The organism is Saccharopolyspora halophila (assembly GCF_039531955.1).
Classification (GTDB): Bacteria; Actinomycetota; Actinomycetes; order Mycobacteriales; family Pseudonocardiaceae; genus Saccharopolyspora; species Saccharopolyspora halophila.
This window is the reverse complement of record NZ_BAAARA010000004.1, coordinates 55795-168886: the sequence shown is the minus strand read 5'-3', so window position 1 is coordinate 168886 and position 113092 is coordinate 55795. Positions and strand designations below refer to the sequence as shown.

Here is a 113092-nt window from a genome sequence, read left to right as displayed (position 1 = left end):
GACCACCGCACAAAATCCCCCGATCGGACCCACTCGACCGGGGGCGCTACCTACGATTTCCGGTGTCAGAACTGGCCGTTGGCGGCTTGGCCGTTCGCGGCCGGCCCGCCTGCGGACTGCCCCTGCCCCTGCGCCTGCCCCGGCTCCTGCTCCTGCTCCTGGGCCTGCTGAATGTGCCGCAGGATGGATTCCGGGAGCTCGATGGGAAGCGGGGTGCGCACCGGCATCGGCTCCTCGCCGCGGACCACGACCGCGTCCGAGACGACGTCGTAGAGCAGCTTGGCGCACTCCTGGGCGGATTCCGGCGGACCGGCTGCCACCCCGCGCAGCAGCCAGCGCGGACCGTCGACGCCGACGAACCGCAGCGCGGCCTTCTGCGAGTCGCCGACCAGTTCCGGACCCCAGTAGCCCTGCTCGGTGCGCACGCTCGCGCCGTCCCGGCGCAGCTGCTCGGCGAGCTCCGAGCTGACCTCGCCCCAGAGCCCCTTGCTGCGCGGCGCGGCGAACGCGCTGATCGTCAACCGGCCGACCGAGGTGACCAGGTGCACCGCGCGCACCGGCCCGGACGGGTCGACCTCGACCTGCAGCTGACCGCCCTCGGGCACCGGCACGCGCACCGACCCGAGATCGAGTCGTTCGAGTCCGTCGTCGGGCGCCTCGCTCTCGTCGAACGGGCCGTACTCCGGCACCTGCTGGTCGGGAAGGGCGTCCTCGGTAACGAGCTCATCGTTGCTGGACCTCCCCCGACGCCGTTTGAACATCCCCTCAGACCTCCGTCCTGTGAGCGGTCTCGGAACCCGAGCCCGCCAGCACCTGATGACCACCGGTGGAGCCGTGCCCACCGGCCCCGCGCTGCGACTCCGGCAGCTCGGCGACCTCCTGGAACACCGCGTGCTCGACCTTCTGGACGACGAGCTGGGCGATCCGGTCACCGCGCCGCAACGACACCGGTTGCACCCGATCATGATTGATCAGACAGACCTTGATCTCACCCCGGTACCCGGAATCCACCGTCCCCGGGGCGTTCACGATGCTCAACCCGGTCTTGGCGGCCAGGCCGGACCGCGGGTGCACGAATCCGGCGTACCCCTCGGGCAGGGCCACGGCGATACCGGTACCTACCAGGGTGCGCTCACCGGGCTGGAGGGTCACGTCGGTGGTGGTCACGAGGTCCGCGCCCGCGTCGCCGGGTTTGGCGTACCGGGGAGGCTGGATCTCGGGGTCGAGTCTGGTTAGCAGGACCTGCACGTTGGACACGGGCGGCGAGACTACCCTGAAGACGTGTCGGAGAGCGTGGAAGCGGCCAGCAACGGCGAGGACACCCCCGGTCAGGCGATGCCGAAGGGGGCTGCGGAGTACCGCGAGCGGCTGTACGCGTCCTGGTGGACGTGGCCCCTGCCGCTGATCGCGGCCGTGCTGCTGGCCGCCGAGGTGCACATGGGCTACCCGGGGGTGCGGGCGTGGCTGCCTTATGCGGTGCTGGTACCGCTGGCGATCGCCGTGCCGTTGTTGCTCGGGCGCACCAAGATCGAGGTGACCGGCGGCGAGCTGTGGGTCGGTGATGCCCATCTACCGCTGCGCTTCGTCGAGGACGCCGAGGTCATCGCCAGGCACGAGCACCGCCGCGCGCTGGGCCCGGACCTGGATCCGGCGGCGTTCATGGTGCACCGCTCGTGGGTGCGCACCTCGGTGCGGGTCTGGCTGGACGACCCCGACGACCCGACGCCGTACTGGGTGGTCAGCACCCGGCACCCGGAAAAGCTCCGCCGAGCCCTGCTCGGCGGCTGAGACCCGGCCCTCCGGCCGGGTGCGGACGGACTCGACCGGCCGGTCGAGTCCGGCGCGCGACCGGTCGTTCCGCGCGGGCTCGCAGCCGGCGAGTCGGCCATCGCGACGCGACGCGACTGCCCGCTCCCGGACTCCGACGAGGCCCGGGATCCCGCGTCCGCCCGCAACGCGTTCGCCGTGATAACCGCCGGAAAACAACTGGGCACACGCCCGTCGCGTGTGCCCAGCCACTTCCTCCGCCTGCTCGGTCAGGCAGCGCAGTCACGGCAGATGAACTGACCGTTCTTCGTCTCGTCGGCCAGCCGGCTGCGGTGATGAACGAGGAAGCAGCTCGAGCAGGTGAACTCGTCAGCCTGCTTCGGGAGCACTTTGACGGTCATCTCCTCGCCGGACAGGTCAGCGCCCTTCCGTTCGAAATTCTCCGGAATCGCACCCTCGCCCTCGTCGACGACTCCGGATTGCGCATCGTTGCGCCGTGCTTTCAGCTCCTCCAACGAGTCCTCCGCCAAGTCATCGGACTCGCGCCGCGGAGCGTCGTAGTCGGTCGCCATCGTGATTCACCCCTGCGTTAGTGGAGACTGCAATAGGTGTGCCGCTGGTCAACGTTCCAGAAGCCGGATTTGTGCCCGATCGAGCAGTGATCGCGGTCTCCTCCTGCAACGTGCTTTAGTTCCCCCGTTATGAGCGACTCGCCTCATCCGGCACTCCGTGAGGCGCCGAGAGGGTAGCTCATAACAACTGCGAAGATGCATCAGGTCACCCTTAGGTGTGGTATCGCACGCATTCGGGGGGACGGGAAGATCAATCCTCGAGGCGTGCGCGCACCCCCGAACGGGTGCCTCCGAGCTGCGGTTGCCCGACGAAAAACGACATGATGCCATGCCTGAGCACCAGCGCGTCGCACATCGATTCAGCCGAAATCCGCGACTTGTCGTACGACACGGCTGAACCGGCCGACACCGCGCGCCGAACGATCAACACCTAGGCTGATCGTGTGCGGACGCGCACGCGATCGAGGCACATCCAGGGAGGGGCGGGACGTGGCAGCCGCAGGTGCGAATCGGGGACGGCGAGCCGGATACCGCCGGCGTCGGCCGGTCCCCGCCCTGGCCGTTCTCGTCGGACTGGTGGTCCTCTCCGGCCTGTTGTGGACCAACGTCTTCGATTCGGTCCCGAGCCTGGAGGCCGCGACCACCTGCAACCCGCCGAGCCCGGCGACGGCGCCGCCGGAGAAGTCCGGCAAGCCCGAGCAGGCCCCGCTGGGCACGATGAAGAAGCGCGACGCGTTGGACTCTGTCACCCCGATCCCGCCGGAGGACGTGCACGTCCGCGTGCTCAACGGCAACGGCGAGAGCCGGCAGGCCACGCTGGTCGGCGATGAGCTCGAGAGCCTCGGCTTCACGCCCACGGGCGCGGACAACGACTCCGTCTACGTCAACTACGACCTCAAGTGCCACGGCCAGATCCGCTACGGGGGCGCCGGGGTGAGCGCGGCCCGGACGCTGAGCCTGATCGCGCCCTGCGCGCAGCTGGTCCGGGACGACCGGCCGGACGCCGGGGTGGACTTCGCGCTGGGTTCGGAGTTCGACGACATCAAGACCACGCAGGAGGCCAAGGAGGTCCTGCAGCAGCTGGAGAGCTGGGTCCCGCAGCGCGACGCCGAGGGCGGCGGCAACGGCGAGGTCACCCCGCCGAAGATCAGCAAGGAACTGCTCGAGAAGGCTCGCGACGTGCACTGCTGAGACGCGGCGGCCCGGGTCCGGTGAGCCGGGCCGCCACCCTCGCTCAGACGCTGCCCGCGTCGACCTCGCGCAACGCGTCCGCCATCCGCTCGGTGATGCCCGGCGCGGAGCACACGACCATCTCGTCGCCGAGCCCGTCGGCCGCGTCCTTGACCGGCAGCCTCAGGTTCGCGCCCGCCTCGGTGGCGACGAGCGCACCCGCGGCCCAGTCCCAGCGGTGCAGGCCGACCTCGTAGGTCGCGTCCAGCCAGCCCGCGGCCACCGCGCACAGATCCAGCGAAGCGGCGCCGGCGCGACGAATGTCACGAACCTTGCCGAGCATGTCGCCGACCACGCGCGCCTGCGCGGTCCGACGCCGCACCGAGTAGGAGAACCCGGTACCGACCAGGGACAGCTCCAGCCGCTCGGTGGCGGACACGCGCAGCCGTTGGCCGTCCAGGAACGCTCCGCACCCCTTCGCCGCGCTCCACACCCGCCCGGAGACGGGCTCCACGACCGCTCCGGCGACCGACTCGCCGTCGACCTGGGCGGCCAGCGAGACCGAGTAGAACGGGAAGCCGTAGAGGTAGTTCACCGTGCCGTCGATCGGGTCGACCACCCAGCGCAGGCCGTCCAGGGCGGCCTCACCGCCCTCCTCCTCGCCGAGCACCGACTCGCCGGGGCGAAGCTCGGCCAGTCGATCGCGCACCAGGCGCTCGACCGCCTTGTCGCCGGCCGTCACGACATCGGTCTCGCTGCTCTTCGTATCAACACCGTCGGTGACCGCCTCATCACGCACGGACTTCGCCAAATCGGCGGCCTCGCGGGCAATCTGGACGGCGACCTCGGACAAAGCTGTTGCGTCGACTTCATTTGCCAATCCCACGCAGACATCGCAACACAGCCCGGTTAAGGTCTGCACACCTTGGTCTGAATCGAATAGGAAGGATCAGCCATGGCGACAGCCCGCGGTTTCGGCGTGGATATCGGCGGGTCCGGTATCAAGGGCAGCGTGGTCGACACCGATGGCGGTGTGCTGACCGAGGAGCGCATGCGGATCCCGACGCCGCAACCATCGACACCGGACGCCGTGGCGGATGCGGTGACCGAGATCGTCGAGAAGTTCGCGTGGACCGGACCGGTCGGCATCACACTGCCGTCGGTCATCAAGGACGGCAAATCGCTCACCGCCGCCAACATCGACAAGGGCTGGATCGGCACGGACGCCCAGTCGCTGTTCGCCGAACGGCTCGGCCGCCCCCGCGACGAGGTCGTCGTGCTCAACGACGCCGACGCGGCGGGCATCGCCGAGATGCGCTCCGGCGCGGGCGTGGGCCATTCCGGCCAGGTAGTGGTGCTCACCTTCGGCACCGGGATCGGCAGCGCGATGTTCATCGACGGCAAGCTCGTGTCCAACACCGAGTTCGGCCACATCGAGGTCGACGGCCACGACGCCGAGACCCAGGCCGCTGCATCGGTCAAGGACGACCTGGAGCTGAGCTACGAGGACTGGGCTCCCCGGGTGACCCGCTACGTCCAGGCGCTGGAGAACTTCCTGTGGCCGGACCTGATCATCGCGGGCGGCGGGGTCAGCAAGAAGGGTCACAAGTGGATTCCGCTGCTGGAAACGCGCAGTCCGATCGTGGCCGCCGCGCTGCGCAACGACGCCGGCATCGTTGGCGCCGCGATGGCCGCCGAGACCAGGGGAAACAACTGACCTCGCGACCGCGTAGCACACGCCGGGACGCGCGGAATCCGCCTCGCAGCGGAACCGCATCCCCGCATCGCGGTTACAATGGAACACGCCCCACTTGATCCGAAGTCATTATGGCTGGTGAGTGCAGGTGTATCGCCCGAGATGCAACATCGACGGCGAACATCGGCGCTCGCTCGGGAAGTCGCCGAAACATGCGATCGGCGATGCCGGTTCCGCCGGGCCCCCGGATCGGGTGGGTTGTTCCCCGACCTTTGGCGGCCGAGGTTTCGCGCCCTCCGGCCAGCCCTGATCGACCGTCGCGAAAGGGCGTACGTGGCAGCCGCAGAAACCGCAACCCGACGCTCCAGCTCCGCCGCAACCGACGGTGGCGCCCAGACCGAGTCGGGCCAGTCCCAGGCCACCCCAGCTTCGGAGGCGGCTGCTTCGTCTGAGGATCAGGCGAAGCCCGCTACGCGCAATAGCACCGCCAAGAGCTCGACGGGTGCGAAGTCGACGACCCGAAAGACCGCAGCCAAGTCCGGTGCGGCCAAGAAGGGCACCGCCAAGTCCTCGGCGAAGAAGTCGGCCCAGTCGACTTCCGAGTCCGCCGAGGCCGGCGAGGGCATGGAGATAGACGAACCGATCGAGACCGATCTGACCTCCCCGGAGGTCGGCGATCTCGGCGACGTCGAGGTGGAGATCCCAGAAGAGCCGGTTCCGGACGAGTCCGACAAGCAGTCGGGCGACTTCGTCTGGGACGAGGAGGAGTCCGAGGCGCTCCGGCAGGCGCGCAAGGACGCCGAGCTGACCGCTTCCGCGGACTCGGTGCGCGCCTACCTCAAGCAGATCGGCAAGGTCGCGCTGCTCAACGCCGAGGAGGAGGTCGAACTCGCCAAGCGCATCGAGGCCGGCCTCTACGGCACCGAGCGGCTGCGCCAGGTCGAGGAGTCCGGCGAGCAGCTCACCACGCAGATGCGGCGCGACCTGCGCTGGGTCGTGCGGGACGGTGAGCGGGCCAAGAACCACCTGCTGGAGGCCAACCTCCGCCTGGTGGTCAGCCTCGCCAAGCGCTACACCGGCCGCGGCATGGCGTTCCTGGACCTGATCCAGGAGGGCAACCTCGGTCTGATCCGCGCGGTCGAGAAGTTCGACTACACCAAGGGCTACAAGTTCTCCACCTACGCGACCTGGTGGATCCGGCAGGCCATCACGCGTGCGATGGCCGACCAGGCGCGCACCATCCGCATCCCGGTCCACATGGTTGAGGTCATCAACAAGCTCGGGCGCATCCAGCGCGAGCTGTTGCAGGACCTCGGTCGCGAGCCCACGCCGGAAGAGCTCGCGAAGGAAATGGACATCACCCCGGAGAAGGTGCTGGAGATCCAGCAGTACGCCCGGGAGCCCATTTCGCTGGACCAGACGATCGGTGACGAGGGCGACAGCCAGCTCGGCGACTTCATCGAGGACTCGGAGGCCGTCGTCGCGGTCGACGCCGTGTCCTTCACGCTGCTGCAGGACCAGCTGCAGTCGGTCCTGCAGACGCTGTCCGAGCGCGAGGCGGGCGTGGTCCGGCTGCGCTTCGGCCTCACCGACGGCCAGCCGCGCACGCTGGACGAGATCGGCCAGGTTTACGGGGTCACCCGCGAACGCATCCGGCAGATCGAGTCCAAGACCATGTCGAAGCTGCGCCACCCGTCCCGCTCCCAGGTCCTGCGCGACTACCTGGACTGAGCGATGACACCCGGGAGGGGCCGCCGACCAACCGTGGTCGGCGGCCCTTTTCGCGGCGTGCTCGCGATTCCGCTGCCGGCGTTCGGCCCTCGCCCCCGGCCGCGACCCCCGCGCGAGACCCGGCGATTTGTCCGAATTGCCGTCCGATGACTGGGATCCGCCGTTCGCTTCCAGCGGAAACCAGCGTGGTCGAAAGGGCCGGAAATTGTGATCCAGGCCACCAAAACGGTGATTCCGGCGCCGGTTCGACTTCCAGGCCAGGCCGGCCCGAACCGACGTTTTGGCTTGTCACAGCGTTTCTCCCCGAGATGATCACCCTCCGCGCAGGGCGCTGCTGCAACCGGGTACTTCATGGTGACCGGGCTCTCCGGGCCGAACAGGAACACTGACTCCAGCCAAAACGTCTGGAAGAGTGGAGCCAACGAGCACCGACCCTGCAGCCAGTGGGACACCGGTGGTCGTAGCAGGATCGAGGGCGTCGGGATGAAATCCGACGCCGGGACGGAGGGAGATATCGATGCCGGGAACGCTCACCCGCCCCGAGCTGACCGCCGCCGACCGCTGCGACCGCTGCGGGGCCGCTGCTAAGGCTCGTGCCGTACTGCAGTCCGGCGGCGAGCTGCTGTTCTGCGGGCACCACGCCCGCGCCTACGAGGCCGGTCTGCGCGACGTGCAGGCCGACGTCCAGCAAGACGAGCAGTGACAGCCTGAGATCAGCTGAACGGCAGTGCCCCCGCAGCGCGTTGCTGCGGGGGCACTGCTGCGTCCGGGATCAGTCGGCCAGCTCGGCCAGCGCGTCCAGCAGCCGCGTCACGTCCTCGGCGCTGGAGTAGTGCGACAGGCTCGCGCGCACCCCGCCCTCCGGGCCGACGCCGAGGGCGTGCACGGCCTCCCAGGCGTAGGAGTGGCCCGCGGAGACGTTGAGCCCGCGTTCGGCCAGCGCCGCGGCGACGGCCTTCGGGGCCTTGCCGCGCACGTTGAAGAACGCGGTCGGCGTGCAGGCCCCCTGCGGGGCGCCGTGGCGGGTCACGCCGTCCAGGTCCGCCAGCCCTTCGAACAGCTGCGTCGCCAGCTGCTCCTCGTGCGCCAGCACGGCCTTGCGCGAAACCGCCAGCCGCTCGGCGCGCGTCCCCGTGGCATCGGTGTCCAGGCCCGCCAGGTGCTCCACAGCGGCCACCACTCCGGCCAGCTGGGCGAAGGGGTTGGTGCCGCGCTCGAAGCGCTCCGGCGAGCTCTCCGGCGCCGGAACGAGCTTGTCCGGGTGCAGGTTCTCCAACGTCCACGGATCGCCCGCGACGACCGCCGCCAGGTGCGGTCCCGCCCACTTGTAGGAGCTGGTGGCGTAGAAGTCCGCGCCGATGTCGGCCAGGCGGACGTGGTCGTGCGGGCAGTGCTGCACGCCGTCGACGAAGGAGACCGCACCGACCTCGCGCGCCCGGTCCGTGATCGGCTTGAGGTCGGGCATGGTGCCCACCAGGTTCGACGCCGCGGTCACCGCGACCACCTTGGTGCGCTCCCCGATCAGCTCGAGCACGTTGCCGACCGGGAGCTCGCCGGTCTCCGGGTCGAGCTCGGCGGTGCGCACGGCCGCGCCCGCCCGCTGCGCGTGCTGCACCCACGGCCGCACGTTCGCGTCGTGGTCGAGCTGCGTCACGACCACCTCGTCACCCGGGTTCCAGCCCGCGGAGAGGGTCGCCGCGAAGCGGTAGGTCAGCGCGGTCATGGTCGGCCCGAAGGTCACCGAGGCCGGATCCGACGCGCCGACCAGATCGGCGATCGCCGAACGCGCCTCGGCCACGATCCCGGCGGAGCGCTCGCTCGACTCGAACGGCCCGCCCACGTTCGACAGGCCGGCCCGATAGGCATCGCTGATCGCCTCGATCACCGGTTCGGGCACCTGCGTGCCCGCCGCGCCGTCCAACCAAGCCCTGCCGTCCGCGAGCGCCGGGTACAGCGCGCGGACCTTCTCCACGTCGAATCCCATACGCGCACCCTAGGAGACCGACGCCCGGCAAATGATCACCGGGAGAGCCACCTCAACAGTTCTACCTGGAACTGTCCGGACATTCCGGGCGCGGAGCCCTCGCAGTTTTAGGCAAAACTGTCACCGGTGAGGAGTCGGGTCAGGACTCGGCGGGTTCGGGTTCGGGTGCGGGTTCGGGGGCCGCGAAGGCCTCCTCGGTGGCGTCGCGGACGAGTTCGCTGATGCGCGGGCCGTAGGCGTGCGACTCGACGACCTTCAGCACCAGGCAGAAGCGGCCGCGCAGCCCGTGCGCGCGGGTCAGCTCGCGCTGGTGCTCCTGCAGGTAGCGGACCGCGGCGCGGTTGGAGATCGAGGACTGGCCGCTGATCAGGAACACCGGCCGCTCCTGCTCCCGGCGGACCAGCTTGGCCAGCACCACGTACTCCACCCGTCCGGTCTCGGCCGGGTAGTCCTCGCCGCCGACGGTGATGGTCAGCTCATCCGGCTGGTCCTCGAACCCGGCCACCCGCACCCTCGGCAGGAACGCCCGTAGGTGCGCCTCGGAACGCCGGTTGGCGTCCGGCCCGCCGATGCAGAACTCGGCCTTGTCGGCCATCCCCTGGTAGACGTCGTCGTGGAAGACCACCTCGGGCCGGGCCCGGCAGTCCCCCAGCACCGGGGACAGTTCCAGCAGCGCCGCCGCGTCGTTGCGGTGCACGCTGCGCAGCCGGTCCGACGAGGCGTGCCGGGGAACCACCACCAGGCACTCGTCACCACCGCCGAGCCCGAAGAAGGTCTGCTTGCGCCGCAGCCGTCGCCGCGCCAGCGCCTTTCCCGCGAGCCAGACCGCCGAACCGGTGATCACGCTGGCGATGATGTTCATCGCGATGTCCCACGCGTTGCTCACGACACCCGCCCAAGATCGGTTGCGTCCCGGACGAAGGCTAGCGAGGACGCCGCCGAGTCATACCCCTTTTCAGCGGATCACCAGGAGCGCAACGTGGCGATGCGCTCCTCGAGCTGTTCGACGGTGGCCATGGCGGTCGGTGGACCGCCGCAGGTCTTCTGCAGCTCGTTGTAGATCTTGCCGTGCGGCTTGCGAGTGCGGTGGTGGTGCAGTGACACGAGCGTGTTGAGCTCCTTGCGCAGCTTCTGCAGATGTTCCTGCACGCTCTGCGGCTTGGCGCGCTGCTCGGTCTGCTCGGCCGCCTTCGCGGCCTTGGCGTCGGCCTCGCGCTTGCCCACGTCCTCCAGCTGCTGCTCCTGGCGCTGCTTGAGCAGCGCGCGCACCTGGTCGGGTTCGAGCAGACCGGGCAGGCCCAGGTAGTCCTGCTCCTCCTCGCTGGTGCTGAACGCGGCGGTGCCGAACGACGAGCCGTCGTAGATGACCTGGTCCAGCTCGGCCTCGGCGCCCAGGGAGGTGTAGGTCTTCTCCTCCTCGCCCGGCTCGTCGCGCTGGGCGTTGGCCTCGGCCAGCAGCTCGTCGTCCCAGCCGTCCTTCTCCCGGTGCGGTTTGCCCAGCACGTGGTCGCGCTGCTGCTCCAGCTGGCTGGCCAGTTCCAGCAGCACCGGCACGCTGGGCAGGAAGATGCTGGCGGTCTCGCCCTTGCGCCGGGCACGCACGAAGCGCCCGATGGCCTGGGCGAAGAACAGCGGCGTCGAGGCGCTCGTGGCGTACACGCCGACGGCCAGGCGCGGCACGTCGACGCCCTCGGAGACCATCCGGACCGCGATCATCCACCGGTCGTCGGACTCGGCGAACTCGGCGATCCGGCCGGAGGCCTGCGGGTCGTCGGAGAGCACCACCACCGGCTCCGTACCGGTGATGCGCTGCAGGGTCTTCGCGTAGGCCTTGGCCGTCTTGTGGTCGGAGGCGATCACCAGCCCACCGGCGTCGGGCATGCCGCCCTTGCGCAGCTGCGCCAGCCGCGTGTCGGCGGCCTGCAGCACCGACGGGATCCACTCCCCCGACGGGTCCAGCGCGGTGCGCCAGGCCCGCGCGGTCTGCTCGGCGGTCAGCGGTTCGCCGAGGCGGGCGCTGAACTCGTCACCGGCGTTGGTGCGCCAGCGGGCCTCGCCGGAGTAGGCCAGGAACACCACGGGCCGCACGACGCCGTCCTGCAAGGCGTCCGAGTAGCTGTAGGAGTGGTCGGCGCGGCTGCGCAGCGAACCGTCGGCATCGGGTTCGTAGCCGATGAACGGGATCGGCGAGTCGTCGCTGCGGAACGGCGTACCGGTCAGCGACAACCGCCGCACGGCCGGGGTGAAGGCCTCGCGGATGGCATCGCCCCAGGACTTGGCATCGCCTGCGTGGTGCACCTCGTCCAGGATCACCAGCGTCTTGCGCCGCTCGGTGCGCACCCGGTGCAGCTGCTCGTGCGCGGCGACCTGCGCGTAGGTGACCGCCACGCCCACGTAGTCGCTGGAGGTCACGCCTTCGCTGTTGGTGAAGTTGGAGTTCAGCGGGATGCCCGCGCCCGCCGCGGCCGCGGCCCACTGGTGCTTGAGGTGCTCGGTCGGCGCCACCACGGTGACCGCCTCGACGGTGCGGTCGGCCAGCAGTTCGGCGGCGACCCGCAGCCCGAAGGTCGTCTTACCGGCACCGGGCGTCGCCACCGCCAGGAAGTCCTGCGGCTTGCTCGCCAGGTACTTGGTCAGCGCTCGACGCTGCCAGTTGCGCAGTGGACGAGCGGACGCCTGCGCGGGGTCGCTGAGCACGGATCGGACGGAATAGTCGAGTTGCGCTTCGGACACGCCGGCTCGCCGCTCCTTCCCTTGTCTCCCCAAACCGGAATGGCGCGGGCACACCCATGAGCCCCGCGGCCCGGCCACGCTCCCCCAGCGCGAGTCGATCAGATGTGGATCGACCAGCACCGATCAACTTGTGGCGGGCCGCCGTGCAGCTTACCTTCGCGTCTCGATCGTCACCGGTTCGGCCGCGCGAGATGGATCCGACACTCCGGTTTCAACACCTCGACGCCTGTCGTGGCGATCGATGCCGCATCCTTAGGGGCGACATGGGTTCGCCGAGTTCGTCAGACAGCGAGACGCGCAACGCTGCCGCCGCACCGGCCGGGAAGACCCCGGTGCGCCGCGGGCCGTTGCGCTTGGTCGTGCGCACCTTGGACAAGGCGTGGTGGGACAACATCTTCTCGGAGTCGGCGGCCGCCGCCTTCTGGCAGACGCTGTCGCTGCCACCGCTGCTGCTCGGTCTGCTGGGCAGTCTCGGCTACCTGGGCGACTGGTTCGGCCCGGCGATCGTCGACGCGGTGCACGACAAGATCCTGTCGTTCTCCAGCACCGTGTTCACCAGCAGCGTCGTGGACCAGATCATCGGCCCGACGGTCAACGACATCCTGACCAAGGGCAAGGGCGAGGTGGCCTCGGTCGGCTTCCTGCTGTCGCTGTGGGCGGGCTCGTCGGCGCTGGCCTCGCTGGTGGACTCGATCACGCTGGCCTACGACCAGTACCTGGTGCGCAACAGCATCTGGCAGCGGATCTTCGCGCTGCTGCTGTACGTGGTGGCGCTGGTGCTGGCGATCATCGGACTGCCCGTGGTGGCGCTGGGCCCGGACTGGCTCCCGACCGTGTTCCCGCCGTTCTGGCAGGACGACGTCACCTGGATGGTGCAGGGCTTGTACTACCCGGCCACCGGTGTCGGCCTGGTGCTGGCGCTGGCGACCCTCTACAAGCTGTCGCTGCCCCGCAAGCTGCCCTGGCACCGGGGCCTTCCGGGCGCGCTGCTGGCGATGGTGATCTTCCTGGTGTCCAGCTACGGACTGCGCGTCTACATCAGCTGGATCACCAGCACTGGCTACACCTACGGCGCGCTGGCCACGCCGATCGCGTTCCTGCTCTTCGCGTTCTTCATCGGCTTCGCGATCCTGATGGGCGCGCAGTTCAACAACGCCATCCAGGAGATGTGGCCCGCGAAGATGACGCGCCGGGAACGGCGCCGCTGGCGCAGGCTGGAGATGCGCAGGCTCGCGCAGCGGATGCACACCGAAGAGGGCTACCGCGCCTGGCGGGCCGACAGCGACAGCGACAGTGACGCGGAACCCGTCCAGCCGGACCGGCCGGACGGGCAGGCGACGTCGAACCCACCGCACATCAACGGCAAGCCCGCGTTCTTCGGGCACAACACCGGGCAACCGGAACCGCGCGGCGGTTAGGTCCTGCGCTGAGGGATTGCTCGTGCGGAGCGGTGCGGGTGGCGGAACTCAGCGGCTCCGCCGCAGCATCCCTCAAGAGCCCTCAGCACCACCGCGCGGACGACTCACTCGTCGTCGTCTCCGCCGCCCGGGGGAAGCCCGTTGAAGATCTCCTTGCAGGCGGGGCAGACCGGCGAGCCCGGCTTCGGCGACTTGGTGACCGGGAAGACCTCCCCGCACAGCGCCACTACGTGCGTTCCGGTGACCGCGCTCTCGGCGATCTTGTCCTTCTGGACGTAGTGGAACACCTCAGGACGGTCATCACTGGTCTCTTCAGTGGGTTCGGTCCGGGTATCGGTATCCGGCAGCGTCATCGTGCTCATGCGTCAATAATGCCGTACGCCGCGCGGATCTGTCCGCAGCCAGGTGCGACCGCGCGCCGTCGCAGGTGACGGGCATGCGGCACCGCCGTCCGGCGAGCCGCTCGGGTTCGCCGGATCGGATCGGGTCAGCTGCCCTCGATGACCTGGTGGCCCGATGGCTCGATGCTTCGCCGGGAGCGGTGGAAGCGGTTGACGTCCTCGTTCTTGCGCGCGGGACGGTCGTTGGCGATGAGCACCGCCATCCACGGCAGCGGAATGGAAACGGCCAGAATGATCAGTGACAACCACCACAGCTGCCACATCTGGAACACCACCACAGCGGCCACCAGGCAGGGAATCCTGCTGGCCATCATGATCGAGTACCTGCGGCGGCGTACCGCCTGCTGATCGTCCATCGACGGCTGTGCCTCGGTGATCAGAACCGGGGAGTCGTCATTCTGTGAGCTGTTCACGACGCTACCTCCGCTTTCATGCTCCCACTCGCCCTCGCGTCCCGATACCCCATACCCCTGGGGCGCGCACGAGCTCACCTCATCGGAGTGACCGCCAGGACACGCGGACGAAACTCGAGCAGGCTAGATTCGCGAGGGAATCATCGTCTGGGCCCGGGATTGGGCGAGGAGTAGTCCATGTCGCTGTACGCGGTGAGCAAGCGAACGCTGGGAGCGGTCGCGCGGACGGTCTACCGGCCGAAGGTCATCGACGCGGACAAGGTGCCCACGACCGGCCCGGTGATCCTGGCGCCCAACCACTTGGCGGTGCTGGACAGCTTCATCGTTCCGCTGGTGCTGCCGCGGCCGGTGGCGTTCCTGGCCAAGGCCGAGTACTTCCGGGGAACCGGCGCGAAGGGCGCGCTGAGCAACTGGCTGTTCAGCTCGCTCGGCGCGATCCCGGTCGACCGCGGACGCGCCCGCGCGGCGATGGAGGCCATCGGCACCGCCGAGGAAGTGCTGAACAACGGCGGCGCGTTCGGCATCCACCCGGAGGGCACCCGCTCCCCCGACGGCCGCCTCTACCGCGGCCGGACCGGCGTGGCCCGGCTGACGCTGAGCACCGGGGCGCCGGTGGTTCCGGTAGCGCTGTCCGGCACCGACAAGCTGCAGCCGAAAGGCACCAAGATCCCCCGGCGCGCACCGGTCACGGTCCGGTTCGGCGACCCGCTGGACTTCTCCCGCTACGCGGGCATGGAATCCTCGCTGCCGGTGCTGCGCTCGATCACCGACGAGATCATGTACGCCATCGCGGAGCTGTCCGACCAGCAGTACGTCGACAAGTACCAGAAGCCGGGCGCAGCAGCGGCCTGATCACCGAGGCGCCGAGGGACGCGCCGAAGGCACGACCGACCGGGCCGGACGGCCGTCACCTTCGTCCGGCCCGATCTTCGAGATCGACCAGGTTCCGGTTCTGCTCGACCCACGCGTTCACCGCGCCGACGAATCGCCGGCCGTCCGACCAGTGCGCCGGGTTGACCGGGATCGTCGCCACCCAGGTCCGCCGATCGTCGTGCGGGTCCTCTCCCGGGCGGTCTGCGACCGCGAACGTCCGCGCCGTCTTGGCCACGACGACGGACTTCCCCTCGCAGACGTAACCGCGTTTGACGACGATGTGGCTCTCGCCCCGAATCCACCGGAACGTGCACCCGAAGTCGCAGTGCCGCCGAATCGGCTTGTGCCGCATCGTCACCATCCGCGGAGTTGTTCGGCCAGCCGCACGAGCGCGTCCGCGAGCTTTTCGCGTTCGACCGGGGTGACCCTCCCCTCGGGAAGGTTGAACGCGACGTCGTCCATGTCCCATTGGGCTTGGCGAAGCGCGACCGCGAGGCGAGCGTTGTCGGCGGGGTACTTGGCACTAAAGATCATGATGTACAGTCTACTGCACTCTACTGCGGTCTCATGCTATTCGGCGAAGTTCACCGCATTAGTGGACAGTTGGCCACGTGTGGGAGTCGCGAGCGGAGCGCCTGGACCGGGACGGCCCGGACACCGTCTGGCAGCAGATCGCAGACGACATCCGGGCCGACATCGAATCCGGTGAGCTGTCCCCGGGCAGCCGCCTGCCGTCCGGCACGGAGCTGGCCGAGATCTACGAAGTCGCCACCGTGACCGCAACCAAGGCGGTCAAGTCGTTGGAGTCCGATGGCCTGGTCGCCCGCACCCAAGGCAAGGGGACGTTCGTCCGGAAGAGCTAGGAAGCGGCTCCGGTTCCCTACCGAGCCCGGCCGGTCAGGCCGCCTCTACTTCGACCCAGCCTTGGCGGCCTTCTCGGCCTTCTTGAAGGCTCGGACCTCTTGCAGGGTCTCCTGATCCACCACGTCGGCGATGGAACGCCGCGCGCCTTCCTCGCCGTAGGCCCCAGCGGCTTCCCGCCAACCAGCCGGTTCCACGTCCCGCTGCTTGCCCAGCAGCGCGAGGAAGATCCGCGCCTTCTGGTCACCGAAACCGGGCAACGCCTTCAGGCGCTTCAGGACTTCCTTGCCGTCGGGGCTGCCCTCGGTCCAGATCCGCTCGGTATCGCCCTCGTACTGCTCAACGACGTACTGCGCGAGCGCGTGCACGCGCTTGCCCATCGAGCCCCCGTAGCGGTGAATCGCGGGCTTCTGCACGCAGAGCTCGACGAACTCGTCCAGCTCGCACTCGGCGATCTTGTTGACGTCGAAGCCGCCCATCCGCTCGGCGATCTTCTTCGGCCCGGCGAACGCCACCTCCATCGCGACCTGCTGATCCAGCAGCATCCCGGTCAGCAGCGCGAACGAGTCCTCGGACAGCAGCTGGTCCGCCTCGGCATCCGCGGTGAGATTGAGCTTGCTCGGCATGACCCCATCTTCGCACGCACGGCAGGCGACCTCGCCCGGAAGCGACGTGCCACCGGCGCGTCGCGGCCCTGCCCGCTGGAGCACGATGTGTCCACGCGGTGCCGATCTCCACGAGCGCACCGAAAGAGTGAGCCGGCCCGCCGCGCACGGCACGACGCCATCCGCGCTCGGGTCGCCGAGGAGGAGAACGAAGCGGCCGAAGCCGAGGTAGCCGAGAACCCGGATCTCGAGGTTCAGCCGCGATGAGCGAGCGAGGCGGCGTCATCGGATCCCTCGATCGCGGCTCTTCGGAAGCAGGTCACCGCCAGCGCGACCAGGACGACCACCCCGACGATCACGTAGGAAGCGGCCTTCAGCTGATCGAGCCAATCCAGTGCCGCACAGCGGGCGGTGAATCGAGCCCGCGTCGTTCGCTCCGGCTCAGACCTCGCTGAAGTCGAGGTCCTCGGCGTTGACGACGGCGGCCGTGCGCCCCGGTGCCGTTTGGAACTGCCAGTAGAGGTTGGTGTGCGCGATGACCTCGGCCGGTTTCGGAGCACCGTACTGCGAGAGGTCCTCGGTGGTGTGCGCGTCGCCGACCAGCGTGACGTCGTAGCCGCGCACGAAGGCGCCGTGGATGGTCGAGCGGATGCAGGCGTCGGTCTGGGCGCCGGTGACGACGAGCCGACCGATGCCCCGCGCGGCCAGCACCTCCGCAAGGTCGGTGGCCTCGAAGGCGTCGCCGTGGACCTTGTGCACCAGCGGTTCCGAAATCCGCCGGACCAGCTCGGGGACGTACTGCCAGGCATCGCTGTCGGACGGCAGACCATCGTCGTGGTGCTGAACCCACACGACCTCGACGCCGGCAGCGCGCGCCCGATCGAGCAGCTCTGCGATGTTGCGCACGACCGCATCCCTGTTGTGCGCCTGCGCGACCACGCCCTGCTGCACATCGATCACCAGCAAGGCGGCGTTCGGGCGGTTGTTCGGCGTGGTCATGGCGCCCCCCGGCAATTCGAAGCTGGTGAGTCCGAGACTAGACCGCCACACCGACGACGCGCCCGGCTCGACCCAATGGCGGTGCTCTGGCGACTGACCAGGAAGTTTCGGCTCGCCGGTGAGATTGGGCCTTCTCGTCATGAGCCAATTCGGCAGGCCGGACACACGCATCGTGCATTTGAACGCGCCCACCTTACGGGCCCTTGCCTGCGGCGATCTGGTTACGGCCAATGCGGTCAGCCCGGTTCCGCTCACGACTCGCTGCGCGCCGGAACATCGAACGCTGTGGCAGATGTTCGGTCAGCGGGTCGAACACGTCCCGGCCATCCTCGCCTGGGTCACGGGTGCCAGCTGGGACGAACAGCGACAACGGGCCGTCGGATGGGCCGGATACCACGGGCTCCCCCAACGCGGGAACGGTGGAACTCGGCTACGACGTCGACCCCGCGCACCGGAGGCGTGGTTATGCCCGCGCAACGCTCGAAGCCTTGCTGCGACGACGGCTTGGAGATCATCTGCGAAGGCGCGACGGCCTAGCGCGGGCCCCGCGATCCGAGCCGGACCTGCGCATCGGCTGCGGCGCGCACACCGTGTTTCGCTTGTCCGTCCGGGCAAACTGGGCCAGTGACCGATGATGGAGTGGGATCACATCCGCAGTACGACGTCTTCGCCGACGAGTTCCTGGACCACGCGCGCGAATGCTTCTACAACGCGCACTACGACCGGCCTGCCTGCCTGGAACTGCTCGGCGAAGTGAGCGGACGCCGCGTTCTAGACGTGGCGTGCGGTCCGGGCCTCTACGCCGAGGCGCTGGTGGCGCGAGGCGCCGGCGTGATCGGCCTGGACCACAGCCCGCGCATGATCGAACTGTGCCGGCAACGCGTTCCGTCGGGTGAGTTCCACGTGCACGACCTCGCCGATCCGCTCGACCAGTTGCCGGACGATTCGGTTGACCAGGTGCTGTTCGCGCTCGCGCTCGAGTACGTCGACGACAGAACGGCGCTGCTGCGGGAGTTGCGCCGGGTGTTGCGGCCGGACGGGATGCTCGTGCTCTCCCGACCGCACCCCACCGGTGACTGGCTGCGGCACGGCGGCAGCTACTTCGACGCGCGAGTAATCGAGGAGGTGTGGAGCCAGGGCTGGCGAGTCCGGTGCTGGCTGGCCCCGCTGGAGCGGACCTGCGAAGAACTGCACCACGCCGGTTTTCTCATCGAACGGCTCGTCGAACCGCGGCCGACGGCCGAAGCGGCCGCCATCAACCGAGCGAGCTACGAGCGCCTGTCCAGCGAACCGACCGGATTCCTGGCCATCAGGGCGGTGCCAGACCCTCGACGATGAGCCCTCGGTCGTTCAACGAGCCCGGAACTGCCCTGGTGGGGCGAGCTTCGCGAGCGAGGCTAGGCCGTCCCACCGACGACGCGCCCCGGCTCGATCCAGTACCGGTGCTCAGCGGGCCCCTCCTCGAACTCGACCGTTGAGTCGTAGCGGCCTCCGCAGGCTTCGATGACCTTGGCCGACCCGATGTTGTCCGCGGCGCAGGTGACCAGCGCGCGGTCGACGCCGAGGGAACTCGCCACGATCAGGCTCTGGCGCAGGATCTCGGTGGCGTAGCCCTTCCTGCGGTGTTCGGGAAGCACCGCGTAGCCGATGTGCCCGCCGATCTTCGCCAGGCGCTCGTCGAGTTCGTGGCGGATCGAACTGCGCCCGACGATCTCGCCGTCGACATCGGCGACCAGGAAGGTCGCCGGCACGATCCCCGGCGGCAGGTACTCGCCCTTGCGCTGCTGCTCCAGCATCTTGAGGTGGGCGCCGAAGGCCAGCGCCGGGTCGTCGCCGAGCAAGAAGCTGAACTCGTCGCGCATCGCCCGGTGCGCCGCGCGGGCGGCTTCCTCGTCGTCCTGGCGCAGCGGCCTGAGTCGGAGCGTTCCCATGCCTGCCTCTCCCGATTGCTGCTGGGACGCAGTCTGCCCGAGGAGATGCTCCGGTTCGTCGTTGGCGTGGCGGTAGCGGAACTCCGGACGCCGGCGCGAGCTGAGTCCCACACCGCACGCGGCTACGCCGCATACGGAAATGACCCCGCACTCGTGTGAGGATTCGGTGCGTGATTCCAGATCTGTCCCCCGAACGCATCGACCGCCTTCGCGACGCCTTCCGGGCCGCGAACTACGACGCCGACGGCGTCCTGGAGCTGCTCGGGCCGTCCGCGCACGCCGCGCTGGGCCGCAATGAACCCGCGCCCGCGCTGCGGGTCGCCGCCGACGCCGGGCCGCTGGGCACCCTGGTCCGGCTGTTCCTGCTGGGCATGCCCGAGCCGCGCGAAGAGGTGCAGGCCGCGCTCGGCGAGCTCGACGTGGACGAGGCGCTCGACGCGACGATCGTCGTCGCCGACGGCGAGCGGCTGCGTGCCGGGCTCGACATCCGTCCCTACGGCACCGGCGAGGACTCCTGGTGGGTCGTCTCCGACCTCGATTCCGAGCTGCGCGGGGGCCGCACCCTCGACCCGGACCACGTGCTCGGCGTCGGGCACGCATCGCTGAGCCTGGTGCGGGCGACCTCCCGACGCCCGGTCGGTTCGGTGCTCGACCTGGGCACCGGCTGCGGTGTGCAGGCGCTGCACGCCTCCACGCACGCGCGGTCGCTGACCGTCACCGACCTGTCAGAACGGGCACTGGCACTGGCCGGAGCGACCTTCCGGCTCAACGGCGTCGAGGCGGAGACGCGCGGCGGCGAGTGGTTCGACCCGGTGCGCGGCCGCAAGTTCGACCTGATCGTGTGCAACCCGCCGTTCGTGGTGGGCCCGCCGCGAACCGACTTCACCTACCGCGACTCCGGCCTGGCCGGTGACGACGCGAGCGCGCTCGTGGTGCGGCAGGCGCCGTCGTTCCTCAACGAGGGCGGCCGGGCCCAGCTGCTCGCCTCCTGGGTGCACAAGGAGGGCGAGGACTGGCAGGACCGGGTCGCGAGCTGGCTGCCGCCGGGTGCCGGGCTGGACGCGTGGTTCGTGCAGCGCGACGTGGCCGACCCGGACCTCTACGTCGGCACCTGGTTGCGCGACGCGGGATACGACCTGAACTCGCCCGCGGGCATCGCCAAGGCCAACGAGTGGCTGGACTGGTTCGCCGCCAACGACGTGATCGGCGTCGGATTCGGCTTCATCACGCTGCGCCGCACCGACGGTCCCGGCGAGGTCGTCTGCGAGGACCTGCGGCAGGCCTTCGACGACCCGCTCGGCCCGGAATCCGACGAGTGGTTGCGGCGGGTGGACTGGCTGCGCTCGCACGGCTCCACAGAGGAGTTGCTGTCCGCCCGGTTGCGCACCGCCGAGAGCACGGTGCTGGAGCAGGTCTCGCACCACGGCGAGGAGGGCTGGGAGACCATCGTCAACCGGCTGCACCGCACCGACGGCCCGGGCTGGCAGCACGAGATCGACGAGCTCGGCACGCGGTTGCTCGCCGGATTCCAGGGCGCGATGCCCACCGGCGAACTGATCGAGTTGCTCGCAATGGGATACGGCGAGGACCCGGAGGAGTTGACCGCCGCCGCGATTCCGATGGTGCGCGAACTAGTCCGGCACGGAATGGTCATCCCCGTTGAATGGTCGGGAGAAGATCGGTGAGGGCAATCGTCACGCGGGTCACTCGCGCCTCGGTAACGGTCGAGGGCGAAGTCGTCGGCAAGATCGATGAACCCGGACTTCTCGTGCTTTTGGGTGTGACGCATTCCGACAGCGCGGAACAAGCCGTGAAAATGGCACGGAAACTCCACGAGATTCGGGCACTTCGCAACGAGGAGTCCTGCGCCACCTCGGGGGCGCCGCTGCTGGTGGTCAGCCAGTTCACGCTCTACGGTTCCACCAGGAAGGGACGTCGCCCGTCCTGGAGCGAGGCCGCCCGGCCCGAGCAGGCCGAACCGCTGGTCGAGTCGGTGGTGACCGAGTTGCGCGAACGCGGCGCGAAGGTGGCCAGCGGGGCGTTCGGAGCGATGATGTCGGTGGAGAGCATCAACGACGGGCCATTCACACTTTTGGTTGAGGTGTGAGGACACATTTCAGCGTGGGGTTTGCGGGGTGGTACCTCAGACGCCGCAGGGCTGCGAGATCCGCTCCTCGCGTAGTGGGCCTGCGCGGTGTCGCGGCTGTCCTCGCCCGGCGGCGTCTGAGAACCCGCCGCGGTGCCGGCCGAGTCCCGCACCGCATGCGGCTGGCGCCGCATTCAGAATGGGCCCCTAAAAGTAACGGGGGCTCTCAGGAAATCCTCAGGATTGGCGGGCAACAGATGTGACTCGCGCGACGTCCATCAATCGCCGACTCCGGGAACGAATTCGCGGCGTCGGTCGTTTTCCAGGTAACGAAGCTTCGACGGCACTGCCGGCGCAGGGTTCGCCTCCAGCAGGAGAACGCCCCCGCGTCGACCGGAGAAGACGTCGACGTACAAGCCCTTGATACCGAGCGTACGCGTCTTCCGCGCCGTGCACAGACGCGCAGCGTGAATTGCGCCCGCCAAGCCAGCCCGTCAGGGAGGGAGCTCATGACCGTCCCGCAGACCACCAAGCCAGACGCCGTCGCCGAGGAACTGGACAACGCCCAGGGCCCATCGGCCGACCTCGTGCGCGTCTACCTCAACGGCATCGGGCGCACTGCGCTGCTCTCCGCACAGGAAGAGGTCGACCTCGCCAAGCGGATCGAGGCCGGAGTCTTCGCCAAGCATCTGCTTGAGGAGAACGACGACCTCTCCCGCGAGCGCCGCAGCGACCTCAATGCCGTGGTGCGGGATGGCCGGCGCGCCAAGAACCACCTGATGGAGGCCAACCTCCGGCTGGTGGTCAGCCTCGCCAAGCGCTACACCGGGCGCGGCATGCCCCTGCTCGACCTGATCCAGGAGGGCAACCTGGGCCTGATCCGGGCGGTGGAGAAGTTCGACTACACCAAGGGCTTCAAGTTCTCCACCTACGCCACCTGGTGGATCCGGCAGGCCATCACCCGCGGCATGGCCGACCAGAGCCGCACCATCCGGCTGCCCGTCCACCTCGTCGAGCAGGTGAACAAGCTGGCGCGCATCAAGCGCGACCTGCACCAGAAGCTGGGCCGGGAGGCCACCGACGACGAGCTGTCCGAGGAGGCCGGCATCCCGGTGGAGAAGATCCTCGACCTGATGGACCACTCCAAGGACCCGGTGAGCCTGGACATGCCGGTCGGTGCCGAGGAGGACGCTCCGCTGGGCGACTTCATCGAGGACGGCGAGTCGGCCGACGCGGAGAACGCGGTGATCTCCGGGTTCCTGCAGGACGACCTGCGCCGCGTGCTGGGCACCCTGGAGGAGCGCGAGCAGGCGGTCATCCGGATGCGCTACGGCCTCGACGACGGCCAGCCGCGCACCCTGGACCAGATCGGCCGGGCCTTCGGGCTCTCCCGCGAGCGCGTCCGCCAGATCGAGCGCGAGGTGATGTCCAAGCTGCGTCAGGGCGACCGGGCCGACCGCCTCCGCGCCTACGCCAGCTGAGCACCTCGGACGCGAAGCACGACGTGCACGCGCGGCAGGGAGCGCCCCGCGGGAGTGCTCCCTGTTCGCCGTCCCGAGCCGGTCCGCACCCGTTGGGCTGTTCGGGTGAGCCGTAACTACCACCTGATCGGATCGTTGACCTCCGCACCGAAGCGGGGCGACGATCTGCACCCCCGAATTTCTTGGCGGTGTTCTCACCGCCCGCTAGGGAAGGCCGGACTCGTCCCAGAGACGGGTCCGGCCTTTCCACATTTCGCCCCGGCGAAAAATGCACCGCTCAGGTGGTCAGGAACTTCGCCCGCCAGGTGTTCAGCTCGCCCGCGGGTACGCCGTGCGAGCGCAACCAGCCCGCGGCCGCGTCCGGGTGCTCGTCGAACTCGGCGAGCACCGCCTCGATGGCATCGACCGGGGCCGCCATCAGGTCCGCGACGATGTCCTCGGTCACCCCGGGCGGCAGGTTCGGCGCCAGGTTGAGCCGCTGCAGCACCCGGTACATGTTCTTGTCGGTGCGCGCGTAATCGGCCACGATCGCCTCCGAGCGCACCCCCGCGGCGCTGAGCAGCATCGCCGAGATCACACCGGTGCGGTCCTTGCCCGCGGCGCAGTGCACCAGCACGGGGCCCTCGGCCTGCACCGCGATGCGGAACACCTCGATCAGCTTCTCCGGTGCCCGGTGCACCATCCGCCGGTAGAACGCGGACAGTTCGTCCGGAGTGTCGGGCGCGGACGGCGGCAACCCCTCCAGCACCGGCACGCGCCGCACCTCGGTGACCTCGGCCAGCGGGTGCGCGCGCCCCTTGGTCTCCTCGTCCTCGCGCAGGTCCACCACGATCTGCGGGGGCCACTGCTGGACGCCGTCCGGGTCCCGGTCCCCCGAGCGCGGCGCATCGCTGCGGTAGACCACGCCAGACCTGGTCAGAACTCCGTCACCGGTGGGGTGACCGCCCAGGTCACGCAGGTTCACCAGTGCCCCGAGATGATCGGTGCTCGACAATGCGGCCTCCATCAGTGCGGTGGAACGCGCCGGCGGCTACCGCGCCGTGCCGACGCGCCCAGGATCCCAGCTCGACGGTGTTTCGTTCCAGGTCCGGCCCGGTGCGTCCCGGATTCGGTACTTGGTCACACCTGAGGCACCCCGGTGGACTCCGTGATCGCCCGCGCGGTTACATGGATCCAACGCGTAACCCGAACGCGCGCAAAGGAGCCGCGACCGTGTCCACCACGAATTTCGATTACACCGACGTGTTGCCCCTCGGCCCGGATGAGACCGAGTACCGCAAGGTCACCGACGAAGGCGTCCGCGTCGTCGAGGCCGCCGGGCGCCGCTTCCTCGAGATCGATCCCGCCACGCTGACCTCGCTGGCCTCGGAGGCGATCAAGGACATCCAGCACCTGCTGCGTCCGTCGCACCTGGCCCAGCTCAAGTCGATCGTCGAGGACCCGGAGGCCAGCGGCAACGACCGGTTCGTGGCCACCGACCTGCTGCGCAACGCGTGCGTCTCGGCGGGCGAAGTGCTGCCGATGTGCCAGGACACCGGCACCGCGATCGTGGTCGGCAAGCGCACCGAGTCGGTGCTCACCGGTGGACAGGACGAAGAGGCGATCTCGCGCGGCATCTTCGACGCCTACCAGGACCTCAACCTGCGCTACTCGCAGATGGCGCCGCTGAACTTCTGGGAGGAGCGCAACACCGGCAGCAACCTGCCCGCTCAGATCGAGCTCTACAACAAGGCCGGTACCGACCCGGTCTACGAGCTGCTGTTCATGGCCAAGGGCGGCGGCAGCGCCAACAAGACCTTCCTGTACCAGGAGACCAAGGCGCTGCTGAACCCGAAGCGGCTGGGCCGGTTCCTGGAGGAGAAGCTGCGTTCGCTGGGCACCTCGGCGTGCCCGCCGTACCACCTGGCGATCGTCGTCGGCGGCATGTCGGCCGAGTACAACCTCAAGGTCGCCAAGCTGGCCTCGGCCCGCTACCTCGACGGGCTGCCGACCGAGGGCTCACCGTCCGGGCACGCGCTGCGCGACCCGGAGATGGAGCAGCAGGTGCTCGAGATGACCCGGCAGTTCGGCATCGGCGCGCAGTTCGGCGGCAAGTACTTCTGCCACGACGTGCGGGTCATCCGGCTGCCGCGGCACGGCGCCTCGCTGCCGGTGGGCGTGGCGGTGTCCTGCTCGGCGGACCGGCAGGCCAAGGCCAAGATCACTCCGGAGGGCGTGTTCCTGGAGCAGCTCGAGCGCGACCCGGCCAAGTACCTGCCGGAGGTCACCGACTCCGATCTCTCCGACGAGGTCGTCGAGATCGACCTGAACCGCCCGATGGACGAGATCCGCGCCGAGCTGTCCAAGCTGCCGGTCAAGACCCGGGTGTCGTTGACGGGTCCGCTCGTGGTGGCGCGCGACATCGCGCACTCCAAGATCGCCGAGCGACTCGACGCGGGTGAGCCGATGCCGCAGTACATGCGCGACCACCCGGTCTACTACGCGGGACCGGCCAAGACCCCGGACGGTTTCGCCTCGGGATCGTTCGGCCCGACCACGGCGGGCCGGATGGACTCCTACGTCGAGCAGTTCCAGGCCGCGGGCGGCTCGATGGTGATGCTGGCCAAGGGCAACCGGTCCAAGCAGGTCGTCGACTCCTGCAAGGCTCACGGCGGGTTCTACCTCGGCTCGATCGGCGGCCCCGCGGCGCGCCTGGCGCAGGACTGCATCAAGAAGGTCGAGGTGCTGGAGTACGCCGAGCTGGGCATGGAAGCGGTGTGGCGCATCGAGGTCGAGGACTTCCCGGCCTTCGTCGTCGTGGACGACAAGGGGGACGACTTCTTCGCCAACGCGACCGAGCCCGTCCTGCAGATCTCGTTCAACCGGTAGCACCACGACGCGCGGGCCGTGGGCTCACTCGGGCGTGCCCGGTGAGCCCACGCGCCCGGCGCGCGCGGGCCTCAGCGCGGGACCTTGACGTCCCGTTGCTCGAGAACGACCTCGCGACCGTCGAGAGGTTCGCTCAACCGCAGGGCGACCGGCGGATAGCGGAGGTCCATGGTGCAGATTCCCGGGGGCTCCGGGGTCTCCTCCACGAGGACGATCTTGACGTGCTCGGCGGTCTGCTCGGCCAGTTCGGCGTGCACCTTGCTGCAGCCGCCCTCCTGACCGATCGCAACGACGGCCTTGCCGTCGTTCTGCGTCCAGACCTTCTTCGGGTAGCTCTTGGGCAGCGCGGAGAAGTCGACGGCACCCTGCGCCACCGGGGTCCGCTCGGCCTCCGGCTTCGGCTCGACCGGTCCGGGCGGGGCGGGCGGCTGGCCGCCGAACCCCACGTCGTCCGGCTGTTGACCACAGGCTGCCAGCGCCAGGAGCAGCGTCCCCGCGCCCACTGCGGTGGTTAGGCGTCTCATGCCCTAGAGACGTAGCGGCGGCAACGCGCGGTTGCGTCCCCGCGCAAGAGGATCAGCCGCAGCCGTTCCCACAATTCACCGTTCGAGCACGCCGCGAACCCAGTCGCCGATCCAGCCGGAGAGCTCGCCCGCGTTGCGGGCCCACTTGAAGTGGTCGAGGCCGGCTCCCGCATCGGCCGAGGAGTAGTGCCGCTCGGTGCGCGGTCCCCCGGTCCTGCCCACGAGGTCGTCCATGGCCGATTTGGGCGCCAGGGTGTCGTTGTCCACGGTGACCGTCAGCAGCGGGGCACTCACCCGCTCCAGAGCCGCGTCGTAGTCGGTCGCCGCACCGCTCAACCGCCAGCGAGCGGTGCGGCCCTGCCGGGCCCAGTCGCGCATCAGCCCACCGGCCTGCCTGCCGCCGAATCCGAAGCGCTCCCCCGGCCAGAAGCCGAGCACGGCGGACACCGCCGCGATGGCCTGGGGGCCGAGCAGGTTGTAGTAGTACTTCCGCAACCCCGGGTAGACGCGGTAGTTGACCGCACCGGAGGCGATCAGGATCGCGCCCCGCACGCGGCCGGGGCGGGCGGCGGTGTGCAGCATCGCGATCTGCCCGCCGAGGCTGTGGCCGAGCACGAAGCGCGGTGCGGTGTCCGGGAAGGTCTCGTCGACCACGTCGAGCACGCCGTCGAGGTCGTCGACGAAGTCCTGGTAGCCGAAGTCGATGCCGCGGGTGACCCGCGGCTCCGTCTCGCCCTGCCCGCGCACGTCGTAGGAAACGACCTGCAGGCCCTGCCGGTGCAGGTGGGCCACGAACTTCCGGTAGTACCCGGCGGGCACGCCCATCGCGGGCGCCAGGACCAGCACCGGGCTGTCCGGGGCGTCCTGACGTGCAGCGCGCACCTTGATCCGGTAGTCGCCCGCGGCGACCTCACCGATCACCGGGGCTGGGGCGTCGAGCTTCTCGGCGATGACCTCGTCCACGCCGACACATTAACGGAACTGAGCAGTCTCGGGGCGATGACCTCGGTCACCGCAGCCTGCGCGGCCCCTGGTCCGGAGCTTGCGCGGAGGCACCGATGGCGATCCGGGCACCTGTCACGGCGGCGCCGCCCGGCCCGGCCAGCACCGGCTGCAGCGCCAGCTCCCGCACGTCCGGGAGCTCCTCGGCCAGGATCGCCACCCGCAGCAGCAGGCCCTCCAGCGCTTCCAGGTCGGCCGGTTCGGTGCCCCCGTAGCCCGCCAGCAACGGCGCCGCGCGCGGCGCGCGCACCAGGGAAGCCACGTCGACATCGGTCACCGGCAACGAGCGGTAGGCCTTGTCACCCAGCAGCTCGCTGGCGACACCCGCCAGGCCGAAGGACACCAGGGTGCCGAACGACGGGTCGTCGAGCAGGTCGATCACGCACGAGGTGCCGCGCTCGGCCATGCGCTGAACGTAGACCTCGTCGAGACCGGAGACCTCGCGCACCGCCGCGTAGGCCGTGCGCACCGCCTCCGCGGTGTCCAGGTCGAGCCGGACGCCGACCAGGTCCTGGCGGTGCCGCAGGTTGGAGCTCGTCGACTTCAGCGCCACCGGATACCCCAGCGCCTCCGCGGCCGTCACGGCGGCCTCGGCCGTCCGCACCCGGTGGAAGGCCGTCACCTCGATGCCGTAGCAGCGCAGCAGCTGCACCACCCGGTCGTCGTCGAGCCGGGTGATCCCGTCCTCGAGCCACTCCTCGACCAGTGCCTTCGCGCGGTCGGAGTCGATGCCGTCGGGCCGCACGAAGTGCCCCTTGGGAGCGGCGCGCCACTGCGCGTAGCGGGTGACGCGCGACAGCGCGGCCACCGAGCGCTCCGGACTCGGGTAGGACGGCACCGAGCCCTGCCCCGCCATGCCGTCCGCACCGGGCACCACCAGTTCGTCGGGCACGCCCTCGGCGGCCAGGAAGGTGGTCACGACCGGTTTGCAGCTGGACACCCCGGCCTCCTGGAGCGCCTCGCGCAACGCGCGAGCGTAGGCCGCCCCCGGTACCGCCACCGGCGGCGCGAACACCGTGACCAGGGCATCGACGTCCTCGCGCAGCGCGGCATCGCGAACCGCGGCGGCGAACTCGCCGGGTCCTGCCGCGGCGCCCACGTCGACCGGCTCGTGGGCGAGGGTGAGGTCCTGCGCCTGGGCGACGTCGGCCGCGATCATGCCCAGCGCGGCGGAGTTGCCCACGATGGAAACCCGGTCGCCCTGCGGCAGCGGCTGGTGGGCCAGCAGCAGCGCCGTGTCGAACATCTGGGCCACGGATTCGACCCGGATCACGCCGGACTGCTCGAACAACGCCTGCACGCTGCTCTCGTCGATCTGCACCGAAGTCGCGGCCAGCCCGGGGCGGACCGCGTTCCTCCCGGACTTGACCACGATCACCGGCTTGCGCCGCGCCAGCCGCCGGGCCAACCGGCCGAACTTGCGCGGGTTGCCGAAGGACTCCAGGTACAGCAGCACCACGTCGGTGGAGGGATCGGTCTGCCAGTACTGCAGCAGGTCGTTGCCCGAGACGTCGGCCCGGTTGCCCGCCGAGACGAAGGTGGACAGCCCCAGGCCGCGCTCGGTCGCGGTTTCCAGGATCGCCACGCCGAGCGCGCCGGACTGGCAGAAGAACCCGGTGCGCCCGCGCCCCGGCAGCTGGGGAGCGAGGCTGGCGTTGAGCCGGAAATCGGGATCGGTGTTGACCACGCCCAGCGCGTTCGGACCGACCACCCGCATGCCGTGCACCCGGGCGGAACGCACCATCTCGCGTTCCACCTCGCGCCCCTCCGAGCCGCTCTCGCTGAACCCGGAGCTGACGATGACCAGGGTCTTCACACCCTTGGCCAGGCAGTCGTCCAGCACCTCGTCGACCCCGGCCGCCGGAATCGCCACCACCGCGAGATCGACCTCGTCGGGGATGTCGAGCACCGAGCCGTAGGAGCGCACCCCGCGCACCGACCGGTGCTCGGGGTTGACCGGGTAGACCGGCCCGGTGAAGTCCGCGGTCAGCAGGTTCGTCAGCACCGCGTGCCCGATCTTGCTGCGATCGGTGGAGGCGCCGATCACCGCGACCGACTGCGGCCGCAGCAGGTTGTGCACGCTGCGCGCCTCGGCCGCCTGTTCCCGGGCGCGCGCCACCGCGACCGACTCCTCGGTGGGGTCGATGTCGAACTCCAGGTGCACCACGCCCTCTTCCATCGCGCGGCTGACCTGATAGCCGGCGTCCCGGAAGACGCGCACCATCTGGGAGTTCTCGGCGAGGACCTCGGCGACGAAGCGCCGCAACCCGCGTTCCTGCGCGGCGGCGGCCAGGTGCTCGAGCAGGATCGACCCGAGGCCCCGGCCCTGGTGGTCGTCGCGGACCACGAAGGCGGCCTCGGCCGACTTCTGCTCCCCCAGCCTGTCGAAGCGGCCCACCGCCACGATGTCGTCGCCGAGCAGGGCCACGAACGCGACGCGGTTGTGGTAGTCGACCTCGCTGAAGCGCCGCACGTCGCGCTCGGGCATCCGCGGGTAGGGCCCGAAGTAGCGGTAGTAGCGGGTCCGATCGCTGAGCCTGCTGTGGAAGGTGACCAGCTTGTCCGCGTCCTCCGGGACTATCGGCCGCAGGTGGACGGTGCCGCCGTCGGAGAGCACCACGTCGGCTTCCCAATGACGCGGGTAGTCCCGCGAGGGCCGGCCCGCTCCGGTTGCCTCTTCGTCCACTTCGGACTCCTCAGTCGCGGCTGTCCGCCGGGTCGAGCCCGTGCAGCGGGAACACCGCGTGCCGGGCATCGCGGATCGCGGTGTCCACTGCGGTCGTGGTCACCCCGGTCCAAGGTTCGTAGGAAGGGTCGCTCCCGTCGCTCATCGACGTCGGCAGCGCGATGTTCTGCGCACGCCGAGTCGCGTACGCCATCCAATCCTCCGGGATCGTGGTCTCCGGTGCGATGTCCCGGTCCAGGAGTGTCGCCAGCAAATGGGTCCAAGCACGCGGAACGACGCGGAACAGCGAATAGCCCCCGCCGCCCAGCGCCAGCCACTTGCCGCCCGCGCAGTTCTCGGCCAGCTCCCGCAGGTCCTGGTAGATCGCGCGCTGACCGTCGACGCTCAGCGACAGGTCCGCCAGCGGATCGTCGCGGTGCGGATCGGCACCGCACTGGGTGACCAGCACCTCCGGTCGGAAGTCCGCGAGCAGCGAGGGAACCACGGCGTGGAAGGCGCGCCTCCAGCCGCTGTCCCCGGTGCCCGGGGGCAGCGGGATGTTGACCGCCGTACCGTCCGCGCCGTCCTTGCCGACCTCGGTGGCGAAGCCGGTACCCGGCCACAGCGTGACCGGGTGCTGGTGCAGCGAGACGGTCATGACCCGCGGGTCGTCGTAGAAGGCGGCCTGCACCCCGTCGCCGTGGTGCACGTCGACGTCGAGGTAGGCGATGCGCTCAACGCCCTGCTCGAGCATCCAGGCGATGGCTACCGAGCAGTCGTTGTAGACGCAGAACCCGGCCGCGTTGTCGGCCATCGCGTGGTGCAGGCCTCCTCCGATGTTGACCGCGCGGTCGGACCTGCCCGACACGATCTGCTCGGCCGCCCCGATCGAGGCGCCTGCGACGAGCGCCGATGCCTCGTGCATCCGGTCGAAGATCGGGTTGTCCTCGGTGCCCAGGCCGTGCCCGGCCTCGTAGCCGCTCAGCGGCGCGGCGCGCACCGCCGCGAGATACTCGGCGGTGTGCACCCGCAGCAGGTCCGCCTCGGTGGCCGGCTGCGGCTTGACCGCATCGACGCCGTCGAGCAGGCCCAGCGAACGGGCCAGCCGCATCGTCAGGTCCAGCCGGATCGGATGCAGCGGGTGATGCCCACCGAGGTCGTATTCCAGCAGCGCTTCGTCCCAGACAACGGCCAACTCAGAACCCATGCCCGGACGCTACCCCGGCCGTGGCCGCTCCCACAGGCTTCGTCCCGCGGTCGTTATTCCGCGAGTGCCTGTTCCGGGTGCCTGTTCCAGGGCCCGCTCCGGGGTCGCGCGCGGCGGTGCGGCCCGCCGGCCCGAGACGCCCGCCCGGCCTTCGGCAAGCACTCCTGCTGTGCGGGCCGCTCGAAGCGGTTCCGCGCGGTCCCCGGCCGCGCTCAGCCCGGCTGCTCCCCCGTGATCGCCGGGCGATCCGGGTCGGCCGACCAGTTCGACCACGAGCCCGCGTAGAGCGCTGCCGGGTTGCGGGAGTCGGTGATCCCGGCGTGTTCCAGCGCCAGCAGGACCGAGCAGGCCGTCACTCCGGAGCCGCAGTAGGTACCGATCGGCTGACCGGCCCGCACGCCGAGCCCGGCGAAGTGCTCGGCCAGCTCAGCGGGCGATCGCCACCGCCCCGACCCCGCGGTGTGCGCGCTGAACGGGGCGTTGCGGGCGCCCGGGACGTGACCGGCGCGGGGATCCATCGGTTCCACCTCGCCGCGGTAGCGCTCCGGGGCGCGAGCGTCCAGCAGCACGCCCACCCGGGCCGTCCTGGCCGCCTCGTCGGCATCGATCACCGGCATCGAACCCGGCCGCACCCGGAACCCGCCGTCGCCGGGTTCCGGGTTCTCGGTGTCGGTCGGTTTGCCCTCGGCGACCCAGGCCGCGTACCCGCCGTCGAGCACCGCGACGTTGCGGTGCCCGGCCCAGCGCAGCAACCACCAGGCCCGAGCCGCCGCCGAACCGTTGTCCGCGTCGTAGACGACCACGGGACGGTCGGCGTCCACCCCGGCACGGCGCAGCACCGACTGGAACGCCTGCGGTTCGGGCAACGGATGCCGCCCGCCCGGCCCCGGTTCGGCCGCCAGTTCGGTATCCAGGTCCACGAACACCGCCCCCGGCAGGTGCCCCCGTTCGTAGGCCTGCCTGCCCGGCGGGCCCTGCAGCGACCACCGCACGTCCAGCAGAGTCGGGTGCGGCTCCGCGCGAAGCGCGGACATGAGATCATCGGTACTGATCAGAGGATGCATGACGGCCTTTCCGAGCCCGCCGACAAGGTCTGTCGACAATCCTTGCCTGTCAACTCCCCGGCCACTAACTGTTGTCGCTGGTAGCGGCTAGCATCGTGGTTGGGACTTGAATGGGGAGCCGACGTGAACGATCTCATCGATACCACTGAGATGTACCTCCGCACCATCTACGACCTCGAAGAGGAGGGCGTGGTGCCGCTGCGGGCCCGCATCGCCGAACGACTCGAGCAGAGCGGCCCGACCGTGAGCCAAACCGTCGCCCGCATGGAGCGGGACGGCCTGCTCGCCGTCGCCGAGGATCGACACCTCGAGCTGACCAAGGCCGGGCGCGCCCGCGCGATCAGCGTGATGCGCAAGCACCGGCTCGCCGAACGACTGCTCGTCGACGTGATCGGGCTCGAGTGGGAGCACGTGCACAACGAGGCCTGTCGTTGGGAGCACGTGATGAGCGAGGCCGTCGAGCGCAAGCTGGTCAAGCTGCTCGGTGGCCCGAACACCTCCCCGTACGGCAACCCCATCCCAGGCCTGGACGAGCTCGGCGTCGACCACATCGACGCCGCACCCGACGGCGATCTGCAGCGCGTCGACGAGATCGCCCGCAGTGGCGGCGGCCGCGCGGTCATCCGCCGGATCGCCGAGCACGTGCAGCTCGACCCCGATCTGATGACCGATCTCAAGCAGGTGGGCGTGCTGCCCGGCAACGAGGTCGAGATCAAACCGGTCGCCGGGCCGAACAAGCCGATCGTGGTGCAGGGCCCGCAGGGCAACGCCGAGCTGACCTCCGGCATCGCGCACGCCGTCATGGTGGTGCTCGCCAAGTGAGCAAGTCCCCCAACGCAGCGGAGCTGTTCGCCGAGACCTACGGCCGCGCCCCGCACGCCGTCTTCTCCGCTCCTGGCCGGGTCAACCTGATCGGCGAGCACACCGACTACAACGACGGCTTCGTGCTCCCCTTCGCACTGCCGCACCGGGTCGCGGTCGCCATCGACGGCCGTGACGACGGAGTCCTGGCGGCCACCACCCTCGGCGACGACGGACAGCTGCACGCGGCGCGCGAAGCGCCCGTCGAGGAGATCGCACCCGGCAGCCACAAGGGGTGGGCCGCGTTCCACGCCGGTGTGGCCTGGGCGCTGCACCAGGCCGGTTACTCGATCGGGGGCGCCGATCTCCTGATCGTCGGTGAGGTTCCCACCGGCGCGGGCCTGTCCTCCTCGCACGCGCTGCAGTGCGCGGTCGCGCTGGCCCTGCTGGACCAGGCCGGCTACGCGCCGGGCGAGGCGGGCTCGCCCAACCTGGCCCAGGTCGCACGACTGGTGCAGATCTCGGAGAACGACTTCGTCGGCGCGCCCACCGGGCTGTTGGACCAGACGGCCTCGCTGTGCTGCGTCGAAGCCCACGTGCTGTTCCACGACGTGCGCAGCGGCGCATCCGAGCAGGTCCCCTTCGACCCGCGCGGCAGCGGTCTGGAACTGGTGGCCATCGACACCCGCGCGAAGCACTCGCACAGCGAATCCGGATACGGTGACCGGCGCAACGGCTGCGAACGGGCCGCGGAACTGCTGTCGGTCGAGGCGCTGCGCGACGTATCGATTGAGGAACTTCCCGCAGCGCTGGACAAGCTGCCCGAGGAGCTGCGGCCGCTCGTCCGGCACGTGGTCACCGAGAACGACCGGGTGCTGCGCACCGTCGAGCTGCTGCGCGCCGACAAGTACGCGGAAGTCGGTCCGCTGCTGGACGCCTCGCACGCCAGCCTGCGCGACGACTACCGGGTCTCCTGCACCGAGCTCGACCTCGCGGCCGACGCCGCCAAGTCCGCAGGTGCCCTGGGCGCGCGCATGATCGGTGGCGGCTTCGGCGGCTCGGCGATCGCGCTGATCAACAGCTCCGAGCGGGCGGCGGTCGAACGAGCGGTTCTGCGCGCCTTCGCCGAGCAGAACCTCGCCGAGCCGCGGATTTTCACCGCGATACCCTCCGCGGGTGCGGGCCGGGACCGCTGAGCGCGGACCCGCCGCGGTTGCTCGACCAGTTCTCCCACGGAAGGCAGTAAGCACTTGAAGCTCCTCGTCACAGGCGGCGCCGGCTACGTCGGAAGCGTGTGCGCCGCGCGGCTGGTGGAAGCAGGGCACGACGTCGTCGTGGTCGACGACCTGTCCACCGGGCACGCCGACGCGATTCCGGACGGCTGCAAGTTCGTGGAGGCCGACATCGCGGAGGCGGCAGGCGACCTGCTGGCGGAGCCCTTCGACGGAGTGCTGCACTTCGCGGCCAAGTCGCTGGTCGGCGAGTCGATGGAGAACCCGCAGAAGTACTGGCACGGCAACGTGGTCACCTCGCTGCGGCTGCTGGACGCGATGCGCGAGCACGGCACGCCGCGCCTGGTGTTCTCCTCGACCGCCGCCACCTACGGCGAACCGGAGATCGAGCTGATCACCGAGGACTCTCCGACCGACCCGACCAACACCTACGGCGCGACGAAGCTGGCGATCGACCACGCGATCACCTCCTACGCCGCGGCGCACGGCATCGGCGCGGCCAGCCTGCGCTACTTCAACGTCGCCGGCGCGCACGGCGCGATCGGTGAGCGGCACACCGTGGAGACCCACCTGATCCCGATCGTGCTGCAGGTCGCCCTGGGCCAGCGGGACCAGGTGCAGATCTTCGGGGAGGACTGGCCCACCGCCGACGGCACCTGCGTCCGCGACTACATCCACGTCACCGACCTGGCCGATGCGCACCTGCTGGCTCTGAAGGGCACGCAGCCCGGGCAGCACCGGATCTACAACCTGGGCAACGGGACGGGGTTCTCGGTCAAGCAGGTCATCGACACCTGCCGCGAGGTCACCGGGCACCCGATCCCGGCGAAGGTCGCCCCGCGCCGCGCGGGCGACCCGGCCACCCTGGTCGCCTCCAGCCAGGCCGCCCGCGAGGAGCTGGGCTGGCAGCCGCAGCGCGCCGACCTCGGAGTGATCGTCCGCGACGCGTGGGAATTCACCCGGGCTCGTCACCAGGCCTGAATGCTCGCCGCCGGCGCGCCGAGCGGTGCGGCTGGGATCGGCCGCGCCCGGTCCTGACTCGTCGCGCATCAGCACGCCTCTTCGCTCTCGAGGAGGAGCTGGGCGTCCTCGGCCGAGATTCGGGCGATAGCGTCGAGTTCGGCGGGTGGGATCCCGGCCTCCATCGTCTGGCGCAGCAGGGCACCGAGCCGGTGATCGGGCTGGACCTTCTCGATGCGTTCGAGAGCCACCGAGGCGAGCCCGCCCTCGCCCCGCAGGTAGGCCGAAAACGCCAGCAACGCCGCGACCTCGGGAAGTTCGGCGTCGGGGGCCTTGCGAACCAGGGACAGCCAGAGCTCTTCGGCCGGGTGGGCGTGCTCGCTCAGCGCGGTGCCGAGCAGGATGTCGCGCACCCGGGTGTCGGAGACCGCGAGCAGCACGCCTTGCAGGTCGTCCTCGGTCAGAGCCGTACCCGCGGCGATGCGCCGGATGGCCGCGTGGACCTTGCGCACGTCCCGCCCCACCCGGTCCGGGTCGGTCTCGTCGAGGGCGTCCTCGGTGAGCGCGTCGAGCCTGGCCGACCAGCGCGCGATCACCTCCGGCGATTCGGGGGCCACCAGCTCCCGGAGCTCGTCCTTGCTGCCGAAGGTCACCGCGCCGTTGGCGGCCATCACCGCGCCGATCGGTGATTCCTTCGGGTCGGGAATGGTCCCCTCGCAGTCGACGTCGTCGTAGCAGCGCCAGGGCGCCCCTTCCCGGATCTGCGGTGCCCACACGGCGTGCGCGGTGACGATTCCGCTGCGCCGGAGAGTTTCCTTGACCACCTCGACGACCGAGAGCATGGGCGGGCCCGCCTCCTCGAGCAGGCGGATCCGCTCGGCCTCGGCTCCCTGCGTGCTCAGCGGCCCCTGCAGCAGGAACTCGCCGAACCCGCACGCCTGCATCGGGCAAGGCAGGTCGACGCGCATGGTCGCACCGAACCTCGGCGTGCCCGCCAGGTCGTGCAGGCTCACCAGCACGAACGAGTCGTCCGGGTGGAATCCGAGCAGGTGCGGCACGGCGGCGAGCACGTCGCCGGGTTCGCTGATCGAGATGTCGGTGTTGAGTCGCGTTGTCATGCCGCACAGGTTGGCGACGAAACCCGCTGCGGCGGAAGCGATCCGGCCAAATCTGTGGACCACTGAGTCCGGTGTGGACAACCATTGGTTGAAACACCTGAAATCACGCTGAAGTGTGACGATCATCCGGGTATTCACCGTCACCGGATCGGCTCTGACGCTAGGTCGCCGTACCCGAATGATCGTCACAACAGCCGCGCGCTACCCGACCGAACCGGCCATCGGCAGTTCGATGCTGGTGCGGGAGAGGTCCAGCCGCAGCCCGGCACCCGGCTCGGGTCGCAACGTGAAGTCGTGATCGCTGGAGAGCACGACCAGCCCGAGCCGATGCCCCGGTTCGAAGACGTGATCGTCGGGCTGCATCCGCACGCTGATCTCGTAGTTGCGCCCGGGCTCGACCGGGGTCGTGCGATCGATGGCCTCGCGGTTCTGCGGGTCGGCCCAGCCGCGGGTGATCACCGAGACGCGACCGTCGGGCGCCTGGTCCACCAGCAGCGCCGTCACGTTCGCGGCGGGCCGGTCGAAGGTCAGCGCCAGATCGGCGCGCACCTCACCGCTGAGCCGGGAGGACTCCGCCAGCGGCGAGGTGAAGTAGGCCAGCCGGTTCGGCGATCGCGGCGCCGCCGCCAGGTCGCGAGCCGGTTTGCTCGCGTCATCGGTCAGCCCCTCGGTCACCGGCGAGCGCACGCCCCGGGCGTCCAGCCCGCCGCGCTCCGCACCGCCCGGCGTCGGCCGCAGCTCGACGAGTTCGGCCTGCGGCGCAGGCCACTCCGCCTCCTCGGCCCAGCTGCCGTCGGCGCGCTGCACGGTGGCCCGTGGCTCGCCCTCGACCCCGTTGGGCACGTCGTGGAGGTAGCGGGTGAACCAGCGGTTGAGGGTGCGCAGCCATTCCTGCTCGCGCAGCTCGATCGGGTCCGTGTGGCCCGACCGGTGCCACCAGATCTTGTGCGGCACGCCGTGTTCGCGCAGCGCCTCGTACCACTGGGCGGCCTGGCGGGTCTTGACGTTCCAGTCGTTCAGGCCGTGCACCTGCAGCACCGCCGCGCGCACGTCGCCGACGTCGTCGAGGTAGTTGCGCGCGTCCCAGAAGGCGTTGTAATCACCGGTGACCCGGTCCTGCTCGCGGGTGAGCTCGTCGATCACCGGACGGCAGACCTCGCGGTCCTCGCGGGTGTGCACGTACTTCGCCAGCACGTCGGCGTCCTCGCCCTGGAAGCCGCCCGGAGCCACCACGGCGCCGTCGCTGCGGTAGTAGTCGTACCAGTTCGAGATCGCCCCGATCGGCACGATCGCGTCGAGTCCCTCGACTCCGGTGCTCGCCACGGCGTTCGGCAGCGTCCCGTTGTAGGACACGCCCATCATGCCGACCTGCCCGCTCGACCAGTTCGCGCGGTGCGGCGCGCCGTTCGCGTCGCGGGCGGGAGCGCGGTGGTCGAGCCAGTCCACCACCGACTTCGCACCGATGGTCTCGTTCGCGGCGCCGGTGGTCGGACATCCGGTGGACTCGCCGGTGCCCAGCGATTCGGCGTAGACCACGGCGTAGCCCCTGGCCAGGAAGTACTGCTCGTAGGCCCAGTCGATCCGCGCGGCGGTCGCCCGCTGGTCGTTTCCGGTGGAGCGCGCCGACCGCTCGCCGGACTCGCCGGGCACGTGGAGCTCGGTGTCGACGTCGTGGTTGCGCACCTCGTTGCCACCGGAGAAGTACGGGCTGGCCCGGTAGACGACCGGAACCCGGAGGCCGCGCTCGGTCTCGGCCGGTCGCACCACCTGCACGTGCACCCGATCGGGTCGGCGATCCCGGTCGCTGTCCACCGGAGCGGTGACGAACAGGTCCTCGCGCACGGCCTCCTGCGGGTCGAAGACCGGCTGCGCGGCTCCGTCCCGGAAAACCGGGCGCTGCGGAGGGTCCGCGCTCGCGGTCGAACCGATCAGGGGCAGGACGACCAACGCCGCTAGCAGACCCGTCGCACATCGCCGCATTCGCAAACTCCCATGAGCAGGACGAGAACCCGAATCCGTCCGAAATCGGACGCAACCCTTGCAACGCGCGAGCCCACCGGCAAGTCCGTGTCCACTTTCGGACCCGGCGTCGTGGGCCCGCGTAGGCTCGACCCGGCAGCAGACCACCGTCCAGCGAGGAGCGCTCATGTCAATTCCGTCCAGCGTGCTGACCTCCGCCGGTTTGATCGGCGGTTTCGCGGTCGCGCAGGCCAGCAAGCACCGGCACTGGGGAGGAATGGTCGCGGCAGGCGCCGGACTGGGCGCCGTGGAGACGTGCCGCCGCCGCGCGGGCGTGGCCCCCGCGCTCGCGCTCGGCACCACCTACGCGGGCGCGCTCTACAGCTCGCACCCGCTCGCGAAGAAGCTCGGCGCCTGGCCGTCGGTGTTCGCGGTGACCGGCGCGACCGCCGTGGTCGCGACCCTGCTCGCGCGTCCGCGCTGATCTTCAGGGGCTGTCGCAGCACGCGGCAGCAGCCGCCGTCTCGAGTGCGGGACTCAACCGGCGCCGCCGCGGGGTCTCAGACGTCATCGGGCGAGAACAGCCGCAGCGCCGCGCAGGTGGCTGCTCAAGGCGCGGAGCCCGACGACGTCCGAGGGCCCGCTACGCGAACCCAAAGCTGGAACATCTCCTCAGCCCGCGAGGAAGTCCTCGAACGTGCGCTGCCCGACCGCCCGATCGGGCAGCAGGTTCCCGCCGTCCCGCAACGCGCGAAAGAACGCGCCGGGCGGACGCACCGGCAGCACCGCGCGGCGCCGCCCGGTCGCGCGCAGGTAGGCGCGGGTCAGCGACTCGTGGCTGCGGATCTGCGGACCGCCCACGTCCGGCAGCCTGCCCGCCGGTTCGCCCACTGCGAGTTCCGCGAGCCGGTCGGCGACCTCGCCGACGTCGACCGGCTGGAACCGCACTCCGGAGAGCACGGCGAGCGCGGGCGATCTGACCTGAATCCGCGCGAACTCGGCGATCAGGTCGTGGAACTGGGTGGCACGCAGGATCGTCCACGGCAGCCCGGAGTCGACCAGCAGCCGCTCGGCCTCGAGCTTGGCCCGGTAGTAGAACATCGGCAGGCGGTCGATACCGGCGATCGAGATGTAGATCAGGTGCGGCGAGCCGGCACGGCGGGCACCGGCCAGCAGGTTGCGCATCGCGTCCACGTCCTTCGCACCGTTGGTGGTCGCGCAGTGCACGATCGCGTCCGCAGCACCGACCGTGACCCGGTTGCGCAGATCCCCGACCACCCGGCCGGGTCCCTCGTGCCGGCTCAGCACCCGCACGTCGTGCTCTCCGCCGTTCAGCCTGCGTGCCACGGCGCTGCCGAGCGTGCCGGTACCGCCGGTGATCAGAATCGATTTGCCCACGGTCACACCTCCAGGGTCCGCCGGCGGGGCGAGGCTCCGCATCCTCGCTCCGATGGCCGATGAGCAGGGCCAATGCTCACACGTTGTGCAGGTCACATGCCGTCGTCAATGTTCTGGACCGGCGGAATATGCTGTTTACCGAACCGTTGCCCACGACACCGCTAAGGAAGACCCGGTGACCGATCCAGCTTCATCCATCGAAGAGCTGACCGCCCAGCGCGACCAAGCCCGCAAGGACCACGCAGACCTCGTCGCGCGCGGCCTCAAACTGGACCTCACCCGGGGCAAGCCCTCGCCCAAGCAGCTCGACCTGTCCGACGCCCTGCTCGACATGGGCGGCCCGGCGGTCGGCGCGGACGGCACCGACCTGCGCAACTACGGTGGCCTCGCCGGCCTGCCCGAACTGCGCGAGATCTTCAGCAGCAGCCTCCAGGTGCCCACCGAGCAACTGCTCGCGGCGGGCAACTCCAGCCTCGAGCTGATGCACGACGCCATCGCGTTCGCGATGCTGCACGGGCTGCCCGGCGGTGAGCGCCGGTGGGCCGACGAGCCGGAGATCGCGTTCCTGTGCCCGGTGCCCGGCTACGACCGGCACTTCGGGGTCTGCGAGAAGCTCGGCATCGAGATGATCAACGTGCCGATGACGCCCGAGGGTCCGGACATGGACACCGTCGAGCGACTGGTTGCCGAGGACTCCCGGATCAAGGGCATCTGGTGCGTGCCGAAGTACAGCAACCCGGACGGCACCATCTACTCGGACGAGACCGTGCGCAGGCTGGCCGCCATGCCCTCGGCCGCTCCGGACTTCCGGGTCTTCTGGGACAACGCCTACGCGGTGCACCACCTCACCGAGACCGAGCACGAGATCGCCGATCTGCTGGCGCTGTGCGCGGAGCACGGCAACCCGGACCGCGCGTTCGTCTTCGGCTCCACCTCGAAGATCACCTACGCGGGCGCGGGCGTGTCGTTCTTCGGTTCCTCGCAGGCCAACATCGACTGGTGGCTGGCCGCGACGTCCAAGCGCAGCATCGGCCCGAACAAGGTCAACCAGCTGCAGCACGTGCGGCTGCTGCGCGACGCCGAGGGCCTGCGCGAGCAGATGCGCAAGCACGCCGCGCTGATCCGTCCCAAGTTCGAAGCGGTGGACAAGATCCTCGGCTCCGAGCTCGGCGACACCGGCCTGGCCAGCTGGAGCAAGCCCGAGGGCGGGTACTTCATCAACTTGGAGGTTCCCGAGGGCTGCGCCAAGGCCGTGGTGGCCAAGGCCAAGGAGGCCGGGATCGCGATGACCCCGGCCGGGGCGACCCACCCCTACGGCGAGGACCCGACGGACTCGGTGATCCGGATCGCTCCCACGTACCCGGAGCTGCCGGACGTCGAAGCCGCCACGCAGGCGCTGGCGACCTGCGTGCGGCTGGCGGCCACCGAGAAGCTGCTGGCCGACCAGCAGGGCTGAATTCGATACCAGCGGGTGGCTCGACTTCGCGTCGGGCCACCCGCTTTTCGCCGTCCGGACCCGGTCGCGGCCGAGGCGCGGTTCGCCCGCAGCCGCGCTCAGGGACGTTCGAACGTCCGCGAACGGCCTGCGACGGCGAAACCGCGGCGCGGGTACCAGCAGTGCGGCCAGTCCTCGGCATCGGCGATCAGGAATCGGATGCCGCAGCCCGCGTTGGCGGTCAGCCGCAACGCGGTGTCCAGGACCGCAGCGGCAAGGCCTCGCCGGCGGTGGAGTTCCGAGGTCATCAGGTCTTCCACCTGGGCCGTGGCGGCCGGTCCAGGTGGAGATCGGTCCAGGAGGCGATCTCCCCCTCGTGCGTGCGCGCCCAGGAAGTTCACGACCTCGGCCGCGCGCCGACGAGCCGCGCGGCGGTCGACGAGCTGGCGGACGACCCCGTGCTCGGCCTCCGGGAGCGGGCTCCGCAGGCGCAGGTCGAGCGGAGCGGACAACGCCGCGAGATCCGCCACCTCAGCGCGCCACCGCTCGAGACCCGGCCGGTGCGCACCGTGATCAGCTGCGTCGAGCGGGTGCACCCGGCTCGACGCGACGGGTCCGCGACCTCAGCTGCGGTTTCTCGTCGAGGACGGTGATCGAGCGGTGCGGCAGGTGCGGCAGCGCTCGCTCGGCGATGTCGGGCAATGCCTCGCAGTCCACCGCGCCGTCGATGTCCAGCTGGTCGTCCGCGCGGGCATGCGCGAAAGCCTCGTCTTAGACCGCGAAGCCTCCCGTGGTCTCGGCACAGCTCGCCGCCCGTCGGAAGGCGAAGGCGGTGCGGAATGCGTTGATCCGCTGGGAGCCCTGCGCTCGGCACAGCAGGCACCCCAGATCTCGGCACGCCGTCGGTCAGTCTCCGCGGTCGCCGACGCGATGAAGGGCCTGGGCCGGTGGAACACCGCGCCCAGGCCCTTCATCCGACCTGGCTGTTCAGTTGAGCTTCAGCGCGTCAGCTGCAGCCGGAGGTGGCGCCGCAGCCCTCGCACAGGTAGCAGGACCCGGACGGGCGCATCTTCGTGCCGCAGGTCATGCACAGCGGCGCGTCGGCCGCCTTGCCGAGCTGCAGCTCGAGGAGCTCGGTGGAGCTGCCCACGTTGCGCTTGTCCTCGTCCTTGGGCTCGGACTTCTGGTAGTCGACCGTGGACCGCAGGGTGTCCAGATCGACGTCACCGCCGCCCTGCGCCGGTGCCGGCCCACCGTTGACCTGGGCGTCCCGCTCCTCGGTGGTGAAGATGCCCAGCTGGGCACGCTTCTCGTAGGGCAGGTAGTCCAGCGCCAGGCGGCGGAACAGGTAGTCCAGCACGCTGCTGGCCATCCGGATGTCCGGGTCGTCGGTCATGCCGGCGGGCTCGAAGCGCAGGTTCTGGAACTTCGAGACGTAGAACTCCAGCGGGATGCCGTACTGCAGGCCCACCGAGATCGACATCGAGAAGGCGTCCATCACACCGGCCAGGGTCGAGCCCTGCTTGCCGAGCTTGACGAAGATCTCGCCGAGCCCGTCGTCCGGGTAGGAGCCCGCGTGCAGGTAGCCCTCAGCACCGCCGACGGTGAACGAGACCGTCTGGCTCGGGCGCTTCTTCGGCAGGCGCTTGCGGACCGGGCGGTACTCGATCTGCTTCTCGACCGCCTTCTCCTGCTCACCGGACTCGCCCTTGCCCACCGACAGCGGCTGACCGACCTTGCAGTTGTCGCGGTAGATGGCCAGGGCCTTCAGGCCCAGGCGCCAGCCCTCGAAGTAGAGCTCCTCGACGTCCTCGACGGTCGCCTCTTCGGGCATGTTGACCGTCTTGGAGATCGCACCGGAGATGAACGGCTGCACCGCGGCCATCATCCGCACGTGGCCCATCGGAGCGATCGAGCGCTGGCCCATCGCGCAGTCGAAGACCTCGTAGTGCTCCGGGCGCAGACCCGGCGCGTCGATCACGTGCCCGTGCTCGGCGATGTACTCGACGATCGCCTCGACCTGCTCCTCCTGGTAGCCCAGGGCCTGCAGGGCACGCGGCACCGTCTGGTTGACGATCTGCATCGAGCCGCCGCCGACCAGCTTCTTGAACTTCACCAGCGCCAGGTCGGGCTCGATACCGGTGGTGTCGCAGTCCATCATCAGGCCGATCGTGCCGGTGGGGGCCAGCACCGACGCCTGGGCGTTGCGCCAGCCGTTCTGCGAACCGATCTCCAGGCCTTCCTGCCACACCTGCGTCGCGAGCTTGTGCACCGCGTTGTCGTTGGTGTGGTAGGTCCGGACCAGGTCGTTGGCCGCGGCGTGCTTGCGCATGACCCGCTGGTGCCCCTCGGCGTTGCGGGCGTAGCCCTCGTAGGGCCCGACCACGCCGGCCATCTCGGCCGACCGCTTGTAGGCGGTACCGGTCATCAGCGAGGTGATCGCACCGGCCAGCGCGCGACCGCCGTCCGAGTCGTAGGCGTGACCGGTGGCCATCAGCAGCGCGCCCAGGTTGGCGTAGCCGATGCCCAGCTGGCGGAACTTGCGGGTGGTGTCGCCGATGGCCTCGGTCGGGAAGTCCGCGAAGCAGATGGAGATGTCCATCGCGGTGATGACGAACTCGACGGCCTTGGAGAAGGTCTCGGCGTCGAAGGTCAGGTCATCGTTGAGGAACTTCATCAGGTTCAACGACGCGAGGTTGCAGCTGGAGTTGTCCAGGTGCATGTACTCCGAGCACGGGTTGGACGCGGCGATCCGACCGGTCTCCGGCGAGGTGTGCCAGTCGTTGATCGTGTCGTCGTACTGGATGCCCGGGTCGGCGCACTCCCACGCGGCCTTGGCCATCTTGCGGAAGATGCCGCGGGACCGCACCGACTCGACGACCGAGCCGTCGGTGCGCGCGCGCAGCCCGAAGTCGCCGTCGCTCTCGACCGCGCGCATGAACTCGTCGGACACGCGGATCGAGTTGTTCGCGTTCTGGTACTGCACCGAGTTGGAGTCGGCGCCGCCGAGGTCCATGTCGAAACCCGCGTCGCGCAGCGCGCGGATCTTGTGCTCCTCGCGCGACTTCGTCTCGATGAACTCCTCGACGTCGGGGTGATCGACGTCGAGCACGACCATCTTGGCGGCGCGGCGGGTGGCACCGCCGGACTTGATGGTGCCCGCCGAGGCGTCGGCGCCGCGCATGAACGAGACCGGCCCCGAGGCGGTACCGCCGGAGGACAGCAGCTCCTTGGAGGAGCGGATGCGGGACAGGTTCAGGCCCGCGCCGGAACCGCCCTTGAAGATCAGGCCCTCTTCCTTGTACCAGTCGAGGATCGACTCCATCGTGTCGTCGACCGACAGGATGAAGCAGGCCGACACCTGCTGCTTCGAGCTGGTGCCGACGTTGAACCACACCGGCGAGTTGAAGCTGAACACCTGGTGCAGCAGCATCCAGGTCAGCTCGTGCTCGAAGATCTCGGCGTCGGTGTCGGTGGCGAAGTAATTGTTCGCGACACCGGCCGCGACGTAGGTCTTCACCACGCGGTCGATCAGGTCCTTGAGGCTGCTCTCGCGCTCCTCGCTGCCGACCGCACCGCGGAAGTACTTGCTGGTGACGATGTTCACCGAGTTCAACGACCAGAAGTCGGGGAACTCCACCCCGCGCTGCTCGAAGTTGACCGAACCGTCCCGCCAGTTGGTCATCACCACATCGCGGTGCTCCCACTTGACCTCGTCGTAGGGGTGCACTCCCTCGGTGGTGTAGACGCGCTCGACCCGGATGCCCTCGCGGGCACCTGTGTCCGGCTCCCCCGCTGCACCGGCCGGGCTACCGACGGTCTCTGTCATGACCTGCCCCTTTTCCTTCTTCATCGCTCGCTGGTCAGTCGCTTCTCGCGTTGCTTCGGCCCCGTCCGGGCTCCCCGTCCGGTTCGGTCGTGACTCTGTGTTTCGGGTGTTGCGCGGCGTCCCGCCTCGGGACGCCGACCGCCGTTGCGCGCTGCCGCCCCCGCTGCGGGACGTGCGCCGACGCGGCTTACTCACCGCTGCTCCCCGTGTCCTTCCCACCACCGACCGGCGCGGCCTCCCGCGCCGCGCGCAGATCGGCGATCTCCTGTTCGAAATCCTCCACCGAGGAGTAGGCGCGGTAGACGCTGGCGAAGCGCAAGTAGGCGACCTCGTCCAGCTCCCGCAGCGGTCCGAGTATGGCCAGCCCGACCTCGTGACTGGGCAGCTCGGCCATCCCGGAGGACCGAATGGCCTCCTCGACCTGGTGCGCCAGTTGCTGCAGCGCGTCCTCTTCTACCGGACGCCCCTGACAGGCTCGGCGCACCCCGCGAACGACCTTCTCCCGGCTGAAGGGCTCGGTGACCCCCGATCGCTTCACGACCGACAACACCAGTTCCTCGATGGTCGTGAACCGGCGACCGCATCCCGAACAGGACCGTCGGCGCCGGATCGCCTGACCTTCCTCGACCTCTCGAGAATCGACGACCCTGGAGTCGTCGCCGCGGCAGTACGGGCATCGCACCGGCCATTCACCCCCTCCCCCTCGGCTCGCCGACGACCGACTCCCACCAGCCGACGACCGGTTACGTCCATGGGGTACCCACGCACCCGGCCAGCCCAACGTGTGGGCTAAACACATGGAAGTAACTACTAGATGTTGTGGTCGACTCTAACCCCACGCCAGATCGCCAAGCAAACCGACACACCCCTGCCGGCGGGGCGGGTTTCGCATCCGCGCACTACGCTGCGGAAATCCGCGATGCGGCAGCCACACCACAACATGTTGTGGCCGTCTCAGCCGTTGGTCGGCACAACCAGGCTCTGGCCGGTCTCCACCGACGGAGCGCCGAGGCCGTTGGATTCGACGATCCGCTGGACCACCGCGTGCGGGTCGGAGCCGGACGCCATCCGGTTCGCGATCCCCCACAGAGTCTCGCCCGCGCGAACCTGCACCACGGTGGTCTCACCCACCTCGGGCGCGTCGCCCATCCCGAACAGGCCCACCATGATGACAAAGCCGCAGGTGAAGATCGCCACCGAGGCCAGCAAGACCCACTCCCCCGGACGCCCGGCCGCGCGCGGTCGCGCGCACGATCTCGCCACGAACCGGCCCCACCGGCCGCTTCGCCCCGCGGCGCGACCGCCGACCGGCCCGCCGCGCTCGCGGAGGCCGGCTTCCGGCCACTCGATCGGTTCCACTTGAGCTCGCGCCGGGCGGACGCCCCGTTCGACCGGACGAACTCGCCGTACTGTGTCGATGGACGTGGTCATAGCGCCTCCCGCACGAACGATGATCGAATGCGTGTTCGATCGAACCTTCGTGCGATTGTGGACCACGAGTGCACCCCGGCGCGAGACCCAGCCCCGAAATTAGCTCGAACAGGTGTTTGATCTCGACGTTTGTCGCGTCTACTGTGGAAAGCGGGCGGCGGACCAGGTCTCCGGGGACGATTTCCAGGGGTCCCGGACGCGTCGGCCGACACGACCAGGACCCCAGAGAGTCCAGCACCGCGGTTCACACGGACAACAGGAGGCAGCGGTGGCGAACAATGCGACCGGCTCGATCACGGGCCGCGTACACGACATCAAGGACGCCCCGGCCGAGGTGGACGAGCTGCCGGAGCAGCCCAGCGGAGCCGACGAGCTCAGCGACCGCCAGCTGCGCGTGCTGCAGGCCATCCGCGAGTGGATGCACGAGCACGGCTACCCGCCGAGCGTGCGGGAGATCGGCGACGCGGTCGGGCTGACCTCGACGTCGTCGGTGGCCTACCAGCTGCGCGTGCTCGAGCGGAAGGGCTACCTGCGCCGCGACCCGCACCGGCCGCGCACGGTCGGCGTGCTGGTCGGCACCGAGGAGGACTCGGACGCCGAGTCGAAGCCCGCGGCCTACGTTCCGGTGGTGGGCCGGATCGCGGCCGGTGGGCCGATCCTGGCCGAGGAGGCGATCGAGGACGTCTTCCCGCTGCCGAAGGAGATCGTCGGCGACGGCACGCTCTTCCTGCTCAAGGTGGTCGGCGATTCGATGGTCGACCTGGCCATCACCGACGGCGACTGGGTTACCGTCCGGCAGCAGCCCGACGCGGACAATGGCGACGTGGTAGCGGCGATGATCGACGGCGAGGCCACGGTCAAGACCTTCAAGCGCACCGACGAACACGTGTGGCTGATGCCGCACAACTCGGCCTACGAACCCATCCTGGGCGACGACGCGAAGATCCTGGGCAAGGTCGTCGCGGTGCTCCGCCGTCTCTGAGCGCCGCTTCGACGAACCCCGGCGCGGGCGGTGCCGATGCGGGCTTCGCCCCGCGCCTGTACCGCCGGCACCAACGACGCCGGCACCAACGACGCAGGCGCCGCATCAGCGATGCGAATCAGGCACGCCTGCGGCGCCAGCCGATGAGGTACATCAGCAGCGCGGCGGCAACACCCGCCAGCAGCATCGCACTACCGGTGGACAGACCGTCCTCCGCGCTTTCGCCCGAGGCCTCGCCACCGGGTGATGTCCCACCGACTTCCTCGGCGGTGACCGGGCCGCCGTCGGCGCCGGGGATGCGGCGAATCGGTTCGTAGCCCTCGGAGCCGGACAGCAATCCGCCACCCGGCTCCCAGGCGATGGCCTCGCCCTGCTCCTCATCGGGCAGCGGGATGCGGACCGGTTCGCTCTCGAGCGCGCTCAGCACGTCGCCGTCCTGAGCGCGGTAGACGTAGGCCTCGGTGTAGGTGCGCAGCGCCACCAGGTTCCCGTCCGCGCTGACCGAGCCGCCGGTGATCATCACCGAGCCGACTGCGGTGCTCACCGGCCCGCCGGGCGTGCGCGTGGAGCGCAGCGAGACGCTCCCCACCCGCTCCATCGGGACCGTGCGCTGAGCGTCCAACGGCTCCGCTGGCCGGTACACGCCAGCCGTGCCCAACGGCTCCTTGGTCACGACGTGCGGCACGCCGGAGCCGTCCAGCAGCAACGCCTCGGCGTCGTGCGGGCCGTCCGGGTAGGACATCCGGTACAACGCGGCGCCCCCGCCCGGAGGCAGCACGTGCAGCGCGACGTCCTCGCGCTTGGCCCGGTTGTCACCGGTGTCGGCCAGCCACAGGGTGCCGTCGCGGAGCGCCAGGTCCTCGACGTCGTACGGGTTCTGCGGCGCGGTGCGTACCGACCGGACCTCGCAGGTGGCGGGATCCAGCTCGAAGACCCGCACCGACGAACCGCCGTCGCCGACGGCGTACCAGCGCGCCCCATCGGAGACCAGACCGGACAGCTCGGAGAGCCGGGAGTCCTCCGGCGCGCACAACTCGACCGGGGGGATCCGGTTGACCTGGACCGCTTGGGCCGCGTTCGCCGGACCGGTCGCGGTGAGCAGGACAGCGGCCGCTAGCGCGCCGCCGATGCGATCAGGCCGCACCAGTCGCCGAGAAGGCCTCGAGGGAAGCGGCCAGATCCGGGCGAACCTTGGCGCGCAGGCGCGTGCCCTCCGGAGTGTGGTCCTCGTCGACGATGTCGCCCTCCGAGTGCATCCGCGCGACCAGTTCGCCGCGCGTGTAGGGCACCAGCACGTCGACGAACACCTCCGGGCGCGGCAGGCGGTCGGCGATGATCTCGCGCAACCCCTCGATTCCCTTGCCGCTGTGCGCCGAGACGAACACCGCCTCGGGCAGCAACCTGCGCAGCTCGGCCATCCTGGTCGCATCGACCGAGTCGACCTTGTTCACGACCAGCAGCTCGGGCGGCATCTCCGCCTCCTGCTGCCCGGCGATCTCGCTCAGCACCTCGCGCACCGCGGCGACCTGCTGGTGCGGCGACTCCTCGGAGCCGTCCACCACGTGCACGAGCAGATCCGCCTCGCCCACCTCCTCCAGGGTGGAGCGGAACGCCTCGACCAGCTGGTGCGGCAGGTGCCGGACGAACCCGACGGTGTCGGTGAGGGTGTACGGCCGCCCGTCCGGGGCGACCGCGCGCCGGGTCGTCGGGTCCAGGGTCGCGAACAGCTCGTCCTCGACCAGGACGCCAGCGTCGGTCAACGCGTTGAGCAGGCTGGACTTGCCCGCGTTGGTGTAGCCGGCGATGGCCACGCCCGGAACCTGGTTGGCGTTGCGCCGACCGCGCTTGGTGCCGCGCACGGTGCGCATCGCGGCCAGCTCCTTGCGCAGCTTGCTCATCCGCTTGTGCACCGCACGGCGGTCGGTCTCCAGCTTGGTCTCACCGGGACCGCGGGTGCCGACACCACCGTTGGCGCCCGCCCGGCCACCGGCCTGCCGGGACATCGCCTCACCCCAACCGCGCAGGCGGGGCAGGTAGTACTGCAGCTGAGCCAGCTCGACCTGCGCCTTGCCCTCCTTGGAGGTGGCGTGCTGGGCGAAGATGTCCAGGATCAGCGCGGTCCGGTCGATGACCTTGACCTTGATCTTCTCCTCCAGCTGGCGCAGCTGGCCGGGCGAGAGCTCGCCATCGCAGATGACGGTGTCGGCTCCGTTGGAAGCCACCAGGTCGCGCAGCTCGCGAACCTTGCCCGAACCCACATAGGTGCCCGGGTCGGGGCGGTCGCGACGCTGGACAACGCCTTCGAGGACCTGGGAGCCCGCGGTCTCGGCCAGCCGGGCCAGCTCGGCCAGGGACGCGTCCGCCTGGCTCGCGTCCCCTTCCGTCCAGACCCCGACCAGCACCACGCGTTCCAGGCGCAGGCGCCGGTACTCGACCTCGGTGATGTCGTCGAGCTCGGTGGACAGGCCCGTGATCCGGCGCAACGAGGCGCGATCCTCGCGCTGCATCTCGCCCGCGGACGGCTCGTGGCCGGACAGGATGGGTTCGTACTCGTCCGGCTCGGGCGTGCTGCCCTGGAGCTCGGCGGACTCGAGCTCGGCGGCTTCCAACTCGGTCGCGTCGAACTCGGCGGGTGCGGTCAAGGATTTCTTCATATCAGGGACAGTGTCCCACGACCCGCGACCGAATTTCACGCACGAAACCGGGTGACCCGCATTGCGCTGGGGCTCACGGGTTCTGCCACCACTCGGCGCCGAGCTGTCCGCCGCCGACCAGCACCGCCGGGCCGGTGAGCGTGGAGCCGGCCGAGGTGATCTCCACCTCGACGGTGCCGCCGGGGACGTGCACCACGCGAGAGCCGGTGTCCTCGCCTGCTGCGCGCAGGGCGGCGGCGGTGGCCGCGACCGTGCCGGTACCGCAGGAGCGGGTCTCGCCTACGCCGCGCTCGTGCACGCGCATCCGCACCTCGTCCCCGCCGAGCGGCTGGACGAACTCGATGTTCACCCCGTCCGGGAACAGCCCGGTGTCGCGCGGGGGCGTGCCGGTGAGGTCCAGCGCGTCCAGGTCGACATCGCCGACGCAGGCCAGGTGCGGGTTGCCGACGTCGACCGCGACCCCGGCGAAGTCCACCCCGGAGACGCTGGTGGCCGATTCGCCGAAGAACTTGATCTGCCCCATCTGCACGGTGACCCGCCCGTCCGGGCGGGTGCGCACCGGGCGCACTCCGGCACGGGTGCCGATCAGCAGCTCACCGGGCTCGGCCAGGCCGGACTCGACCAGGTAGCGGGCGAACACGCGCACGCCGTTGCCGCACATCTCGGCGATCGACCCATCGGCGTTGCGGTAGTCCATGAACCACACGTCGGCCGGGACGTCGGCGGGAGCGTCGGGCAGCGCGCCGGTCCGGATCACGCGCAGCACGCCGTCGGCGCCGAGCCCGCGGCGGCGGTCGCACAGCGCCCGCACCCGCTCGGCGGTGAGCTCCAGCTCGCCGCCGGTGTCGGGCAGGATGACGAAGTCGTTCTGGGTGCCGTGCCCCTTGACGAACGCGGGTCCTCGATTGCGCACGAGACCAGTCTACGGAGCCAGCAGTTCGCGCACGCGCTCCACCAGCGCGTCCTCGGCGGCGTCGAACCAGTGGATGCGATCGTCGCGCCGGAACCAGGAGCGCTGCTTGCGCACGAAGCGGCGGGTCGAGCGCGCGGTCTCGGCCGCGGCGGCGGCCATGTCCCCCGCTCCGTCGAACTCGGCCAGCACCTGCTGGTACCCCAGAGCGCGCGAGGCGGTCTTGCCGTGCCGCAGACCCTGTTCCTCGAGGGCGCGCACCTCGTCGACCAGCCCGGCGTCGAACATCCGGGTGACGCGCTGGTCGACGCGATCGTCCAGCGCCTCGACCGGGCGGTCCAGGCCGACCAGGACCGTTCCGTAGCGGGGGGCACCAGGGGTGGGCATGTTCGCCGAGAACGGCTCGCCGGTGATCTCGATGACCTCGAGCGCGCGCACGATGCGGCGGCCGTTGCTCACCAGGATCGACTCGGCGGCCTTCGGATCGAGCTCGGCCAGCCGACGGTGCAACTCGGCGGGGCCGACCCTGGCGAGCTCCTCCTCGTAGCGCTGACGCACCCGCTCGTCGGTGCCGGGGAAGGACAGCTCGTCGACCACGGACTGCACGTACAGCCCGGAGCCGCCGACCAGCACCGGCGTGCGGCCGCGGGCGAGCACATCGGCCACCGCGGCGCGCGCGTGCCGCTGGTAGGCGGCCACCGAGGCGGTCTCGGTGACCGCCAGCACGTCGAGCTGGTGGTGCGGGATGCCGCGCCGCTCGTCGACGGGGAGCTTCGCGGTGCCGATGTCCATCCCGCGGTAGAGCTGCATCGCGTCGGCGTTGATCACCTCGCCGTCGAAGCTCTCGGCGAGCTCGAGGGCGAGCTCGGACTTGCCGGTGGCGGTGGGGCCGACGACGGCGATCGGGTGGGCTAGAGCAGACACACCGAAACCCTATGAGCGCCGATCGGCGGTTTCGGCACCGGCCGCTTGCACCGCCGAGTGAAATCGATCTGTGTCAACGACCACCCGTTCGGCGGGAAAATCCGCCAGACTGGATATGGCGTCCGAACAGGGCTCGGCGCGATCATCCGCGCAGCGGAACGGGGGCGAGCACCCCCTGCCCGCTGCAGCCGAACGGGTGAACGATGACAATGAAGCCGTGCAGGTCATGAGACCCGTTGGGTGATCCCGGCGGTTTCAGCCGGGCACCGATTCGGGCACGGAGTACCGGATCGGCGCCTGACCTGTTTGAATTCGCCAGCGACGGCCGGATCACCGAGAGGTTCGGGTCGACGCTGCTGGGCCCCGCCGAGGTGGGGCGCCCGTGCCGGACACGGGCATCGGAGCGGGCACGCAAGGAGGAAGCCGGCCATGACGCACCAGGACACGACCCCCGATGCGGTCGCCAAGAAGGCGGCCGAGGACTCGACCGCCAGCGCCACCGGGTCACCAGCGGCCGCGCCCGCGGTACCGACGGCTTCCCACGACCCCGCCAAGTGGGGCCGGGTCGACGACGACGGCTCGGTCTACGTCAGCACCGCCGACGGTGAGCGGATGGTCGGGTCCTGGCAAGCCGGGGAGCCGTCCGAGGGCCTCGCCTTCTACGCGCGCAAGTTCGACGACATGCTCACCGAGGTCGAACTCCTCGAGACCCGGCTGAAAAACAACGCCGGGGAGCCCAAGCACACCCTGTCCAACGCCAAGCACCTTCGGGAGTCGCTGACCGACGCCGCGGTGGTGGGCGACCTGGGCGCGCTCACCGCCCGCATCGACCACCTGATCGCGCGCGCCGAGCAGGCCGTGGAGGGCGCCAAGCACGAGCGGGAGCGCGCTCGCGCGGACGCGGTCGCGCGCAAGGAATCCCTGGTCACCGAGGCCGAGGAGATCGCAGCCGAGGCCACGCACTGGAAGTCGGCTGGCGACCGGCTGCGGCAGATCCTCGAGGAGTGGAAGAAGATCAAGGGGGTCGACCGCAAGACCGACGAACAGCTGTGGCGCCGGTTCTCCAAGGCCCGCGACGCCTTCAGCCGACGACGCGGTTCGCACTTCGCCGAGCTGGACCGGCAGCGCGCCGAGTCCAAGGCGCGCAAGCAGGAGCTGGTCGACGAGGCCGAGTCGCTGACCGAGTCCACCGACTGGGGCGAGACCGCCACCCGCTACAAGCAGCTGATGTCGGAGTGGAAGGCCACCGGCCGCGCGCCCAAGGACAGCGACGAGGCGCTGTGGCAGCGGTTCCGCGCGGCGCAGGACCGCTTCTTCAGCCGCAGGTCCGAGGCGTTCTCCGAGCGCGACGCCGAGTTCGCCGAGAACGCCAAGCTCAAGGAGGAGCTGCTGGTCGAGGCCGAGCAGATCGATCCCTCCGAGGACCTCAAGACCGCGCAGGCGCAGCTGCAGAAGGTGCAGGAGCGCTGGGACGCCATCGGCAAGGTGCCGCGCGAGCGGATGCGCGAGCTGGAGGGCAAGCTGCGCGCGGTCAGCGACCGGGTCCGCCAGGCGGCAGACGCCCAGTGGCGGCGCACCGACCCGGAGGCCCAGGCCCGCGTGGATCAGTTCCGCGAGCGGGTGGAGCAGTTCGAGGCGCAGGCGGAGAAGGCGCGCGCGGCGGGAGATGAGCGCCGGGCCAAGCAGGCCGACGACCAGGCCGCGCAGTGGCGCGAGTGGCTGGCGGCCGCCGAGCAGGCCATCGAGAACCGCTGACGGTCGGAAGCGACGGCGCCCACGCCCCGTGAAGTCGTCCCCGAGGGGTGTGGGCGCCGTTCGTTCAACGGCTAGGGGGCCGGGTCACTCGTCGCGGGTCCAGAGGATGCGGATCCACTGGACGGCGAGGACGACCATGCAGATGACCGCCAGGACGAGCCCGATGCCCGGTCCGGTGTGCCCGCCGGTGTTGCGCGACCAGATGGCGACCATGCCCTCGAACGCGACCACGACACCGGCCAGCCCCGCGACGAAGGCGAGCATCCAGAAGCGGGTCATCAGGGCCAGCGCGCCGAAGACCAGGCCGACGATCGTGCAGTTGATCGCGAACAGGTGCGGCAGCAGACCGACGTCCTCGGAGGGGTCGGTCTGGCCGGTGAGCACCTGCCAGCCCGCGCTCTCTGCGGTCCACGGCAGCAGCGAGCTCACGACCAGCACCAGCAGCACGATCGCGATCACGAACGCCTTGGGTCCGGGATCGATCCGCGAGGTGATCAGGATCTTCGGCTTGGTCCCGGCGGGCCGATCCGCGTTGTCCTGCTCGCTCAACATGCACATCCCTGCTGGGTAGGCTGCGGGTCCGGAGCCGGCGCACCGATGCTGGGCAGTCCGAGGCTGACCCCGGAGGTCTTCGGCTTGACGCCCTCCTCCCAGTGGTCGCCCGCGCGGGTGCGGCGGTGGCCGCTGATGTCGGTATCGGCGACCAGGTGGTGCGGGGCCGCCTTGGTGATCGTGGTGCGCACCAGATCACCGGGCCGGATCTCGCGGTCGATCGCGCCGACCGGGGTGAAGTGCACCAGCCGCCCGTCGCGGGCACGGCCGGACATCCGCTGCGTCTCGGCGTTCTTGCGCCCCTCGCCCTCGGAGACCAGCAGCTCGACCTCGCGGCCGACGAGCTTGCCGTTCTCCTCCCAGGAGATCTCGTTCTGCAGCGCCACCAGGCGCTCGTAGCGCTGCTGCACGACCTCCTTGGGCAGCTGGTCCGGCAGGTCGGCGGCCGGGGTCCCCTCGCGCTTGGAGTACTGGAAGGTGAACGCGCTGGAGAAGCGCGCCTGCCGCACGACCTCCAGGGTCTCCTCGAAGTCCTCCTCGGTCTCGCCGGGGAAGCCGACGATGATGTCGGTGGTGATGGCCGCCTCCGGCATCGCCTCGCGGACCTTGCGCACGATGTCGAGGTAGCGGGTGCTGCGGTAGGAGCGGCGCATCGCCTTGAGGATCCGGTCCGAGCCGGACTGCAGCGGCATGTGCAGCTGCGGGCACACGTTCGGCGTCTCTGCCATCGCCTCGATGACGTCGTCGGTGAAGTCGCGCGGGTGCGGCGAGGTGAAGCGGACCCGCTCCAGGCCCTCGATCTCCCCGCAGGAGCGCAGCAGCTTGCCGAAGGCGTAGCGGTCGCCGAACTCCACGCCGTAGGCGTTGACGTTCTGCCCCAGCAGCGTCACCTCGAGAACGCCCTCGGAGACCAGCGCCTGGACCTCGTTGAGGACCTCGCCGGGGCGGCGGTCCTTCTCCTTGCCGCGCAGCGACGGGACGATGCAGAAGGTGCAGGTGTTGTTGCAGCCCACCGAGACCGAGACCCAGCCGGAGTAGGCGGAGTCGCGCTTGGCGGGCAGCGTGGACGGGAAGACGTCGAGGGATTCGAGGATCTCGACCTCGGCCTCCTGGTTGTGCCGCGCGCGTTCGAGCAGCGTCGGCAGCGAGCCGAGGTTGTGCGTGCCGAAGACGACGTCGACCCAGGGCGCCTTGCGCACGATGGTGTCGCGGTCCTTCTGCGCGAGGCAGCCGCCGACGGCGATCTGCATGTCCGGGTTGCGGTCCTTCTGCGGCCGCATGTGCCCGAGGGTGCCGTAGAGCCGGTTGTCGGCGTTCTCCCGAACCGCGCAGGTGTTGAAGACGACCACGTCGGCCGCGTCGTCCGCGCCGGCATCGCTGCGCACGTACCCGGCGTCTTCCAGCATGCCCGCGAGACGCTCCGAATCGTGCACGTTCATCTGGCAGCCGAAGGTTCGGATCTCGTAGCTTTGGGGAACGCCATCCTTGTTCGGCATCACGCCCGCCCTCCGAAGACCACGGCCGGTTCATGTTTGCAGCCGAAGGTTCGGATCTCGTACGTCTTCGTGCTCACCGTTCCACGGTAGCGCCTGGTCAGATCGCAGATTCACCCGCCCGGAGCACTGCGGGGACACCTTCGAGGAGCCGAACGGGCATCTCGATCCGAACCGGCCACCGCAACGCCCGGCGCTCGCCCGGAAAGCTGAGCGCAGGATCGGCCGTTCGCGCAACTTGGTTACCGCGCGCAACTACCAGATGCGCAAACGGGGGATACACACGCTTCGCGACTCCGCTGCGTAATCATTTTGAAACATCGCATCGCTTGTTTCCTATGGACTATCCCCCACCTGGCGGCTTAAGTTTCGGCCAACGAAAACCATTCGTCGCTTTTTGGGAGATTGAATGACCGCAGCCCCCACGGACGTGCCGATGATCCGGATGTCCGCGGTCGAGAAGCACTTCGGCTCGTTGCACGTGCTGCGGACGATCGACCTCGACGTGCCCCAGGGCCAGGTGGTCGTCGTGCTCGGCCCATCGGGCTCGGGCAAGTCGACGCTGTGCCGCGCGATCAACCGGCTGGAGCCGATCGACTCCGGCGCGATCGAGATCGACGGGACCCCGCTGCCCGCCGAGGGGCGCTCGCTCGCCGAGCTGCGCGCCGATGTCGGCATGGTGTTCCAGCAGTTCAACCTCTTCGCGCACAAGACGATCCTGGAGAACGTCACGCTCGGGCCGATCAAGGTCCGCAAGCAGAGCGCCGAGGAAGCCCGCACCGAAGCGATGCGGTTGCTCGAGCGGGTCGGCATCGCCGACCAGTCCGACAAGTACCCGGCGCAGCTCTCCGGTGGTCAGCAGCAGCGGGCGGCGATCGCCCGGGCGCTGGCGATGAAGCCGAAGGTGATGCTCTTCGACGAGCCGACCTCGGCGCTCGACCCGGAAATGGTCAACGAGGTCCTCGACGTCATGGCCGGTCTCGCGGACGAAGGCATGACCATGCTGGTCGTCACGCACGAGATGGGCTTCGCCCGCCGTGCCGCGCACCGCGTGCTGTTCATGGCCGACGGCGAGGTGGTCGAGGACGCCAAGCCCGAGAAGTTCTTCGACGATCCGAAGAGCGACCGGGCCAAGGACTTCCTCGGGAAGATTCTCACTCACTAGTCACCACCAAACAGGAAGGGCAGTGCGAGATGCGAGGCAAGAGGTTTCGGCTTCTCACCGGCGTGACCGCCACACTGGCGCTGGCGTTGACCGCGTGCGGCGGTGGCGGCGGCCAGGACCAGCTCGGCGGCGGTAGCGACGCTCCCGAGGTCAAGGTCGAGGAGAACGTCCAGTTCGAGCCCGGCACGACCATGGAACGGCTGCAGCAGGCCGACAAGATCCGGATCGGCACCAAGTTCGACCAGCCGCTGTTCGGTCTCAAGGTCGGCGACACCCCGCAGGGCTTCGACGTCGAGATCGCCAAGATCATCTCGGCGAAGATGGGCATCGCGCCGGAGAAGATCGAGTGGGTCGAGGCGCCGAGCAAGACCCGCGAGGAGATCATCCGCTCCGACCGGGTCGACATGGTGGTGGCCACCTACACGATCAACGACGAGCGCAAGGAGCGGGTCAGCTTCGCCGGGCCGTACTACCAGGCGGGCCAGGACCTGATGGTCAAGTCGGACAACAACGAGATCACCGGGCCGGAGTCGCTGCGCGAGACCGGCGCCAAGGTGTGCTCGGTGACCGGCTCCACGCCCGCCGAGGAGATCAAGAAGTACGTCGACCCGGCCAACCTGGTGCTCTTCGACGTCTACTCCAAGTGCGGCGACGCGCTGCGCACCGGGCAGGTGCAGGCCGTGACCACCGACAACGTCATCCTGATGGGTCTGGTCAACGACAGCGACGGCGAGTTCAAGCTGGTCGACAACGCCTTCACCGAGGAGCCCTACGGCATCGGCATCAAGAAGGGCGACGTGAAGTTCTGCGAGTTCATCAACCAGAGCTTGCAGCAGGCGAGCGAGGACGGCAGCTACGCCAAGGCCTGGGAGGCCACCGCGGGCAAGGTCGCCAACGAGACTCCGAAGCTCCCGCAGCCCCAACCCTGCAGCTGACCTGATCGCGGAATGGGGGTGCCGTCCGGCGCGGTCGGCACCCCCATCGCATGCCCGGAGTGAAACTTGCAAGTCATCATCGACAACCTGCCGCTGTACGCCAGCGGCATTCTCCGCACGCTGCACATCTGCCTGCTCGCGGGAGTTCTGGCGCTGGTCATCGGCACCATCGTCGCCGGATTCCGGGTCTCGCCGCTGCCTCCGCTGCGGGCGGCGGGCACCTCCTGGGTCAACGTGCTGCGCAACTGCCCGCTGACCGTGGTGCTGTTCTTCATGGCCTTCGGCCTGCCGGAACTGGGCTTCAACGGCTCGTACTTCTGGTTCGGCACGATCGGCCTGGCGCTCTACACCTCGGCGTTCGTCTGCGAGGCGCTCCGGAGCGGGATCAACGCGGTTCCGCCCGGACAGGCCGAGGCGGCGCGCGCGGTCGGACTGACCTTCGGTCAAACGCTGGGTCAGGTCGTGCTCCCGCAGGCGGTTCGCACCGTCATCCCGCCGCTGGGCAACGTGCTCATCGCGATGATCAAGAACTCGGCGCTGGTCGGCGCCTTCGGCGTCGGCGGTGACCTGTTCTACGTCGGCGAGACGCTGACCTCGGCGCGCGGCCTCGCCGCCCTGCCGGTGCTGATCGGGGTGACGCTCGGGTACCTCGTGCTGACCATCCCGGCCGGCCTGCTGCTGGGCTACCTGGAGCGGAAGGTGGCGATCGCGCGATGAGCAACAACGCGGTGCTGTACGAAACGCCGGGGCCCAAGGCCAAGCGCCGATCGATGATCTACAGCGTGATCGTCGGCGCGCTGCTGCTCGCCGTGGTCGGCTGGGTGGTGCTCACGCTGGCCGAGCAGGGTCAGATGACCGCCGAGAAGTGGGGTCCGCTGCTGGACCCGACCAACGCGACGTTCGCTTCGCTGTGGGGCATGCTCGGCGAGGGTCTGGTCAGCACTCTGACCGCAGCCGGACTGGCGATGGTGTTCTCGCTGGTCATCGGAACCCTGATCGGAGTCACCCGACTGGTCAGCGCGCCCTGGTACCGCTGGGCCGTGGTCGGCGTCGTGGAGCTGCTGCGCGGCATCCCGGTGGTCATCACGATCTTCTTCGCCTTCCGGGTGCTGCCCTCGTTCGGGATCGACCTGGAACCGCTGTGGTACCTGGTCATCGGTCTGACCGCGTACAACTCGGTGATCATCGCCGAGATCGTGCGCGCCGGCATCCTGTCGCTGCCGCAGGGGCAGAGCGAGGCCGCCTACGCGATCGGCATGCGCCGGGGGCAGGTGCTGACCAACGTTCTGCTGCCGCAGGCGTTCCGGGCCATGCTGCCCGCGCTGATCAGCCAGCTCGTGGTGATCCTCAAGGACACGTCCCTGGGCTTCATCGTCTCCTACGAGGACACGGTCCGGACCGCGCAGTACATCATTCAGAGGCTGGACAACCCGATCCAGACCTACGTGGTGGTGGCTGCGCTGTTCATCCTGATCAACTACCTGCTGAGCAGGCTGGCGACCTACGTCGAACACCGCCTCAGCGGTGGGCGCAAGTCGACCGGGAAGGCCGTGCACGCCGAAGACGCGGGCCGCACGGGCGGCACTGCCACCTGACGCGGAACGGCACGAAGAAGGGGGCGCTTCCAACCGGAGGCGCCCCCTTTCATCTGTTCCCCGGACCCGCAGCTGCCGCACCGCGATGGCGAGCGCGAGGCCGCGATCACGCCGGTTTCGGGCGGACGCGTTCTCGGACAAAAACCCCAGTTCAGGCGAGTGGCACGAGTGCTCGAGCCTGCGTCCTCCACTACCAGTTCTCGGTTTCGCGCGCTTGACGTCGGCGTGACCGATCGAAATCTCACCTGGCTGGATCGATTGTGAAACACGCGACAAAGCGGTTAATGTGACTGCCGCCATGAGGCGCCAACGTCGTCGCCCGGTTCCCCAGCTCAACCTTCCGGAGGCGAGATGACGACGCCCCTGCATCCTGTGATCGAACAGGTCACCCAGCGGATCGCGGAGCGCTCCTCCCGGACCCGCACCGCCTACCTCGAGCGCATCCGCGCGGCCGCGGACGAGGACCGTCCCGCCCGCACCGAGCTGCCCTGCAGCAACCTCGCGCACGGTTTCGCCGCTTGCAGCGGCCAGGATCGGCTCGCCGTGAAGGGCGCCGAGAAGCCCGGTGTCGCGATCGTGTCGGCCTACAACGACATGCTTTCCGCGCACCAGCCCTACGTCGACTTCCCGGCGTGGCTCAAGGACGCGGTGCGCGAGGCCGGCGGGGTCGCCCAGGTCGCGGGCGGCGTGCCCGCGATGTGCGACGGGATCACGCAGGGCCGCACCGGCATGGAGCTGTCGCTGTTCTCCCGGGACGTGATCGCGATGGCCACCGGTGTCGCGCTGTCCCACGAGATGTTCGACGGGGCGCTGCTGCTCGGCGTCTGCGACAAGATCGTGCCGGGCCTGCTGATCGGCGCGCTGTCCTTCGGCCACCTGCCGACGGTCCTGGTGCCCGCCGGGCCGATGCCCTCGGGCCTGCCGAACAAGGAGAAGAGCCGGATCCGGCAGCTGTTCGCCGAGGGCAAGGCGACGCAGGAGGATCTGCTGGAGGCCGAGTCGGCCTCGTACCACTCCCCCGGCACCTGCACCTTCTACGGCACGGCCAACTCCAACCAGCTGGTCGTCGAGGTGATGGGCCTGCACCTGCCGGGGTCGAGCTTCGTCGCCCCGGGCACGCCGCTGCGCCGGGCGCTGACCGACGAGGCGGGAAACCAGGTCGTGCGGCTGGCGCAGAACGGCGGCGCGTCGATCGGTGAGCTGCTGGACGAGAAGGCGATCGTCAACGGCGTGGTCGGACTGCTGGCCACCGGCGGGTCGACCAACCACACGCTGCACCTCCCCGCCATCGCCGCGGCCGCGGGTATCCAGCTGACCTGGGACGACTTCGCGGATCTGTCGGCGGCGGTGCCGTCGCTGGGCAAGGTCTACCCGAACGGTTCGGCCGACATCAATCACTTCGCCGCCGCCGGTGGTGTGCAGACGCTGATCGGGCAGCTGCTCGACGCCGGCCTGCTGCACCCGGACGTGCAGACCGTCGCCGGGCCCGGTCTCGACCGCTACCGGCAGCAGCCCTTCCTCGACGACGGCGAGCTGGTGTGGCGCGATGGACCGGCCGAGAGCCTGGACCCGGAGGTGCTGCGCGACGTCGCCGAGCCGTTCGCGCCCGAGGGTGGGATGCGCGTGCTGGAGGGCAACCTCGGCCGCGCGGTGACCAAGGTGTCGGCCGTCGAGCCAGCGAACCGCACGGTCACCGCCCCGGCACGGGTGTTCGACGACCAGCACGAGTTCTCCGCGGCGTTCAAGTCCGGCGAGATCGACCACGACGTCGTGGTGGTCATCCGCAACCAGGGCCCGCAGGCCAACGGCATGCCCGAGCTGCACGGGCTCACCCCGGCGCTGGGCGTGCTGATGGATCGGGGTCACCAGGTCGCGCTGGTCACCGACGGACGCATGTCCGGCGCGTCGGGCAAGGTCCCCTCGGCCATCCAGCTCACCCCGGAGGCCACCGCGGGCGGCCCGCTGGCGAAGGTGCGCGACGACGACGTGGTCCGGTTCGACGCCGAGCGCGGGACCCTGGAGGTCCTGGTGCCCGACGACGAGCTGTCCAGCCGGGAACCGGCCGACGGGGCGAACCCGGAACCGTACGGGACCGGGCGGGAGCTGTTCGCCGCGTTCCGCAGCACGGTCGGCCGCGCCGATCAGGGCGCGAGCGTGTTCACTCAGCTCCAGCCGGAGAACTCCGAGGTGCGAGCATGACCGGCGGCGGGAAGCACCGCCAGGAGGACGAGGAAGAAACGAAGATGAACACCGCAGCCGATGTATTCGACCTGGCACCGGTCGTGCCGGTCGTCGCGCTGGAGGACGCCGGGCACGCGGTCCCGCTGGCCGAGGCCCTGCTGCGCGGCGGGATCCGGACCATCGAGGTCACCCTGCGCACCTCGGCCGGGCTTCCGGCGATCGAGCGCATCGCCGCCGAGGTCCCCGGCATGGTGGCCGGAGCGGGCACCGTCACCGAGGTCGGGCAGGCCAAGCAGGCCGCCGACGCCGGCGCGCAGTACCTGGTCACGCCCGGCGTGACCGACCGGTTGCTGGACGACGTGGAGGCCTCCGGCGTGCCGTACCTGGCCGGGGCGGGCTCGGTGTCCGAGGCGATGCGGCTGGCCGAGCGCGGGGTGAGCGCGATGAAGTTCTTCCCCGCCGAGGCCGCGGGCGGTGTGCCCTTCCTGAAGGGCATCGCCGGACCGCTGCCGAAGCTGCGGTTCTGCCCCACCGGCGGGATCAGCATCGGCAACGCGCCGGACTACCTGGCGCTGCCCAACGTCGGCTGCGTCGGCGGTTCCTGGCTGACCCCGAAGGACCTGCTGGCCGCCGGCGACTGGGACAAGATCGAGCAGCTGGCCGCCGAGGCGGCTGCGCTGCGCTGAGCCGATGGTCGAACATCCCCGGAGACCGAGTCTCCGGGGATGTTCTGCTGCGCGTCCTGTCGCGCGCTACGGGCCTCAGGCCAGCAGCTTCATCGCTTCGGGGATGGAGTCGACGACCGGGAACCCGGCCGCTTCCAGCTTGTTCCGGTGCATCACGCCGGTGGTGACCAGGATGCAGTCGGCGCCGGCTTCGTCGGCGGCGTGCGCGTCGTCGAGGACGTCGCCGACGAGCACCACGTCGGCGGGGTCCAGCTGCTGGAACCGCAGGTGTTCGCGCAGGTGCGCCGCCTTCGAACCGCCACCGATCGAGCTGCGCAGCCCGTCCACCCGGGCGAAGCACTCGTGCAGCCCGCGCGCGGTGACGAGGTCGACCAGCTCCTCGTGGAACCACATCGACAGCAGCGACTGCGAGCCGCCCGCGTCCGCCCAGTCGTCGAGGGCGTGCGGGACGCCTTCGGCCATGCCGCAGGTGTCCAGCAGTCCGCGGTAGACGTCGTGGTAGAGCAAGTCGACCCGAGCCCAGTCCTGCTCGCTGAGCTCGCGGCGCAGCAGCTGCTCGTAGCACTTCGACAGCGGCCGCTTGTACAGCTCCCGCCACTCGTGGATGTCGACGTGGTCGCGTCCGAACGCGGTGCACACCTCGTTCACCGCCGAGACCACCGCGTGGTTGTCGTCCAGGAGAGTGCCGTTCCAGTCCCACACGATGTGCCGTGGAGTCGTCGCCATAGCCGGTCACTCTACGAAACGCCCCCGACTGACCGGTACCGCCGTCCCAGTCCGAGAGACCCGCCCCACCTTTCGAGCGCGGGCCGCAAGCCCTACTTCGACGGCCCCGAAAGCGCTGCGCGAACCGCGATCGGAGCGGCCTCTCAGAACTGACCTCTGTAATAGACGGTTTGTTCCGCGAAGTAGTTCGGTTGCACCGAGATCTGCAGTTCGCCCGGATCAGGACCCACGCTGTACACGGTGGTGAAGGTGGTCTCACCACCCGGCGGCAACTGAACGTTCGGGAGCGGGTCTCCCGCCGTGTAGGCCTGCTGAGCGACTCGACCGTTGTGCTGGGCGGTGAGTCTGGTCTGCATGACGTCGTACTCGTCGTCGCCGTCGTTTCGAACGGTCACGTCCACCGCGACCTGACGCTCGTCCCCCGCCGGCCCCGAGTACGGATTGTCAGGGGTGTGCGCCCGCGGCTCGGCGAGCGTCACGGTCTCGCCACCGGGCCAGGTGTGGGATTGCCCGAAGGCCAGGCTGATCACCTCGCCCTGCGCGGAATCGCCGCTACCACCGGCCGCCGGGGGCTGTGGTTCACCCCCGGATGCCGGACCCCGCGGAGCTCCGACCTGCGAATCGCGCACGCTCTCATCGATGGAGCTCATCAGGCCGCCGAAAACCACCAGGCTGCCGATGAACGCCACCGCACCGAGCGCCGTCCCGACGTAGGCGATCACCTTGTTGCTGGCTGTACCTCTGTGCGCTCGAACGATGCCGATAGCACCCAGCACGATCGCCAAAACTCCCAGGATGAACCCAAAGAACCCGATGATCGGAATGAACGCCAGAAGCACCCCGATGATCCCCAGGATTAAGGCCGCAGTCCCCATCCCATTACTCGTCGCGCGCGATGGCTCCCCTTCCACCATGATTTGCCCCTCACCGATTCCGCCCAATAGGGCGTAATGTCCGGATTGGGCACGGTACTCGGCCAATAGCAATGATCGGTAGAACTATCTGAAGATCTTCCGGCGGACTGCTGATGGACATGAATCTCAAGGGACTTTCGCCCCAATTCAGAGATCCATAGTTCTGGCACGACTCCGTTGCCCCCCGGTGCGACCGACCACACCCCTGCTGTCGGCCGGCCGACACCTGGGGTGTTACTCGTGCGGTGCGATTTCGGTCCGCAGCTGCGACCCACGGTCCCGTGCGGAGCTTCCCGGCGTCAGAGGAGGTCGGCGCCGGGGTCCGCCTCGTCCGCCGATTCGATCTCGTCCTTGACCACTCGGTAGGCGAGGCCTTCGGAATAGCCCTTGCGGGCGAGCATTCCGACCAAGCGGCGCATTTTCGCCTGGTGGTCCGCTGAGCGCATGGAGGACAGCTTGCGCTGGACGAGCTCTCGGGCTCGTTCCTCCTCCGACTCCGCGTCGACGTTGGCCAGGGCGGCTTCCACGTGCTGCTCGTCCACGCCCTTGCGGCGCAGTTCGAAGCCGAGGGCCTTGCGGCCCAGACCCTGGTAGCGCTGGCGGGAGTTGACCCACTCCTCGGCGAAGGAGGCGTCGTCGACCAAGCCCGCGTCGACGAACTTCTGCAGCACGGAGTCGACCACTTCCTCGTCGATCTCCTTGCGCAGCAGGGCCTGCCGCAGTTCGGAGTGGCTGCGGGCGCGAACCGCCAGCAGCCGGTAGACGACGTCGCGGGCCTGTGCCGCCGGATCGTCGGCCGGCTTGCGCTTGGACTTGCTCTCCCCGGCCTCGCCGGTGCTATCGGCCCCGGCCGGCCCGGGGAAGCGGGTCCCGCTCCCCCGGCTCGTGCCTTCGTCGTTCATTCGCGCTCAGATCAGGACTCGGCGGGTCAGAAGTCGACAGGGGCGGGCTCAGCGCCGTCAGCCTTACCGGCCTTGTCCGACTTGTCGGTCTTCTCGGACTTCCCGGTCTTCTCGGAGCTCTCGGCGTCCAAGGTGGCCCCGATGCCGAGCTTCTCCTTGATCCGCTTCTCGACCTCGTTGGCCACGTCCGGGTTGTCCCGCAGGAACTTGCGGGCGTTCTCCTTGCCCTGGCCGAGCTGATCGCCCTCGTAGGTGTACCAGGCACCCGACTTGCGGATGATGCTCTGCTCCACGCCCATGTCGATCAGCGAGCCCTCGCGGCTGATGCCGACGCCGTAGAGGATGTCGAACTCGGCCTGCTTGAACGGTGGCGCGACCTTGTTCTTGACGATCTTGACGCGGGTGCGGTTGCCGACCGCGTCGGAGCCGTCCTTGAGCGTCTCGATCCGGCGCACGTCCAACCGCACCGAGGAGTAGAACTTCAGCGCCTTACCACCGGTGGTGGTCTCCGGGGAGCCGAACATGACGCCGACCTTCTCGCGGAGCTGGTTAATGAAGATCGCGGTGGTCTTGGCGCTGTACAGCGCGGAGGTGAGCTTGCGCAGCGCCTGGCTCATCAGGCGGGCCTGCAGACCCACGTGGCTGTCGCCCATCTCGCCCTCGATCTCGGCGCGCGGCACCAGCGCGGCCACCGAGTCGATGACGATGCAGTCCAGCGCACCGGAGCGGATCAGCATGTCCGCGATCTCCAGCGCCTGCTCACCGGTGTCCGGCTGGGAGACCAGCAGCGCGTCGGTGTCCACCCCGATCGCCTTGGCGTACTCCGGGTCCAGCGCGTGCTCGGCGTCGATGAACGCCGCGGTGCCGCCCTGCTGCTGCGAACTGGCCACGGCGTGCAGCGCCACGGAGGTCTTACCGCTGCTCTCCGGGCCGAAGATCTCGACGATGCGGCCACGCGGCAGGCCGCCGATGCCCAGCGCGACGTCCAGCCCGATCGATCCGGTCGGGATCACCTCGACCGGTGGCCGGGTGTCATCACCGAGCCGCATGACCGATCCCTTGCCGAACTGCTTGTCGATCTGGGCGAGCGCCAGGTCCAGCGCCTTGCCCTTGTCCGGTGTCGCTGCTGCCATCGGGATCCACCTCGGTCGAAGATCTGGGGTCTTTCGCGTCTGTGCAGACGCTACGGCTAGGGACCGACAATCCGGCTCTCGGGGCTTGCGGCTGCTCCGGTCCCGCGCCGCCCATACTAGACGAACGGATGTTCGATCATCTGCCCGACACGCCGACCGGTTCGCTCGGTCGTGTGGTGGTGCGATCTGACGCCCAGAGGGGGACACTCGGAATCACAGGCTCCTCGCCTCGCCAAGAGGAGGTGCGCGGATCATGCGCATGGACCGCTATCTGCCGCCGGAGCACCCGTTGAACCGCTTCTACCGGGCCGCGGCGGCCGTGTTCGGCGCCTGCCTGCTGATCTTCGGCGTGCTGGGGCTGACCGACCGGGTCCCGCTGTTCTCCACCCAGGGGATCGACGTCATGGGCCTGTCCAGCAACGGGCTGCTGGCCTTGATCTCGGTCGTGGTCGGCGCGATCCTGATCGGCGCGGCCGCGTGGGGCGGGCCGCTCGCCTCCACCACCACCGCGGTGATCGGCGTGCTGTTCTTCCTGTCCGGGCTGGTCAACATCGGGCTGATGAACACGGCCTGGAACATCCTCGCCTTCGACCTCCGCAACGTGGTGTTCAGCTTCGCGGCGAGCTTCGTGCTGATGTTCATCGGCTTCTACGGGCGGCTCAGCGGCGGACTTCCCGAGGACAACCCCTACGTGCGGTACCGCCATCACGAGCCCCCGGTGCAGGAGGACGCCGACCGGTTGCGCGCGGACGAACGGCGCATCGAGGAGATCGAACCGATGTGCGCCGACGAGGTCGCGGTGGCCGAGGGACATGCGAGCCCCGAGCAGCAGCGCCGGGTGAGCACCGACCGCAGGCGGCGGATGCAGGAGGAGCGCCGCCGCGCCTACGAGGCCTACGAGTCGGCGGGCAAGACCCCGCAGCAGCGGATCAGCTCGCAGAACCCCTGGGCGGACTTCGAAACCAAGAAGGAAGACCTGGGCTCCTGACCCGCGCCAAGGAGGCATTCGGTTCGCGGAACAGCGGCTCCGCCGCGCTCCCGATCGGACCGACGCCGTCACCGAAACGTGCGGCGCGAGCATGACAGTTTTGCCTAGAACTGTCGCATGATCATGCCCGTCTTATCCGGACAGTTTTAGGCAAAACTGTCACCACCTCCGCGCAAACCGCAGGCTGAAGCCTCTCCCCGGGGAAAGGTGTCGCGTTAGCGGCGGGTGTGGGGGACCTCGAAGGCTTCGCAGACGGCTTTCCAGACCTGCTTGGTGGACACGCCGGCTTCCAGGGCCTCGTCCACGGTGCACCCGCCCAGCTCGGAGAAGACGTGGTCCTGGGCGAGCATCTCTGCCCGCGTGCGGCCGAACTCCTCGGCCATCCGCGAGCGGAAGTCGGTGTGACGCATCGCCGACCAGCCTACGTGGTGGCGCGGGCCGCGTTGCGGGCGAGCGCCCGCCCACCGCGGTTTGGCGGGCGGGCGGGAGCGCCTAGGCTGGTGACGTGCTGTTGTTGATGCAGGCCGACCCGACCGGGCTGTCCACTCCGCTCGGCAAGATCGCGATCGCGGCGACGCTGATCGCGGTGATCGCGCTCGCGGTGCGCTTCCTCTGGCAGAACCGCGGGAAGTAGCCGCCCACCCCGCGGCCGCGGCAACGCGAGACGTCGGGGTGCTGGTCCAGCATGGGAGATGTGAACGACGTGCTGGACGGATTCTCGGCTGCCACCCGCGACTGGTTCCGCGGCGCCTTCGAGGCGCCCACCGAGGCGCAGCGCGGGGCCTGGGAGGCCATCAACGCGGGCGAGCACGCCCTGGTGGTGGCGCCGACCGGTTCCGGCAAGACCCTGGCCGCGTTCCTGTCCGCGCTGGACCGGCTGGCCGCCGAGGGCAAGCCCGCGGACCCGAAGCGGCGCTGCCGGGTGCTCTACGTGTCACCGATGAAGGCCCTGGCCGTCGACGTCGAGCGCAACCTGCGCGCACCGCTGGCCGGGATCCGGCAGGCCGCGCATCGGCTCGGCGCGCCGGAGCCGGACATCGAGGTCGGGATCCGCACCGGCGACACCCCCGCCGACCAGCGCCGCTCCTTCGCCCGCAAGCCGCCGGACGTGCTGGTCACCACGCCGGAATCGCTGTTCCTGCTGCTCACCTCGGCCGCGCGGGAGTCGCTGCGCGGGATCGAGACGGTGATCGTCGACGAGGTCCACGCGGTCGCGGGCACCAAGCGCGGCGCGCACCTCGCGCTGTCCCTGGAACGCCTGGACGAGCTGTTGCCGCAGCCCGCGCAGCGCATCGGGTTGTCGGCCACGGTCCGGCCGGTCGAGGAGGTCGGCACCTACCTGGCCGGTGGACGTCCGGCCCACGTCATCCAGCCCGCCCACCCCAAGGAGGTCCAGGTGCGGGTGGAGGTGCCGGTCCCGGATCTGACCCAGCTCGGCGCGGGCGACGGCGCGGACCAGGAGCAGACCACCTCGATCTGGCCATCGGTGCAGGAGCGGATCCTGGAGCTGATCCGGCAGCACCGGTCGACCATCGTGTTCGCCAACTCGCGCAGGCTGGCCGAGCGGCTGACCGCGGGCATCAACGAGCTGGCCGCCGAGCGGCCCGAGGAGATGACGCGGTTCCCGGCGGAGGCCGTCGGGGGTTCGGGCATCGGCGCGGGCGCTCCCCCGGTGGTGGCCAGGGCGCACCACGGCTCGATGTCGAAGGAGCAGCGCAACGAGGTCGAGGAGGAGCTCAAGTCGGGCGAGCTGCCGTGCGTGGTGGCCACCTCGTCGCTGGAGCTGGGCATCGACATGGGAGCCGTCGACCTGGTGGTGCAGGTGGAGTCGCCGCCGACGGTCGCCTCCGGGTTGCAGCGCATCGGCCGCGGCGGGCACCAGGTCGGCGCGGTCTCGCGCGGGGTGGTGTTCCCGAAGTTCCGCGGTGACCTCGTGGGCTGCGCGGTGGTCTCCGAGCGGATGGCCGACGGCCTGATCGAGTCCATCGCTTTCCCGCGCAATCCACTGGACGTGCTGGCGCAGCAGGTCGTGTCGATGGTCGCCATGGACGACCTGCCGGTCTCCCGGCTGGCCGCGATGGCGCGCCGGGCGGCGCCGTACGCGGGTCTGCCCGACTCGGCGCTGCACGCGGTCCTGGACATGCTGGCCGGGCGGTATCCGAGCGAGGAGTTCGGCGAGCTGCGCGCGCGGATCGTGTGGGACCGGGTCAACGACGTGCTGCGGGGGCGTCCCGGAGCGCAGCGGCTGGCGGTCACCTCCGGCGGGACCATCCCCGACCGCGGGCTGTTCACCGTGACCACTCCGGGCGATGACGAGGCAGGCCGGGGCGGTGCGCGCGTCGGCGAGCTCGACGAGGAGATGGTCTACGAGTCCCGGGTGGGCGACACGTTCCTGCTGGGCACCAGCTCGTGGCGAGTGGAGGACATCACCCACGACCGGGTGGTGGTCACGCCCGCTCCCGGCACACCGGGCCGGATGCCGTTCTGGCGGGGTGACCAGCCGGGCAGGCCGCTGGAGCTCGGCCGCGCGCTGGGCGCGTTCGTGCGCGAGCTGACCGCGGCCGGCGGCGAGGGCGCGCGGGAGCGCATCGGTTCCGCGGGTCTGGACGAGTGGGCTCAGGACAACCTGCTGGCGTACTTGGACGAGCAGAAGCAGGCCACCCGGCACGTGCCCGACGACCGGACGATCGTGGTGGAGCGGTTCCGCGACGAGCTGGGCGACTGGCGCCTGGTCGTGCATTCGCCGTTCGGCGCGCAGGTCAACGGGCCGTGGGCGCTGGCCATCGGCGCGCGGATCCGGGAACGGCGCGGCGTCGAGCCGCAGCTGGCCTCCTCCGACGACGGCATCGTGCTCCGGCTGGCCGACGCCCTCGACGAGTCCGGCGCCGAGGTGCTGCCCACCGCCGAGGACGTGCTGCTGCCGCCCGCCGAGGTGCAGCAGGTGGTCACCGACGAGGTCGGCGGGTCGGCGTTGTTCGCGGCCCGGTTCCGGGAGTGCGCCGCGCGGGCGCTGCTGCTGCCGCGCCGCGATCCGCGCAAGCGCACGCCGTTGTGGCAGCAGCGCCAGCGCGCCGCGCAGCTGCTCGCGGTCGCCGCCCAGTACGAGCAGTTCCCGATCGTGCTGGAAGCGATGCGCGAGTGCCTTCAGGACGTCTACGACGTGCCGGGGCTGACCGAGCTGATGGGCCAGATCGCCGCGCGCGAGGTGCGGGTCGTGGAGGTCGAGACGCCCGCGCCGTCGCCGTTCGCGCGCAGCCTGCTGTTCGGCTACATCGGCATGTTCCTCTACGAGGCCGACGCCCCGCTCGCCGAGCGTCGTTCCGCGGCGCTGAGCCTGGACTCGACCCTGCTCGCGGAGCTGCTGGGCTCCGAGGCGCTGCGCGAGCTGCTCGATCCGGAGGCGCTGGCCGAGATCGAGCAGCAGCTGCAACGGCTCGCGCCCGACCGGCACGCGCGCGACGCCGAGGGCGCGGTGGATCTGCTGCACTGGCTCGGCGACCTGTCCACATCGGAGGCCGAGCGGCGCGGGGTGCGGCCGGAATGGCTGACCGAGCTCGCCGAGCAGCGGCGCGTGCTCGAGGTGCGCATCGCGGGCGAGAAGCGGTGGATCCCGATCGAGGACGCGGGCAAGGTGCGCGACGCGCTGGGCGTGGCGCTACCGGTCGGGGTGCCGGAGGCGTTCACCGAACCGGTTCCCGACCCGCTCGGCGACCTGCTGATCCGCTACGCGCGCACGCGCGGCCCGTTCCCCGCCGAGCAGGCCGCGCACCGCTTCGGGCTCGGGGTCGCCGTGGTGCACGGGGTGCTGGACCGGCTGACCGGCACCGGCAGGCTGATGCGCGGCGAACTCCGGCCGCTGGCCGCCGGTGGCGGCGCGACGCTGGAGTACTGCGACGCCGAGGTCCTGCGCAGGCTGCGGCGGGCCTCGCTGGCGCGGTTGCGCGCCGAGGTGGAGCCGGTGGAGCCCGCCGCGCTGGGACGGTTCCTGCCCGCTTGGCACGGGATCGGCGCGCGGTTGCGGACAGCGCCGACGATCGACGACGTGCACGCGGTCGTCGAGCAGCTGGCCGGAGCACCGGTGCCGGCCAGTTCGCTGGAGTCGCTGGTGCTGCCCGCGCGGCTGCCCGGCTACTCCCCCGCCCTGCTCGACGAGCTGACCTCGACCGGCGAGGTGACCTGGGTGGGTGCGGGCTCGTTGGCCGGCGGCGACGGCTGGATCGCGCTGGCGCCGACGGACGTGGCCGATCTGCTGCTGCCTGACCCGCCCGAGGAATCGCCGGACTCACCGCTGCACCGGGCGGTTCTGTCCGCATTGGACGGTGGCGCGCTGTTCTTCCGGCAGCTGGCCGACCGGGTCGGCGAGGCCCTGGTCGCCGAGGGCGGGGAAGTCCCCGCCGATGACGCGCTGACCACCGCGCTGTGGGATCTGGTGTGGGCCGGTGCGATCACCAACGACACCCTCGCGCCGCTGCGCGCGCTGGTGTCCGGTCGCGGGGCCGCGCACAAGCCGCGGCGCAGCGCCCCGCGCGGGCGCTACGCGCGGTTGCGCGCGGGCAGGCCGTCGATGCCCGGCCGCACCGGGCCGCCGACGGTGTCCGGTCGCTGGTCGCTGGCGCCTCGGCCGGAGGCCGGGGTGACCAAGCGGGCGCACGCGCGGGCCGAGGCGTTCCTGGAGCGGCACGGGGTGCTCACCAGGGGCGCGCTGGACGTCGAGCGGCTCAGCGGTGGATTTTCCGCGGTGTACAAGGTGTTGCGGGCCATGGAGGAGTCCGGCCGGTGCCGCCGCGGCTACGTGATCGAAGGTCTCGGTGCCGCGCAGTTCGCGGTTCCCGGGGCGATCGACCGGCTGCGCGCGCTGTCCAACGACGACCGGGAGACCGGCGAGGCCGTCGTGCTGGCCGCCGCCGATCCGGCGCAGCCCTACGGCGGGGCGCTCGAATGGCCCGCCCCGATGGGCGACACCCGGCACCGGCCCGGGCGCAAGGCAGGCGCGCTGGTCGTGCTGGTCGACGGCGCGATCGTGTTCTACGTCGAACGCGGCGGCAAGTCCCTGCTCTCGTTCAGCGACGACGAGCAGGCGCTGCGCACGGCCGCGGCCGGGTTGTCCCGCGTGGTGCGCGACGGCTGGATCGACCAGCTCTCGGTCGAGCGGGCCAACGGTGAGAGCGCCTGGAACTCGCGGCTCGCGACCGTTCTCACCGACGCGGGTTTCCGCACCGCGCCCAAGGGGCTGCGGCTGCGCGCGTGAGGTCGAGGGCTCACACCTCCAGGAACGGCTCGGCGTAGGCGAATTCGCCGCGGATCGACGCGTCGTAGCTGGTCAGCGGGCGAACCTGGAAGTGCGGCGCCCACTCGGGCACCGGCGGGGTGATGCCGTGCTGCGCCGCGGGCGCGAAGCCGAAGCGCGGGTAGTAGTCGAGATGCCCGAGCAGGCCGACCAGCGGTTCGGCGAGAGCATCGGCGGCACCGAGGACGGCGTGCATGAGCGCGGACCCGGTGCCACGTCCCTGCCGACCCGGCAGAACGCCGATCGGCCCGAGCGCGAGGGCGGGAACATCGCCGACGTGGGCGCGCGTGCACACCACGTGGCCGATGATCTCGTCATCGCGCAGCGCGACCACGGACAGCTCGGGAATCCACGCATCGCCCGCGCGCAGCTCGTCGACCAGCCCCACCTCGGCCGGAACCCGCTCCGGCCGCTCGGGATCGGCGAACGCGGCCGCGTGCACCGCGCGAACCGAGGAGACGTCAGCGGCTCTTTCGCGCCGGATCAGCATTGCTCCACCGTCCATCGACCGGGGCGGGGCGGCAACCGAATTTCCGCCGCCCCGCCCCGGAGCGAAGCGGGGACGAGATCAGCGCGTCGCGAGCTGCAGCAGGCCCCAGAGCTGCGCGATGGCGTCCGGGTCGCCGCTGGTCTCGAGCGCTCGATTTGGCAGGCGGCCCCACATCCAGAGGTAGACCGCGCTCGGATCGCCGCCGAGCACCGCGTCCGGGGTGGTGGCCGCCACGTCCCCGGACCCGAGCACGGCGGTGCCCTCGGAATCGGCGGTGACCAGCCAGTTCCGGCCGGGCACGTGCACGCCGACCGAGCAGGATCGAGTCGCCGTGATGCCCAGGGCGTGCAGCCGGTAGCCGAACCAGGCGCGCAGCACCTCGTCCACTCCGTCGGTGGCGACCTCGGGATCGATCGCCGTCGTCGGCACATGGGCGGCCACCTGCACGTCGATCCGATGCACCGTGATCGCGTGCAGCAGCCGCCGCACCCAGAAGCGCACCGTGTGATCCTCCGGCCACCAGGTGGGGCACCGGGAATCCGGCGGGCGGGAGGCGAACTCGGCGAGCAGGTCCGCCAGGCGCACCGAGAACCGCCCGACCAGATCCGGGAGTTCCGGGTGCGCGGGCAGGCCCCAGCGACGTTCGGCCTCCGGAGATCCCAGCCAGCACAGCACGTCCTCGCACAGGTCGCCCAGGTAGCGGACGGTCTGCCCGAGCGTGCGGCCGGACGCGGCGCGCACCGGCGTGCCGGCGTGCGCGTCATGGGTGGCCGCGGTCAGCAGCTGCGCCTCGCTGCCGATCAGCTCCAGCATCCGCTCGTGGCCGAGGCGCAGCTCCGTGCCGTTCATCGGGCCGCGCCCAGCAGGCTGTTGCCCACGATGCCGAGGAACCGCTCGCTGCGCGCCAGCAGTTCGTCGGCCTCGGAAGCGGTGGTGATCGGCACGCCCGCCTCGGCCACCGCCCGGCGGTCGGAGCGCGCGGCGAAGTAGGCCGCCCACTCCCGCAGCTCGGGCGCGGCATCGGTGAGCAGCGTCCACACGCTGGCCGGCTTGCCCTCGCGCTGCCCGGCGCGCGCCACCACGACGGCGGAGGCGGCGCGCAGCGCGGCGATGTGCGCGGCGATGAACCGCTCTCCCGCGAGATCGGCTTCCGCGGCCTCGTGCAGGCGGCTGCGCGCGTCGAGCAGCAGCGAGACGGCGCCTGCCGGGGTATCGGCTTCGGGGGTGGGTCGTTCGCGGCCATCGCCCGCGCGCTCGTCGTCGGCGGAATGCCGCGGCCACGGGATCAGCTCGGTGGGACTGGTCATCGCACGCTCCCCTCCTTCGTCGGCCGTGCCCGGCGGCGGGGCACTTCCCCTACCCCACCGCCGGGACACCGTTCGAACTGACGTTCATCGAACTCGAGTTCGAACGAGTTCAGATTAGCCCCGCGCGGTGATCGACTCAAGCGATGCGTCGTAGCTCACCTGTTCGAGTCGTGAGCTGCACGGTTGATCAACACGAACGGGCGATGCATCCGCACGCACTCCGCACGGGTTACCGTTCGAACCGTGACCGCTGCGCCCTCCCCCAGTTGCGACCGGATCGTCGAACTAACCGCAGAGCAGCTGCGGGAAAGACTTCCGGAGGCCCTGCGGATCTACGTGACCGCGATGGGATACCCGCCGTCGACGGCACAGCAGCGGGCGCCGATGTGGTCGGCGCACATGCTGCGGCCGGGCTGGCGCTGCATCGGAGCGTTCAACGACGACGGCGAGCTCGACGGCCTCGGTTACGGCTACCTCGGCGTACCCGGCCAGTGGTGGCACGAGCAGGTCCGCCGCGGGCTGTTGAGCACCGGCGGCGACCCGGACCGCTGGCTGACCAACTACTTCGAGCTCACCGAGCTGCACGTGCGCCCGGACAGCCAGGGCGCCGGGCTCGGCGAGGGGATCCTGCGGCGCCTGCTCGACGGCGCCCAGGGCGCCAAGGTGCTGCTGTCCACGCCCGAGGGCCCGACCCGCGCCTGGAACCTCTACCGCAGGCTCGGTTTCGGCGACGTGCTGCGCAACTACCGCTTCACCGGCGATCCGCGGCCGTTCGCGGTGCTGGGCCGCCCGCTGCCGCTGTGAGGCGCGGGACCTGCCGGGGCCGCCCCTGATCGCTCGGAGCGCCCCGGCAGATCCGCGAATCACCCGACGGCGAGCTGCTCGCGGAGGGTGTCCAGGCCCATCGAGCCCATCCGAAGGGCGTTGGTGTGGAAGACCTTCGGGTCGAACGCCGAACCCTGCCGCGCGCGGACCTCGTCGCGGGCCTGCCGCCACAACCGCTCGCCGAGCTTGTAGGACGGGGCCTGGCCCGGCCAGCCGAGGTAGCGGTCGATCTCGTCGCGCACCCAGGCCGGGTCGGTGATCGTGCGGTCGAGCATGAACTCCAGACCCAGTTCCGGCGTCCAGCGCTCGCCCTCGTGGAACCCGAAACCGGACGGGATCTCCAGCTCGAGGTGCATCCCGATGTCGACCACCACGCGGGCGGCGCGCAGCAGCTGGTCGTTGAGCATTCCGAGCAGGTCGCCGTCGTCGGACAGGTAGCCAAGCTCGCGCATCAACCGCTCGGCGTAGAGCGCCCAGCCCTCGCCGTGGCCGGACACGAAGCAGGCCAGTCGCTGGAACTTGTTGAGCCGCTCGGACTCGTGCACCGCCGTGGCCACCTGGAGGTGATGACCGGGCACGCCCTCGTGGTACACGGTGGACACTTCGCGCCAAGTGGGGAAGTCCCGCCGGTCGGCGGGCACCGACCACCACATCCGGCCCGGCCGGGAGAAGTCGTCCGTCGGTCCGGTGTAGTAGGCGCCGACACCGCCACCGGGCGGGGCGATCTTGCACTCCAGGTTCATCAGCGCGTCCGGGATGTCGAAGTGCGTGCCGCGCAGATCGGCCAGCGCCCCGTCGGACAACCGCTGCATCCACTCGGCGAACTCCGCCTGCCCGCGCACCACGTAGCGCGGATCGTTGTCCAGCAGCTCGGCGGCCTCGGCGAGGGTCGCACCCGGCTTGATCCGCTCGGCGACCCGCTTCATCTCCGCCTCGATCTCGGCGAACTCCTGCCAGCCCCACTCGTAGGCCTCCTGCAGGTCCAGGTCCGCGCCGGTGAAGAACCGCGACCACAACCGGTACCGCTCCTCGCCCACGGCGTCCTTCTCGGGCGCCCTGGGCAGCAGCTCCTCGCGCAGGTAGTCGGCCAGTCCCGCGTAGGCCTCGGCCGCGCTCTCCGCGGCGGTGTCCAGCTCGCGGCGCAGGCTGTCGTCGACGTCCCCGGCGCGCTCGACCATCGAGGCGAAGAACGAACGGTCCCCGCCGCGGCCGGACCAGGTGTCGCACTGCTCGGCGACCTTGCGGACCTGCCGCTGCGCGGAGACGTCGCCCTCGGCGGCCGCGGCCGTCAGCCCGGCCCGCAGACCCAGCACGGCCGCCGGCATCTTCGCCAGCCTGCGGGCGATGGTGCGCCAGTCCTCGGCGGTCTCGGTCGGCATCAGGTCGAAGACCTGGCGCAGCTCCTGCACCGGGCTGGCGATCACGTTCAGCGCGGACATGTCCGCGCCGATGTCGTGCAGCTCGAGATCGAGACCGACCCGCTCGGTGAACACGGCTTTCGCAACGCGTTCGGACTCGTCGGAGGGTTCGGCGGCCCGCACGGCTTCGTAGCTGCTGCGCGCGAGCTCGGCGCGCGCCCGGTGCCCGCCCGGCGAGTAGTCGGTCAGTTCCTCCTCCCCACCGGGCACGCCCAGGTAGGTGGCGGAGATCGGGTCGAGAGCGGCCAGCTCGTCGACGAAACGATCGCTGATCGCGTGAACCTCGTTGTGGTCAACTCCCATGGGTTCAACGCTAGCGCGGCCGCGCGGGCGCGGGAGAATCACGACGCCGAGCCCGCATCGGCGCGGACAGCGAACGGCGGAATTCAGTGCGAGCATCCACGCGTGGTGGGGAACAGATCGCGTCGGATGCTGCTGGTCGTACTGGTCGCAGCGCTGGTCGCGCTGCTCGGTGGATGCCTCAACGTGAACGCCGCGCTCACGATCTCGGGTGAGGACACCGTCTCGGGAGAGATCGTCGTGTCCACCCAGACCGTCGACGGCAAGGTTCCGTTCGACCTGCGGCCGCCACCGGACCTGGCCGAACGGGTGCAGGTCGAGCCCTACGCCGAGGGCAAGAACGTCGGGGCGAACGTGTCGTTCAAGGATCTCGAGTTCGAGGAGGTCGGCGAGCTGGCGAGCGCGCTCAGCCCCAGCGACTCGCGGTACCACCTGAAGCTGTGGCGGCAGGGCTCGATCGTCTACTTCGACGGCGAGGCGGACCTGACACCGCTCGCCGAGACGGGCTCGGACATCCAGCTCAAGATCAGCGCACCGGGCGAGATCACCCGCAGCAACGGCGACGAGAGCGCGGGCACGGTCACCTGGGACCTCGAACCCGGTGAGGTCACCCAGCTCAACGCCGCCATCCAGTTCTCCGGCGCCGGCGGGATCGGCTGGTGGCTGTGGGTCTTGATGGTCGGTGGTCTCACGGCGCTGACCGCATTGCTGGTGGGGCTGCTGGCGCTACGCACCCACCTGCGCAGCAGGCCGCCGATCAAGGCCTAGCGAGGTGACCACCTCGCGGGTCGCCTTGGACCGGTTGAGCGAGTAGAAGTGCAGCGCCGGAACGCCCTCCGCGATGAGCCGCTCGCACCAGCCGGTGACCAGCTCGACCCCGGCGGCGCGGAAGGCCGCCGGATCGTCGGCCAGCGGCCGCAGCCGGTCGGCGACCGATGGCGGGATCTCCACCCCGGCGAGCTCCCCGAACTTCGACAGCACCCTCGGGGTCGTGATCGGCATGACGCCCGGCAGCAGCGGCGCGTCGCAGCCGCGCGCGGCCATCCGGTCGCGCAGCCGCAGGAAGTACTCCGGCTCCAGGAACAGCTGCGCGATCGCGAAACCGGCTCCGGCCTCGATCTTGCGCACCAGGTGGTCGGCGTCGGTCTCCGGGTCGCTCGAGCGCGGGTGCCCGTGCGGGAAGGCCGCCACGCCGACGCAGAAGTCGCCGAGCCCGCGCACCAGGTCCACGAGCTCCGAGGCGTAGGTGAGGCCGGCCGGGTGCGGTAGCCACGGACCGGTGGGGTCGCCGGGCGGATCGCCGCGCACCGCGAGCACGTTGCGCACGCCGGCCGCCGCGTAGCTGCCGACGACGTTGCGCAGCTCGGCCACCGAGTGATCCACCGCGGTCAGGTGCGCCATCGGCGTCAGGGTGGTCTCGCGGGCGATGCGCCCGGTGGTGCGCACGGTGCGTTCCCGGCTGGAACCGCCCGCGCCGTAGGTGACCGACACGAACGCCGGATCCAGCGGTTCCAGTTCTCGCACCGCGCGCCAGAGGATGCGCTCCTCCTCGTCGTCGCGCGGCGGGAAGAACTCCACCGAGAATCCCGTCTCCCCGGCGCGCAGCCGGTCCAGCACCGTAGTCATGCCCAACAGAATAAGGAGAGGTTTCGGTTCGTGGTGCGCCTCGGGTGCGGTTGCGAACCTCGGACGCCGTCGGGATCCGGGGTCCGCGACGTGCGCATACCGGTGCAGCGGCCCGCCGGACGACGCCCCGCAAGGCTCGTCCCGATTCGCGACGTCCGGCACGTCGGGCACGCGCACGACCATGAACAGGAGAAACGAGTGAACTCCCGAGGCGCCCGTGGTACCGGCGGCGGGTTCCCCCGGGAACGCAGCGGGCTCTGGAAGGCCCCGCACGAACGGGTGAGAGCGCATCGCGCAGGATGGAGGCGTGGCTCCCATTCATCCGGCGACCGTGCGAACGCTCGACGGCGACGCCGACTTCGAGAAGGACCTCCCGGGGAAAGTCCAGCAGACGCTGAGCGACTACCTGCAGACCCGGCGCCGCGAAGCCGCCGAACTCGACCCGGTGGTCGGCGAGACGGCCGATCAGCTCGGCGACTTCGTGCTCGGCGGCGGCAAGCGCATCCGCCCGACCTTCGCCTGGTGGGGCTGGCGCGCCTGCGGCGGCGCGGCGCAGGGGCCGGAGGCCGCGAACATGCTGCACGCGGCCAGCGCGCTCGAGCTGTTGCAGGCCTGCGCGCTGGTGCACGACGACCTCATCGACGAGTCCGACACCCGACGGGGCAAACCGACCGTGCACCGCCGCTTCGAGCGTCTGCACCGGGAGAACTCCTACTCCGGCGACGGCGCCCGCTTCGGCATGGCCGCCGCCGTGCTGCTCGGCGACCTGGCGCTGGCCTGGTCCGACGACATGCTGCACAGCTCCGGCATCAGCGCCGAGGCGATGACCCGCGCGCTGCACCCGTGGCGCGCGATGCGCACCGAGGTGCTGTCCGGCCAGTACCTGGACGTCCTGGGGCAGGTCCGCGGCGACGAGACCCCCGAGGCCGCGCTGCAGATCTGCCGGCTCAAGTCCGCGTCCTACTCGGTGCAGCGCCCCCTCGAGCTGGGCGCGCAGATCGCGGGCGCGAGCCAGGAGGCGCTGGCCGCGCTGCACCGCTTCGGAACCGACATCGGGGTGGCCTTCCAGCTGCGCGACGACCTGCTCGGCGTGTTCGGCGACCCGGAGGTCACCGGCAAGCCCGCAGGCGACGACCTGCGCGAGGGCAAGCGCACGGTGCTGATCGCCGAGGCGGTCGCGACCGCCCGGGAACGCGGCGACGACGCCTCGCTGCAGCTGCTGCACGACGTGCTCGGCGACCCCGATCTGGACGAGGAGCGGGTCGCGCGGGCTCGCGAGGTGCTGGAGTCCCTCGGTGCCGCCACGTCGGTGGACAAGCGCATCGCGGAGCTGACCAGCTCGGCCATGCTGGCGCTGCACGCGGCGGGCCTGGACGAACCGGCCGCCTCGCGGCTGGCGGAACTGGCCGTGGCGGTCACCGACCGCACGCACTGACGAGATGCGCACCGTTTCCGGGCGCACCGATCACGTGGTGGTCGTCGGCGCGGGACTGGCCGGGCTGTCCGCCGCGCTGCACCTGGCCGGGTCCGGGCGGCGGGTGACCGTCGTGGAGCGGGCCGAGGTGCCCGGCGGGCGCGCCGGGCTGGACGAGTTCGACGGCTACCGCGTCGACACCGGGCCCACGGTGCTGACCATGCCGGAACTGGTCGACGAGGCGCTGGGCGCGGTGGGTTCGTCGATCCGCGAGCGACTCGATCTGATCGCGCTGCACCCGGCCTATCGGGCGCGGTTCGCCGACGGGTCGGCGCTGGACGTGCACACCGACGGTGCTGCGATGGAGCAGGAGGTCCGCGACTTCGCGGGCCCGGCCGAGGCCGCCGGGTACCGGCGCCTCCGGGATTGGCTGACCAGGATGTACCGGGCCGAGATGCACCGGTTCATCGACGCCAACTTCGATTCCCCGCTGGACCTGGTCTCCCCCGAGCTCGCCAGGCTGGTCGCGCTGGGCGGATTCGGCAGGCTGGGGCCCGCGATCGGCCGTTTCCTGCGCGACGAGCGGCTGCGCCGGGTGTTCTCCTTCCAGGCCCTCTACGCGGGACTCGACCCGCGCCGGGCGCTGGCGCTGTACGCGGTGATCTCCTACATGGACACCATCGGCGGCGTGTGGTTCCCGCGCGGCGGCATGCACGCCGTGCCCCGCGCGCTCGCCGGCGCCGCCGCTGAGGCGGGAGTGCGGTTCCGCTACGGCGCGGAGGTCACCGAGCTGGAACGCAGCGGCGACCGGATCACCGCGGTGCGCACCGAGCACGAGCGCATCGACGCCGACGCGGTCGTGCTGACCCCGGACCTGCCGGTGGTGCACCGGTTGCTGGGGCTGCGCCCGCGCCGCGAACTGCGCTGGTCCCCGTCCGCCGTGGTGCTGCACGCGGGCACCACCCGCAGCTGGTCGGACGCGCACCACACGATCTCCTTCGGCGCGGCCTGGCAGGACACCTTCACCGAGATCATCCGCGACGGGCGCCCGATGACCGACCCGTCGCTGCTGGTCACCCGACCGACCGCGACGGATCCCTCGCTGGCGCCCGCCGGGCGCGAGCTGCACTACGTGCTGGCGCCGTGCCCGAACCTGGCCACCGGACCGCTGGACTGGCAGCGCATCGGCCCGGCCTACCGCGACGAGCTGGTCGGGGTGCTGCAACGCCGCGGGTTCACCGGTTTCGAGGAGTCCGTCACGGCCGAACGGCTGGTCACTCCCCTGGACTGGGCAGCGCGAGGCCATGCGGAGGGGACCCCGTTCTCCGCCGCGCACACCTTCGCGCAGACGGGCCCGTTCCGGCCGCGCAACATGGTCCGCGGCCTGGAAAACGTGGTGCTCGCGGGCTCGGGCACGACTCCCGGCGTCGGGGTGCCGCCGGTGCTGGTGTCGGGCAAGCTCGCCGCGCAGCGGATCACCGGGTCGGGACGAGCGCGCAAGATCGTCGCGGAGTAGCGTCGCCGGTGGCGTGGCTCGGCTGGCACCCCGGGTCGCGAGTGGTGATGATGCTCCTCGCCGGGTGACCCGCCGCCCCGCCGGATCGACACGACCACGTTCGAGGAGTTCGCCATGTCCAAGCCGCCGCTGCCGTCCGATGCCATCGAGATGCTGCGCAAGGCCAACCCGTCGGTGATCACGACGCTGCGCAAGGACGGCACGCCGGTTTCCACCCCCACCTGGTACATGTGGGACGACGGCCGCGTGCTGGTGAACCTGGATGCCGGGCGGGTGCGCCTCAAGCACATGCGCAACGACCCGCGCGTGACGCTCAGCGTGATGGACTCCGCCGACTGGTACACCCACGTCACGGTGGTCGGCCGCGTCACGGAGTTCCGCGACGACGAGGGCCTGGCCGACATCGACAAGGTCGCCAAGCACTACATCGGCCAGCAGTACCCCAACCGCGACAACCCTCGGGTCAGCGCGTTCATCGAGATCGACCGCTGGCACGGCTGGGGCGCGTTGAAGGACAACGACCAGCCGGGTTGAGCCCCTCGGGAGGACGGGCGGGCTCTCCTCCATTCCGGAGAACCCGCCCGTGCTGCCCATGCCCTGTTCGGAACTGCTTTGCGTGGCGGTGCGAGCAGCGCGTCCTGAGCGGCTCCGCGGACGCCGCGCGCCACTCCTGATGCATGCCAATGCACGGCGTCGCGGCGTGCTCGCCACGAGGCCGCTCAGGACCCGCGGTGGTGCGAGCCGAGTCCCACACTTGAAACGCGGCTCCGCCGCGCTGCTCGGCAGTTCCTAGAAGCCCATGGCTTGGGCCCTTCGTTTGACCTCTCGGCCCCGATCACCGCGGAGGTTCTCTATCGGGGAACCCGGGAGGGTTTCGTCCTCGGTGAACAGCCAGCGGAGGATCTCGTCCTCCTGGTATCCGGCGTCCCGGAGCAAGGTGATCGTTCCGGGCAGACCCTTGACGATCCCTTCTCCGGCGAAGAACGCACTCGGCACGCCCAGCTCAGCATTGCGCTTGAGGGCGAGCAGTTGACCATCGCGAATCATTTGGTGCACCCGGGTCGCCGACCGTCCGAGGAGCTTCGCCACATCGGGCAGCGGGATAACCTCCACATCGGGAGCGAGCACATCCGGGGCAGCAGGGATAGCAACCACACCGACAGCCTGCCACACGACTGAGCGTGGCGCTGTGCACCGCACGGGTTATGTTCATGATCAATGTCGCCATCCCCACCTCGACCCGCCGTCGGTGCGGAACCTGCGACAATCGACGCAGGAACCAGACCCGGGGGTTAGCCAGCGCATGACATCGGAGACGCAGCAGGGACGTGGCAACGGCCTCGTCGGCTCCCTGCTCGAGGGGCGCTACCGGGTCGACTCGCTCATCGCGCGCGGCGGGATGTCCACGGTCTACCGCGGCATGGACACCCGGCTGGAACGTCCGGTGGCGCTGAAGGTGATGGACGAGCGCTACTCCGGCGACCGCTCCTTCGTGGAACGCTTCGAGCGGGAGGCCCGCTCGGCGGCGAAGCTGCACCACAACGACATCGTCGCGGTCTTCGACCAGGGCGTGGACCACGGCTCGAACGCCGACCACGTCTACCTGGTCATGGAGCTGGTCGAAGGCTGCACGCTGCGCGATCTGATCTTGGACCGGGGCGGGCCGCTGCCGCTGGCCATGGTGCTGAGCGTGCTGCAACCCGTGCTGTCGGCGCTGACCGTGGCGCACCGGGCAGGCATGGTGCACCGCGACGTCAAGCCGGAGAACGTGCTCATCGGCAACGACGGCTCGGTCAAGGTCGCCGACTTCGGCCTGGTCCGCGCGGCGGCCGAGGCGGGCACCACCAGCGGCAGCGTCATCCTCGGCACCGTCGCCTACCTGTCCCCCGAGCAGGTCACCACCGGTGCCGCCGACGCGAGCACCGATGTCTACGCCGCGGGCATCATCGCCTACGAGATGCTCACCGGCAGGCCGCCGTACACCGGCGACACCGCGATGTCGGTGGCCTACCAGCACGTCAACAACGACGTCCCGCCACCGAGCCACGCGGTCGAGGTCCCGGCGGCGATCGACGCCCTCGTGCTGCGCGCCACCCGCCGCGATCCGCAGCAGCGTCCCGCCGACGCGGAATCCTTCCTGGCCGAGGTCCAGCAGGTGCGCACCGACCTGGGCATCGCCCCGGTCGCGGTTCCGGTGCCCAGCTCCGAGGCGCGCACCGCGACGCTGCCACCGGTCACCGACGACGAGCCCGAGACCGAGCAGTTCGGCCCGGTGCGCGCCCAACCCACCCGGATCGAGGCCGCGCAACCGCCGCAGCCGACCCGAGCCGACGCGCCCGCGCCGCGCCAGCACACCCGCGCGCTGGCGCGCCCCGCCACCGGGCAGGACTACGAGACCCCTCCGCCGCCGCACCCGGAACCCGGATTCGAGCCGGAGCGCCGCCGCGGCCGCCGCAAGGTGGCGCTGTGGACGACGGTGGTGCTGGTGCTGGCAGCTCTGGTCGGTGGCGCCGCGTTCTGGCTCGGGCTGGGCAGCACCAGCACGGTGCCCAACGTGGTGGGCCTGTCCGAGGCGCAGGCGCAGCAGAACCTCGAAGGCGCCGGGCTCGAGGCCAACATCTCGCGGGAGAACGACAACGACGTGCCCGAGGGCATCGTGCTCAGCGTGGACCCGGAGGAGGGCGCGACGGCCCGCAACGGCAGCGCGGTCGAGCTGGTGGTCTCGCTGGGCAAGCCGGCCGTGCCGGAGATCGACCCGGGCACCTCGCTGTCCCAGGCGCAGAACGAGATCCGCAACGCGCGGCTCAAGCCGGTGCACGACGGTTCCGCCGACGAGTACCACCCGCAGGTTCCCGAGGGCAGCGTGGTCCGGACCGAACCGGCGGCCGGAGCGCGGCTGAACATCAGCTCCGACGTCCAGCTGATCGTCAGCAAGGGTCCGGAGCCGGTGCAGATCCCCGACGTGCGCGGGATGAGCCGCGAAGAGGCCTTCGCCACGCTGCGCAACGCCGGCTTCGCCCCGCAGGACGCGGGTCAGCAGTTCGACGCCGAGATCGACGCCGGGCACGTGATCAGCACCGATCCCGCCATCGGCGAGGAGGTCAAGCTGGTCGGCAAGCCCCGGGTCGGCGTGGTGACGTCCAACGCGGTGCCGGTGCCCAGCCTCAACGGGGTGCCGGTCTCCCAAGCCGAGCAGCAGGTCGCGCAGCTCGGCCTGAAGCTGGACGTGAAGTCGCTGTTCCAGCGGGACGGCATGGTCATCTTCGGCCAGTACCCGACGACGGGCAGCCGCGTTAAGCCCGGCTCGGCGATCCATGTGACCGCCTTCTGAGAACCTGTTCCAGGTCGCGGGCTCGGCGGTGCGGTGGCGGATCCCGGACACCGCAGGTCTCCGGGATCCGTGACTCGAGCGCGGCCAATGCGCGGCGCCGCCGGCCTCGCCCGACGACGTCCGAGCACCCGCGGCGGTGCGAGCTGAGCCCCGCACCGCACGCGGCTGCCGCCGCGCACTGAAGCGACCGCGAATCCGGACACGCCGCCGCATTTCGGTGGAAACCACCGGCGGGGGTGTGATCCTGATCTCGGCACGTCGCGGTAGCGCTCGCGTCGTGCCCGATCTACCTGCGGCGACAGTGCGCCGAAGATCCGGACCGAAGCTGGCCGAGACGCGATCTCGACTGGTCAGAATCGGACGGATGGGCGCTTGTGGAACTATTGGGAACACCATGCCCCCGAGTGCCTCGATCGAATCGGCGCCCAGCTCGTCCGAACGGACCAGCGGAGTCAGCCGGCTCAGCCTCAGCGGAGACCAGGACGGTCGCCCGCTACCGCTTCGCACCATCGCGCTGGGCGCCATCGGCTCGGTGCTGCTGCTGTTCGGCTCCCTCGGCGCCGGCGGCATCCTGCTCAGCGACCCGATCCTCGGCGACGGCCCGCTGTCAGCGCTGCGCTACGGGCACGGCCGCTACATCGCGATGACCGTGCTCTACCTCGGCTTCGCGCTGCTGGTGTGGGCCTGGATCCGGCTCGGCCGGGGCGTGCTGGCGCACCTGGTGGAAGCGCGCGGGGTGCTCTGGGCGACCGGGGCTTGGCTGGCCCCGATGCTCATCGCACCCCCGCTGTTCACCCGCGACGTCTACAGCTACCTCGGCCAGGGCCTGCTCGCCCTGCACGGGATGGACCCGTACGACGTCGGCCCCGCGATGCTCACCGGGACGATCCCGGAGAACGTGCACCTGACCTGGCAGACCACGCCCGCGCCCTACGGTCCGCTGTTCATCGGGATCGCCAAGGGCGTGATCCTGCTGTCCGGGCACAGCATCATCGCCAACATCATCGCGATGCGCCTGGTGCTGCTCTCCGGACTGGTGCTGCTGATCTGCTCGCTGCCCGGGCTGGTCCGCCACCTGGGCGGCCGGCTGCCGGTGGCGCTGTGGCTGGTGGCGGCGAGTCCGATGACCGTCGTGCAGCTGGTCGGCGGCCCGCACAACGACATGCTGATGATCGGCATGCTGGCCGCCGGGACGCTGCTGGTGCTGGACGGCCGCCACGCGGGCGGCATCGCGATGGCCTCGGCCGCGATGGCGATCAAGGCGACCGCCGGGCTCGCGCTGCCGTTCCTGGTCTGGATCTGGGCCTCGCACCTCGAGGGCTCGCTGTGGCGGCGGTTCCTGCACGCCCTGGTTCCCGCGCTGAGCGTGTTCGCGCTCGTGTTCGGCGGGTGCACGGTGCTGGCCAAGGTCGGCCTCGGCTGGCTGAGCGCGCTGTCGGCGCCGGGCATCATCGTCAACTACCTGTCCGCCCCGACCGCGCTCGGCCAGGCCGTGCACGCGCTGGCCTCGGCGTTCGGCCCGATCAGCATCTGGCCGTTCGTCGGCACCACCCGACTGCTGGGATCGTTGCTGCTGGTCGGGATCCTGATCTGGAACTGGTGGCAGGCGCGCGACGGCGGCTCCGAGGCGGTGCGCCGCGCCGCCATCGTGCTGTGCTGCGGCGCGCTGCTGTCCCCGGTGCTGCTGCCCTGGTACCTGAGCTGGGGACTGGCGATGGGCGCGGCGTTCGCCTGGACCTCGCGCGGCCTGTCCTACGTGGTCGGCGGTTCGATCGTGGTGATCCTCGCCTACTACCCGGACGGCGAGCAGGCGATGTACAACACCCCGTTCATGGCGGTCGTGGTAGCCGCGGCGCTGCTCGGCGCGGCCTCGCTGGAGCGCTTCGACCCGCTCGGACTCCGCGACCCGATGCGAGACCTGCTCCGCCCGGCACAACGCGAGCGCTAGAACGCCCCGGGCCACGTCGGTGGCCCGGGGCGTCTCGCGGGGTCGTCAGCCGCGCAGCATCTCGGCGACCAGGAAGGCCAGTTCCAGCGACTGCTGGGTGTTCAGGCGCGGGTCGCAGGCGGTCTCGTAGCGGCCGGACAGGTCGGAGTCGGAGATCTCCTGAGCACCGCCGACGCACTCGGTGACGTCCTCACCGGTGAGCTCGATGTGGATGCCGCCCGGGTGGGTGCCCAGCTTGTGGTGCACCTCGAAGAAGCCCTGCACCTCGTCGACGACGCGGTCGAAGTGCCGGGTCTTGTAGCCGGTGCTGGCCTCGTGGGTGTTGCCGTGCATCGGGTCGCACTGCCAGATCACCTGGTGACCGGAGGCGGTGACCTTCTCCACGATCGGCGGCAGCAGGTCGCGAACCTTGCCGTTGCCCATCCGGCTGATCAGCGTCAGGCGTCCCGGCTCGTTGTTCGGGTCGAGCCGCTCGACGTACTCCACGGCCTGCTCGGGCGTGGTGGACGGGCCGATCTTGAGGCCGATCGGGTTGGAGATCGTCTCGGCCAGCGCGATGTGCGCGCCGTCGAGCTGCCGGGTCCGGTCCCCGATCCACAGGAAGTGCCCGGACAGGTCGAACAGCCGGGGCTGGTCGCCGGAGGTGTCCAGGCGCAGCATGGCCCGCTCGTAGTCCAGCACCAGCGCCTCGTGGCTGGCGAAGAACTCGACCGAGTGCAGGCTGGAGTCGTCCACGCCGCAGGCCTGCATGAACCGCAGGCCGCGGTCGATCTCGGCGGCGACGGACTCGTAGCGCTCCCCTGCCGGGGAGTTGAGCACGAAGTCCTTGTTCCAGTCGTGCACCTGGGTCAGCGCGGCCATTCCGGCGCTGGTCAGCGCGCGGGAGAGGTTCATCGCGGCGCTGGCGTTGGCGTAGGCGCGGATCAGCCGCGACGGGTCGTGCTTGCGGGCCTCCTCGGTGGCCACCAGCGAGTTGACCATGTCGCCGCGGTAGGTCGGCAGGCCGAGCGCGTCGGTGTCGCTGGAACGCGGCTTGCCGTACTGACCGGCGATCCGGCCGACCTTGACCACCGGCATGCTCGCGCCGTAGGTCAGCACCACGGCCATCTGCAGCAGGGTGCGGATGTTGCCCCGGATGTGCGGCTCGGTGTTGTCCGCAAAGGTCTCCGCGCAGTCACCGCCCTGGAGCAGAAACGCCTCGCCCCGGGCGACCGACGCGAGGTGGCGACGCAGCTGGTCCACCTCGGAAGGAACGGTCACCGGCGGAACGCTCTCCAGCACCTTGCGCACGGACCCGACCTCTTCGGCGGGCCAGGAAGGCTGCTGCGCCGCGGGACGGGCCAGCGCGTCGTCCAGCTGGGCACGCATCTCGGACGGCAGCGGGGGCAGTTCGGGAAGATCGTCTACGGGGACATCCACACTCCAGTTCACGAAGCCCAGAATAGGCGTTCGCCGCCAGCGCTTTTTTGCCGGGAGCGCAGTCTCACACTTGCCGCGAACCGGACGCGGACCCCGTCCCAACAGGCGGAACGACGCGGCACCCACCGCGCCGCCGGAGCTGCCGCCTTCGCGCCGTTGTCCGGACAGTTTTAGGCAGAACTGTCACCAGAGCCCCGAACGAACAGCCGCACCGACATGGTCAGTACTGGCCGTCGAGCTTGCGGTGGTCCCAGGTGATCGTTCGGGTCGGGGTGAAGCGCAGGCCGACGCGCTTGCTCGCGCGGCCGCGCATCATCTCGCGCACGCCCGGGTCCTGGGCGTCCTCCTCGGAGAGCTGGCCGTAGCGGACCGCCAGTCCCAGGCCGAGGCGTTCGATGTCGTCGGGTTCTTCGAGCAGCTCGACGTCGCATTCCAGCGAGACGCCCCGGAGTTCGCCGTAGTCCGTGCCGGTCTCCACCAGCAGCGTGGCGCGGGGATCGCGCCGGAGGTTGACGGTCTTCTGCGAGCGGCCGTAGGACCAGACCTCGATGGTCTTGCCGTCCGGGAGGAACCACATCGGGACCAGGTGCGGGCGCCCGTCGGACTTCACGGTCGCCAGCACCACCACCCGCTGGTCGGCGATGAAATCGCTGATCTCATCCTCGGACATGGTGATCTGACCGCGTCGCGACATCGAACGCTCCGTTCAACTGCACCAATGTGACCGTGACAGTGACAGTGTAACGATCACCGCAAGTCCGCGGGCGCTAGCGCACCGGACCGGGACCGGACCTCAGACCGCGGCTTCTCCTGCTGCCGCTCGGCTTCCAGCACGTCCGCGTCGTGGCCGACCCGTTCCCAGCGCGTGCGACCGAGGCGACCAGGCCCATCAGCGGGGCGAGAGCGATCACCCAGAACACCCCGCTGGCCAGGGCCGTGCTCAGCACCGGGAAGACGAACAGCGCCAGCGCCGAGCCCACGCGCAGGTATTCGGCCGACTGGCGGGACTTCCTGGGAGAATTGCAGCGCGGGCACTCGGTGCGCTGGTCGAAAACGAGGTGAACGCGCCTGCCCGAGAGCGGCCTGCTCAGCCCCAGGTCAGGAACCGGTAGTGCAGTCCGGTGGAGGACTCCTGCCACTCCCCGACCGCGTCCGGCTCGCGACCCACCTCCGGCGCGTGCGTATCGCCCTCGAAGGACTCGCGGATCTCGGTCACCTCGATCCGGTCGGCCACCGGCAGCGCCGCGCGGTACACCTCGGCACCGCCCATCACCCACACGTCACCGGAGACCGCGGCGAGTGCCTGCCGCAGGTCCGGGAAGGTCTCCGCGCCTTCCTGCGGAGTGCGCGAGAGCACGAGATTGCGCCTGCCCGGCAGCGGCCGGAACCGCGCGGGAAGCGACTCCCAGGTTCGCCTGCCCATCAGCACTGCCGCGCCCGAGGTGGTCTCGCGGAAGTGCTTCATGTCCTCCGGCAGGTGCCAGGGCATGATGCCGTCGCGGCCGATGACCCCGTTGGACGCCTGCGCCCAGATCAGCCCGATCACACCGCCACCGGTGCCTTGATGCCGGGGTGCGGGTCGTAGCCGTCGATCTCGAAGTGCTCGTAGGTGTAGTCGAACAGGCTCTCCGCCGGCTTGAGGTTCAGCGTCGGGAACGGCCGCGCGTCGCGCGAGAGCTGCTTGCGCACCTGCTCGTCGTGGTTGTCGTAGATGTGGCAGTCACCGCCGGTCCAGACGAAGTCACCGACGCCGAGACCGACCTGCTGGGCGATCATGTGCGTCAGCAGCGCGTAGCTGGCGATGTTGAACGGAACACCGAGGAACAGGTCCGCGCTGCGCTGGTACAGCTGGCAGGACAGCTTCCCGTCGGCGACGTAGAACTGGAAGAACGCGTGGCACGGCGGCAACGCCATCTGCGGGATGTCGGCGACGTTCCACGCCGAGACGATGATCCGCCGGGAATCGGGGTTCTCGCGCAGCGTGCGCAGCACCTCGCTGAGCTGGTCGATGTGCCCGCCGTCCGGAGTCGGCCAGGAGCGCCACTGCACGCCGTAGATCGGCCCCAGATCACCGTCCGGCGCGGCCCACTCGTCCCAGATGGTCACGCCGTTTTCCTGCAGCCACTTGACGTTGGAATCCCCGCGCAGGAACCACAGCAGCTCGTAGGCCACCGACTTGAAGTGGACCTTCTTCGTGGTGAGCAGCGGAAAGCCGTCGGAGAGCCGGTAGCGCAGCTGGTGACCGAAGATCGACCGGGTGCCCGTGCCCGTGCGGTCGTCCTTGCGGGTGCCCGTGTCGAGCACGTGGCTGAGGAGGTCTTCGTACTGCGTGTCCGGCATGCCCACCAGCCTAGACGAGCGGCTCGTCCCACCTCGGAACCGATCGCCCGGGCTGAGGAGATGCGTCAGTTGCGGTTGGCGTGGCGGCGCCGGGAGCGAAACCTCGGACGCCGCCGGATTCCGGGCTCCGAGACTTGAGCAGCGACCTGCGCGGCTGCGGCCGTCCTCGCCGCAGCGCGAGCTGAGTCCCATCCCGCATACGGTTCCGCGTACTGCGAGGAACCGCAACGCAGCCGGGGCCTCCCGAACTCGGAGACCCCGGCGCCGCGCGCCTGCGGCCGCGCCGCGCGCCTGCGGCCGCGTCGCGCGGCCGCTCAGCCGAACAGCACCTCGGCCTCGTTGTAGCGCTCGAGCGGGACGGTCTTGAGCTCGGCGGTGGCCTCCGACAGCGGCACCCGGACGATGTCGGTGCCTCGCAGCGCGACCATCTTGCCGTGATCGCCCTCGCTGACCGCGTCGATCGCGTGCAGTCCGAAGCGGGTCGCCAGCACCCGGTCGTAGGCGGTGGGCGTGCCCCCGCGCTGCACGTGCCCCAGCACCACCGCGCGGGACTCCTTGCCGGTCCGGCGGGCGATCTCGTCGGCCAGCCAGGTGCCGACGCCGCCCAGCCGGACGTGCCCGAACGCGTCCTTCTCGCCGTCGGCCAGCACTTCCCCGCCGCCCTGCGGAACCGCGCCCTCGGCGACCACGATGATCGGCGCGTACTGGCCCTCGAAGCGCTGCTGCACCCACTCGGTGACCTGGTCGACGTCGAACTCCTGCTCGGGAACCAGGATCACGTTCGCACCGCCTGCCAGGCCGGAGTGCAGTGCGATCCAACCCGCGTGGCGGCCCATGACCTCCACAACCAGCGCTCGGTGATGCGACTCGGCGGTGGTGCGCAGCCGATCGATGGCCTCGGTGGCGATGTGCACCGCGGTGTCGAACCCGAAGGTGTAGTCGGTGGCTCCGAGGTCGTTGTCGATGGTCTTCGGCACGCCGACCACCGGCACGCCGTCGTGCGTGAGCTGCTCGGCGACGCCCAGGGTGTCCTCGCCGCCGATCGCGATCAGCGCGTCCACCCGCTCGGCATCGAGGGTGGCCTTGAGCCGCTCGATGCCGTTGTCCACCTTGTAGGGATTGGTGCGCGACGACCCCAGGATCGTGCCGCCGCGATTGAGGATCTCCTCGACCTTGTCGAGGCTCAGCGGTTTGGTCAGCCCCTCGATCGGGCCCTGCCATCCGCTGCGAAAACCGAGGATCTCGTGCCCGTGAACCGAGATCCCCTTACGGGTGATCGCGCGGAGCACCGCGTTCAGCCCGGGACAGTCCCCGCCACCGGTGAGCACTCCGACACGCATTCCAGCCGGCATCCTTGCCACCCTCCTCAGCCCTGAAGTGATCCACGTCTCCCCCTGTGGACACCCTGTCACGGGCTGTATCGGTGCAGCAAGCAACCGGAACGTCGGCAACCGCGCGCTAGGAGGCGAAGCCGCGCTTGCGGCGGACCTCCTCGATGACCTTCCAGCGCTCCAGGTTGTGCTTGGCATCGGCCAGCGCGTCGTGCGCGTTGTCCGGCGCGCCCGGGAGCTTCGGCTTGCCCACGTCCTCCCAGCGCTGCCGCAGATCGCGGGTGAACTTCGGGACCCGCCTCGGCAACGTCGGCATCGGTCCCCACAGCTGGGCCAGCGCCACGTGGTCGTAGGCCGCGTACCAGGCCCACAGCTCGACGTCCCCGCTGCGCGAGGTCAGGAACTCGTAGAGGTCGTCGCGGATGTTCGACCGCGACTTCCAGGTCTGCTCGGACGGCGGCGGCAACTGCGGAAGGACGTGCTGGCGCACCCAGGAACCGGCCTTGTTCGCGTCGAACTCGGTCGATACCGCGTAGAACTCCCGGCCGGACTCGTCGACCACTCCGATCGACACCAGATCGATGGTGTGCCCGTCCTCGATGAACTCGCAGTCGTAGAAATACCGCACCTCGACACCCTAAGCGGCCGCGTTTCGGCCGGTGGGGGCCGGGTCGGCTCGGTGCCGGGCCTCAGCCGGCCTTGGACTCGGGCAGCCGCTCGTCGCCGGCCGCCTGCCAGCCCGCGACCTCCTTGCCCTGCGCGGCCAGCTCGTCCTTGACCTTGGCGGCGTAGACGTCGACGTACTCCTGCCCGCCCAGCTCCATCAGGGCGTACATGATCTCGTCGGTGATCGAGCGCTCCACGAAGCGGTCACCGGCCATGCCCTCGTAGCGGGAGAAGTCGAGCGGCTCGCCGACCCGCACGATGACCTTGTGCGGGTACCACATCTTCGAGCCCAGCGGATTGACCTTGTCGGTGCCGACCATCGCGATCGGGATCACCGGTGCGCCGGACTCCAGGGCCATCCGCGCCACACCGGTCTTGCCCTTGTAGAGCCTGCCGTCGGGGGAGCGGGTGCCCTCCGGGTAGACGCCCAGCAGCTTGCCCTCGGACAGCAGCCGCGCACCGGTATCCAGCGCCGCCTGCGCGGCGGCCCCGCTGGAGCGGTCGATGGGCACCTGCCCGACCCCGGAGAAGAACGCCTTCTTCAACTTGCCCTTGACGCCCTTGCCGGTGAAGTACTCGCGCTTGGCCAGGAACGTCACCCTGCGCGGCATCATCAGCGGCATGAAGAACGAGTCGGCCACCGCCAGGTGATTGCTGACCAGGATCGCGCGGCCGTCGGTCGGGATGTGCTCGATTCCCTCGACCCGCGGGCGGCAGAACAGCTTCATGAGTGGACCGAGCAGAAGGTGCTTCATCACCCAGTACATCACGGCGCTCGCCGCCTCCTCATCCGCGAAACGTTCCTGTTCAGCGTACGGAGCGCCATCTGCGCGCACAATGCGGCCGTGACATAGGCGTTCGAACTCGACCTGCTAAGCGCTCGCCCCGGCGCGTCGATCCCGGGTGAGCACGCGCCGAGATCCCGTCCCATTCGTCGGCTTGGCGTGCGAACATGAGAAGCGGAACCAGGGATGTGAGTCGTTGGGAGGCCTGGGTGTCCGTGCTCTCCGGTGCCGAACCGTTCAACCACGAAGGCTCGGAAGACATCGGCGTGCTGCTGTGTCACGGCCTGACCAGTACTCCGCAGAGCATGCGGCCGTGGGCCGAGCACCTGGCGGCGGCGGGCTACTCGGTGCGGCTTCCGCTGCTGCCCGGGCACGGCACCCGCTGGCAGGACCTCAACCGGACCACGTGGCAGGACTGGTACGGCGCGGCCGAAGCCGCCTACGAGGACCTGAAGTCGCGCTACCGCGAGGTGTACGTGTGCGGGCTGTCGATGGGCGGCACGCTGGCGCTGCGATTGGCCCAGCGGCATCCGGACATCGCCGGGCTCGTCGTGGTCAACCCGTCGGTGCTGACCCTGCGGAGATCCGCGAAGCTGCTTCCGGTGCTGAGCAAGGTGGTGCCGTCGATCGCCGCGATCGCCGGCGACATCGCCAAACCCGGCACCGAGGAGCTGGCCTACGACCGGTTGCCGCTGAAGGCGATGGCCAGCCTGCAGCAGCTCTGGCGCGTGGTGCACCGCCACCTCGGCGCGATCGAGCAGCCGCTGCTGCTGATCCGCTCGGCGGTCGACAACGTCGTGGAACCCGCCAGCTCCGCCGCCGTGCTGCGCGGAGTGCGCAGCACCGATGCCCACGAGATCGTGCTGGCCGACAGCCACCACGTGGCGACTCTGGACTACGACGCGCCGCAAATCTTCTCCAGCAGCGTGAAGTTCGTGCAGCGGGTCCACCGCGACCGCAGCGAGGAAACCGTATGAGCGCCCGCCGCGACTCCTCGGACGGACCCGAGGACATCGACGCCGCCTTCGCCGAGATCGTCGCCGATCTCGAGCAGGACGAGACCTTCGCGCGCTGGACGTCGTCCACGTCGGACTCCGGTTCCGAGAGCACCGACGTGAAGGACCGGCCCGCCGAAGCCGAGCCGCCGAAGCCCGACTCCCCGAAGTCCGAGCCGCCGCGGTCCGAACCGCCGAAGTCCGAGCCCCCGAAGTCCGAGCCCCCGAAGTCCGAGCCGCCGAGGGCGGAACCGGCCGAAATCGGGACTGGCCCGCGCGATTGGGCCCCCGGCGAGGAAGAAGAGGGGCACTTCGTCCCGCCGGAACCACCACCGCTGCCCGTCCCGAAGCCGGCGACCCTGCTCGGCTTCGCGATCGTGGTGCTCGGGCTGGCAGTCCTGCTGTTCCCCGGCCTGGCCGGACTCTCCGCGACGGCGCAGCTGCCGCTCAGCCTCGTCCTGATCAGCGGAGGCATCGGCTGGTTGCTCTTCCGCCTGCGCCGGACGCCCCCGACCGACCCCACGGATCCGGACGACGACGGGGCCCAGGTCTGAGCCGCGAACGCCGCCTCGGATCGGCTCGCTAGAGGACTGCCGGACCGGACAGCGCGTGCTCGCGCGCGATGGCGGCCGCGCCGATCATGACCGCCGGGTCCCCGAAGTGGGCCACGCGGACCTGCGCGAGCGGACGGTGGCCCGCGCCGGTGACCGCGGCCGCGTAGTGCTCGCGGGCGCGGTCCAGGAACAGGTGGGCGGAATCCGAAACACCGCCGGAGAGGACCACGACCTCCGGGTCGTAGACGTCGGAGACCAGCGCCAGGCCCTCGCCGAGCCAGCGGGCGAGCTCCTCGACGGCGCGCAACGCCACCTGGTCCCCGGCCTCCGCGGCCCGCGCCACGTCCACACCGGTGGGCTGGGCGGGCAACGAGCTCGCCCCCTCGCCGCGCAGCTGCACCGCGGTGGCCGCCAATGCCGTGCCGCTGCAGTAGCGCTCCCAGCAGCCGCGCTTGCCGCACGGGCACTCCCGACCGTCCGGGACCAGCCGCAGGTGGCCGAGTTCGGGCGCCACGCCGTGGGCACCCCGGAAGACCTCGCCGCCGATGACCAGCGCACCGCCGATGCCGGTGCCGATGGCGACCAGCGCCGCCACGCGCGCCCCGATGGCGGTGCCGAAGCGCTGCTCGGCCACCGCCGCGGCGTTGGCGTCGTGCTCGAGCACCACCGGAAGTCCCAGGCGGGCGGCGAGCTCATCGGCGACTGCGACGTGCCGCCAGGCCAGGTGCGGGGCGAAACGAACCACGCGCAGGTCCTCGCTGACGAACCCGGCCACCGCGAGCCCCACACCGGAGACCGGATACCGGTCGGCGAGCACGCGAACGGTCTCGGCGATGGCCGCGTTGAGCTCCGCACCGGTGCCCGGGGTGCGGACCCGGTGGGTCTGCAGGATCTCGCCGTGCTGATCCACGACCGCGGCGCGCACGCTGGTGCCGCCGACGTCGACTCCGACCGTCAGCACGACGCGTCCTGCTCCGTCAGCACCGGACCTCGGACCCGCTGAACCTGGATGCGCTGCACCTTCGGTTCTGCGACGTCCTCCTCGTCCGCGGCCGGGGGCGCGGGGGTCTCGTCGCGGTGCTCGGCCAGGGCCTGGCGCAGCAGCTGCACGACGCCGAGCAGCTGCTCGGTGATGTCGGTGCGCTGCCCGCGCACCAGCGTCATCGCCGCGCAGAACGGGCACCGGCAGCAGGCCTGGCCGTCCTCGGGCGCCTCGCAGCCGCGCAGGTACTCCTCGGCCCGGCCCGCCGCGGCGTCCAGCAGCAGCCGGAGTTCCTCGGCCAGCTGCTCGTGCCGGTCCTCATCGCGCATGTCGTCCACTCGCACATCACCGCATCCACAGCTCGGGGTCGGGCCGGAACCGCACCGTCAGCCCGTCATCGCCGGCGACCGCGGAGGTCACCACGCAACGCTGCAGCACGGCGGGAAGCATCACCAGCCGCCTGCGCCCGTCGACCGTGATCGCCAGCTCATCGCCGATGCGAGCGAGATCGACCTCGGCGGCCGGATGCAGCGGCAACCCGACCAGCAGGGTGTACTCCGAGTCCAGCGACCGCCCTCCCCCGCCGACCCGCATCGTCGGCGCGGAGGAGGTGTTCTCCAGCGGGTCGGCGTCCCCGTAGAGCTCGGCGCCGAGCTCCAGCAGCGCGCCGGTGCCGATCGGTTCGCGCGCCCGGTGCGCAGCGCAACGCAGCGGTACGTCGGCGGCCTCCCGCAACGAGTCCAGGACCTCCTCCTGCTCGGCGCGGCGGGTGCGCATCCAGCCCGCCGCGGTGCTGCGACTCGACCCCGGGTGCGGGACCAGGCGGTTGGCGACCAGGCCGTCCACGCGGATCTGCTGCAGCGCCAGCGCGGTCAGGGTGCGACGGGTCTCGGCGGCGACCACCGACTCCGGGGTGAGCACCAGCCGGACGCTGGTGCCCTCGGCGGTGAGCATGTCCTTGAGCGCGGCCAACCGCTCGGCCAACCTGCCGAGGCCGTCGGCGACCGCGTCCCAGCGATCCAGCCGGTCGCTGCCGGCCACTCCGGCCAGCAGTCCGCGCACCGCGCGGCGATGGGCGGGGAACAGGCGTTCCAGGTAGCCGGCCAGCGATTCCGGGAGAGCCAGCAGTCGCAGCGTCTCCGCGGTCGGACCGCAGTCGACGATCACGGTGTCCCACAGACCGCTGCTGGCCAGCCGGTGCACCTCGGTGAGCGCGAGCAGGTCCTCGACGCCGGGAAGCACGGTCAGCTCCTCGGCGTCGACCTCGCCGACCCCGGCGCCGTGCAGCAGCGTCTGCAGGTGCTCGCGCAGCTCGCCCCAGTTGCCGTCGAGGAGTTCCCTGGTGTGGACCTCGGCGGCGTGCAGCGCGGTGCCGGTCTCGGCCAGGCGGACCTCGCGGGGTTGCGCGCCGAGTTCGGTGCCCAGAGCGTCCGCGAGGGAGTGCGCCGGGTCGGTGGAGACCGTCAACACCTTGCCGCCCTGCCCGGCGACGCGGGCGGCGGTTGCCGCGGCGAGGGTGGTCTTGCCGACCCCGCCCTTTCCGGTGAAGAGGAGTATGCGCAACGGGCTCTATTCGGCCTTCTCCACGCGGCGCTTCAGCTCCTTGAGCGCCGTATCCATGATCATTTTCTCGGCCTTGCGGCGGAACATGCCGATCATCGGGATCGCCAAGTCGACCGCCAGGCTGTAGGTGACGCGGGTGCGCCCGTCGTCGAGCGGTTCGAGGCGGTAGCTGCCCTGCTGCGCCTTCTGCACCTGGCCCTCGGTCAACTCCCAGCTCACCGACAGGCCGTCAGCGGCCCAGCTGTAGACGTTGATGTAGGTGTCCTTGACCACGCCTGCGTCCAGCACGAAGCGGACCTTCTCGGCGTTGCCACCGGAGTCGCTGGAGAGCACCTCGGTCTCCTTGACCGCTTCCGCCCACTCCGGATAGGCCGGGAAATCCGCGATGACCGCCATGATCCGCGCAGCGGGGGCTTCGATCTCGATGGACTGGGTGGACTGATCGACCATGCGCCGCAGGTTACCGGTTGCCCGCTCCCCCGGCGTCAACGAGGAGGGCGGTTCGTGCCGCGCTGCCGCGACCCGATGTCACCAGCGCAGCACATAGGGTTTCTCGGTGCGCTGGAAATGCCCCGCGTTGACGCATTCCGTGCGACCGATTCGCATTCGCGGCGCCAGCGGCTGGTGCACGTGGCCGAACAGCGACCAGCGCGGCCGATCGGTGCGGATGCGCTCCAGCAACGACGGCGCACCCAGCTCCGGGCGGCGGGCGACCACGTCGTAGGTCAGCTCGGGCACGGCTGGCGGCTGATGGCTGCAGAGCACGTCGACCTCCGGGAGCGCGGCCACCAGCCGGTCGTAGTCCTCGGACTCCAGCAGGTGCGGCACCCACGCCGAGTGCCTGCGCAGCACAGCACCCTCGGGCAGCCGGACACCGCCGACGAAGCCGAAGCGCAGGCCGCCGATCTCGGTCGCCTCCCCGTCGAGCACCTGGATGCCCTCGCGGGCGAACTCCGGCCACAGGTGCGGAGCGTCCACGTTGCCCGGGGTGAGGTAGGTGGGCGCGGTCATCACGGCGAAGAGCTCCGCGTACTGCTCGCGCACCGCGTCGGCCACCGTCTGCGCCGGATCGGTCAAGCTGTCCCACAGTGAACGCACGTAGTTGCCGAACTCCGGCCCTCGCCTGCTGCGACGCAGCTCGGCGAACCGGGCGACCTTCTCCGCGCCGAAGATGCGGCCCAGGATTCCGTTGCCGTGATCGTGGTAGTCGACGAAGTCGATCAGGTCACCGAGCACGACCAGCGCGTCGGCCCCGTCTCCGGCGCGTTTGAACGCCTCGACGTTGCCGTGGACGTCGGACACGACGTGGACGCGCAAAACGAATAACTCCCCTCGATGGACACTTCCGTGTCATGAACTTAGCCGCAACGGATGCCGAATCGCAGCCCGCGTTGTGCACTGGATGGTGACTGCAACAGTCCGAAACATAGCGTGACCGACCGGCCGCCGATCTTTTCGAATCAGCTCGGGCTAGGCTGTGTTCGCTGCTGTGGGCTGAGAAAACGGGGACTACCGCCGAGTAACTATCGGCGTTAGGTTGTGCCCGACTGACTGCGTGTTTTCCGGAGGTTTCGACGTGCGAGAGATCAGCGCACCCGCCACTACCAAAGTGGCTGAGGACGAGAACCTCACCGACATGGTGTGGGCCAACGCGGAGCGCTTCGGGAGCACGGTGAGCTTCCGCCGACGCGTCGACGGCACCTGGGTCGACGTCACCGCGGCCGACTTCGCCGCGCAGGTGCTGGCCGTGGCCAAGGGCATCATCGCCGCCGGGCTGCAGCCCGGTGAGCGGGTCGGCCTGATGTCGCGCACTCGCTACGAGTGGACCCTGCTCGACTTCGCGATCTGGTCCGCGGGCTGCGTCACGGTGCCGATCTACGACACCTCGTCGTCCGACCAGGCCGAGTGGATCCTCACCGACTCGGGTGCGAAGGCCGTGATCGTGGAGACCGAGGCGCACCGCGCCGAGGTGGACAAGGTGATCGACCGGCTCTCCGAGGTCGGCCACCTGTGGCAGATCGACGGCCCGACCGGCGGCGGCGCGGCAGGCGCGATCGACGAGCTGACCGCCCTCGGCAACGAGGTCGCCGACAGCCAGGTCCACGAGCGCCGCAAGGCCGTGAACGCCGAAGATCCCGCCACGCTGATCTACACCTCGGGCACCACCGGCCGGCCGAAGGGCTGCGTGCTCACGCACCGCAACATGCTCGCCGAGGTGCGAGCGGACATCAACGCGTTCCCGCAGCTGACCGAGCCGGGCAACTCGCTGCTGATGTTCCTGCCGCTGGCGCACGTGCTCGCCCGCGCGATCACCGTCATGTGCATCTACGGCCGGGTCACCCTGGGCCACACGCCGGACATCAAGGACCTGGTCAACGACCTCGGCTCGTTCCGGCCCACGTTCGTGCTGGCCGTGCCGCGCGTGTTCGAGAAGGTCTACAACTCGGCCAAGCAGAAGGCGCACGCCGAGGGCAAGGGCCGCATCTTCGACATCGCCGAGGAGACCGCGGTCGCCTACAGCCGGGCCCAGGACAGCGGCGGCCCCGGCCTGGCCCTCAAGGCCAAGCACTTCGTCTTCGACAAGCTGGTCTACGGCAAGCTGCGCAACGCGCTGGGCGGCCGCTGCATCGCCGCCGTCTCCGGTGGCGCGCCGCTGGGCGAGCGGCTGGCGCACTTCTTCCGCGGCGTCGGCGTACCGGTGCTGGAGGGCTACGGGCTCACCGAGACGACCGCGGCCGCCGCGGTCAACGTGCAGGACGGCTTCAAGGTCGGCACGGTCGGCCGCCCGCTGGCGGGCACCACGATCCGCATCGCCGAGGACGGCGAGGTGCTGATCAAGGGCGACGTGGTGTTCAAGGAGTACTGGAACAACGAGACCGCCACCAAGGAGTCCCTCGAGGACGGCTGGTTCCACACCGGCGACCTGGGCTCCCTGGACGAGGACGGCTACCTGCGCATCACGGGGCGCAAGAAGGAGATCATCGTGACGGCGGGTGGCAAGAACGTCGCCCCCGCCGTGCTCGAGGACTCGCTGCGCTCCCATCCGCTGATCAGCCAGTGCATGGTGGTGGGCGATCAGAAGCCGTTCATCGGCGTCCTGATCACCCTGGACGCGGAGTTCGTCCCGTCCTGGCTGGCGAACAACAACCGCCCGGCCGACATGCCCATGAGTGAGCTGGTCGAGGACGCCGACCTCCGCGCGGAGGTTCAGAAGGCCGTCGAGGAAGCCAACCAGAACGTTTCCAAGGCCGAGGCCATCAAGCAGTTCCGCATCCTCCCGGAGGATTTCACCGAAGCTACCGGGGAATTGACGCCGAGCATGAAGCTCAAGCGCAACAAGGTCGCGGAAAACCACGCGGCCGACATCGAGGCGATCTACTCCTGAAGCACGGCGAAATCGGTGTCGCCGGGGCCGCCGGCGCACCACCGGCCTTTTGAAGATCGGGTGCAGGGGGCCCGGGTCCGGATTCCACCGGCCCCGGGCCCTTTTTCGCTCGGACGGCAGTGCCGGATGGGCGATTTCGCCCGAGATCGCGCGTGATCCCGCCCGCTTCGATCACGAATCCCGCGCACGAAGAACTCGGGGCGGGCACCGAAGTGGTGCCCGCCCCGAGTTCGTGGAGACGAGTGCGTCAGCCGGCGACGCGGCGGATCGCCGTCACGTTGCCGATGTCGTCGTACTCATCGACCTTGACCACGTCGCCCGAAGTCGGCGCGTGCACGGCCTTGCCGTTGCCGATGTACATCGAGACGTGGCTGACCGGCTGGTAGTAGAAGATCATGTCGCCCGGCTTCAGGTTGCTCGCCGAGACCGACTTGCCGTCGTTGACCTGGGTCTTGGTGGAGGCGCCGATCGACACGCCAGCCTGCTCGTAGGCCCACTGCATCAGGCCGGAGCAGTCGAAGCTGCTCGGACCCTTGGCACCCCACACGTACGGGGAGCCCTGCTTGCTCAGCGCGGCGTTGACCGCCTGGATCGCGGCACCGGAGCCGGCGAGCAGACCGTGATCGGTGGAGCCGTCGGACAGCAGCGAGTCCTGCTCAGCGCCGCTGAGCTCGTTGTAGCGCTCCTCGACCTCGTCGATCTGCTCCTGCATCGCCTCGGTCTTGGCCTCGAGCTCCTGCTCGATGCGAGCAGCGTCGGCTTCGGCCTTGGCAGCGCGGTCCCGCGCCTCGTGCGCGGTCTTCTCGGCGGCCTCGGCCTGGTGCGTGGCGGCGGCGAGCGCCTGGATCGCCTTGTTGTTGTCCTTGGCCAGCTCGTCCAGCGCGGACGCCCGGTCGAGGAACGCCGACGGCGATTCGCTGACCAGCAGCGCGGAGAGCTTGTTCAGACGCGCGCCCTGGTAGCTGGCGTGCGTGAGCCGATCGACCTTGCCGCGGAACTGCTCTTCGGTGATCCGCGCTTGTTCGGCGACCTGTTCGGCCTGCGCCGCCTGCGCTTCAGCCCGCTTGAGCTCCTCTTCCTTGGCGTCGTGATCGTCCTCGGCCTTCTTCTTCTCCTCGGTGAGCTGCTCGGCCTTGTGCTGCAGATCCCGCACCTGCTGGGCGGCTTCCGAGGCAGTGTCGGGCAGGGCCGGATCAGCGGATGCAGGACCGGCTGCCACGCCGACGACCGCTGCTACCGCGGTCGCGGCCAGTGCACCTCGCAATGAACGCTTGATTCCGTGCGACGCCACGTCGCGCACAGCTCCTTCAATTCCTCGAACCGCTTTTGCCGCGGCGGATTTCGCATCCAGGTCGCGGCACGGTTCCCCGACAACCGGTGTAGCGGCGCCCCGTGGGTCGCTCGGTCTGAGCAACTGATCGCCACGAGGACTCGAGTAGGTTACGAAAGGTGAGCCCGCCCGTCCAGGAGCGGGGCATGTTTTCGCAAAAGCCGCACGGGTTTCCCCTAACGGAGGAGAGTCATGCGCTCACTGTCACCGAAGGCGGGCGGGTTTCACCTGCCCCAGTGAGACCTTCGCTCGCCTGATCGGGCACAGCGGGTGATCTCCTATGAAATCGGACACATCGCTGCCATCGGCGGGCGGTCGCTTCCGTCGCCGAGCGGCCAGCAACCCCGAGAAGCGCTGCAAGACCGTCCACCCGGCACCCGCTCACGCTCGCGACAGTTTTGCCTAAAACTGTCCGGACATTTCGGGCACCGAACGCTCGTAAGTTTTAGGGGTCCTTGCGGTATGCGGCGGAGCCGCTGTTTCAGGTGTGGGACTCAGCTCGCGCCGCCGCGGGTTCTAGACCCGGTGCAGGCGCTCGACCAGTACTGCTGACGAGACCGCGTACGCACCGCGCAGCTGCACCGAGGTGACCACCGCGCGGTCCGAAGTGGCCACCACGAGCTGCCTGCCCTTCGGTTCGGCGGCGACCAGATCGCGGATCACGTCGTCGGCCTGCACACCGGGCTCGCTGAACAGCACCCGCACCCCGCGCGGCCTCGCGCTGGGCACCGCCAGCACATCGGCACCGTCGAAGACGGCCGTGACCTCCGCTCCGGTGCGCGCGGCCAACGCGGCCAGCTGGTGCGCGAGCCGGTCGCGCTGATCGGCCAGCGGCAGATCCGGGTAGCCGGTCTTGGTGACGTTGTAACCGTCCACGATCAGGTGCACGGCGGGCAGCGCCAGCAGCCGGTCCAGCGCGGGCGCGTCGGCCACCTGACCGGCCGTGCCCACCTGCTCGCGCACCCGCTGGACGACGTCGGCCGGGCGCGGACCGGACCCCGCCGCGCCGAGCTCGCGGCGCAGTCCGCCGACCGCGCTCTCCAACGTCTCCAACAGCAGCGCGAGCCGCACCTCATCGCCCTGCCGCGCCTCGCGCGCGCTCTCCCTGGCGACCTGCACCTCGGCAGCGGACCGCTCGGCGCGCTCGCGCTCGGTGCGAGCGCGTTCGCGCTCCTTGTCGCGCTCGGCCGCGACCTCCGCGACCGCCTCGTCCCGCGCGGATCGGACCTGCTCGAGCTCCCGCCGGGCGTCCTCCGCGGCGTCCTTGGCCTCGCGCAACCGGGTGCCCTGCTCCCGGAGGCGCTTGCGCAACCGGTCGGCTTCCTCGTTGTTCTCGGCCCGCTCGGCGGACTCACGCGCTTCGGTCAGCTCGGTGCGCAGCCGGTCCACCTCGGACGTGAGCCGGTTCGCCTTGGCCATTGCGGAATCCCGCTCGGTCCGCAGCTTGCCCTGCTCGGCCCGGAACGCGACCAGCTCGGCGTAGTGCGAGGCGACCGGAGAGCCCTGCAGCACGGCGGCAGCACCCACGGCCACCGGGTCCTGGTCCTCGAGCGACAGCGCCGCCGGTTGGTGCTTGCGGCACCAGTCCACCACGGCGGTGCGGAACACCGCGGAGTCGCGCAGCGCGCTCAGCAGCGCGGTCTGACCGAGCTTGGCGCGCTTGGCCGGAGCGAAGCGCACCACCGGGCGCAACGTCGCCGGAACGTCGCTGAGCCGCATCTCGCCCAGCGCCCCGGCGGCGAGATCTGCGATCCTGCCCCGCAGCGGCGCGGGCAGCTCGTCGAAATCGACCGGCGCGGCGCCGTCGTCCGGCTGCGGATCATCCACAGCGGACTCGTCGGGGGTGGGACCGTCCGGTCCCGTCATCGGTGGCGCCACCCCCACAGGTTAAAGGCCGCCGTCGGCCGCTCCGGCATCCGGCGACGTTGTCGGTAGCGGGACGTAACGTGCCGATGATGTCCACGCACCGCCAACTGACCTTCGACGAGATCGCCACCAGCGATGAGGTCCCGCTGCACGAGGTGACCTTCGTGGTGGTGGACCTGGAGACCACCGGGGGTGACCGGGAGGGCGACGCGATCACCGAGATCGGTGCGGTGAAGGTCCGCGGCGGTGAGGTGATCGGTGAGTTCGGCACCCTCGTCGACCCGGAGCGGGACATCCCGCCCGCGGTCGTGTCGATCACCGGTATCACCGAGGCGATGGTGCACGACGCGCCGCGCCTCGATTCGGTGCTTCCCGCGTTCCTGGAATTCTGCCGGGGCGCGGTGCTGGTGGCGCACAACGCTCCGTTCGACATCGGCTTCCTGCGCGCCGGCTGCGCGCGCCTGGAGCTCAGCTGGCCGAAACCGCAGGTCCTGGACACCGTTCGGCTGGCGCGTCGGGTGCTGACCCGCGACGAGACGCCGAACCACAAGCTGGGCACCCTCGCCCGGGTGCTGGGCGCGCGCACCGAACCGGTGCACCGGGCGCTGGACGACGCCCGCGCCACCGTGGACGTGCTGCACGCCCTGCTGGAGCGGGTCGGCCCGCTCGGGGTGCGCACTCTGGAGGACCTGCTCGGTCACCTGCCGGACGTCAGCCCGCAGCAGCGGCGCAAGCGCGGTCTGGCCGACCAGCTGCCCAACGTCGCGGGCGTCTACCTGTTCCGGGGCCCCAACGACGAGGTGCTCTACGTGGGCACCGCCAGCGATCTGCGGCGGCGCGTGCGGCAGTACTTCACCGCCGGGGAACGCCGGGCGCGGATCAAGGAGATGGTTGCCATCGCCGAGCGGGTGGATCACGTCGAGTGCTCGCACCCGCTGGAGGCCGAAGTCCGGGAGCTGCGGCTGCTCTCGGCGCATCAGCCGCGCTACAACCGGCGCTCGAAGTTCCCGCAGCGCGCCTGGTGGGTGGTGCTCACCGACGAGGCGTTCCCGCGGCTGTCGGTCGTGCGCACGCCCCGAGCCGACGCGCTGGGCCCGTTCGGGTCGCGGCACGCGGCGGTCACCGCGATGGAGGCGATGCAGTCGGCCAGCCAGGTGCGCCGCTGCACCGAGCGCATCTCGGCCAAGCGCCCGAGCGGACGCCCCTGCGCGCTGCACGAGCTCGGGCACTGCGGTGCTCCGTGCGCCGGACTGCAGAGCACGGCGGACTACGAGCCCGAGGTCATCGCCATCCGCGACGTGATCCGCGGCCATCGGGCAGACCTGCTGACCCGCCTGGAAGCCGAACTGCAGCGCCTGTCCGAGGCGCAGCGGTTCGAGGACGCCGCAGCGCACCGCGATCGGCTGGCCGGCCTGGTGCGTTCGCTGGACCGGGGGCAGCGGCTGGCCGCGCTGGCCGCCGTCCCGGAACTGGTCGCCGCCCGCCCGGACGGCGGGGGTGGCTGGCACCTGGCCGTCATCCGGCACGGCCGCCTGGCCTCCGCGGGCAAGGCCCGCCGCGGCGTCCGCCCGATGCCGGTCGTCGACGTGCTGCAGGCCTCCGCCGAAACCGTCGTGCCCGGAGCCGGACCGCTGCGCGGTGCGCCCGCCGACGAGGCCCGCGTGATCTACCGCTGGCTGACCACCGGAGGCACCCGACTCGTCCGCACCACCGCGCCCTGGGACGAGCCGGCCAACGCCGCGGCCACCTGGCGCAGCTGGCTGGACAAGGCGACCAACGGCAAGACGCCGTACCCGGCCACGGATTGACGCGCGGACCGCAGCGCTCAGGCGGTCATGTCGAACGCGGCGTTGACCTTGGTGGGCGCGAGGCGGACCACCAGCTCGCCCGGGACGCCGTTGCGGCGACCGAACTCCTCGGCGCGCTCCGGCCCCATGTAGCGAGCCGCGATCGCGGTCGCCGTGCGGATCAGCTCGTCGGGATCCTCCGACACCTCCGCTCGCGCCTGGACCTGCACGAACGCGAAGGGTGGTTCCGGCAGGTCCACGCACAGCGCGATCCTGGGGTCGCGGAGGATCGACCGCCCCTTGGCCGTGTCCTTACCGGTGTTGAACACCAGCTCGTCGCCCTCGACGACGAACCACACCGGCGCCACCAGCGGGCGACCGTCGGGAGCGGTGAAACCCAGCATGCCGGTGCGGGTGCCGTGGGACAGGAACTCCTGGACCCGGGTATCGGAGATTGAAGCCATGCGCCCGACGCTACCGAGCGCGCCGGCGAACGCACGCCGAACGCGATGCGGCCCGGCACCCTTTCGGGTACCGGGCCGCATCGGGCTGATGCCACGGGGTCCTTTCAGCGTGCGGCGGTAGTCGCCGCACGCTGAAATACCTCGCTACTCCTTGGAGCTACCGGAGGTCAGCTCCTGCGACTCCGCCTCGTGGCGGGCCCGCTCGAGCGCCTCGGTCTCCTCCGGCGGGTCGGGCCGCAGCAAGCTGCCCTCGACCGGCTTGCCGGCCGCGCCGAGCTGGTTCATCTTCTTCGGCACCGGAGCGCCCTGGTAGGGCAGCGGCTCCGGGTGGCCGTGGTCGTCCACCGGGCCGAGCGGCTGGTGGACCTCGATGAACTCGCCGTGCGGCAGGCGCTTGATGATGCCGGTCTCCACGCCGTGCTCCAGCACCTCGTGGTCACTGCGCTGCAGGCCGATGCAGAGCCGGTAGGTGAAGTAGTAGGCGATCGGCGGTGCCACCAGCAGACCGATCCGGCCTGCCCAGGTCATCGCGTTCAGCGAGATGTCGAACTGGAACGCGAGGATGTCGTTGACACCCGAGATCATCAGGATCATGAAGAAGGTCAGCGCCATCGCGCCCAGCGAGGTGCGAACCGGGTTGTCCCGCGGCCGCTGCAGCAGGTTGTGGTGCGCGTCGTCACCGCTGAGCTTGCGCTCGATCGCCGGGTAGAAGATCGCGACCGTGAAGATCATGCCCATGAACAGCACCGTCGGGAAGAACACCGCCGGAATCGTGAACGGGCCGAGGTAGACCTCCCAGGCCGGCCACAGGCGCGACGAGCCGTCCGTCCAGATCATGTACCAGTCGGGCTGCGAGGCCGCCGAGATCTGCGAGGCGATGTAGGGGCCCAGGTTCCAGATCGGGTTGATCTGGAAGACACCGGCCATGATCGCGCACACGCCCACGACGATCGCGAAGAAGCCGCTGGCCTTGACCGCGAACACCGGCATGATCCGCACGCCGACCACGTTGTTCTCGGTGCGCTTCACACCGGGGAACTGGGTGTGCTTCTGGTACCAGACCAGCGCCAGGTGCACCGCGACCAGACCCAGGATCAGCCCCGGCAGCAGGAACACGTGGAACAGGTAGAACCGCGGGATCAGGTCGGTGCCGGGGAACTCGGCGCCGAACAGGATCCAGTGGATCCAGGTACCGACCACCGGGATCGACATCGCGATGCCGGAGGCGATCCGGACACCGGTACCGGACAGCAGGTCGTCCGGCAGCGAGTAGCCGGTGAAGCCCTCGAACATGCCCAGGATGAACAGCGTGACGCCGATCATCCAGTTCGTCTCGCGCGGGCGGCGGAACGCACCGGTGAAGAACACGCGCAGCATGTGCGCGACGATCGCCGCCATGAACAGCAGGGCCGCCCAGTGGTGCAGCTGACGGGCGAACAGACCGCCGCGGACCTCGAAGGAGATGTTCAGCGCCGTCTCGAACGCTCGCGACATCTCCACGCCGCGCAGGTTGGTGAACGCGCCCTGGTACTCGACCTCCTGCATCGAGGGGTCGAAGAAGAACGCCAGGTAGGTGCCCGTGATCAGCAGCAGGATGAACGTGTAGAGCGCGATCTCACCGAGCAGGAACGACCAGTGCGTCGGGAAGACCTTGTTCAGCTGCCGCCGCATTCCGGGGGCCATGCGGTAGCGGCTGTCCAGCTCGTCGGCCGCCTCCGCCGCCTTGCTGTACAGCTTGCTCTCCCCCTTCGTGGGCGTGGTGATCGAACTCATGACTTGCGCTCCCAGTAGGCCGGTCCGACGGGCTCGATGAAGTCGTGCTTCGCCACGAAGTAGCCGTCCTCGTCAACCGTAATCGGCAGCTGGGGCAGCGCTCGCGTGGCCGGGCCGAAGACCGGCTTGGCATAGGTGTTGACCACGTCGAACTGCGACTGGTGGCACGGGCACAGCAGGCGACCGGTCTGCTGCTCGAACAGCGAAGTCGGGCAGCCGAGGTGGGTGCAGATCTTCGAGTAGGCGTAGTAGTCGCCGAAGTTGTAGTCCTCCTGACCCTTGCGCTTGACCGGCGAGGAGCCGGGGCGCAGGCGGATCAGCATGACCGGCGCGTCGCCGTTGCGCATCGACTTGATGAGCTCGTGCTCGTCGTGCCGCATGGACTCGCGGAACGGGAAGACGGTCTCGAAACCGCCCGCGTCGATGTCCTCCGGACGAACCAGCGAGACGTCGTGCGGGTTACCGGTGTCGCGACGCAGGTACGTCTTCTCGCCGTCCTCCTTCATCCAGCCGGTGTGCAGCAGGGAGGACTGCCCCTCCTCCGACCACGGGCTGCGGACCAGGCCGCCGAGGGCGAACACGCCCGCGCCGACGCCGAAGGCGCCGACGCCGAAGCCCGCGGTGCGCTTGATCATCGAGCGGCGCGCGATGCCGCTGCGCTCACCGGCGTCGGCCAGGATCGCGGCGGTGGTCTGGCGGTCCACCTCGCTGGAGGGGTGCCCGTCGTGCCGCTGCTGGATCGCGACCTCGTGCGGGATGAACTTCTTCTGGTACTGCACCACGCCGATGCCGACGGCCAGGATCGACAGCCCCAGGAAGAAGCCGATCAGCGGGTTGTACATCGAGTAGATGAAGTGCGCGGTCGGCTCCGACGGCGGCTGGTAGCTCCACGGCCAGAACACGAAGACCGCGATGAACGCCAGCGCGGACAGGCCCGCGATGACGAACCAGGCGGCCACCGACCGCTCGGCCCGCCGCTCCGCGCGGGTGCCCTTGACCGGCCAGTTGTCCTGGTACGAGTCGAGTTCGACGTCGTCGAGCGCCAGCCCGAGCCGCATCTTCTCGTCGCGGCTCATCTCGGCCAGCTCGGCCTCGGTGTAGTCCTTGTTCACTTCCTGCTCACTCATGCCCTGGCTCCGATCCACAGGGTGAGGCCGATCAGCGAGCCGAGTCCGACGACCCAGACCACCACCGTCTCGGGCCCCGGCCCGTAGCCGCCGAGGTCATTTCCGCCCGGGTTGTTGTTCCCGTTGCTCACGGACTTGACGTAGGCGATGATGTCCTTCTTCTCCTCCGGGGTGAGCTGCCGGTCCGAGAACTTCGGCATGTTCTGCGGGCCGGTGAGCATCGCCTCGTAGATGTCCTGCTCACTGGCCTCGTGCAGGTTCGGCGCGTACTTGCCGGAGGACATCGCGATACCCCTGCCGGTGAAATTGTGGCAGGAGGCGCAGTTCAGCCGGTAGAGCTCGCCGCCCCGGGCGGGGTCCCCGCCGCGCAGGGCCTCCCCCTTCTCCTCCGGGGAGTCCGGCCCGCCGCCGTGCGTCTCCACGTAGGCGGCCAGAGCGTCGATCTGCTCCGGGTCGAACTTCGGTGGCTTGCGCTCGGCCTGCGCTTCCTGGCGCACCATCGGCATCCGGCCGGTGGAGACCTGGAAGTGCACCGCCGCCTCGCCGACTCCGGTCAGGCTGGGACCGCGGTCCTCGACGCCTTGCAGGTTGGAGCCGTGGCAGGTGATGCATGCGTTGTTGTAGAGCTGCTCACCCTGCCTCACCAGAGCCGGGTCCGCCGCGGCGTGCGCGGTCTGCGGCTCGGGAGTCAAGACGGTGTACAGCCCACCGGCACCCACCAGCGCAATGCCCAGCGCCAGTACACCGGAGATCCGTCGCTTGAGCTTCGAGCCCGCGCGGTTCCGTTTCTTAGTGGTGGTCATGAGTGCGGCAACCCTTGCTGTCCGGTTCGGGTGTTCGGTCTCGGCTGACCGAGCAGCCATTCTGCTGGGACTCAAAGCCCCCTGACGTCACGGGATCAGGTAGATCACTGCGAACAGGCCGATCCACACGATGTCCACGAAGTGCCAGTAGTACGACACGACGATCGCGGCGATGGCCTGCGCTGGCGTGAACTTGCTGAGCTTAGTCCGCATGATCAGGAAGACGAACGCGACCAGTCCGCCGACCACGTGCAGCCCGTGGAAGCCGGTCGTCATGTAGAAGACCGTTCCGTAGGCCGACGACGCGATCGTGGTCGCGTGCTCGGTGATCAACTGGTAGTACTCACCGGCCTGTCCGATCACGAAGATCGTGCCCATGATCAGGGTGATTACGTACCAGCGGCGCAGGCCGAAAACGTCACCCCGTTCCGCCGCGAACACGCCCCACTGGCAGGTGAACGAAGACGCCACCAGGATGATCGTGAACGGGAGGGCGTAGGGGAGGTTCAGGTGAGTGGGCGGTGGAGGCCACTCGCCCTCGTTCTGCGCCTTCACCGTGAAGAACATGGCGAAGAGCCCAGCGAAGAACATCAGCTCGCTGGCCAACCAAACGATGGTGCCCACGCTGACCATGTTGGGGCGGTTCAGCGAGTGCACGCGTTGACTGATTGAGGGCGCTGCCGTTGTCACGCGACGCATTATGTCTTGCGGCTTTTCCCCTCGCGCCCTCGGGTACCCAACGGCACCCGAGGGTGATCGGATCGCGACCCGGAGGTGACAGAACGTGAAAGCTGTTCGCGCGATGCTGGCGTCGCTCGGACTCGGTGGCCAACGGCCCGGCAAGTCCCTGATCAGCGCTGATGACCCGACCCTCGAGGTGGTCGTGACCTCCTACGACGAGACCGAGGCGGCATCGGCAGCACTGGACCGGTCCAGCGGCTGGCGACCCGACGAACCGGCGGTGCTGCGCCACCACTTGGCCCTGCCATGTGACGTGATCGACACCGTGCGGCCGCTGCTGGCCCAGGACGACTGGGAGCTGCGCTCGGCCGAACCCGGATCGGCCACCGCTCCGGGCGATTCGGGCGCGTTCGTCGCAGTTCGGGTGCAGCAGCTCGATGCGTTGCATTGCTCACAGGAGAGCTCGCGGATGGCCTCGCTGGCGCAACGCCACGGCGGCCGCGCGCTCGGCTGGGACGCGCTGCAACCCGGCTTCAGCTGATCGGTTCGGGTCGGGCGACTACTGTCCGGGCCGGTCGGACAGCTAGCATTCGGGTCTGTTATCGCCCCGTGCTGCGCACCGGGTGCGGGTCCCGCGAGCTGCCGAGGAGCCAGTTGATGAGCACTTCGACCACGAACGTTCTCGTGTTCAGCCACCGCGCCGAGGTCCGGGAGGCGATCATCAACGCCGTCGGCCGGCGTCCCGCGCCCGACCTCCAACGGCTCAGCTACGTCGAGGCGAGCAACGTCGCCGACGTGCTCAGCGAGGTCGACGCGGGCAAGGCGGACCTGGTCATCCTGGACGGCGAGGCGCAGCCGACCGGCGGCATGGGCGTCTCCCGGCAGCTCAAGAACGAGATCGACGACTGCCCGCCGATCGTCGTCGCCGTGCGGCGCAAGGACGACCGATGGCTGGCCACCTGGTCGCAGGCCGACGCGGTGCTGGTGCACCCGCTCGACCCGCTGGCCGCGGCCGAGACGGTCGCCGAGGTGCTGCGCACCCGCGTACCGGCCTGAGAGGCTGGTGGCCGGACTCGTCGCGGGTGACAGCTGCCCGGACGCACCGCCGGGCTGCGGCATCCGGTGCGCGCGCACCCGAGCCCGACCACCCTCGTCCGCTACAACCGGGTCGGGACGGACGAGCCGCCGACGGTGCGCCCACCGCGGGCGCACCGCGATGTTTTGCAGACCCACAACCGACGGAGAAGATCGTGGGAACCATGTCGGGAAGTTGGGCAGAGCTGCTGGGCAGCCTGGTCGCGGGTTCGGACCTCTCCGCCGAGGACACCTCGTGGGCCATGGACCTGATCATGCGGGGCGAGGCGACTCCGGCGCAGGTCGCCGGCTTCGCGGTGGCGCTGCGCGCCAAGGGCGAGACGCCCGCCGAGGTGCGCGGCATGGCCGACGCGATGCTCGCGCACGCCGAGGTCCTGGACATCACCCAGCGCGCGGTGGACATCGTGGGCACCGGCGGCGACCGCAGCGGCAGCGTGAACATCTCCACCATGGCCTCGATCGTGCTCGCGGCCTCCGGCGTCACCGTCGTCAAGCACGGCAACCGCGCGGCATCGTCCAAGTGCGGGACCGCCGACGTGCTCGAGGAGATGGGCGTGGCCATCGACCTCCCGCCCGAGGGCGTGCGCGCGTGCGTCGAGGCGGTCGGCATCGGCTTCTGCTTCGCGCCGGTGTTCCACCCGGCCTTCCGGCACGCGGGCGGGCCGCGCCGGGAGATCGGCATCCCGACCGCGTTCAACGTGCTCGGCCCGCTGACCAACCCGGCGCGCCCGGAAGCGGGCCTGATCGGCTGCGCGGACCGCCGGATGGCGCCGGTGATCGCCGAGGTGTTCGCCGCCCGCGGCAACACCGCGCTGATCGTGCGCGGGGACGACGGGATGGACGAGATCACCACCACGGCACCGAGCACGGTGTGGGCCGTCAACGACGGCGCGGTCTGGCAGGAGCAGCTGGATCCGCAGGACTTCGGGATCGCCCGCGCGCGAGCCGAGGACCTCGCGGGCGGGGACGCGAAGCACAACGCCAAGGCCGTGCACGAGCTCCTGGCCGGCGCCAAGGGTCCGATCCGGGACGCGGTGCTGGTCAACGCCGCGGGCGCCTACGTGGCCTACGACGGCCCCGGAACGGACCTGGCCGGTCAGTTCAGCGCGGGACTCGAGCGCGTCGCCGCAGCCATCGACTCAGGCGCGGCGGCCGACCTCCTGAACCGCTGGGCCGCCACGTCCACCGGCCTGCGCTGAGCGCCGGGCCCTACTCCTCCAGGCCGATGGAGAAGGCCGCCTCGGTGTCCTTGCGGGAGTAGGAGCGGAAGGCGATGTGGGTGTCGGTGTCCAGGACGCCCTCCACCTTGTTGATCCGGCCGGGAACGATGTCGGCCAGGTCCTCGTGCTTGGGAACCCGCAGCATCGCGATCAGGTCGACATCGCCCGCGCAGGAGTACACCTCGTTCACCCCGTCGAGATCGGCGATCTCCTGGGCCGCCTCGGCGAGGCGGTCGGCGGCGGTCTGGATCAACACGATCGCGGTGATCACGACAAGAACCTCCTGCTGCAGCAAATCCGACACCAAGATCCTAGACCGCCACCCCACCCACCACAGGACCGCGCGCCACGGTGACAGTTTTGCCTAAAACTGCGCGGCTTCGGCGCCCGAAATGTCCGGAAAGCTTTAGGAGCCCTTGCAGAATGCGGCGGAGCCGCATGCGGTGCGGGCCTCAGCCGGCGCCGCTGCGGGTTCTCAGACGCCGCCGGGCGAGGACAGCCGCGACGCCGCGTAGGCCGCTACTCAAGGAGCGGATCCCGCAGCCCGGCGGCGTCTGAGGTTCCGCTCCCGGCACCGCCACGCAAACCCCAAACCGAAATGTCCTCTTGGGCAAAACTGTCAGCTCGCGGGTGGGGAGCTGAAAGAGCGGCCCCTCGGAGGTCCCGAGGGGCCGCTTTCGGTTCTCGCGTCAGTGCTCCGAGCGGCCGGTGTGGTACTCGAAGACGAGGCCCGCCGCCATGATCAGCACGAAGGC

Annotated in this window: 110 protein-coding genes (1 of these 110 cut by a window edge); 43 read left to right on the top strand and 67 right to left on the bottom strand. The window is 70.1% G+C overall.

What is annotated here, in order from left to right:
- Positions 1–65 precede the first annotated feature (65 nt).
- Positions 66–761, bottom strand: coding sequence for a DUF3710 domain-containing protein (locus ABD289_RS08335; RefSeq protein WP_344128440.1), 696 nt, complete (start codon positions 759–761; stop codon positions 66–68).
- Positions 762–765: 4 nt separating this feature from the next.
- Positions 766–1257 carry a dUTP diphosphatase gene (gene dut, locus ABD289_RS08330; protein WP_344128438.1) on the bottom strand — a complete coding sequence of 164 codons (492 nt, stop codon included), beginning with the start codon at positions 1255–1257 and terminating at the stop codon, positions 766–768.
- Positions 1258–1281: 24 nt separating this feature from the next.
- Between dut and ABD289_RS08325 the strand changes: the two genes are divergently transcribed.
- Entirely contained in the window at positions 1282–1788 is a 507-nt protein-coding gene (locus tag ABD289_RS08325; RefSeq protein ID WP_344128436.1) for a DUF3093 domain-containing protein, read from the top strand.
- A 248-nt stretch (positions 1789–2036) separates the two neighbouring features.
- Here the strand turns inward: ABD289_RS08325 and ABD289_RS08320 are convergent, their stop codons facing one another.
- Both ABD289_RS08320 and ABD289_RS08315 read right to left on the bottom strand, forming a co-directional pair.
- Entirely contained in the window at positions 2037–2339 is a 303-nt protein-coding gene (locus ABD289_RS08320) for a DUF4193 domain-containing protein (protein WP_344128434.1), read from the bottom strand.
- A 250-nt stretch (positions 2340–2589) separates the two neighbouring features.
- Entirely contained in the window at positions 2590–2769 is a 180-nt protein-coding gene (locus ABD289_RS08315; RefSeq protein WP_344128432.1) for a hypothetical protein, read from the bottom strand.
- Between the two features lie 59 nt (positions 2770–2828).
- Here ABD289_RS08315 and cei point away from each other — a divergent pair, with 59 nt between their 5' ends.
- Entirely contained in the window at positions 2829–3530 is a 702-nt protein-coding gene (gene cei / locus ABD289_RS08310) for an envelope integrity protein Cei (RefSeq protein ID WP_344128430.1), read from the top strand.
- Positions 3531–3573: 43 nt separating this feature from the next.
- Here the strand turns inward: cei and ABD289_RS08305 are convergent, their stop codons facing one another.
- A complete protein-coding gene (locus tag ABD289_RS08305) occupies positions 3574–4362 on the bottom strand; it encodes an inositol monophosphatase family protein (protein ID WP_344128428.1) in 789 nt (262 codons plus the stop codon).
- Between the two features lie 102 nt (positions 4363–4464).
- Between ABD289_RS08305 and ppgK the strand changes: the two genes are divergently transcribed.
- From ppgK to ABD289_RS08290, 3 genes are all read left to right on the top strand, one after another.
- Positions 4465–5226, top strand: coding sequence for a polyphosphate--glucose phosphotransferase (gene ppgK / locus ABD289_RS08300; RefSeq protein WP_344128426.1), 762 nt, complete (start codon positions 4465–4467; stop codon positions 5224–5226).
- Between the two features lie 312 nt (positions 5227–5538).
- Positions 5539–6936, top strand: coding sequence for an RNA polymerase sigma factor (locus tag ABD289_RS08295; protein ID WP_425564617.1), 1398 nt, complete (start codon positions 5539–5541; stop codon positions 6934–6936).
- Between the two features lie 517 nt (positions 6937–7453).
- On the top strand, positions 7454–7639 hold the full coding sequence (locus ABD289_RS08290) for a DUF7455 domain-containing protein (protein WP_344128424.1): 186 nt from the start codon (positions 7454–7456) through the stop codon (positions 7637–7639).
- 69 nt (positions 7640–7708) lie between these two features.
- Here the strand turns inward: ABD289_RS08290 and ABD289_RS08285 are convergent, their stop codons facing one another.
- The 3 genes from ABD289_RS08285 to ABD289_RS08275 all read right to left on the bottom strand — a co-directional run bounded on the left by ABD289_RS08285 (position 7709) and on the right by ABD289_RS08275 (position 11653).
- Complete coding sequence (locus tag ABD289_RS08285; protein WP_344128422.1) at positions 7709–8920, bottom strand: cysteine desulfurase-like protein; 1212 nt, start codon at positions 8918–8920, stop codon at positions 7709–7711.
- A gap of 139 nt (positions 8921–9059) precedes the next feature.
- Positions 9060–9806, bottom strand: a complete 747-nt coding sequence (locus tag ABD289_RS08280; protein WP_344128420.1) for a hypothetical protein — start codon at positions 9804–9806, stop codon at positions 9060–9062.
- Positions 9807–9883: 77 nt separating this feature from the next.
- On the bottom strand, positions 9884–11653 hold the full coding sequence (locus ABD289_RS08275; protein ID WP_344128418.1) for a DEAD/DEAH box helicase: 1770 nt from the start codon (positions 11651–11653) through the stop codon (positions 9884–9886).
- Between the two features lie 263 nt (positions 11654–11916).
- On the opposite strand from ABD289_RS08275, the gene ABD289_RS08270 reads away from it, so the two are divergent.
- Positions 11917–13071, top strand: coding sequence for a YihY/virulence factor BrkB family protein (locus ABD289_RS08270; RefSeq protein WP_344128416.1), 1155 nt, complete (start codon positions 11917–11919; stop codon positions 13069–13071).
- 104 nt (positions 13072–13175) lie between these two features.
- On the opposite strand, the gene ABD289_RS08265 is transcribed toward ABD289_RS08270, so the two are convergent.
- Both ABD289_RS08265 and ABD289_RS08260 read right to left on the bottom strand, forming a co-directional pair.
- Positions 13176–13433, bottom strand: a complete 258-nt coding sequence (locus ABD289_RS08265) for a DUF3039 domain-containing protein (RefSeq protein ID WP_344128414.1) — start codon at positions 13431–13433, stop codon at positions 13176–13178.
- Between the two features lie 125 nt (positions 13434–13558).
- Positions 13559–13885, bottom strand: a complete 327-nt coding sequence (locus tag ABD289_RS08260; protein ID WP_344128412.1) for a DUF3099 domain-containing protein — start codon at positions 13883–13885, stop codon at positions 13559–13561.
- A 177-nt stretch (positions 13886–14062) separates the two neighbouring features.
- On the opposite strand from ABD289_RS08260, the gene ABD289_RS08255 reads away from it, so the two are divergent.
- Complete coding sequence (locus tag ABD289_RS08255; protein ID WP_344128410.1) at positions 14063–14737, top strand: lysophospholipid acyltransferase family protein; 675 nt, start codon at positions 14063–14065, stop codon at positions 14735–14737.
- Positions 14738–14792: 55 nt separating this feature from the next.
- Here the strand turns inward: ABD289_RS08255 and ABD289_RS08250 are convergent, their stop codons facing one another.
- Both ABD289_RS08250 and ABD289_RS08245 read right to left on the bottom strand, forming a co-directional pair.
- On the bottom strand, positions 14793–15110 hold the full coding sequence (locus ABD289_RS08250) for a hypothetical protein (protein ID WP_344128408.1): 318 nt from the start codon (positions 15108–15110) through the stop codon (positions 14793–14795).
- A gap of 2 nt (positions 15111–15112) precedes the next feature.
- Positions 15113–15292, bottom strand: a complete 180-nt coding sequence (locus tag ABD289_RS08245; RefSeq protein ID WP_344128406.1) for a hypothetical protein — start codon at positions 15290–15292, stop codon at positions 15113–15115.
- A gap of 77 nt (positions 15293–15369) precedes the next feature.
- On the opposite strand from ABD289_RS08245, the gene ABD289_RS08240 reads away from it, so the two are divergent.
- Positions 15370–15621: a GntR family transcriptional regulator gene (locus ABD289_RS08240; protein ID WP_344128404.1), complete on the top strand. Its 252-nt coding sequence runs from the start codon at positions 15370–15372 to the stop codon at positions 15619–15621.
- A gap of 45 nt (positions 15622–15666) precedes the next feature.
- On the opposite strand, the gene ABD289_RS08235 is transcribed toward ABD289_RS08240, so the two are convergent.
- Both ABD289_RS08235 and ABD289_RS08230 read right to left on the bottom strand, forming a co-directional pair.
- Complete coding sequence (locus ABD289_RS08235; protein ID WP_344128402.1) at positions 15667–16245, bottom strand: HhH-GPD-type base excision DNA repair protein; 579 nt, start codon at positions 16243–16245, stop codon at positions 15667–15669.
- Between the two features lie 420 nt (positions 16246–16665).
- Positions 16666–17223, bottom strand: a complete 558-nt coding sequence (locus tag ABD289_RS08230; RefSeq protein WP_344128400.1) for an isochorismatase family protein — start codon at positions 17221–17223, stop codon at positions 16666–16668.
- Between the two features lie 624 nt (positions 17224–17847).
- Here ABD289_RS08230 and ABD289_RS08225 point away from each other — a divergent pair.
- The gene (locus tag ABD289_RS08225) at positions 17848–18561 is read left to right on the top strand and encodes a class I SAM-dependent methyltransferase (RefSeq protein WP_344128398.1); all 714 of its coding nucleotides are present in this window, start codon (positions 17848–17850) and stop codon (positions 18559–18561) included.
- A gap of 59 nt (positions 18562–18620) precedes the next feature.
- On the opposite strand, the gene ABD289_RS08220 is transcribed toward ABD289_RS08225, so the two are convergent.
- Entirely contained in the window at positions 18621–19154 is a 534-nt protein-coding gene (locus tag ABD289_RS08220) for a GNAT family N-acetyltransferase (RefSeq protein WP_344128396.1), read from the bottom strand.
- Between the two features lie 170 nt (positions 19155–19324).
- On the opposite strand from ABD289_RS08220, the gene ABD289_RS08215 reads away from it, so the two are divergent.
- From ABD289_RS08215 to ABD289_RS08205, 3 genes are all read left to right on the top strand, one after another.
- A complete protein-coding gene (locus ABD289_RS08215) occupies positions 19325–20839 on the top strand; it encodes a DUF7782 domain-containing protein (RefSeq protein ID WP_344128394.1) in 1515 nt (504 codons plus the stop codon).
- Positions 20836–21261, top strand: a complete 426-nt coding sequence (dtd, locus tag ABD289_RS08210; RefSeq protein ID WP_344128390.1) for a D-aminoacyl-tRNA deacylase — start codon at positions 20836–20838, stop codon at positions 21259–21261. Before ABD289_RS08215 ends, dtd begins: the two co-directional genes overlap by 4 nt.
- A 488-nt stretch (positions 21262–21749) precedes the next feature.
- Positions 21750–22721, top strand: a complete 972-nt coding sequence (locus ABD289_RS08205) for a sigma-70 family RNA polymerase sigma factor (RefSeq protein ID WP_344128388.1) — start codon at positions 21750–21752, stop codon at positions 22719–22721.
- A gap of 277 nt (positions 22722–22998) precedes the next feature.
- Here the strand turns inward: ABD289_RS08205 and ABD289_RS08200 are convergent, their stop codons facing one another.
- Entirely contained in the window at positions 22999–23715 is a 717-nt protein-coding gene (locus ABD289_RS08200) for a tyrosine-protein phosphatase (protein WP_344128386.1), read from the bottom strand.
- 218 nt (positions 23716–23933) lie between these two features.
- Between ABD289_RS08200 and ABD289_RS08195 the strand changes: the two genes are divergently transcribed.
- Positions 23934–25589, top strand: coding sequence for a fumarate hydratase (locus tag ABD289_RS08195; protein WP_344128384.1), 1656 nt, complete (start codon positions 23934–23936; stop codon positions 25587–25589).
- Positions 25590–25660: 71 nt separating this feature from the next.
- Here ABD289_RS08195 and ABD289_RS08190 read toward each other — a convergent pair whose 3' ends face one another.
- The 5 genes from ABD289_RS08190 to ABD289_RS08170 all read right to left on the bottom strand — a co-directional run bounded on the left by ABD289_RS08190 (position 25661) and on the right by ABD289_RS08170 (position 32051).
- Entirely contained in the window at positions 25661–26113 is a 453-nt protein-coding gene (locus ABD289_RS08190; protein WP_344128382.1) for a hypothetical protein, read from the bottom strand.
- 75 nt (positions 26114–26188) lie between these two features.
- Complete coding sequence (locus ABD289_RS08185) at positions 26189–27076, bottom strand: alpha/beta hydrolase family protein (RefSeq protein WP_344128380.1); 888 nt, start codon at positions 27074–27076, stop codon at positions 26189–26191.
- A gap of 46 nt (positions 27077–27122) precedes the next feature.
- The gene (locus ABD289_RS08180) at positions 27123–29870 is read right to left on the bottom strand and encodes a bifunctional acetate--CoA ligase family protein/GNAT family N-acetyltransferase (RefSeq protein ID WP_425564616.1); all 2748 of its coding nucleotides are present in this window, start codon (positions 29868–29870) and stop codon (positions 27123–27125) included.
- Positions 29812–30987 (bottom strand): acetoin utilization protein AcuC, encoded by a 1176-nt coding sequence (locus tag ABD289_RS08175; RefSeq protein WP_344128376.1) that lies wholly within the window; start codon positions 30985–30987, stop codon positions 29812–29814. Before ABD289_RS08175 ends, ABD289_RS08180 begins: the two co-directional genes overlap by 59 nt.
- A 212-nt stretch (positions 30988–31199) precedes the next feature.
- Entirely contained in the window at positions 31200–32051 is an 852-nt protein-coding gene (locus tag ABD289_RS08170) for a sulfurtransferase (protein WP_344128374.1), read from the bottom strand.
- Positions 32052–32174: 123 nt separating this feature from the next.
- On the opposite strand from ABD289_RS08170, the gene ABD289_RS08165 reads away from it, so the two are divergent.
- The 3 genes from ABD289_RS08165 to galE are packed head-to-tail and all read left to right on the top strand — an operon-like array spanning position 32175 to position 35065.
- The gene (locus ABD289_RS08165) at positions 32175–32873 is read left to right on the top strand and encodes an iron-dependent transcriptional repressor DtxR (protein WP_344128372.1); all 699 of its coding nucleotides are present in this window, start codon (positions 32175–32177) and stop codon (positions 32871–32873) included.
- A complete protein-coding gene (galK, locus tag ABD289_RS08160; RefSeq protein WP_344128370.1) occupies positions 32870–34048 on the top strand; it encodes a galactokinase in 1179 nt (392 codons plus the stop codon). Before ABD289_RS08165 ends, galK begins: the two co-directional genes overlap by 4 nt.
- A gap of 54 nt (positions 34049–34102) precedes the next feature.
- Positions 34103–35065 carry a UDP-glucose 4-epimerase GalE gene (gene galE, locus ABD289_RS08155; RefSeq protein ID WP_344128368.1) on the top strand — a complete coding sequence of 321 codons (963 nt, stop codon included), beginning with the start codon at positions 34103–34105 and terminating at the stop codon, positions 35063–35065.
- Between the two features lie 68 nt (positions 35066–35133).
- Here the strand turns inward: galE and ABD289_RS08150 are convergent, their stop codons facing one another.
- Together ABD289_RS08150 and ABD289_RS08145 are read right to left on the bottom strand one after the other, a co-directional pair.
- Positions 35134–36162, bottom strand: coding sequence for a DUF4192 domain-containing protein (locus ABD289_RS08150; protein WP_344128366.1), 1029 nt, complete (start codon positions 36160–36162; stop codon positions 35134–35136).
- A 201-nt stretch (positions 36163–36363) separates the two neighbouring features.
- Positions 36364–38142: a Xaa-Pro dipeptidyl-peptidase gene (locus ABD289_RS08145; RefSeq protein WP_344128364.1), complete on the bottom strand. Its 1779-nt coding sequence runs from the start codon at positions 38140–38142 to the stop codon at positions 36364–36366.
- Positions 38143–38308: 166 nt separating this feature from the next.
- Between ABD289_RS08145 and ABD289_RS08140 the strand changes: the two genes are divergently transcribed.
- Positions 38309–38605, top strand: a complete 297-nt coding sequence (locus ABD289_RS08140) for a hypothetical protein (protein WP_344128362.1) — start codon at positions 38309–38311, stop codon at positions 38603–38605.
- Positions 38606–38793: 188 nt separating this feature from the next.
- Here the strand turns inward: ABD289_RS08140 and ABD289_RS08135 are convergent, their stop codons facing one another.
- Positions 38794–39519, bottom strand: coding sequence for an SDR family oxidoreductase (locus ABD289_RS08135; RefSeq protein ID WP_344128360.1), 726 nt, complete (start codon positions 39517–39519; stop codon positions 38794–38796).
- A gap of 175 nt (positions 39520–39694) precedes the next feature.
- Between ABD289_RS08135 and ABD289_RS08130 the strand changes: the two genes are divergently transcribed.
- Positions 39695–40975, top strand: coding sequence for an aspartate aminotransferase type Ic (locus ABD289_RS08130; protein WP_344128358.1), 1281 nt, complete (start codon positions 39695–39697; stop codon positions 40973–40975).
- Between the two features lie 98 nt (positions 40976–41073).
- Here ABD289_RS08130 and ABD289_RS08125 read toward each other — a convergent pair whose 3' ends face one another.
- The 4 genes from ABD289_RS08125 to ABD289_RS08110 all read right to left on the bottom strand — a co-directional run bounded on the left by ABD289_RS08125 (position 41074) and on the right by ABD289_RS08110 (position 45992).
- Complete coding sequence (locus ABD289_RS08125) at positions 41074–41484, bottom strand: N-acetyltransferase (protein WP_344128356.1); 411 nt, start codon at positions 41482–41484, stop codon at positions 41074–41076.
- Between the two features lie 476 nt (positions 41485–41960).
- Positions 41961–44783, bottom strand: coding sequence for a vitamin B12-dependent ribonucleotide reductase (locus tag ABD289_RS08120; RefSeq protein ID WP_344128354.1), 2823 nt, complete (start codon positions 44781–44783; stop codon positions 41961–41963).
- 187 nt (positions 44784–44970) lie between these two features.
- Positions 44971–45465, bottom strand: a complete 495-nt coding sequence (gene nrdR, locus ABD289_RS08115; RefSeq protein ID WP_344128352.1) for a transcriptional regulator NrdR — start codon at positions 45463–45465, stop codon at positions 44971–44973.
- A gap of 272 nt (positions 45466–45737) precedes the next feature.
- Positions 45738–45992 (bottom strand): LysM peptidoglycan-binding domain-containing protein, encoded by a 255-nt coding sequence (locus ABD289_RS08110; RefSeq protein WP_344128350.1) that lies wholly within the window; start codon positions 45990–45992, stop codon positions 45738–45740.
- 490 nt (positions 45993–46482) lie between these two features.
- On the opposite strand from ABD289_RS08110, the gene lexA reads away from it, so the two are divergent.
- Entirely contained in the window at positions 46483–47196 is a 714-nt protein-coding gene (gene lexA / locus ABD289_RS08105; RefSeq protein WP_425564615.1) for a transcriptional repressor LexA, read from the top strand.
- 118 nt (positions 47197–47314) lie between these two features.
- On the opposite strand, the gene ABD289_RS08100 is transcribed toward lexA, so the two are convergent.
- The 4 genes from ABD289_RS08100 to miaA all read right to left on the bottom strand — a co-directional run bounded on the left by ABD289_RS08100 (position 47315) and on the right by miaA (position 51684).
- Positions 47315–48340 carry a hypothetical protein gene (locus ABD289_RS08100; RefSeq protein WP_344128348.1) on the bottom strand — a complete coding sequence of 342 codons (1026 nt, stop codon included), beginning with the start codon at positions 48338–48340 and terminating at the stop codon, positions 47315–47317.
- Complete coding sequence (gene hflX / locus ABD289_RS08095; RefSeq protein WP_344129174.1) at positions 48330–49703, bottom strand: GTPase HflX; 1374 nt, start codon at positions 49701–49703, stop codon at positions 48330–48332. Before hflX ends, ABD289_RS08100 begins: the two co-directional genes overlap by 11 nt.
- A gap of 220 nt (positions 49704–49923) precedes the next feature.
- Entirely contained in the window at positions 49924–50763 is an 840-nt protein-coding gene (gene dapF, locus ABD289_RS08090) for a diaminopimelate epimerase (protein WP_344128346.1), read from the bottom strand.
- A 9-nt stretch (positions 50764–50772) separates the two neighbouring features.
- The gene (gene miaA / locus ABD289_RS08085) at positions 50773–51684 is read right to left on the bottom strand and encodes a tRNA (adenosine(37)-N6)-dimethylallyltransferase MiaA (protein ID WP_344128344.1); all 912 of its coding nucleotides are present in this window, start codon (positions 51682–51684) and stop codon (positions 50773–50775) included.
- A gap of 429 nt (positions 51685–52113) precedes the next feature.
- Between miaA and ABD289_RS08080 the strand changes: the two genes are divergently transcribed.
- Positions 52114–53439 carry a DUF349 domain-containing protein gene (locus ABD289_RS08080; RefSeq protein ID WP_344128342.1) on the top strand — a complete coding sequence of 442 codons (1326 nt, stop codon included), beginning with the start codon at positions 52114–52116 and terminating at the stop codon, positions 53437–53439.
- Between the two features lie 84 nt (positions 53440–53523).
- Here ABD289_RS08080 and ABD289_RS08075 read toward each other — a convergent pair whose 3' ends face one another.
- Positions 53524–53991, bottom strand: coding sequence for an Rv2732c family membrane protein (locus ABD289_RS08075; RefSeq protein ID WP_344128340.1), 468 nt, complete (start codon positions 53989–53991; stop codon positions 53524–53526).
- The gene (gene miaB, locus ABD289_RS08070) at positions 53985–55487 is read right to left on the bottom strand and encodes a tRNA (N6-isopentenyl adenosine(37)-C2)-methylthiotransferase MiaB (RefSeq protein WP_344128337.1); all 1503 of its coding nucleotides are present in this window, start codon (positions 55485–55487) and stop codon (positions 53985–53987) included. The genes ABD289_RS08075 and miaB overlap by 7 nt, the downstream gene beginning before the upstream one ends.
- A gap of 433 nt (positions 55488–55920) precedes the next feature.
- On the opposite strand from miaB, the gene ABD289_RS08065 reads away from it, so the two are divergent.
- The 6 genes from ABD289_RS08065 (at position 55921) to eda (ending at position 62046) form a co-directional block, all read left to right on the top strand.
- Positions 55921–56649: an amino acid ABC transporter ATP-binding protein gene (locus ABD289_RS08065; RefSeq protein WP_344129172.1), complete on the top strand. Its 729-nt coding sequence runs from the start codon at positions 55921–55923 to the stop codon at positions 56647–56649.
- Between the two features lie 62 nt (positions 56650–56711).
- Positions 56712–57584, top strand: a complete 873-nt coding sequence (locus ABD289_RS08060; protein ID WP_344128335.1) for a glutamate ABC transporter substrate-binding protein — start codon at positions 56712–56714, stop codon at positions 57582–57584.
- A 66-nt stretch (positions 57585–57650) separates the two neighbouring features.
- On the top strand, positions 57651–58301 hold the full coding sequence (locus tag ABD289_RS08055; protein ID WP_344128333.1) for an amino acid ABC transporter permease: 651 nt from the start codon (positions 57651–57653) through the stop codon (positions 58299–58301).
- The gene (locus ABD289_RS08050; protein ID WP_344128331.1) at positions 58298–59179 is read left to right on the top strand and encodes an amino acid ABC transporter permease; all 882 of its coding nucleotides are present in this window, start codon (positions 58298–58300) and stop codon (positions 59177–59179) included. The genes ABD289_RS08055 and ABD289_RS08050 overlap by 4 nt, the downstream gene beginning before the upstream one ends.
- A gap of 351 nt (positions 59180–59530) precedes the next feature.
- A complete protein-coding gene (gene edd, locus ABD289_RS08045) occupies positions 59531–61378 on the top strand; it encodes a phosphogluconate dehydratase (protein ID WP_344128329.1) in 1848 nt (615 codons plus the stop codon).
- A 44-nt stretch (positions 61379–61422) separates the two neighbouring features.
- Positions 61423–62046, top strand: a complete 624-nt coding sequence (eda, locus tag ABD289_RS08040) for a bifunctional 4-hydroxy-2-oxoglutarate aldolase/2-dehydro-3-deoxy-phosphogluconate aldolase (RefSeq protein WP_344129170.1) — start codon at positions 61423–61425, stop codon at positions 62044–62046.
- A gap of 75 nt (positions 62047–62121) precedes the next feature.
- On the opposite strand, the gene ABD289_RS08035 is transcribed toward eda, so the two are convergent.
- The 4 genes from ABD289_RS08035 to recA form a co-directional block, all read right to left on the bottom strand.
- Entirely contained in the window at positions 62122–62772 is a 651-nt protein-coding gene (locus tag ABD289_RS08035; RefSeq protein WP_344128326.1) for an HAD family hydrolase, read from the bottom strand.
- A 143-nt stretch (positions 62773–62915) separates the two neighbouring features.
- A complete protein-coding gene (locus ABD289_RS08030; RefSeq protein ID WP_344128324.1) occupies positions 62916–63752 on the bottom strand; it encodes a DUF4190 domain-containing protein in 837 nt (278 codons plus the stop codon).
- 233 nt (positions 63753–63985) lie between these two features.
- Positions 63986–64588: a regulatory protein RecX gene (locus tag ABD289_RS08025; RefSeq protein ID WP_344128322.1), complete on the bottom strand. Its 603-nt coding sequence runs from the start codon at positions 64586–64588 to the stop codon at positions 63986–63988.
- A 26-nt stretch (positions 64589–64614) separates the two neighbouring features.
- Positions 64615–65721 carry a recombinase RecA gene (gene recA, locus ABD289_RS08020; RefSeq protein WP_344128320.1) on the bottom strand — a complete coding sequence of 369 codons (1107 nt, stop codon included), beginning with the start codon at positions 65719–65721 and terminating at the stop codon, positions 64615–64617.
- Between the two features lie 253 nt (positions 65722–65974).
- Between recA and ABD289_RS08015 the strand changes: the two genes are divergently transcribed.
- On the top strand, positions 65975–66709 hold the full coding sequence (locus tag ABD289_RS08015; protein ID WP_344128318.1) for a DUF4383 domain-containing protein: 735 nt from the start codon (positions 65975–65977) through the stop codon (positions 66707–66709).
- 215 nt (positions 66710–66924) lie between these two features.
- Here the strand turns inward: ABD289_RS08015 and ABD289_RS08010 are convergent, their stop codons facing one another.
- On the bottom strand, positions 66925–67119 hold the full coding sequence (locus ABD289_RS08010; RefSeq protein ID WP_344128316.1) for a DUF3046 domain-containing protein: 195 nt from the start codon (positions 67117–67119) through the stop codon (positions 66925–66927).
- A 95-nt stretch (positions 67120–67214) separates the two neighbouring features.
- Here ABD289_RS08010 and ABD289_RS08005 point away from each other — a divergent pair, with 95 nt between their 5' ends.
- Positions 67215–67343, top strand: a complete 129-nt coding sequence (locus ABD289_RS08005; protein ID WP_344128314.1) for a hypothetical protein — start codon at positions 67215–67217, stop codon at positions 67341–67343.
- Between the two features lie 51 nt (positions 67344–67394).
- Entirely contained in the window at positions 67395–71957 is a 4563-nt protein-coding gene (locus ABD289_RS08000) for an ATP-dependent helicase (RefSeq protein WP_425564614.1), read from the top strand.
- 10 nt (positions 71958–71967) lie between these two features.
- On the opposite strand, the gene ABD289_RS07995 is transcribed toward ABD289_RS08000, so the two are convergent.
- From ABD289_RS07995 to ABD289_RS07985, 3 genes are all read right to left on the bottom strand, one after another.
- Positions 71968–72486 (bottom strand): GNAT family N-acetyltransferase, encoded by a 519-nt coding sequence (locus ABD289_RS07995; RefSeq protein ID WP_344128311.1) that lies wholly within the window; start codon positions 72484–72486, stop codon positions 71968–71970.
- Between the two features lie 78 nt (positions 72487–72564).
- A complete protein-coding gene (locus ABD289_RS07990) occupies positions 72565–73335 on the bottom strand; it encodes a maleylpyruvate isomerase N-terminal domain-containing protein (RefSeq protein ID WP_344128309.1) in 771 nt (256 codons plus the stop codon).
- Entirely contained in the window at positions 73332–73793 is a 462-nt protein-coding gene (locus tag ABD289_RS07985; protein ID WP_344128307.1) for an SAV_6107 family HEPN domain-containing protein, read from the bottom strand. Before ABD289_RS07985 ends, ABD289_RS07990 begins: the two co-directional genes overlap by 4 nt.
- A gap of 243 nt (positions 73794–74036) precedes the next feature.
- Between ABD289_RS07985 and ABD289_RS07980 the strand changes: the two genes are divergently transcribed.
- A complete protein-coding gene (locus tag ABD289_RS07980) occupies positions 74037–74597 on the top strand; it encodes a GNAT family N-acetyltransferase (RefSeq protein WP_344128305.1) in 561 nt (186 codons plus the stop codon).
- A gap of 59 nt (positions 74598–74656) precedes the next feature.
- On the opposite strand, the gene ABD289_RS07975 is transcribed toward ABD289_RS07980, so the two are convergent.
- A complete protein-coding gene (locus ABD289_RS07975) occupies positions 74657–76339 on the bottom strand; it encodes a DUF885 domain-containing protein (RefSeq protein WP_344128303.1) in 1683 nt (560 codons plus the stop codon).
- 126 nt (positions 76340–76465) lie between these two features.
- Here ABD289_RS07975 and ABD289_RS07970 point away from each other — a divergent pair, with 126 nt between their 5' ends.
- The gene (locus ABD289_RS07970; protein ID WP_344128301.1) at positions 76466–77104 is read left to right on the top strand and encodes a DUF3153 domain-containing protein; all 639 of its coding nucleotides are present in this window, start codon (positions 76466–76468) and stop codon (positions 77102–77104) included.
- Here the strand turns inward: ABD289_RS07970 and ABD289_RS07965 are convergent.
- Complete coding sequence (locus ABD289_RS07965) at positions 77063–77962, bottom strand: methylenetetrahydrofolate reductase (protein ID WP_344128299.1); 900 nt, start codon at positions 77960–77962, stop codon at positions 77063–77065. The two genes, ABD289_RS07970 and ABD289_RS07965, sit on opposite strands and share 42 nt — an antisense overlap.
- Positions 77963–78269: 307 nt before the next feature.
- Between ABD289_RS07965 and ABD289_RS07960 the strand changes: the two genes are divergently transcribed.
- The 3 genes from ABD289_RS07960 (at position 78270) to ABD289_RS07950 (ending at position 81426) form a co-directional block, all read left to right on the top strand.
- Complete coding sequence (locus ABD289_RS07960; protein ID WP_344128296.1) at positions 78270–79397, top strand: polyprenyl synthetase family protein; 1128 nt, start codon at positions 78270–78272, stop codon at positions 79395–79397.
- Between the two features lie 4 nt (positions 79398–79401).
- Positions 79402–80892 carry a phytoene desaturase family protein gene (crtI, locus tag ABD289_RS07955; protein WP_344128294.1) on the top strand — a complete coding sequence of 497 codons (1491 nt, stop codon included), beginning with the start codon at positions 79402–79404 and terminating at the stop codon, positions 80890–80892.
- Between the two features lie 114 nt (positions 80893–81006).
- Positions 81007–81426 (top strand): PPOX class F420-dependent oxidoreductase, encoded by a 420-nt coding sequence (locus ABD289_RS07950; RefSeq protein ID WP_344128292.1) that lies wholly within the window; start codon positions 81007–81009, stop codon positions 81424–81426.
- A 255-nt stretch (positions 81427–81681) separates the two neighbouring features.
- Here ABD289_RS07950 and ABD289_RS07945 read toward each other — a convergent pair whose 3' ends face one another.
- Positions 81682–82047: an Rv2175c family DNA-binding protein gene (locus ABD289_RS07945; RefSeq protein WP_344129166.1), complete on the bottom strand. Its 366-nt coding sequence runs from the start codon at positions 82045–82047 to the stop codon at positions 81682–81684.
- Between the two features lie 148 nt (positions 82048–82195).
- Between ABD289_RS07945 and pknB the strand changes: the two genes are divergently transcribed.
- Entirely contained in the window at positions 82196–84223 is a 2028-nt protein-coding gene (gene pknB / locus ABD289_RS07940) for a Stk1 family PASTA domain-containing Ser/Thr kinase (RefSeq protein WP_344128290.1), read from the top strand.
- Between the two features lie 394 nt (positions 84224–84617).
- Entirely contained in the window at positions 84618–86171 is a 1554-nt protein-coding gene (mptB, locus tag ABD289_RS07935) for a polyprenol phosphomannose-dependent alpha 1,6 mannosyltransferase MptB (RefSeq protein WP_344128288.1), read from the top strand.
- Positions 86172–86216: 45 nt separating this feature from the next.
- Here the strand turns inward: mptB and ABD289_RS07930 are convergent, their stop codons facing one another.
- From ABD289_RS07930 to ABD289_RS07895, 8 genes are all read right to left on the bottom strand, one after another.
- The gene (locus tag ABD289_RS07930; RefSeq protein ID WP_344128286.1) at positions 86217–87602 is read right to left on the bottom strand and encodes a class II 3-deoxy-7-phosphoheptulonate synthase; all 1386 of its coding nucleotides are present in this window, start codon (positions 87600–87602) and stop codon (positions 86217–86219) included.
- Between the two features lie 208 nt (positions 87603–87810).
- Complete coding sequence (locus ABD289_RS07925; protein ID WP_344128284.1) at positions 87811–88284, bottom strand: PPOX class F420-dependent oxidoreductase; 474 nt, start codon at positions 88282–88284, stop codon at positions 87811–87813.
- Positions 88285–88357: 73 nt separating this feature from the next.
- Positions 88358–88570 (bottom strand): hypothetical protein, encoded by a 213-nt coding sequence (locus ABD289_RS07920; protein ID WP_344128281.1) that lies wholly within the window; start codon positions 88568–88570, stop codon positions 88358–88360.
- Positions 88571–88677: 107 nt separating this feature from the next.
- Positions 88678–89136, bottom strand: coding sequence for a dihydrofolate reductase (locus ABD289_RS07915; protein ID WP_344128279.1), 459 nt, complete (start codon positions 89134–89136; stop codon positions 88678–88680).
- Positions 89133–89930, bottom strand: coding sequence for a thymidylate synthase (locus ABD289_RS07910; RefSeq protein ID WP_344128277.1), 798 nt, complete (start codon positions 89928–89930; stop codon positions 89133–89135). The genes ABD289_RS07915 and ABD289_RS07910 overlap by 4 nt, the downstream gene beginning before the upstream one ends.
- 314 nt (positions 89931–90244) lie before the next feature.
- Positions 90245–91270 carry a 6-phosphofructokinase gene (locus ABD289_RS07905; RefSeq protein ID WP_344128275.1) on the bottom strand — a complete coding sequence of 342 codons (1026 nt, stop codon included), beginning with the start codon at positions 91268–91270 and terminating at the stop codon, positions 90245–90247.
- 118 nt (positions 91271–91388) lie between these two features.
- The gene (locus ABD289_RS07900) at positions 91389–91889 is read right to left on the bottom strand and encodes a polyadenylate-specific 3'-exoribonuclease AS (RefSeq protein WP_344128273.1); all 501 of its coding nucleotides are present in this window, start codon (positions 91887–91889) and stop codon (positions 91389–91391) included.
- A gap of 61 nt (positions 91890–91950) precedes the next feature.
- Positions 91951–92697: a lysophospholipid acyltransferase family protein gene (locus ABD289_RS07895; protein ID WP_344128270.1), complete on the bottom strand. Its 747-nt coding sequence runs from the start codon at positions 92695–92697 to the stop codon at positions 91951–91953.
- A 224-nt stretch (positions 92698–92921) separates the two neighbouring features.
- Here ABD289_RS07895 and ABD289_RS07890 point away from each other — a divergent pair, with 224 nt between their 5' ends.
- Both ABD289_RS07890 and ABD289_RS07885 read left to right on the top strand, forming a co-directional pair.
- Complete coding sequence (locus ABD289_RS07890; protein ID WP_344129164.1) at positions 92922–93689, top strand: alpha/beta hydrolase; 768 nt, start codon at positions 92922–92924, stop codon at positions 93687–93689.
- Entirely contained in the window at positions 93686–94261 is a 576-nt protein-coding gene (locus tag ABD289_RS07885; protein ID WP_344128268.1) for a DUF308 domain-containing protein, read from the top strand. Before ABD289_RS07890 ends, ABD289_RS07885 begins: the two co-directional genes overlap by 4 nt.
- 28 nt (positions 94262–94289) lie before the next feature.
- Here ABD289_RS07885 and ABD289_RS07880 read toward each other — a convergent pair whose 3' ends face one another.
- The 5 genes from ABD289_RS07880 to ABD289_RS07860 form a co-directional block, all read right to left on the bottom strand.
- The gene (locus ABD289_RS07880; RefSeq protein ID WP_344128266.1) at positions 94290–95222 is read right to left on the bottom strand and encodes an ROK family protein; all 933 of its coding nucleotides are present in this window, start codon (positions 95220–95222) and stop codon (positions 94290–94292) included.
- Positions 95216–95587: a hypothetical protein gene (locus ABD289_RS07875; protein WP_344128264.1), complete on the bottom strand. Its 372-nt coding sequence runs from the start codon at positions 95585–95587 to the stop codon at positions 95216–95218. The genes ABD289_RS07880 and ABD289_RS07875 overlap by 7 nt, the downstream gene beginning before the upstream one ends.
- Position 95588: 1 nt before the next feature.
- Entirely contained in the window at positions 95589–96806 is a 1218-nt protein-coding gene (locus ABD289_RS07870; RefSeq protein ID WP_344128261.1) for an ArsA family ATPase, read from the bottom strand.
- 6 nt (positions 96807–96812) lie between these two features.
- Positions 96813–97256: an SRPBCC family protein gene (locus ABD289_RS07865; protein WP_344128259.1), complete on the bottom strand. Its 444-nt coding sequence runs from the start codon at positions 97254–97256 to the stop codon at positions 96813–96815.
- A 78-nt stretch (positions 97257–97334) separates the two neighbouring features.
- Positions 97335–98123 (bottom strand): metallophosphoesterase family protein, encoded by a 789-nt coding sequence (locus ABD289_RS07860; protein WP_344128257.1) that lies wholly within the window; start codon positions 98121–98123, stop codon positions 97335–97337.
- A gap of 259 nt (positions 98124–98382) precedes the next feature.
- Here ABD289_RS07860 and ABD289_RS07855 point away from each other — a divergent pair, with 259 nt between their 5' ends.
- Entirely contained in the window at positions 98383–100191 is a 1809-nt protein-coding gene (locus ABD289_RS07855) for an AMP-dependent synthetase/ligase (protein WP_344128255.1), read from the top strand.
- Positions 100192–100438: 247 nt separating this feature from the next.
- Here ABD289_RS07855 and ABD289_RS07850 read toward each other — a convergent pair whose 3' ends face one another.
- Together ABD289_RS07850 and ABD289_RS07845 are read right to left on the bottom strand one after the other, a co-directional pair.
- Positions 100439–101482 (bottom strand): C40 family peptidase, encoded by a 1044-nt coding sequence (locus ABD289_RS07850; RefSeq protein ID WP_344128253.1) that lies wholly within the window; start codon positions 101480–101482, stop codon positions 100439–100441.
- A 555-nt stretch (positions 101483–102037) separates the two neighbouring features.
- A complete protein-coding gene (locus ABD289_RS07845) occupies positions 102038–103387 on the bottom strand; it encodes an NYN domain-containing protein (RefSeq protein ID WP_344128251.1) in 1350 nt (449 codons plus the stop codon).
- 89 nt (positions 103388–103476) lie between these two features.
- Here ABD289_RS07845 and ABD289_RS07840 point away from each other — a divergent pair, with 89 nt between their 5' ends.
- The gene (locus ABD289_RS07840; protein WP_344128249.1) at positions 103477–105195 is read left to right on the top strand and encodes a DEDD exonuclease domain-containing protein; all 1719 of its coding nucleotides are present in this window, start codon (positions 103477–103479) and stop codon (positions 105193–105195) included.
- A 17-nt stretch (positions 105196–105212) separates the two neighbouring features.
- Here ABD289_RS07840 and ABD289_RS07835 read toward each other — a convergent pair whose 3' ends face one another.
- From ABD289_RS07835 to ctaE, 5 genes are all read right to left on the bottom strand, one after another.
- A complete protein-coding gene (locus tag ABD289_RS07835) occupies positions 105213–105638 on the bottom strand; it encodes a PPOX class F420-dependent oxidoreductase (protein WP_344128247.1) in 426 nt (141 codons plus the stop codon).
- Between the two features lie 144 nt (positions 105639–105782).
- Positions 105783–107411 (bottom strand): cytochrome bc1 complex cytochrome b subunit, encoded by a 1629-nt coding sequence (qcrB, locus tag ABD289_RS07830; protein WP_344128245.1) that lies wholly within the window; start codon positions 107409–107411, stop codon positions 105783–105785.
- On the bottom strand, positions 107408–108538 hold the full coding sequence (gene qcrA / locus ABD289_RS07825) for a cytochrome bc1 complex Rieske iron-sulfur subunit (RefSeq protein WP_344128242.1): 1131 nt from the start codon (positions 108536–108538) through the stop codon (positions 107408–107410). Before qcrA ends, qcrB begins: the two co-directional genes overlap by 4 nt.
- Complete coding sequence (gene qcrC, locus ABD289_RS07820; protein WP_344128240.1) at positions 108535–109341, bottom strand: cytochrome bc1 complex diheme cytochrome c subunit; 807 nt, start codon at positions 109339–109341, stop codon at positions 108535–108537. The genes qcrA and qcrC overlap by 4 nt, the downstream gene beginning before the upstream one ends.
- An 87-nt stretch (positions 109342–109428) precedes the next feature.
- Positions 109429–110040 carry an aa3-type cytochrome oxidase subunit III gene (ctaE, locus tag ABD289_RS07815; RefSeq protein ID WP_344128237.1) on the bottom strand — a complete coding sequence of 204 codons (612 nt, stop codon included), beginning with the start codon at positions 110038–110040 and terminating at the stop codon, positions 109429–109431.
- Between the two features lie 85 nt (positions 110041–110125).
- Between ctaE and ABD289_RS07810 the strand changes: the two genes are divergently transcribed.
- The 3 genes from ABD289_RS07810 to trpD all read left to right on the top strand — a co-directional run bounded on the left by ABD289_RS07810 (position 110126) and on the right by trpD (position 112316).
- Entirely contained in the window at positions 110126–110563 is a 438-nt protein-coding gene (locus ABD289_RS07810) for a hypothetical protein (RefSeq protein WP_425564611.1), read from the top strand.
- Between the two features lie 116 nt (positions 110564–110679).
- Positions 110680–111078 carry a response regulator gene (locus ABD289_RS07805; RefSeq protein ID WP_344128235.1) on the top strand — a complete coding sequence of 133 codons (399 nt, stop codon included), beginning with the start codon at positions 110680–110682 and terminating at the stop codon, positions 111076–111078.
- Between the two features lie 203 nt (positions 111079–111281).
- On the top strand, positions 111282–112316 hold the full coding sequence (trpD, locus tag ABD289_RS07800; protein WP_344128233.1) for an anthranilate phosphoribosyltransferase: 1035 nt from the start codon (positions 111282–111284) through the stop codon (positions 112314–112316).
- A gap of 10 nt (positions 112317–112326) precedes the next feature.
- Here trpD and ABD289_RS07795 read toward each other — a convergent pair whose 3' ends face one another.
- Positions 112327–112608 (bottom strand): Lrp/AsnC family transcriptional regulator, encoded by a 282-nt coding sequence (locus ABD289_RS07795; protein WP_344129160.1) that lies wholly within the window; start codon positions 112606–112608, stop codon positions 112327–112329.
- Between the two features lie 418 nt (positions 112609–113026).
- Positions 113027–113092 carry the 3' end of a cytochrome c oxidase subunit 4 gene (locus ABD289_RS07790; RefSeq protein ID WP_344128230.1) on the bottom strand. It continues 333 nt past the right edge of the window, so only the last 66 of its 399 coding nucleotides appear in the window; the start codon falls outside the window, past its right edge; its stop codon occupies positions 113027–113029.

Coding starts and splice junctions, on each gene's coding strand:
- ABD289_RS07970 (WP_344128301.1), top strand. CDS start 76,466: ATGCTGCTGGTCGTACTGGTCGCAGCGCTGGTCGCGCTGCTCGGTGGA.
- ABD289_RS08050 (WP_344128331.1), top strand. CDS start 58,298: ATGAGCAACAACGCGGTGCTGTACGAAACGCCGGGGCCCAAGGCCAAG.
- ABD289_RS08180 (WP_425564616.1), bottom strand. CDS start 29,870: ATGCCCGGCACGCGGTGTTCCCGCTGCACGGGCTCGACCCGGCGGACA.
- ABD289_RS08230 (WP_344128400.1), bottom strand. CDS start 17,223: ATGACCACGCCGAACAACCGCCCGAACGCCGCCTTGCTGGTGATCGAT.
- hflX (WP_344129174.1), bottom strand. CDS start 49,703: ATGCAGCGCGAGGATCGCGCCTCGTTGCGCCGGATCACGGGCCTGTCC.
- ABD289_RS08065 (WP_344129172.1), top strand. CDS start 55,921: ATGATCCGGATGTCCGCGGTCGAGAAGCACTTCGGCTCGTTGCACGTG.
- ABD289_RS08000 (WP_425564614.1), top strand. CDS start 67,395: ATGGGAGATGTGAACGACGTGCTGGACGGATTCTCGGCTGCCACCCGC.
- ABD289_RS08220 (WP_344128396.1), bottom strand. CDS start 19,154: ATGGGAACGCTCCGACTCAGGCCGCTGCGCCAGGACGACGAGGAAGCC.
- ABD289_RS07965 (WP_344128299.1), bottom strand. CDS start 77,962: ATGACTACGGTGCTGGACCGGCTGCGCGCCGGGGAGACGGGATTCTCG.
- crtI (WP_344128294.1), top strand. CDS start 79,402: ATGCGCACCGTTTCCGGGCGCACCGATCACGTGGTGGTCGTCGGCGCG.
- ABD289_RS07835 (WP_344128247.1), bottom strand. CDS start 105,638: ATGGCTTCAATCTCCGATACCCGGGTCCAGGAGTTCCTGTCCCACGGC.
- ABD289_RS08120 (WP_344128354.1), bottom strand. CDS start 44,783: ATGACAGAGACCGTCGGTAGCCCGGCCGGTGCAGCGGGGGAGCCGGAC.
- ABD289_RS08245 (WP_344128406.1), bottom strand. CDS start 15,292: ATGATCTTTAGTGCCAAGTACCCCGCCGACAACGCTCGCCTCGCGGTC.
- ABD289_RS08015 (WP_344128318.1), top strand. CDS start 65,975: ATGCGCATGGACCGCTATCTGCCGCCGGAGCACCCGTTGAACCGCTTC.
- ABD289_RS08150 (WP_344128366.1), bottom strand. CDS start 36,162: ATGACAACGCGACTCAACACCGACATCTCGATCAGCGAACCCGGCGAC.
- ABD289_RS07910 (WP_344128277.1), bottom strand. CDS start 89,930: ATGCCGGACACGCAGTACGAAGACCTCCTCAGCCACGTGCTCGACACG.
- ctaE (WP_344128237.1), bottom strand. CDS start 110,040: ATGCGTCGCGTGACAACGGCAGCGCCCTCAATCAGTCAACGCGTGCAC.
- mptB (WP_344128288.1), top strand. CDS start 84,618: ATGCCCCCGAGTGCCTCGATCGAATCGGCGCCCAGCTCGTCCGAACGG.
- ABD289_RS08335 (WP_344128440.1), bottom strand. CDS start 761: ATGTTCAAACGGCGTCGGGGGAGGTCCAGCAACGATGAGCTCGTTACC.
- ABD289_RS08170 (WP_344128374.1), bottom strand. CDS start 32,051: ATGCATCCTCTGATCAGTACCGATGATCTCATGTCCGCGCTTCGCGCG.
- ABD289_RS08265 (WP_344128414.1), bottom strand. CDS start 13,433: ATGAGCACGATGACGCTGCCGGATACCGATACCCGGACCGAACCCACT.
- ABD289_RS07845 (WP_344128251.1), bottom strand. CDS start 103,387: ATGACGGGACCGGACGGTCCCACCCCCGACGAGTCCGCTGTGGATGAT.
- ABD289_RS07975 (WP_344128303.1), bottom strand. CDS start 76,339: ATGGGAGTTGACCACAACGAGGTTCACGCGATCAGCGATCGTTTCGTC.
- ABD289_RS07950 (WP_344128292.1), top strand. CDS start 81,007: ATGTCCAAGCCGCCGCTGCCGTCCGATGCCATCGAGATGCTGCGCAAG.
- ABD289_RS07840 (WP_344128249.1), top strand. CDS start 103,477: ATGTCCACGCACCGCCAACTGACCTTCGACGAGATCGCCACCAGCGAT.
- ABD289_RS07990 (WP_344128309.1), bottom strand. CDS start 73,335: ATGAACGGCACGGAGCTGCGCCTCGGCCACGAGCGGATGCTGGAGCTG.
- ABD289_RS08235 (WP_344128402.1), bottom strand. CDS start 16,245: ATGCCGAGCAAGCTCAATCTCACCGCGGATGCCGAGGCGGACCAGCTG.
- ABD289_RS07885 (WP_344128268.1), top strand. CDS start 93,686: ATGAGCGCCCGCCGCGACTCCTCGGACGGACCCGAGGACATCGACGCC.
- ABD289_RS08145 (WP_344128364.1), bottom strand. CDS start 38,142: ATGCGGCGATGTGCGACGGGTCTGCTAGCGGCGTTGGTCGTCCTGCCC.
- ABD289_RS08035 (WP_344128326.1), bottom strand. CDS start 62,772: ATGGCGACGACTCCACGGCACATCGTGTGGGACTGGAACGGCACTCTC.
- edd (WP_344128329.1), top strand. CDS start 59,531: ATGACGACGCCCCTGCATCCTGTGATCGAACAGGTCACCCAGCGGATC.
- trpD (WP_344128233.1), top strand. CDS start 111,282: ATGTCGGGAAGTTGGGCAGAGCTGCTGGGCAGCCTGGTCGCGGGTTCG.
- ABD289_RS08270 (WP_344128416.1), top strand. CDS start 11,917: ATGGGTTCGCCGAGTTCGTCAGACAGCGAGACGCGCAACGCTGCCGCC.
- ABD289_RS07995 (WP_344128311.1), bottom strand. CDS start 72,486: ATGCTGATCCGGCGCGAAAGAGCCGCTGACGTCTCCTCGGTTCGCGCG.
- ABD289_RS08255 (WP_344128410.1), top strand. CDS start 14,063: ATGTCGCTGTACGCGGTGAGCAAGCGAACGCTGGGAGCGGTCGCGCGG.
- miaB (WP_344128337.1), bottom strand. CDS start 55,487: ATGCCGAACAAGGATGGCGTTCCCCAAAGCTACGAGATCCGAACCTTC.
- ABD289_RS08320 (WP_344128434.1), bottom strand. CDS start 2,339: ATGGCGACCGACTACGACGCTCCGCGGCGCGAGTCCGATGACTTGGCG.
- ABD289_RS07925 (WP_344128284.1), bottom strand. CDS start 88,284: ATGTCGCGACGCGGTCAGATCACCATGTCCGAGGATGAGATCAGCGAT.
- ABD289_RS08080 (WP_344128342.1), top strand. CDS start 52,114: ATGACGCACCAGGACACGACCCCCGATGCGGTCGCCAAGAAGGCGGCC.
- ABD289_RS07905 (WP_344128275.1), bottom strand. CDS start 91,270: ATGCGTGTCGGAGTGCTCACCGGTGGCGGGGACTGTCCCGGGCTGAAC.
- ABD289_RS08205 (WP_344128388.1), top strand. CDS start 21,750: ATGACCGTCCCGCAGACCACCAAGCCAGACGCCGTCGCCGAGGAACTG.
- ABD289_RS07985 (WP_344128307.1), bottom strand. CDS start 73,793: ATGACCAGTCCCACCGAGCTGATCCCGTGGCCGCGGCATTCCGCCGAC.
- ABD289_RS07805 (WP_344128235.1), top strand. CDS start 110,680: ATGAGCACTTCGACCACGAACGTTCTCGTGTTCAGCCACCGCGCCGAG.
- ABD289_RS08010 (WP_344128316.1), bottom strand. CDS start 67,119: ATGCGTCACACCGACTTCCGCTCGCGGATGGCCGAGGAGTTCGGCCGC.
- ABD289_RS08190 (WP_344128382.1), bottom strand. CDS start 26,113: ATGAGACGCCTAACCACCGCAGTGGGCGCGGGGACGCTGCTCCTGGCG.
- qcrB (WP_344128245.1), bottom strand. CDS start 107,411: ATGAGTTCGATCACCACGCCCACGAAGGGGGAGAGCAAGCTGTACAGC.
- qcrC (WP_344128240.1), bottom strand. CDS start 109,341: ATGACCACCACTAAGAAACGGAACCGCGCGGGCTCGAAGCTCAAGCGA.
- ABD289_RS08025 (WP_344128322.1), bottom strand. CDS start 64,588: ATGAACGACGAAGGCACGAGCCGGGGGAGCGGGACCCGCTTCCCCGGG.
- ppgK (WP_344128426.1), top strand. CDS start 4,465: ATGGCGACAGCCCGCGGTTTCGGCGTGGATATCGGCGGGTCCGGTATC.
- pknB (WP_344128290.1), top strand. CDS start 82,196: ATGACATCGGAGACGCAGCAGGGACGTGGCAACGGCCTCGTCGGCTCC.
- ABD289_RS08075 (WP_344128340.1), bottom strand. CDS start 53,991: ATGTTGAGCGAGCAGGACAACGCGGATCGGCCCGCCGGGACCAAGCCG.
- ABD289_RS08285 (WP_344128422.1), bottom strand. CDS start 8,920: ATGGGATTCGACGTGGAGAAGGTCCGCGCGCTGTACCCGGCGCTCGCG.
- eda (WP_344129170.1), top strand. CDS start 61,423: ATGAACACCGCAGCCGATGTATTCGACCTGGCACCGGTCGTGCCGGTC.
- recA (WP_344128320.1), bottom strand. CDS start 65,721: ATGGCAGCAGCGACACCGGACAAGGGCAAGGCGCTGGACCTGGCGCTC.
- ABD289_RS07865 (WP_344128259.1), bottom strand. CDS start 97,256: ATGGTCGATCAGTCCACCCAGTCCATCGAGATCGAAGCCCCCGCTGCG.
- ABD289_RS08140 (WP_344128362.1), top strand. CDS start 38,309: ATGTCAATTCCGTCCAGCGTGCTGACCTCCGCCGGTTTGATCGGCGGT.
- ABD289_RS08290 (WP_344128424.1), top strand. CDS start 7,454: ATGCCGGGAACGCTCACCCGCCCCGAGCTGACCGCCGCCGACCGCTGC.
- qcrA (WP_344128242.1), bottom strand. CDS start 108,538: ATGAGTGAGCAGGAAGTGAACAAGGACTACACCGAGGCCGAGCTGGCC.
- ABD289_RS08175 (WP_344128376.1), bottom strand. CDS start 30,987: ATGGGTTCTGAGTTGGCCGTTGTCTGGGACGAAGCGCTGCTGGAATAC.
- ABD289_RS08250 (WP_344128408.1), bottom strand. CDS start 15,110: ATGCGGCACAAGCCGATTCGGCGGCACTGCGACTTCGGGTGCACGTTC.